General features: G+C 31.8%; 98 protein-coding genes, 25 pseudogenes and 1 riboswitch (2 of these 124 running past the window's edge). Of the genes and pseudogenes, 77 read left to right on the plus strand and 46 right to left on the minus strand.

Going from position 1 to position 115,343, the window contains the following annotated elements:
• The 5 genes and pseudogenes from DYE57_RS02560 to DYE57_RS02580 all read left to right on the plus strand — a co-directional run.
• Positions 1-134 (plus strand): annotated as a pseudogene (locus DYE57_RS02560) (YhgE/Pip domain-containing protein) (it extends 1,139 nt beyond the left edge of the window).
• A gap of 180 nt (positions 135-314) precedes the next feature.
• A pseudogene (locus DYE57_RS02565) lies at positions 315-1,434 on the plus strand (copper resistance CopC family protein).
• Between the two features lie 11 nt (positions 1,435-1,445).
• Positions 1,446-2,042: a YcnI family protein gene (locus tag DYE57_RS02570; RefSeq protein WP_115312750.1), complete on the plus strand. Its 597-nt coding sequence runs from the start codon at positions 1,446-1,448 to the stop codon at positions 2,040-2,042.
• Between the two features lie 129 nt (positions 2,043-2,171).
• A complete protein-coding gene (locus DYE57_RS02575; RefSeq protein WP_115312751.1) occupies positions 2,172-2,588 on the plus strand; it encodes a DUF2871 domain-containing protein in 417 nt (138 codons plus the stop codon).
• 82 nt (positions 2,589-2,670) lie between these two features.
• The gene (locus DYE57_RS02580; RefSeq protein WP_115312752.1) at positions 2,671-3,072 is read left to right on the plus strand and encodes a GNAT family N-acetyltransferase; all 402 of its coding nucleotides are present in this window, start codon (positions 2,671-2,673) and stop codon (positions 3,070-3,072) included.
• 79 nt (positions 3,073-3,151) lie between these two features.
• Here the strand turns inward: DYE57_RS02580 and DYE57_RS02585 are convergent, their stop codons facing one another.
• Positions 3,152-4,144 (minus strand): NADPH:quinone oxidoreductase family protein, encoded by a 993-nt coding sequence (locus DYE57_RS02585; protein ID WP_115312753.1) that lies wholly within the window; start codon positions 4,142-4,144, stop codon positions 3,152-3,154.
• 236 nt (positions 4,145-4,380) lie between these two features.
• On the opposite strand from DYE57_RS02585, the gene DYE57_RS02590 reads away from it, so the two are divergent.
• The 3 genes and pseudogenes from DYE57_RS02590 (at position 4,381) to DYE57_RS02600 (ending at position 7,976) form a co-directional block, all read left to right on the plus strand.
• A complete protein-coding gene (locus DYE57_RS02590) occupies positions 4,381-4,896 on the plus strand; it encodes a GNAT family N-acetyltransferase (RefSeq protein WP_115312754.1) in 516 nt (171 codons plus the stop codon).
• A gap of 203 nt (positions 4,897-5,099) precedes the next feature.
• On the plus strand, positions 5,100-7,268 hold the full coding sequence (locus DYE57_RS02595; protein ID WP_115312755.1) for a bifunctional glycosyltransferase/CDP-glycerol:glycerophosphate glycerophosphotransferase: 2,169 nt from the start codon (positions 5,100-5,102) through the stop codon (positions 7,266-7,268).
• Between the two features lie 130 nt (positions 7,269-7,398).
• Positions 7,399-7,976: pseudogene (locus DYE57_RS02600) on the plus strand (hypothetical protein).
• 199 nt (positions 7,977-8,175) lie between these two features.
• Here the strand turns inward: DYE57_RS02600 and DYE57_RS02605 are convergent.
• Positions 8,176-9,885, minus strand: coding sequence for a CDP-glycerol glycerophosphotransferase family protein (locus DYE57_RS02605; RefSeq protein ID WP_115312756.1), 1,710 nt, complete (start codon positions 9,883-9,885; stop codon positions 8,176-8,178).
• Positions 9,886-10,242: 357 nt separating this feature from the next.
• Here DYE57_RS02605 and DYE57_RS02610 point away from each other — a divergent pair, with 357 nt between their 5' ends.
• Entirely contained in the window at positions 10,243-11,844 is a 1,602-nt protein-coding gene (locus DYE57_RS02610) for an L-lactate permease (RefSeq protein ID WP_115312757.1), read from the plus strand.
• 45 nt (positions 11,845-11,889) lie between these two features.
• On the opposite strand, the gene DYE57_RS02615 is transcribed toward DYE57_RS02610, so the two are convergent.
• Positions 11,890-13,035 carry a glycosyltransferase family 4 protein gene (locus DYE57_RS02615; protein WP_165417827.1) on the minus strand — a complete coding sequence of 382 codons (1,146 nt, stop codon included), beginning with the start codon at positions 13,033-13,035 and terminating at the stop codon, positions 11,890-11,892.
• A 337-nt stretch (positions 13,036-13,372) separates the two neighbouring features.
• Between DYE57_RS02615 and mqo the strand changes: the two are divergent.
• Positions 13,373-14,852: pseudogene (gene mqo, locus DYE57_RS02620) on the plus strand (malate dehydrogenase (quinone)).
• Positions 14,853-14,978: 126 nt separating this feature from the next.
• Here mqo and DYE57_RS02625 read toward each other — a convergent pair.
• A complete protein-coding gene (locus DYE57_RS02625; RefSeq protein ID WP_115312759.1) occupies positions 14,979-16,334 on the minus strand; it encodes a HAMP domain-containing sensor histidine kinase in 1,356 nt (451 codons plus the stop codon).
• Positions 16,327-17,001: a response regulator transcription factor gene (locus tag DYE57_RS02630; protein ID WP_115312760.1), complete on the minus strand. Its 675-nt coding sequence runs from the start codon at positions 16,999-17,001 to the stop codon at positions 16,327-16,329. Before DYE57_RS02630 ends, DYE57_RS02625 begins: the two co-directional genes overlap by 8 nt.
• A gap of 130 nt (positions 17,002-17,131) precedes the next feature.
• On the opposite strand from DYE57_RS02630, the gene DYE57_RS02635 reads away from it, so the two are divergent.
• The gene (locus DYE57_RS02635; RefSeq protein WP_115312761.1) at positions 17,132-18,184 is read left to right on the plus strand and encodes an ABC transporter permease; all 1,053 of its coding nucleotides are present in this window, start codon (positions 17,132-17,134) and stop codon (positions 18,182-18,184) included.
• Entirely contained in the window at positions 18,184-18,852 is a 669-nt protein-coding gene (locus DYE57_RS02640) for an ABC transporter ATP-binding protein (protein ID WP_115312762.1), read from the plus strand. The genes DYE57_RS02635 and DYE57_RS02640 overlap by 1 nt, the downstream gene beginning before the upstream one ends.
• Before the next feature lie 102 nt (positions 18,853-18,954).
• On the opposite strand, the pseudogene DYE57_RS02645 reads toward DYE57_RS02640, so the two are convergent.
• A pseudogene (locus DYE57_RS02645) lies at positions 18,955-19,917 on the minus strand (YdcF family protein).
• 228 nt (positions 19,918-20,145) lie between these two features.
• Here DYE57_RS02645 and DYE57_RS02650 point away from each other — a divergent pair.
• The 5 genes from DYE57_RS02650 to DYE57_RS02665 all read left to right on the plus strand — a co-directional run bounded on the left by DYE57_RS02650 (position 20,146) and on the right by DYE57_RS02665 (position 23,522).
• Positions 20,146-20,601, plus strand: a complete 456-nt coding sequence (locus DYE57_RS02650) for a MarR family transcriptional regulator TcaR (protein ID WP_115312763.1) — start codon at positions 20,146-20,148, stop codon at positions 20,599-20,601.
• A 269-nt stretch (positions 20,602-20,870) separates the two neighbouring features.
• Complete coding sequence (locus tag DYE57_RS02655; protein ID WP_115312764.1) at positions 20,871-22,262, plus strand: membrane-associated protein TcaA; 1,392 nt, start codon at positions 20,871-20,873, stop codon at positions 22,260-22,262.
• A 55-nt stretch (positions 22,263-22,317) separates the two neighbouring features.
• The gene (locus DYE57_RS11715) at positions 22,318-22,461 is read left to right on the plus strand and encodes a multidrug effflux MFS transporter (RefSeq protein WP_142743784.1); all 144 of its coding nucleotides are present in this window, start codon (positions 22,318-22,320) and stop codon (positions 22,459-22,461) included.
• An 18-nt stretch (positions 22,462-22,479) separates the two neighbouring features.
• Entirely contained in the window at positions 22,480-23,289 is an 810-nt protein-coding gene (locus tag DYE57_RS02660; protein ID WP_115312765.1) for an MFS transporter, read from the plus strand.
• A gap of 32 nt (positions 23,290-23,321) precedes the next feature.
• Positions 23,322-23,522 carry a hypothetical protein gene (locus DYE57_RS02665; RefSeq protein ID WP_115312766.1) on the plus strand — a complete coding sequence of 67 codons (201 nt, stop codon included), beginning with the start codon at positions 23,322-23,324 and terminating at the stop codon, positions 23,520-23,522.
• Between the two features lie 86 nt (positions 23,523-23,608).
• Here the strand turns inward: DYE57_RS02665 and DYE57_RS02670 are convergent, their stop codons facing one another.
• Positions 23,609-24,160: a TetR/AcrR family transcriptional regulator gene (locus DYE57_RS02670; RefSeq protein WP_115312767.1), complete on the minus strand. Its 552-nt coding sequence runs from the start codon at positions 24,158-24,160 to the stop codon at positions 23,609-23,611.
• 139 nt (positions 24,161-24,299) lie between these two features.
• On the opposite strand from DYE57_RS02670, the gene DYE57_RS02675 reads away from it, so the two are divergent.
• Both DYE57_RS02675 and DYE57_RS02680 read left to right on the plus strand, forming a co-directional pair.
• The gene (locus DYE57_RS02675; protein WP_115312768.1) at positions 24,300-24,947 is read left to right on the plus strand and encodes an HlyD family secretion protein; all 648 of its coding nucleotides are present in this window, start codon (positions 24,300-24,302) and stop codon (positions 24,945-24,947) included.
• A gap of 12 nt (positions 24,948-24,959) precedes the next feature.
• On the plus strand, positions 24,960-26,951 hold the full coding sequence (locus tag DYE57_RS02680) for a DHA2 family efflux MFS transporter permease subunit (RefSeq protein ID WP_115312769.1): 1,992 nt from the start codon (positions 24,960-24,962) through the stop codon (positions 26,949-26,951).
• A 91-nt stretch (positions 26,952-27,042) separates the two neighbouring features.
• Here the strand turns inward: DYE57_RS02680 and DYE57_RS02685 are convergent, their stop codons facing one another.
• Positions 27,043-27,681: a hypothetical protein gene (locus DYE57_RS02685; RefSeq protein WP_115312770.1), complete on the minus strand. Its 639-nt coding sequence runs from the start codon at positions 27,679-27,681 to the stop codon at positions 27,043-27,045.
• A gap of 216 nt (positions 27,682-27,897) precedes the next feature.
• Here DYE57_RS02685 and DYE57_RS02690 point away from each other — a divergent pair, with 216 nt between their 5' ends.
• Positions 27,898-28,797, plus strand: a complete 900-nt coding sequence (locus DYE57_RS02690; RefSeq protein ID WP_115312771.1) for an alpha/beta hydrolase fold domain-containing protein — start codon at positions 27,898-27,900, stop codon at positions 28,795-28,797.
• 210 nt (positions 28,798-29,007) lie between these two features.
• Here DYE57_RS02690 and DYE57_RS12785 read toward each other — a convergent pair whose 3' ends face one another.
• Together DYE57_RS12785 and DYE57_RS02700 are read right to left on the minus strand one after the other, a co-directional pair.
• Positions 29,008-29,217 (minus strand): hypothetical protein, encoded by a 210-nt coding sequence (locus DYE57_RS12785; RefSeq protein WP_420802092.1) that lies wholly within the window; start codon positions 29,215-29,217, stop codon positions 29,008-29,010.
• A 34-nt stretch (positions 29,218-29,251) separates the two neighbouring features.
• Positions 29,252-29,723 (minus strand): annotated as a pseudogene (locus tag DYE57_RS02700) (thioesterase family protein).
• A 98-nt stretch (positions 29,724-29,821) separates the two neighbouring features.
• Here DYE57_RS02700 and corA point away from each other — a divergent pair.
• Together corA and fni are read left to right on the plus strand one after the other, a co-directional pair.
• The gene (gene corA, locus DYE57_RS02705; RefSeq protein ID WP_115312772.1) at positions 29,822-30,787 is read left to right on the plus strand and encodes a magnesium/cobalt transporter CorA; all 966 of its coding nucleotides are present in this window, start codon (positions 29,822-29,824) and stop codon (positions 30,785-30,787) included.
• Between the two features lie 27 nt (positions 30,788-30,814).
• Entirely contained in the window at positions 30,815-31,864 is a 1,050-nt protein-coding gene (fni, locus tag DYE57_RS02710) for a type 2 isopentenyl-diphosphate Delta-isomerase (RefSeq protein ID WP_115312773.1), read from the plus strand.
• Between the two features lie 110 nt (positions 31,865-31,974).
• Here fni and gltS read toward each other — a convergent pair.
• Positions 31,975-33,183: pseudogene (gene gltS / locus DYE57_RS02715) on the minus strand (sodium/glutamate symporter).
• A 313-nt stretch (positions 33,184-33,496) separates the two neighbouring features.
• Between gltS and DYE57_RS02720 the strand changes: the two are divergent.
• Genes DYE57_RS02720 through DYE57_RS12790 form a run of 4 tightly spaced genes read left to right on the plus strand, consistent with a single transcriptional unit; the run spans position 33,497 to position 35,082 of the window.
• A complete protein-coding gene (locus tag DYE57_RS02720; RefSeq protein WP_115312774.1) occupies positions 33,497-33,820 on the plus strand; it encodes a PadR family transcriptional regulator in 324 nt (107 codons plus the stop codon).
• Positions 33,813-34,361: an HAAS signaling domain-containing protein gene (locus DYE57_RS02725; RefSeq protein ID WP_115312775.1), complete on the plus strand. Its 549-nt coding sequence runs from the start codon at positions 33,813-33,815 to the stop codon at positions 34,359-34,361. The genes DYE57_RS02720 and DYE57_RS02725 overlap by 8 nt, the downstream gene beginning before the upstream one ends.
• Positions 34,358-34,765 (plus strand): hypothetical protein, encoded by a 408-nt coding sequence (locus DYE57_RS02730; protein ID WP_115312776.1) that lies wholly within the window; start codon positions 34,358-34,360, stop codon positions 34,763-34,765. The genes DYE57_RS02725 and DYE57_RS02730 overlap by 4 nt, the downstream gene beginning before the upstream one ends.
• 11 nt (positions 34,766-34,776) lie before the next feature.
• Positions 34,777-35,082, plus strand: coding sequence for a DUF4097 family beta strand repeat-containing protein (locus DYE57_RS12790; protein WP_115312777.1), 306 nt, complete (start codon positions 34,777-34,779; stop codon positions 35,080-35,082).
• Between the two features lie 121 nt (positions 35,083-35,203).
• On the opposite strand, the gene DYE57_RS02740 is transcribed toward DYE57_RS12790, so the two are convergent.
• The gene (locus DYE57_RS02740) at positions 35,204-35,812 is read right to left on the minus strand and encodes a DNA-3-methyladenine glycosylase (RefSeq protein ID WP_165417826.1); all 609 of its coding nucleotides are present in this window, start codon (positions 35,810-35,812) and stop codon (positions 35,204-35,206) included.
• Positions 35,813-36,023: 211 nt separating this feature from the next.
• Between DYE57_RS02740 and DYE57_RS12795 the strand changes: the two are divergent.
• From DYE57_RS12795 to DYE57_RS11805, 3 genes and pseudogenes are all read left to right on the plus strand, one after another.
• A pseudogene (locus DYE57_RS12795) lies at positions 36,024-36,171 on the plus strand (DUF805 domain-containing protein); the annotation flags it as partial.
• A gap of 127 nt (positions 36,172-36,298) precedes the next feature.
• On the plus strand, positions 36,299-36,607 hold the full coding sequence (locus DYE57_RS02750) for a DUF805 domain-containing protein (RefSeq protein WP_165417825.1): 309 nt from the start codon (positions 36,299-36,301) through the stop codon (positions 36,605-36,607).
• 149 nt (positions 36,608-36,756) lie between these two features.
• The gene (locus DYE57_RS11805) at positions 36,757-36,915 is read left to right on the plus strand and encodes a hypothetical protein (RefSeq protein ID WP_165417824.1); all 159 of its coding nucleotides are present in this window, start codon (positions 36,757-36,759) and stop codon (positions 36,913-36,915) included.
• Between the two features lie 440 nt (positions 36,916-37,355).
• Here the strand turns inward: DYE57_RS11805 and DYE57_RS02755 are convergent.
• A pseudogene (locus DYE57_RS02755) lies at positions 37,356-38,896 on the minus strand (ribulokinase); the annotation flags it as partial.
• Between the two features lie 628 nt (positions 38,897-39,524).
• Here DYE57_RS02755 and DYE57_RS02760 point away from each other — a divergent pair.
• Positions 39,525-40,547 (plus strand): aldose epimerase family protein, encoded by a 1,023-nt coding sequence (locus DYE57_RS02760; protein ID WP_115312781.1) that lies wholly within the window; start codon positions 39,525-39,527, stop codon positions 40,545-40,547.
• Positions 40,548-40,869: 322 nt separating this feature from the next.
• Here DYE57_RS02760 and DYE57_RS02765 read toward each other — a convergent pair whose 3' ends face one another.
• The gene (locus DYE57_RS02765; protein ID WP_115312782.1) at positions 40,870-41,526 is read right to left on the minus strand and encodes an MOSC domain-containing protein; all 657 of its coding nucleotides are present in this window, start codon (positions 41,524-41,526) and stop codon (positions 40,870-40,872) included.
• A gap of 183 nt (positions 41,527-41,709) precedes the next feature.
• Here DYE57_RS02765 and DYE57_RS02770 point away from each other — a divergent pair, with 183 nt between their 5' ends.
• A complete protein-coding gene (locus DYE57_RS02770) occupies positions 41,710-42,405 on the plus strand; it encodes a ribose 5-phosphate isomerase A (RefSeq protein WP_115312783.1) in 696 nt (231 codons plus the stop codon).
• Between the two features lie 367 nt (positions 42,406-42,772).
• Here DYE57_RS02770 and sdpC read toward each other — a convergent pair.
• Positions 42,773-43,607, minus strand: a pseudogene (gene sdpC, locus DYE57_RS02775) (peptidoglycan release complex CPBP-like subunit SdpC); the annotation flags it as partial.
• A gap of 217 nt (positions 43,608-43,824) precedes the next feature.
• Here sdpC and hutG point away from each other — a divergent pair.
• Entirely contained in the window at positions 43,825-44,760 is a 936-nt protein-coding gene (gene hutG, locus DYE57_RS02780) for a formimidoylglutamase (protein ID WP_115312785.1), read from the plus strand.
• A gap of 131 nt (positions 44,761-44,891) precedes the next feature.
• Here hutG and DYE57_RS02785 read toward each other — a convergent pair.
• Positions 44,892-45,740 (minus strand): annotated as a pseudogene (locus tag DYE57_RS02785) (LysR substrate-binding domain-containing protein).
• Positions 45,741-46,084: 344 nt separating this feature from the next.
• On the opposite strand from DYE57_RS02785, the pseudogene hutU reads away from it, so the two are divergent.
• The 6 genes and pseudogenes from hutU to DYE57_RS02815 all read left to right on the plus strand — a co-directional run bounded on the left by hutU (position 46,085) and on the right by DYE57_RS02815 (position 54,184).
• Positions 46,085-47,744, plus strand: a pseudogene (gene hutU, locus DYE57_RS02790) (urocanate hydratase).
• Positions 47,744-48,979, plus strand: a complete 1,236-nt coding sequence (gene hutI / locus DYE57_RS02795) for an imidazolonepropionase (RefSeq protein ID WP_115312786.1) — start codon at positions 47,744-47,746, stop codon at positions 48,977-48,979. The pseudogene hutU and the gene hutI overlap by 1 nt, the downstream one beginning before the upstream one ends.
• 300 nt (positions 48,980-49,279) lie before the next feature.
• Positions 49,280-50,352, plus strand: a pseudogene (locus DYE57_RS02800) (amidohydrolase).
• Positions 50,353-50,458: 106 nt separating this feature from the next.
• Positions 50,459-51,340 (plus strand): SDR family oxidoreductase, encoded by an 882-nt coding sequence (locus tag DYE57_RS02805; protein WP_115312787.1) that lies wholly within the window; start codon positions 50,459-50,461, stop codon positions 51,338-51,340.
• A gap of 499 nt (positions 51,341-51,839) precedes the next feature.
• Positions 51,840-51,936, plus strand: a riboswitch (SAM riboswitch).
• A gap of 116 nt (positions 51,937-52,052) precedes the next feature.
• Positions 52,053-53,345 carry a Na+/H+ antiporter NhaC family protein gene (locus tag DYE57_RS02810; RefSeq protein WP_115312788.1) on the plus strand — a complete coding sequence of 431 codons (1,293 nt, stop codon included), beginning with the start codon at positions 52,053-52,055 and terminating at the stop codon, positions 53,343-53,345.
• A 350-nt stretch (positions 53,346-53,695) separates the two neighbouring features.
• A complete protein-coding gene (locus tag DYE57_RS02815) occupies positions 53,696-54,184 on the plus strand; it encodes an SRPBCC family protein (protein WP_115312789.1) in 489 nt (162 codons plus the stop codon).
• Between the two features lie 316 nt (positions 54,185-54,500).
• Here the strand turns inward: DYE57_RS02815 and DYE57_RS02820 are convergent, their stop codons facing one another.
• On the minus strand, positions 54,501-55,262 hold the full coding sequence (locus DYE57_RS02820; protein WP_115314114.1) for a MurR/RpiR family transcriptional regulator: 762 nt from the start codon (positions 55,260-55,262) through the stop codon (positions 54,501-54,503).
• 217 nt (positions 55,263-55,479) lie between these two features.
• On the opposite strand from DYE57_RS02820, the pseudogene DYE57_RS02825 reads away from it, so the two are divergent.
• Positions 55,480-57,070 (plus strand): annotated as a pseudogene (locus DYE57_RS02825) (alpha-glucoside-specific PTS transporter subunit IIBC).
• A 57-nt stretch (positions 57,071-57,127) separates the two neighbouring features.
• Here the strand turns inward: DYE57_RS02825 and DYE57_RS02830 are convergent.
• Positions 57,128-57,658, minus strand: coding sequence for a hypothetical protein (locus DYE57_RS02830; protein WP_115312790.1), 531 nt, complete (start codon positions 57,656-57,658; stop codon positions 57,128-57,130).
• Positions 57,659-58,099: 441 nt separating this feature from the next.
• Here DYE57_RS02830 and DYE57_RS02835 point away from each other — a divergent pair.
• Positions 58,100-58,677: pseudogene (locus tag DYE57_RS02835) on the plus strand (HAD family hydrolase).
• Positions 58,678-58,749: 72 nt separating this feature from the next.
• Positions 58,750-58,940, plus strand: a pseudogene (locus DYE57_RS12220) (hypothetical protein).
• Positions 58,941-59,103: 163 nt separating this feature from the next.
• On the opposite strand, the gene DYE57_RS02845 reads toward DYE57_RS12220, so the two are convergent.
• Positions 59,104-59,289 carry a hypothetical protein gene (locus DYE57_RS02845; RefSeq protein ID WP_115312791.1) on the minus strand — a complete coding sequence of 62 codons (186 nt, stop codon included), beginning with the start codon at positions 59,287-59,289 and terminating at the stop codon, positions 59,104-59,106.
• Positions 59,286-59,642, minus strand: a complete 357-nt coding sequence (locus DYE57_RS02850) for a hypothetical protein (RefSeq protein WP_115312792.1) — start codon at positions 59,640-59,642, stop codon at positions 59,286-59,288. Before DYE57_RS02850 ends, DYE57_RS02845 begins: the two co-directional genes overlap by 4 nt.
• Before the next feature lie 380 nt (positions 59,643-60,022).
• On the opposite strand from DYE57_RS02850, the pseudogene DYE57_RS02855 reads away from it, so the two are divergent.
• Positions 60,023-61,410 (plus strand): annotated as a pseudogene (locus DYE57_RS02855) (amino acid permease).
• Between the two features lie 102 nt (positions 61,411-61,512).
• On the opposite strand, the gene DYE57_RS02860 reads toward DYE57_RS02855, so the two are convergent.
• The 5 genes and pseudogenes from DYE57_RS02860 to DYE57_RS02880 all read right to left on the minus strand — a co-directional run bounded on the left by DYE57_RS02860 (position 61,513) and on the right by DYE57_RS02880 (position 66,284).
• Entirely contained in the window at positions 61,513-62,385 is an 873-nt protein-coding gene (locus DYE57_RS02860) for a MurR/RpiR family transcriptional regulator (RefSeq protein WP_115312793.1), read from the minus strand.
• A gap of 1 nt (position 62,386) precedes the next feature.
• Positions 62,387-63,823, minus strand: a complete 1,437-nt coding sequence (locus tag DYE57_RS02865) for a PTS transporter subunit EIIC (protein ID WP_115312794.1) — start codon at positions 63,821-63,823, stop codon at positions 62,387-62,389.
• Between the two features lie 13 nt (positions 63,824-63,836).
• Positions 63,837-64,724: an N-acetylmuramic acid 6-phosphate etherase gene (murQ, locus tag DYE57_RS02870; protein WP_115312795.1), complete on the minus strand. Its 888-nt coding sequence runs from the start codon at positions 64,722-64,724 to the stop codon at positions 63,837-63,839.
• Positions 64,705-65,772: a MupG family TIM beta-alpha barrel fold protein gene (locus tag DYE57_RS02875; RefSeq protein ID WP_115312796.1), complete on the minus strand. Its 1,068-nt coding sequence runs from the start codon at positions 65,770-65,772 to the stop codon at positions 64,705-64,707. The genes murQ and DYE57_RS02875 overlap by 20 nt, the downstream gene beginning before the upstream one ends.
• 174 nt (positions 65,773-65,946) lie before the next feature.
• Positions 65,947-66,284, minus strand: a pseudogene (locus DYE57_RS02880) (hypothetical protein).
• Positions 66,285-66,340: 56 nt separating this feature from the next.
• Here DYE57_RS02880 and DYE57_RS02885 point away from each other — a divergent pair.
• Positions 66,341-66,866 (plus strand): annotated as a pseudogene (locus DYE57_RS02885) (CPBP family intramembrane glutamic endopeptidase); the annotation flags it as partial.
• 220 nt (positions 66,867-67,086) lie between these two features.
• On the opposite strand, the gene DYE57_RS02890 reads toward DYE57_RS02885, so the two are convergent.
• Positions 67,087-67,779, minus strand: coding sequence for a helix-turn-helix transcriptional regulator (locus DYE57_RS02890; protein ID WP_115312797.1), 693 nt, complete (start codon positions 67,777-67,779; stop codon positions 67,087-67,089).
• Between the two features lie 574 nt (positions 67,780-68,353).
• Between DYE57_RS02890 and fdhF the strand changes: the two are divergent.
• The 5 genes and pseudogenes from fdhF (at position 68,354) to DYE57_RS02915 (ending at position 74,337) form a co-directional block, all read left to right on the plus strand.
• Positions 68,354-71,276 (plus strand): annotated as a pseudogene (gene fdhF, locus DYE57_RS02895) (formate dehydrogenase subunit alpha).
• A gap of 2 nt (positions 71,277-71,278) precedes the next feature.
• Positions 71,279-71,746 carry a helical membrane plugin domain-containing protein gene (locus tag DYE57_RS02900; protein WP_115312798.1) on the plus strand — a complete coding sequence of 156 codons (468 nt, stop codon included), beginning with the start codon at positions 71,279-71,281 and terminating at the stop codon, positions 71,744-71,746.
• Between the two features lie 293 nt (positions 71,747-72,039).
• Complete coding sequence (locus DYE57_RS02905) at positions 72,040-72,255, plus strand: hypothetical protein (protein WP_115312799.1); 216 nt, start codon at positions 72,040-72,042, stop codon at positions 72,253-72,255.
• Between the two features lie 26 nt (positions 72,256-72,281).
• Positions 72,282-73,058 carry an N-acetylglucosaminidase gene (locus tag DYE57_RS02910; protein ID WP_115312800.1) on the plus strand — a complete coding sequence of 259 codons (777 nt, stop codon included), beginning with the start codon at positions 72,282-72,284 and terminating at the stop codon, positions 73,056-73,058.
• Positions 73,059-73,213: 155 nt separating this feature from the next.
• A pseudogene (locus tag DYE57_RS02915) lies at positions 73,214-74,337 on the plus strand (FAD-dependent monooxygenase).
• A 62-nt stretch (positions 74,338-74,399) separates the two neighbouring features.
• On the opposite strand, the gene DYE57_RS02920 reads toward DYE57_RS02915, so the two are convergent.
• From DYE57_RS02920 to DYE57_RS02940, 5 genes are all read right to left on the minus strand, one after another.
• Positions 74,400-75,362 (minus strand): 2-hydroxyacid dehydrogenase family protein, encoded by a 963-nt coding sequence (locus DYE57_RS02920; RefSeq protein WP_115312801.1) that lies wholly within the window; start codon positions 75,360-75,362, stop codon positions 74,400-74,402.
• Between the two features lie 77 nt (positions 75,363-75,439).
• Complete coding sequence (locus tag DYE57_RS02925) at positions 75,440-75,736, minus strand: DMT family transporter (RefSeq protein ID WP_115312802.1); 297 nt, start codon at positions 75,734-75,736, stop codon at positions 75,440-75,442.
• Positions 75,737-75,759: 23 nt separating this feature from the next.
• Positions 75,760-76,089, minus strand: coding sequence for a DMT family transporter (locus DYE57_RS02930; protein ID WP_115312803.1), 330 nt, complete (start codon positions 76,087-76,089; stop codon positions 75,760-75,762).
• 194 nt (positions 76,090-76,283) lie between these two features.
• A complete protein-coding gene (locus tag DYE57_RS02935; RefSeq protein WP_115312804.1) occupies positions 76,284-76,757 on the minus strand; it encodes a CHAP domain-containing protein in 474 nt (157 codons plus the stop codon).
• 316 nt (positions 76,758-77,073) lie between these two features.
• A complete protein-coding gene (locus DYE57_RS02940) occupies positions 77,074-77,463 on the minus strand; it encodes a DUF4870 domain-containing protein (protein ID WP_232619757.1) in 390 nt (129 codons plus the stop codon).
• A gap of 507 nt (positions 77,464-77,970) precedes the next feature.
• Here DYE57_RS02940 and DYE57_RS02945 point away from each other — a divergent pair.
• Together DYE57_RS02945 and nhaC are read left to right on the plus strand one after the other, a co-directional pair.
• Positions 77,971-79,041, plus strand: a complete 1,071-nt coding sequence (locus DYE57_RS02945) for an NAD/NADP-dependent octopine/nopaline dehydrogenase family protein (RefSeq protein WP_115312806.1) — start codon at positions 77,971-77,973, stop codon at positions 79,039-79,041.
• Positions 79,042-79,105: 64 nt separating this feature from the next.
• A complete protein-coding gene (gene nhaC / locus DYE57_RS02950) occupies positions 79,106-80,503 on the plus strand; it encodes a Na+/H+ antiporter NhaC (protein WP_115312807.1) in 1,398 nt (465 codons plus the stop codon).
• Between the two features lie 374 nt (positions 80,504-80,877).
• Here nhaC and DYE57_RS02955 read toward each other — a convergent pair whose 3' ends face one another.
• Positions 80,878-81,594 (minus strand): CHAP domain-containing protein, encoded by a 717-nt coding sequence (locus DYE57_RS02955; protein ID WP_115312808.1) that lies wholly within the window; start codon positions 81,592-81,594, stop codon positions 80,878-80,880.
• Positions 81,595-82,167: 573 nt separating this feature from the next.
• Here DYE57_RS02955 and DYE57_RS12225 point away from each other — a divergent pair.
• The 6 genes and pseudogenes from DYE57_RS12225 (at position 82,168) to DYE57_RS02975 (ending at position 85,980) form a co-directional block, all read left to right on the plus strand.
• Entirely contained in the window at positions 82,168-83,055 is an 888-nt protein-coding gene (locus DYE57_RS12225) for an AraC family transcriptional regulator (protein ID WP_232619680.1), read from the plus strand.
• A 34-nt stretch (positions 83,056-83,089) separates the two neighbouring features.
• Positions 83,090-83,332 (plus strand): hypothetical protein, encoded by a 243-nt coding sequence (locus DYE57_RS12230; RefSeq protein WP_232619679.1) that lies wholly within the window; start codon positions 83,090-83,092, stop codon positions 83,330-83,332.
• A 60-nt stretch (positions 83,333-83,392) separates the two neighbouring features.
• Positions 83,393-83,902: a hypothetical protein gene (locus tag DYE57_RS12235; RefSeq protein WP_232619678.1), complete on the plus strand. Its 510-nt coding sequence runs from the start codon at positions 83,393-83,395 to the stop codon at positions 83,900-83,902.
• A gap of 232 nt (positions 83,903-84,134) precedes the next feature.
• A pseudogene (locus tag DYE57_RS02965) lies at positions 84,135-84,867 on the plus strand (transcriptional regulator, SarA/Rot family).
• Between the two features lie 35 nt (positions 84,868-84,902).
• Positions 84,903-85,226 carry a PH domain-containing protein gene (locus DYE57_RS02970; RefSeq protein WP_115312809.1) on the plus strand — a complete coding sequence of 108 codons (324 nt, stop codon included), beginning with the start codon at positions 84,903-84,905 and terminating at the stop codon, positions 85,224-85,226.
• A 409-nt stretch (positions 85,227-85,635) separates the two neighbouring features.
• Positions 85,636-85,980 (plus strand): SarA family transcriptional regulator, encoded by a 345-nt coding sequence (locus DYE57_RS02975; RefSeq protein ID WP_115312810.1) that lies wholly within the window; start codon positions 85,636-85,638, stop codon positions 85,978-85,980.
• A 104-nt stretch (positions 85,981-86,084) separates the two neighbouring features.
• On the opposite strand, the gene DYE57_RS02980 is transcribed toward DYE57_RS02975, so the two are convergent.
• Genes DYE57_RS02980 through DYE57_RS03010 form a run of 7 tightly spaced genes read right to left on the minus strand, consistent with a single transcriptional unit; the run spans position 86,085 to position 91,131 of the window.
• Positions 86,085-86,921, minus strand: a complete 837-nt coding sequence (locus DYE57_RS02980; RefSeq protein ID WP_115312811.1) for an urease accessory protein UreD — start codon at positions 86,919-86,921, stop codon at positions 86,085-86,087.
• On the minus strand, positions 86,921-87,535 hold the full coding sequence (gene ureG / locus DYE57_RS02985) for an urease accessory protein UreG (RefSeq protein WP_115312812.1): 615 nt from the start codon (positions 87,533-87,535) through the stop codon (positions 86,921-86,923). Before ureG ends, DYE57_RS02980 begins: the two co-directional genes overlap by 1 nt.
• Before the next feature lie 12 nt (positions 87,536-87,547).
• Positions 87,548-88,237 (minus strand): urease accessory protein UreF, encoded by a 690-nt coding sequence (locus DYE57_RS02990; RefSeq protein ID WP_115312813.1) that lies wholly within the window; start codon positions 88,235-88,237, stop codon positions 87,548-87,550.
• Positions 88,230-88,682: an urease accessory protein UreE gene (gene ureE, locus DYE57_RS02995; RefSeq protein ID WP_115312814.1), complete on the minus strand. Its 453-nt coding sequence runs from the start codon at positions 88,680-88,682 to the stop codon at positions 88,230-88,232. Before ureE ends, DYE57_RS02990 begins: the two co-directional genes overlap by 8 nt.
• Positions 88,683-88,695: 13 nt before the next feature.
• A complete protein-coding gene (gene ureC, locus DYE57_RS03000) occupies positions 88,696-90,411 on the minus strand; it encodes an urease subunit alpha (RefSeq protein WP_115312815.1) in 1,716 nt (571 codons plus the stop codon).
• Entirely contained in the window at positions 90,408-90,815 is a 408-nt protein-coding gene (locus DYE57_RS03005) for an urease subunit beta (RefSeq protein ID WP_115312816.1), read from the minus strand. The genes ureC and DYE57_RS03005 overlap by 4 nt, the downstream gene beginning before the upstream one ends.
• A 13-nt stretch (positions 90,816-90,828) precedes the next feature.
• Positions 90,829-91,131, minus strand: a complete 303-nt coding sequence (locus DYE57_RS03010) for an urease subunit gamma (protein ID WP_002492818.1) — start codon at positions 91,129-91,131, stop codon at positions 90,829-90,831.
• A 267-nt stretch (positions 91,132-91,398) separates the two neighbouring features.
• Between DYE57_RS03010 and yut the strand changes: the two genes are divergently transcribed.
• The 5 genes and pseudogenes from yut to DYE57_RS03035 all read left to right on the plus strand — a co-directional run bounded on the left by yut (position 91,399) and on the right by DYE57_RS03035 (position 96,238).
• Complete coding sequence (yut, locus tag DYE57_RS03015; protein WP_115312817.1) at positions 91,399-92,304, plus strand: urea transporter; 906 nt, start codon at positions 91,399-91,401, stop codon at positions 92,302-92,304.
• A gap of 191 nt (positions 92,305-92,495) precedes the next feature.
• Positions 92,496-93,630: pseudogene (locus DYE57_RS03020) on the plus strand (acyl-CoA dehydrogenase family protein).
• Positions 93,631-93,845: 215 nt separating this feature from the next.
• On the plus strand, positions 93,846-94,787 hold the full coding sequence (locus DYE57_RS03025) for a nucleoside hydrolase (RefSeq protein WP_115312818.1): 942 nt from the start codon (positions 93,846-93,848) through the stop codon (positions 94,785-94,787).
• A gap of 110 nt (positions 94,788-94,897) precedes the next feature.
• A complete protein-coding gene (locus DYE57_RS03030) occupies positions 94,898-95,446 on the plus strand; it encodes a biotin transporter BioY (protein ID WP_115312819.1) in 549 nt (182 codons plus the stop codon).
• Positions 95,447-95,479: 33 nt separating this feature from the next.
• Entirely contained in the window at positions 95,480-96,238 is a 759-nt protein-coding gene (locus DYE57_RS03035) for a GNAT family N-acetyltransferase (RefSeq protein ID WP_115312820.1), read from the plus strand.
• Positions 96,239-96,282: 44 nt separating this feature from the next.
• Here DYE57_RS03035 and fdhD read toward each other — a convergent pair whose 3' ends face one another.
• Positions 96,283-97,074 carry a formate dehydrogenase accessory sulfurtransferase FdhD gene (gene fdhD, locus DYE57_RS03040; RefSeq protein ID WP_115312821.1) on the minus strand — a complete coding sequence of 264 codons (792 nt, stop codon included), beginning with the start codon at positions 97,072-97,074 and terminating at the stop codon, positions 96,283-96,285.
• A gap of 199 nt (positions 97,075-97,273) precedes the next feature.
• Here fdhD and modA point away from each other — a divergent pair, with 199 nt between their 5' ends.
• The 5 genes from modA to DYE57_RS03070 are packed head-to-tail and all read left to right on the plus strand — an operon-like array spanning position 97,274 to position 100,982.
• The gene (gene modA / locus DYE57_RS03050) at positions 97,274-98,059 is read left to right on the plus strand and encodes a molybdate ABC transporter substrate-binding protein (RefSeq protein WP_115312823.1); all 786 of its coding nucleotides are present in this window, start codon (positions 97,274-97,276) and stop codon (positions 98,057-98,059) included.
• A gap of 13 nt (positions 98,060-98,072) precedes the next feature.
• Positions 98,073-98,744, plus strand: coding sequence for a molybdate ABC transporter permease subunit (modB, locus tag DYE57_RS03055; protein ID WP_115312824.1), 672 nt, complete (start codon positions 98,073-98,075; stop codon positions 98,742-98,744).
• The gene (locus tag DYE57_RS03060; RefSeq protein WP_115312825.1) at positions 98,745-99,383 is read left to right on the plus strand and encodes an ATP-binding cassette domain-containing protein; all 639 of its coding nucleotides are present in this window, start codon (positions 98,745-98,747) and stop codon (positions 99,381-99,383) included.
• 58 nt (positions 99,384-99,441) lie between these two features.
• Complete coding sequence (locus DYE57_RS03065) at positions 99,442-100,446, plus strand: ThiF family adenylyltransferase (protein ID WP_115314115.1); 1,005 nt, start codon at positions 99,442-99,444, stop codon at positions 100,444-100,446.
• 17 nt (positions 100,447-100,463) lie between these two features.
• Positions 100,464-100,982, plus strand: a complete 519-nt coding sequence (locus DYE57_RS03070; protein WP_115312826.1) for a MogA/MoaB family molybdenum cofactor biosynthesis protein — start codon at positions 100,464-100,466, stop codon at positions 100,980-100,982.
• A gap of 355 nt (positions 100,983-101,337) precedes the next feature.
• On the opposite strand, the gene moaC is transcribed toward DYE57_RS03070, so the two are convergent.
• A complete protein-coding gene (gene moaC / locus DYE57_RS03075) occupies positions 101,338-101,832 on the minus strand; it encodes a cyclic pyranopterin monophosphate synthase MoaC (RefSeq protein ID WP_115312827.1) in 495 nt (164 codons plus the stop codon).
• A gap of 62 nt (positions 101,833-101,894) precedes the next feature.
• Between moaC and DYE57_RS03080 the strand changes: the two genes are divergently transcribed.
• From DYE57_RS03080 to DYE57_RS03110, 7 genes are all read left to right on the plus strand, one after another.
• The gene (locus DYE57_RS03080; protein WP_115312828.1) at positions 101,895-103,154 is read left to right on the plus strand and encodes a molybdopterin molybdotransferase MoeA; all 1,260 of its coding nucleotides are present in this window, start codon (positions 101,895-101,897) and stop codon (positions 103,152-103,154) included.
• The gene (gene mobB / locus DYE57_RS03085; protein WP_115312829.1) at positions 103,151-103,627 is read left to right on the plus strand and encodes a molybdopterin-guanine dinucleotide biosynthesis protein B; all 477 of its coding nucleotides are present in this window, start codon (positions 103,151-103,153) and stop codon (positions 103,625-103,627) included. The genes DYE57_RS03080 and mobB overlap by 4 nt, the downstream gene beginning before the upstream one ends.
• Positions 103,628-104,080 (plus strand): molybdenum cofactor biosynthesis protein MoaE, encoded by a 453-nt coding sequence (locus DYE57_RS03090; protein WP_115312830.1) that lies wholly within the window; start codon positions 103,628-103,630, stop codon positions 104,078-104,080.
• Complete coding sequence (gene moaD, locus DYE57_RS03095) at positions 104,077-104,310, plus strand: molybdopterin converting factor subunit 1 (protein ID WP_115312831.1); 234 nt, start codon at positions 104,077-104,079, stop codon at positions 104,308-104,310. The genes DYE57_RS03090 and moaD overlap by 4 nt, the downstream gene beginning before the upstream one ends.
• A 6-nt stretch (positions 104,311-104,316) precedes the next feature.
• Complete coding sequence (gene mobA, locus DYE57_RS03100; protein WP_115312832.1) at positions 104,317-104,922, plus strand: molybdenum cofactor guanylyltransferase MobA; 606 nt, start codon at positions 104,317-104,319, stop codon at positions 104,920-104,922.
• Between the two features lie 12 nt (positions 104,923-104,934).
• Complete coding sequence (gene moaA / locus DYE57_RS03105; RefSeq protein ID WP_115312833.1) at positions 104,935-105,948, plus strand: GTP 3',8-cyclase MoaA; 1,014 nt, start codon at positions 104,935-104,937, stop codon at positions 105,946-105,948.
• A 407-nt stretch (positions 105,949-106,355) separates the two neighbouring features.
• Entirely contained in the window at positions 106,356-106,706 is a 351-nt protein-coding gene (locus DYE57_RS03110) for a SarA family transcriptional regulator (protein ID WP_115312834.1), read from the plus strand.
• Positions 106,707-106,768: 62 nt separating this feature from the next.
• Here DYE57_RS03110 and DYE57_RS03115 read toward each other — a convergent pair whose 3' ends face one another.
• Positions 106,769-107,959 carry an MFS transporter gene (locus DYE57_RS03115; protein ID WP_115312835.1) on the minus strand — a complete coding sequence of 397 codons (1,191 nt, stop codon included), beginning with the start codon at positions 107,957-107,959 and terminating at the stop codon, positions 106,769-106,771.
• Positions 107,956-108,378 (minus strand): MarR family winged helix-turn-helix transcriptional regulator, encoded by a 423-nt coding sequence (locus DYE57_RS03120; RefSeq protein ID WP_185802529.1) that lies wholly within the window; start codon positions 108,376-108,378, stop codon positions 107,956-107,958. Before DYE57_RS03120 ends, DYE57_RS03115 begins: the two co-directional genes overlap by 4 nt.
• Before the next feature lie 169 nt (positions 108,379-108,547).
• Here DYE57_RS03120 and DYE57_RS03125 point away from each other — a divergent pair.
• A pseudogene (locus DYE57_RS03125) lies at positions 108,548-109,307 on the plus strand (VOC family protein).
• Between the two features lie 3 nt (positions 109,308-109,310).
• Here DYE57_RS03125 and DYE57_RS12685 read toward each other — a convergent pair.
• The gene (locus DYE57_RS12685; RefSeq protein WP_115312836.1) at positions 109,311-109,523 is read right to left on the minus strand and encodes a hypothetical protein; all 213 of its coding nucleotides are present in this window, start codon (positions 109,521-109,523) and stop codon (positions 109,311-109,313) included.
• Between the two features lie 179 nt (positions 109,524-109,702).
• Here DYE57_RS12685 and DYE57_RS03135 point away from each other — a divergent pair, with 179 nt between their 5' ends.
• Both DYE57_RS03135 and DYE57_RS03140 read left to right on the plus strand, forming a co-directional pair.
• Positions 109,703-110,953, plus strand: coding sequence for a lipid II:glycine glycyltransferase FemX (locus DYE57_RS03135; protein WP_115312837.1), 1,251 nt, complete (start codon positions 109,703-109,705; stop codon positions 110,951-110,953).
• Positions 110,954-111,046: 93 nt separating this feature from the next.
• The gene (locus DYE57_RS03140) at positions 111,047-114,211 is read left to right on the plus strand and encodes an efflux RND transporter permease subunit (RefSeq protein ID WP_115312838.1); all 3,165 of its coding nucleotides are present in this window, start codon (positions 111,047-111,049) and stop codon (positions 114,209-114,211) included.
• A 59-nt stretch (positions 114,212-114,270) separates the two neighbouring features.
• On the opposite strand, the gene mspA is transcribed toward DYE57_RS03140, so the two are convergent.
• The gene (mspA, locus tag DYE57_RS03145) at positions 114,271-114,588 is read right to left on the minus strand and encodes a membrane stabilizing protein MspA (RefSeq protein WP_115312839.1); all 318 of its coding nucleotides are present in this window, start codon (positions 114,586-114,588) and stop codon (positions 114,271-114,273) included.
• A 140-nt stretch (positions 114,589-114,728) separates the two neighbouring features.
• Positions 114,729-114,896 carry an SE1832 family protein gene (locus tag DYE57_RS03150; RefSeq protein ID WP_115312840.1) on the minus strand — a complete coding sequence of 56 codons (168 nt, stop codon included), beginning with the start codon at positions 114,894-114,896 and terminating at the stop codon, positions 114,729-114,731.
• 141 nt (positions 114,897-115,037) lie between these two features.
• Here DYE57_RS03150 and DYE57_RS03155 point away from each other — a divergent pair.
• Positions 115,038-115,343: pseudogene (locus DYE57_RS03155) on the plus strand (AEC family transporter); it runs 601 nt beyond the window's last position.

Consider the following 115,343-nt stretch of genomic DNA (forward strand, 5'->3'; position numbering starts at 1 on the left):
ACTTAGGTCAGGATATACAGTTAAATTATACAATGTTCATGTTCTTTGTGTTTATCATTTTTGGAGCAGTATCAAGTTTACTTTCTGCTCTAATAAGAAAACATAGTACAAAACGTACTGAAGTACCTTCATAAATCTTCATTAAGAATGAATTAGATTGTAGAATTTATATACCACCTAAATTCTTTGTGAGTTCATCACATAGAGTTTAGGTATTTTTATGTCTAAATAGTGAATAATTATTGTTAAGTGATTTTGTAATCTTTATGATTAAAATCAGAGTGAATTTTAACGACATATAAGAGGAGGTTTCAATGTTACTGTTTAAACATTCTTCAAAATATATAATGGCTTTAGCTATTGCTTTTTTGATAACATTGATTCCAGCTTTTCAACATCAAGCTTCTGCCCATGCAACTTTAGAAAAAAACACTCCTCAAGAAAAAGGGATTGTGAAAGATAAGCCAGAAGAGATAAAGTTGGAATTTAATCAACCAGTGAATACAAAGTATTCAAAGATTACTTTATATAATGATCAAGGCAAAAAGATTAGTGACGTTAAGCCTTCTACAACAGGATGGTCACAGACTGTCATCTTTCCTGGTGATCAAATTACGAAAGGAACCAATACTGTTGAATGGCATGCGATTTCTGCAGATGGACACATGAAGTAGGTAATAAGTTTGAATTCTCATTAGGTAAGGTTACAGCTGAGGATGTAAATACTGCCAATCTATTTTATGAACAACCTAGCTTTTGGTTTGGCGTGTTTAGATATCTGACAGAAGGATTAGCAATTATACTCATAGGTTTAATTCTGGGTTAATGGGATTGCAAAAAAACGTGGATTACGACAGTTTAATGTTCTACCAAAGCAATCTGGAATTGCATGGATAATGGCGATGTCAATCCTAATGTCTGTAGTAGTGTACATGATGACACTTACTTCAGATGTCTTAAATGATGTACTGTCCTTTAAGGCCGATGTTATCATACAATTTCCATACATTTTAAGTTCTATAACTCTAATCGTATTGTTTATCTTATGCGTATTGAAAGACATGGAGAAGATTTGGTACTGGCTGATTTCTTTAATGATTATTATTACAATGAGCATTCATGACATACTTGGTCTCAACATGTGCCTATTTGGTCTATTATTATTAGAACCTTACATCTCTCAGGAATGGTATTGTGGCTTGGGACTTCAATATATCTTGTGTGTTATGCATCTATGGTCGATCGAAGTCATACTTCAAAATCGTAAAAGTTCTAGGTACAGTTATGGTGATGGCGTTAGGATTTTATCAGACAGTACGTACTTTAGGACATAACTGTCGAGTTAACAGATTCGCATTAATGATTGAACTTGTGATGGGAATTATATTAATTTTTGCTGATGTTATGATGAGTCAAATCAATATACCTAACTAAGGAGGACAAAGATGTTACGTAAATTATTATCTTTGACCATTATTTTATTTTTTACATTAGGATGCTATAAACATGCTGATGCACACGTCACATTGAATCCTAATGAAAGTGAACCCGAATCGTATGATAAATATGATGTGAGAGTACCTGTAGAACAAGATAATAATACTGTCAAAGTTGAATTAGAGATACCAAAGGGTTTAAATGTATCAAATGTTCAACCTGTTGAGGGTTTCAAGCATCATTTTACTAAAGATAACAAAGGAAATATTATGAAAATAACTTGGACTGCTACTGGTAAAGGTTTAGGCCCAAATGAATTTATTGAGTTTCCAATTGTAGTAGCGAATCCTAAGAGTGAAGGAACATTTAAATGGAAAGCTTATCAAACTTATGATAATGGTGATGTAGTTAAGTGGACTGATAAGGAAAATAGTGAACATCCTGCACCAACTACCACTGTTAAAAAAGGAGCTAATTCCAATGGTAGTAAAGATGATTCACAATCAACAAATAGTGGTGGTTCAATTGCATTATGGATTGTTTCTATAATGGCAATCATTATTTCACTCGTTGCTTTGTTTAAGCATGCGCGTCATAAAAATTAAAATATATAATGAGGGGCTTTCCAAAGGATGTTAAAACTTTTGGAAAGTTTATACATATTGACGTCTAGATATTGTCACTTTAATAATTATTATTATGTTCTATAATATAATTGTGAGGGAGGATTCATCATGAGAAGATTACTGTATTCATTTCTTTTTTATATGATTATTGGTTTGCTTAGTGGCTTTTATTATAGAGAACTCACAAAAGCGCATCATTTTACCGGTGATACACAATTAGCATTGGTACATACGCATACACTTATTTTAGGAATGTTTATGTTTCTATTGTTATTACCCCTAGAAAAAGTTTTTAAATTAAGTAGTTATTATTTATTTAATTGGTTTTTCTGTGTATATCATGTAGGTGTACTTATTACTATTGGTATGATGACGGTAAAAGGCACTTTCCAAGTGATTGGTGCTAAATTTTCCCCTGAAATGTTTGCTGGGTTCGCTGGAATAGGACATACTGGTATGCTAGCTGGATTATTGTTGTTGTTCCTTTTATTGAGACAAGCAACCGTTACTGAACCTAGAGACTAAAGATAGGGTTTTGAGGCTGGGACAAGTTACTAAGTGTCTCAGCTAAAACTTTTTACAAAACGATTTGAAAGGTAGATTTAATATGGTAATTATTAAATTTGAAGCACCACAAGTTGAAGAGTATTGTGATTTAAGAGTGAGTGCAGGTATGAGCCCAAAATCAATTGAAGCGGCTAGGAAAGGACTTCCACACGCATGTTTTAATATCACAATATACGACAACGAATCTTTAATTGCTATGGGTCGTGTCATTGGAGATGGCGGTACAGTGTTTCAAATTGTTGATATTGCTGTAGATAAAGGGTACCAAGGTCGTGGTTATGGACGTATAATCATGGAAGAGATTATGACATATATAGAAAATGTGGCTGAAAAAGGAACTTACGTCAGTTTAATGGCTGATTATCCAGCAGACAAATTATATGAAAAGTTCGGATTTATTAGCACTGAGCCTTATTCTAAAGGAATGTATAAACAATATTAAAAATAAACTAAAAAAGTCATTGGGTACATGTTTCACAGCATTCAATGACTTTTTTAGTTTTATTAACAATATTTATATATTAAGTATTAAAGTCTATTACAATACGTCCAGTGTTTTGATGATTGATCACTTCTTCAATGGCTTGAGGAATATTATCAAATGAAATGATATGTTTAATATCATGCAATTGATCAGGTTTTAAATCTTTAGCTAATCTTCGCCACACGCGTTTTCTTAGGTTAATAGGTGTGAATACGGAGTCTATACCAATAATACTAACGCCACGTAAGATGAACGGGAATACCGAAGTTTCAAAGTTGTAACCACCAGTCATACCGATAAGCGCGACACTACCATTATTGTCTAAACGTTTAACTATATATGGAAGGTTTTCTCCACCAACAGGGTCGATAGCAGCTTGCCATGTTCTTTTTTCTAAAGGTTTACTATCATTTTCAGGTAAACGCTCAATCACTTCTGAAGCACCTAACTTTTTAAGTTTATCAGCAACATTTTGTCGCCCGGTACTTGCTATGACGCTATAGCCTAAACTTTTTAACATAAGAAGTGAAATGGTACCAACACCTCCTGTTGCACCTCGTACAAGTACATCGTTACCTTCTATAGACATCCCTGATTTTTCTAATTTTTCAATAGCTAAACCTGCACTATAGCCTGCAGTACCATAAATCATCGCTTCTTCTAAAGTTAAGTCCTCAGGTAGTTCAATTACCCATTCGGATTTAACTCGTGCATATTCACTGAAACCACCGTAATGACTTACACCTAGATCATAACTCGTCACAATCACTTTATCTCCAACTTCAAATCCAGTAGCATTCGTTTCCTCAATCGTACCTGCTAAATCAATACCTGGGACCATTGGATATTCTTGAACGATTTTATTATTATCTTGAGTAGCTAGTGCATCTTTATAGTTGATTCCTGAATAATGAACTTTGATTAAAACATCGCCTTTTGGCAAATCATCTTTTGACAGCTGTTGATATTTGTGTGTAACATTACCATTCTTATCTTGATTAACTACGAAAGCTTTAAACGTTTCTACCATATTTTATTCACTCCTTGAATTACCATCAATTCATTTTTCTTAGTGTAATATTTGCGAAATAAATTGTTATATTCTTTACCCTGATTATTTAATTTTAAAAATAACTACTCACTCTACTCTACAATTTTTTGATTTAAATTGCATCAATTTTTAGAAATATAAATTTATTTACAGTTGACTTAAATGTTATTTCTTAGGAAATGCGTTAAAGTATTATTAACGAGATAAGGGGGCTTATGACAGAAATCATACGTCAAGTTAAAAAAGAAGAGGTAGAACAATTACATGCCATCGCTAAGCGTACATTTTATGAAACTTTTAAAGAATCGTATAGTGATAAAGATTTTGAAGCATTTTTTGCATCAGCATATAATATTGAACAATTAGAAAAAGAAGTAGCACAGATTTATTCATTTCATTATTTTTATGAGGTTAATAGTAAAATAGTTGGATATTTAAAATTAGACATTAATGACGCTCAAACTGAAGATAAAGGTGACGATTATTTGGAAATACAGCGTATTTATTTTGGTAAAGCATATCAAGGAGGGGGTAGAGGTAAACAATTCATTGAGTTAGCAATTCAAAAAGCGATAAAATATCATAAGTCTAAGGTTTGGTTAGGTGTTTGGAAACATAATCTTCAAGCTATGGACTTTTATGACAAAATGGACTTTCATGTAACGGTGACACATGAGTTTTATACTGGTGATGTGATAGATAAGGATCTTATCATGGAAAAAGTTTTATAATTTTAACATTGATAGTCCTAATGTATATACAACAAAATATTTAACTCATTATTATTAGCATTTGAGAGAGAGATTAGATATAATTGCAATGTTAAATTTTTGTAAATCCTTAGTAAATGAGTAAACGATAAATATCGAGGATTTGTCGGTAAGTCAAATTTAAATTTGTGTCATTCTTATATTAGACAGAAAGGACGTATAGCATGAATACACTGACAATTATTGTCACATACTATAATTCGGAGGAGTATATTCAAAGTTGTTTAGAAAGTATTAAGCAACAGCGAACTCAAGATTTTGAACTTATTATTGTAAACGATGGTTCTACAGATCAAAGTGAACAGTTAATGCATGAAACTTTAAAAGATTATGATAAAAAAGTTAATTTCATTAATTTGAAAAATAATCAAGGTCACGCACACGCACGTAACGTTGCATTAGGTGAAGTAGAGACACCGTATTTCATGTTTTTAGATGCTGATGATGAGTTGGCCTCTTATGCAATAACATTTTATTTAGAGAAATTTAACTATACAGATGGTTTAATTGCTCCGATACATTCATTCACTACTAAACGTCCTCAAATTGTTGATTTAGATCGTGTGACAGTAGAATTTCGTAACGCTAATACTAATGTTAATGAATTTTTAAGAAAGCAATCTGTATGTAATATTATTTTTAGAACAGCAATAGTTAAAGCCCATCATATTCGTTTCAATGAAGATTTAAATATCTATACTGACTGGTCATTTGTGCTTGAGTACATGAAATATGTAAATAAATTTGTACGTATATTAAACTTTCCATTTTATTTCCGTGGGGAAGTTTTCGATCCATTTGAAACATTGACACTTAGTGAACAAAGTTTTGATGTTCTTTTTGAGGACTATGTGAAAAGTTTCTATGATGCTTTAGAGAGAACAACAAATAAAGATACTCGAGAGTTTATTGTTGATAAAATGGTAAGAAAAATTGCTAATGAGTTTGATCCAATGCGTCATGATATTAAAGAACGTTATTACAAGCATAAAGCTACTCTTGTAGAATTATCAAAATTTTTAAATGTTCATTTAGCCAAACATCAAAGACTTATCAATAAAATTGAAACAGTTTTATTGATGTACAATGTTACTGATAAAGCATTTAAAGTGAACCAATTTAGAAAGACACTTAGACATGTTAAGAATGTTGTCTTAAGAAGAAAAAATAAAGAACGTTCAGTTTATGAACTTACAGATAAAGAAGAAAATGTTAAATTTGAAACAATCGTCTTTGAATCATTTGGTGGTAAAAACTATAGTGATAGTCCTAAATACATTTATGAATATATGCAAAAATATTATCCGAATTACCGATATGTGTGGTCTCTTAAAAATCCAGATAAAAGTGTTGTGCCGGGCAATGCCATTAAGGTAAAACGTGGTTCAACTGAATACTACCAAGCCTACTCAGAGGCAAGTTACTGGGTTTCAAATGCTCGTACACCTCTATATTTAAATAAAAAAGATAATCAAACATATATTCAAACTTGGCATGGAACCCCCCTTAAACGCTTGGCGAATGACATGAAAGTAGTTCGTATGCCAGGTACTACGACTGCAAGATATAAAAGAAATTTCAATCTTGAGACGACACGTTGGGATTATTTAATTTCACCTAATAGGTATTCTTCAGAAATATTTAGAAGTGCTTTTTGGATGGATGAGCATAGAATTTTGGAAATTGGTTATCCTAGAAATGATGTTTTAGTTAACAGAGCGAGTGATAAAAATTATATTAATGAAATTAAAAAGAATTTAAATTTATCAAGCGATAAAAAGGTCATCACGTATGCACCAACTTGGAGAGATGACGAATTTGTCAGTAAGGGTAAATATTTATTTGAGCTTAAAATTGATCTAGATAATCTCTATAAAGAACTTGGTGATAAATATGTTATTTTACTGCGCATGCATTATCTTATTTCTAATGTGCTAGATCTCTCAGGTTACGAAAACTTTGCTATAGATGTCTCTAATTATAATGATGTATCAGAGTTATTCTTGATTAGTGATTGTCTAATTACTGATTATTCATCAGTTATGTTCGACTACGGCATTTTAAAACGTCCTCAATTCTTCTTCGCTTATGATATTGATAAATATGATAAAGGGTTAAGAGGTTTTTATATGGACTATATGAAAGACTTGCCAGGTCCTATATATACTGAGCCATATGGTTTAGCTAAAGCATTAAAAGATTTAGGAAAAGTTCAAAACGAGTACCAAGATAAAATTGACGCATTTTATGATAGATTCTGTTCTGTAGATGACGGCAAGGCCTCCCAATATATCGGTGATTTGATTCATAAAGATATAAAAAATAACAGATAAACTTCATACTTAATTAATAAGTTTAGGGTATAATATTAGTAAGAAACTAATATTATACCCTTTTTATGTTTTAAGGAGGGATAGAAATTAAATTTCGATTAGTGGTGAAATCAAGTAAGAGGCGATTTACATGAAAAAGTTATTTGCAAGTGTTACTATTTTATCTCTTTTATTGGCAGGTTGTGCCCATGGTGGAAAAGACAATAATGAGAAAAAAATAATAGTTCGAAAACAGAACAAAAAGATAAACAAACGAACCATGATTCTAAGAATAAGTCAAACAAACAGGATAATCCTAAAGATAAAAATAGTAATCGGCAACAAACGTCTTCAAATTCAACATTTAACCAAGAGAATCAATCATCTAATCAAACCCAAGCTACACAAAATAATAAGGATTACGTGGCTCCATACCATAGCCGAAATGCAACAAAAGTAGCTAGAAACCTTTCTCCATTTGAAGGTAATCAAGCTCAAGCTTTACAACAATTACCTAATTTCAAAACGTCACTAAATATCGCTAAAAATGAGGCGAATATGTTTGGTAATTCTAATAAAACATATAATGATTATTCTATCGAATCAACAGATGATGGTTATAGATATGTCTTTAGTTTTAAAGCCCCTTCTAAAAAAGGCATTTATTCTATTGTAACAGTCAATCGTCAAGGACAACCTACAGTGGTTGATCCGAATTATCAACAATAATTTAAATAAAACAAGCCCGAGATAGAAAGCTCCCTTCAAAGTAGACATTAACAAATGAAAACTTTGAAGAGAGTTTTTTACGTATCGGCCGGCAGTTGATGATTGAAATGAAAATGTGCTTATATCAAGTTTTTCATTTCTAGTCCTCGTTGTCGGGGTGAGACCACGAATTTAATACGAATTCTCTCCCACTCTCGTTTTAGCTTATATAGACTGAATTTAATAATTGAGTAATCAGACGGCTAATATCTTCTAATGAATTATTCTGAGTGTTGATATAGTTATTTTCTATACGTGTAATATTATTAGTAATTAAATCATTAGTTAATAAATCAGAGTCAGTATACCATACTGGTTTTAAACTATTTATTATTTCATCATACACGCCACGCTCTTTTATATAATTTGAATGCTGAGGTGTATATAGACATACTTGTTTATTAACAGTTAAAGCATCAAAAATAATTGATGAATAATCGGTTAAGACAATATCTGAGATAATAAGTAAATCTTGTGTTTCAACACTTTTAGGCGGAATAATGACATTTTCAGGTAGAACATGATGACTATCTTCGTCATAATTGCTTTCAATATGACCTTTAAAAATAACGTTATATTTACTTAACAATTGTTCTTTAACTGGTAGTAAATCTTCATTAGATGTTTCAGTTTTCCAAGTAGGCAAATAAAGCAATACTGGTTTAGACGGGTCAATGTTTAATCCTTTTATCAGTCGCTTAATTAATGAAATATCATTCTCTCTATTCGTTAAGTAATTTACTCTTGGGTAACCAACAGGTAATACTTCTAATTTTTGAGATGGAAAAGCTGATTCAAAGTTATTTACAGCAGCTTTTGAGTCCACAATTAGGTAATCTTGGTGTAACCATTTATTATATTTACGGGCACGGTAGTTATAAATATTTAAGTTTTGATGAGGTTCTTTGCTATCTAAAAATAATCGTTTGATTGGTGTACCATGCCATAGTTGAATGACTTTACCATTTGGAAAAATATTATCAGGTAGATAGCTTTCGATAATAACCACACGTGCACTTTCAATTAATGTTTTTGCTTGTTCATCTTCTGGTGAAATAAAATGTGGTCCCGTTCTATCATTTGTTATAAAATAAGATTCAACGGTAGCATTACGTTTAACGAAATAATTAAATAAATATTTTGAATTACCTCGATAACCATAGTCAAATCCCAAAAAGACGACATGATTCTCAGTTTTTGATTCATTCTTTTCATAAATGTAACTAATTTCTTTATGTTTACGCAATGAATAATTCTTAACAGGATTGGATAACCAGCGAGGTGCTTTAAATTTAGTGCTCAGTAGAACCGAATCATAATATCTAATGCTATCATGGTCATTAAATGGCACCCGTGTAAACGGGATTCTTTGTTTATGTTCATAAGCAATCTTATTTAAGAAAAATTGATCTCTATAGGTTACCTCATTACGATCAAATGAACGCCAAAATACCTTACTTGTTTTAAGTGGAGTTTTAAAATCCAATGCCACATGACCATCTACGGCAACATGGCCTTTGAGAAGTGTTAGTAACGCTAAGTCAAAAATATTTTCAACCTCAAACTTATTCATGAGTTTTAATGCAGCATTGATTTCGTATATTACATTTGGATATAGATTAATATTCTTGACCCAATCTTCAAAGTTGACGTAATCCTTACCAAAATATTTACAATCATTTAAATATTGGTGATGTAACGTATAATCTACTACAAACGAAGTAGTAGGTAGTTCTATAGATTTAAGCATTGACTGATGTATTTGGATTTCATTAGAATAAGGAACAACATGCGTATATCCTTCATTTAATGCTCTTTCAAGTTGTTCGGTAAATTTTGTCATATTTGAAATATTGATTTGTTTTATCATAAAACTTCCTTCTATCTCTTAACGGTTATTTTGTATTCTTATTTTATCACGCTCCATTACATAATTCATGTAAACTTGTTATGAAAGAATATATATGCTTTATAACTATTAAAATAATATGTTATAAAAAAGATTTATTAAAAATTGATTTCTCATATCATACTGTTATAAAATAAGTCAATAACATTGAACTTTTTACTGAAAAATGTTATATTTTTCTTGTAAAAATGGTTACGATATGCTTGTGGGAGTCGTACTGATTTAATACAATTTTTAACATATTATTATATTATTAAGGGGGACAGTATGGGTCTACCTCGTTTACATGACTGAAAGATTTAATTAGGAGAGTTCAAAATGTTAGTAGAATCATTTAACCCATTTGGTAATTTATTATTATCAAGTTTAGTTGCAGCAATACCTATTATTTTATTCTTACTGTGTCTTACAGTGTTTAAAATGAAAGGAATTTATGCTGCTATCACAACCTTAGTGGTTACTTTATTAATTGCAATTCCATTTTTCAAATTGCCAGTGGGAATTGCATCTGGTGCAGTTGTAGAAGGTTTCTTCCAAGGTGTCTTCCCAATCGGTTATATCGTTGTTATGGCGGTGTTACTTTATAAGATTACTTTGAAATCTGGTCAATTTTCTACAATTCAAGATAGTATTACAAGTATTTCTCAAGACCAACGTATTCAGTTACTTTTAATTGGTTTTTCATTTAATGCATTTTTAGAAGGTGTAGCAGGATTTGGTGTTCCAATTGCTATTTGTGCATTGTTATTAGCTCAACTTGGGTTTAGACCATTACAAGGTGCGATGTTATGTCTAGTAGCTAATGCAGCTTCTGGTGCATTTGGGGCAATTGGTATTCCAGTAGGTGTAGTTGACACGTTAAACTTACCTGGTCATGTAGCTGCTATGGGTGTTTCTCAAGCATCTACATTAACTTTAGCAGTGATTAACTTCTTTATTCCATTCTTATTAATCTTCATTATTGATGGTTTCAAAGGAATTAAAGAAACATTACCTTCAATCTTAGTTGTATCAGTGACTTACACTGTTTTACAAGCTTTAATTACGGTATTTAATGGACCAGAATTAGCTGATATTATTCCATCATTAGCATCTATGCTTGCATTAGCTTTATTCTCTAAAAAGTTCCAACCTAAAAATATTTATAGAGTTCAAAAAGATGTTAAACCAGAACCAGCTAAGAAACTTAAAGGTAAATATGTTTTATTCGCATGGAGTCCATTCGTGATTTTAACAGTTATTGTTATGATTTGGAGTGCACCTTCATTTAAAGCATTATTTGCACCTAAAGGTAAATTATCAGCGTTAGTAGCTAACTTTGATTTACCAGGTACATTTAGTAACATTTCTCATAAACCTATTACATTATCTTTAAATCTTATTGGACAAACAGGTACTGCGATTTTAATTACAATTATTATTACTGTATTAATGTCTAAGAAAGTAAACTTTGGGGATGCAGGTCGTTTATTCATTGAAGCATTTAAAGAATTATGGTTACCAATCTTAACAATTTGTTTTATCTTAGCAATTTCTAAGATTACAACTTATGGTGGCTTAAGTAATGCTATGGGGCAAGGTATTTCTAAAGAAGGAAATGTATTCCCAATTTTATCACCAATTCTTGGTTGGATTGGCGTGTTTATGACGGGTTCAGTTGTTAATAACAACTCACTATTTGCGCCAATTCAAGCATCTGTAGCACAACAAATAGGTACAAGCGGTTCACTACTTGTAGCTTCTAATACTGCTGGTGGGGTAGCAGCTAAATTGATTTCTCCACAATCTATCGCCATTGCGACAGCAGCTGTCAAAGAAGTTGGTAAAGAATCAGAATTACTTAAAATGACATTACGTTATAGTATAGGTTTACTAGTATTTATCTGTCTGTGGACATTCATTTTGTCATTCATTCTATAAATAGTTTAAACCTCCGATCCAAATTGAGGATCGGAGGTTTTTATTTTAATTAAATATGGAAATAAAATCTTGATAGATTGCATCAGGACTGAAATTTTTAAGTGTTGCTTTACTATTGGTAACAATGTGTTCTAATTCATTATAATGTTGTGTGGTAAGATCTATTCTTTTAGCAAGTTCAGAAACATTGCCGTGTGACACAAGATAACCATTTTTCCCGTTCTCTACAATAGAATCTGGTCCCACATTACCTTCAAAGCTAATCACGATATTTTCTTGTGACATTGCTTCTAAGATGATCATACCAAATCCTTCATTTCTTGAGGGGACAACCACTATTTTACTTTGAGCTAGTTTACTACTTAATTCTTGAGTGGATTCGTAAATTTTGATGATATCAGCTAATTGATATTGATTGATAAAATGAATAAGTGCTTCTTTTTCTTCACCGTTTCCATATATATGAATTTCATAATGTAGGCGTCTTAAGTCATCTTGAATAAGACGTACACTTTCTAATAACAAGTCATATCCTTTTTCATATTCTAACCTACCTGCACTTATGATAAGGTTCTTTTTAGGTGCGGCAATTTTTTTCTCGGTAAGCATATTTGGAACGACATAAACTGGAGTTTTAAGTAAAGATTGGTATTTTTTTTGATCTGCTGTCGTTAAAGTTGTTATTTTATTAAGATTGCGATATGAAGCTATCATTTCTTGTTGATACTTAGTAGAATGTGCATCATAATTCATATGTTCCATTCCAACTGTTGTTATTTCTTTTTTGGCATATTTTGAGATAAGGATATTAAAGCTCGCTCTAGTTCCTATTAATACATCGCTTTTTACATGTTTCATAGCTTTAATTATTTTCTTTTCTACATAACTTGAAAATTGACTGAGACCTGGTTCATGTTGAGAGATTGTCTTAGGTTTCAAAAGAGGAGTATAGGCTCTAACGCGATTTGCTAGAATAGCTGTTAAATTTTGGGGCTTAAAACGATAATCAATAAGAATTTTTACATTAATATCTCGATGTAGTTTGAAATAGGGCGAGTCTGCACCTCTAAAGACAGAAATGATAGTCACCGGATGTCCTTTTTGAGCTAAAGTATTTGCGAGCTGAGAGACAGACTTTACCGTTCCACCCATAGCATAAATATTATGCATGAAAAACGTGAACGATTTCATTGAAATTAACACCTCATTGTTTCTATTTTATTATCAATTATTATAACATTAGAAAGATGAGTTAAGGTAATATGTGAATACCTATACATGTTTAGCTATCAATTTTAATTTTTATTTATAACTGACTTTTATCCTTTTGTGAAATGCAATTTATGTATATAATTGAAGTAGTCTAATCAATGGTTATGATTGGGAAGAAATTGGCGCTTCCTTTAATAACTCTTGGGATATATTATTTATAGATTGAGAAAGCGCTTCAATAAGAAAATCTATATTAAAACAAATCCAATAGAGTCATCGTTCCATTTATTTAAAGAAAAGGGGGACTGTGTTTGTTATGAGCACACAACATAGCAAAACAGATGTCATCTTAATAGGTGGCGGTATTATGAGCGCAACATTAGGAACACTACTAAAAGAATTATCACCTGAGAAAGACATTATATTATTTGAAAGATTGAACCAACCTGGTGAAGAAAGTTCAAATGTTTGGAATAATGCGGGGACGGGTCATTCAGCTTTGTGTGAGTTGAACTATACAAAAGAAGGTAAAAACGGTTCAGTAGATATTACTAAAGCAATTCATATTAATGAACAATTTCAGTTATCTAAACAATTTTGGGCATATTTAGTGCGCACTGGTCAGTTGAAAAGTCCGGGGAACTTTATTCAATCTGTACCACACATGAGCTTTGTTAAAGGTGAAGAAAATGTACGCTTTTTAAAAAGTCGTGTAGCTAGCTTACAAAAAAATGTGTTATTTGAAAAAATGAAGATTTCGCAGGATACAGAGCAGATTAAAGAATGGGTGCCATTAATGATGGAGGGGCGCCAATCTGACGAACCTATAGCTATTACTTATGATGAAACTGGAACAGATGTTAACTTTGGTGCGTTAACTAAAAAATTAATTAATAATTTACAAGAAAATAATATGGAAATTAAATACAAACATGAAGTTCAAGACATTAAAAAGTTAAATAATGATAATTGGAATGTCATTATCAAAGATTTAACTACTGGTCAAGAAGTAACTTATGAGACTAAATTTGTCTTTATTGGTGCTGGGTGGTGCTAGTTTACCATTATTACAAAAAACTGGCATTAAAGAATCAAAACACATAGGTGGTTTCCCTGTGAGTGGCTTATTCTTAAGATGTACTAATCCAGAGGTCATTAAACGGCACCATGCAAAAGTTTACGGTAAAGCAGAAGTAGGTGCACCGCCGATGTCTGTACCGCATTTAGATTCTAGGTTTGTAAACGGCGAGAAGTCATTATTATTTGGACCATTTGCAAGTTTCTTACCTAAGTTCTTAAAAACGGGGTCATATTTAGATTTAATTAAATCTGTAAAACCCAATAATATTGTAACGATGTTAAGTGCTGGGGTAAAAGAATTTAATTTAACAAAGTATTTAATATCTCAATTAATGCTTTCTAATGAAGAACGTATAGATGATTTACGTGTGTTCTTCCCAGAGGCGAAAGATGAAGATTGGGAGGTCATTATTGCTGGACAACGTGTTCAAGTAATTAAAGACACTGAACAATCTAAAGGTAATTTACAATTTGGTACTGAGGTGATTACATCTGAAGATGGTACACTCGCTGCATTATTGGGGGTATCACCAGGAGCTTCAACAGCTGTAGATATTATGTTTGATGTTTTACAAAGATGTTATCAATCAGAATTTAATAGTTGGGAAGTCAAAATAAAAGAGATCGTACCTTCATTCGGGTTAAAATTATCAGAACATGAAGATGTTTATCATACAGTACATCAAGAAATAACAAAATATTTAAATGTAAAATAATCCAAGAAAATGTAAAATACTATAGTTTTTAAAAGACCTTTAAGTGTTTCTTTTGAAGAAATCATTTAAAGGTCTTTTCAATTGAGTGAAGTACATCGGTATTTACTTGTTAGACACATAAATTACCTAATGAAATAACTTCACAGTAAAACATGTCGTTTTATTTGACTTGACTGTGATTTCTCCGTGGTGTAAATGAATGATTGATTGAGTAATCGCAAGTCCCAAGCCATTACTATTAGGTTCATCACCTAATTTATAAAATCTATCAAAAATGTGATGAGCATCTTGCTCTGAGATAGTTCCTTCATTTTCAACAACAAATATAATTGTATCTTTAAGCTGTTGTAAACGGATGTCAATCATATTATGTTGCGGTGAATATTTAATTGCATTAATAATTAAATTACTAAAGGCCTGATGTAACAAACGTTCGTTTCCTAGGAAATGGATATTATCTAAGTCAGTGAAAATTACTAAATCTTTGTCATCTGTCCGATATTGCTCATGTCTTACGATATTTATAATTAGTTCTTTTAATTGGATCTTGTCTTTAAATGTTAAATGTGAAGCATTATCTAATTCAGATAACAATAATAACTCTTTTGTTAATTCACTGACTTGTGTTGTAATGCTAAATATTTCGTTGATGTACATTTGTTTTTCTTCATTACTTTTTGTTATTTGAAGCTGTGTAAGTATGCGTTGTAAATGTGTGAGAGGTGTTTTAATTTCGTGAGATACATTTTGAACAAAATGTTTTCTCATTTGGTCGACTTGTCCTAAGTTTTGTCGCATTGTATCAAAATGAGATTGCAATGTTCCAATTTCATCTTGTCTTGTTTGTCGAATAGGAGTATTAAAATCACCATACATAAGTCTTGAAGCGGCTTTTTTTAAAGCTGTGACCGGTTTAATAATTGAATACGTAGAAGCGATAACTAACGAAATAGAAATTATTAGTAAAAGTGTTAATAAAACAGCTAAAAATATTCTAAATTCACCAAATGTTTCACCAATGTCTGGGCGCATAAAGACTGCCAACGAACCACTTGTTGTGTTAAATTTTATTCCAACAGTATTATCCGTTTCATTATCAAAAAATCCAGTGACAAAGAGTTCAAAGGGCTTGTTTTTAATGCCATGATAATCATGACCTTTTAATACGTTATGTATTGCTCGTTGAGATAATGTATCTTTACGAAAAGATGCTCCATAAAAATGCTTATTACCTTGTTGATCAACAGTGAGCACCTGATAATTCATATCGCCTAAATGATTAAAATAATTACGTAGATGATTAGAATCTTGTGATGATTCATAACGACGTGCATCTTTAAGTGTCTTCATGATTTTTGCATCGTTAGGACCCTTTAAATTGTAGTGGTAATAGACATTTGTAAGAAGAAAGCTAACACATGCACTAAATAAAATAACCGTAATAGTATAGATGGCAATTCTTGTATAAAGTGTTTTAAACATAATTATTCACCCTATAACCTTGACCTCGTACTGTTTGAATGGAAATGGTTGCACCTAATTTACTTAAGCGTTGACGTAAACGTTTAATATGAACATCAACTGTACGATCATCGCCTTCGTAGTCAAATCCCCAAATCTTCTCAATCATGTCATTACGCGTAAAAATGTGTTTAGGATTCGATGTTAATAAGAAAATTACTTGAAATTCTTTATTAGGAAGTGTCATCGTTTTTGAATTAACGGAGAGTTCCATGTAAGACTGGTTTAATGTCAGATTGCCTAATTTCACCTCATCACTTGCATTAATTTGATAGCGTCTTAAAACGGCTCGGATTCTAAATAACAACTCTTTAACTTCAAAAGGTTTTGTAACATAATCATCAGTTCCACTTAAAAAAGCGCGTTCCTTATCACTTAAAGCATCTCTTGCAGTAAGCATAATAACTGGTATATCATAGTCTTCTTTGAGAACTTTACAAAGTTCAAAACCGTTCATGCCTTTCATCATAATATCGACAATCGCGATATCTACAGGTTTATCTTCAAGATAATCGAGTGCTTCTTCACCACTAAAAAAAGAATGCGTGCAAAAATTTTCTTGACTTAAATGATTAGCAACGTATTTTACTAGTTTTTCATCATCATCAACAATTAAGCAATGTATCATACTTTATACGCTCCTGATTTTTTAATTATTATACTATTTTAAAGCATATTCTAACAAATTTACATGTGTTCATATTGAGTTCATATTGGTTTCTTAAAATGAGTATAGAAAAATTTGGGAGAGGATATTAATGAACTTAGCTTGGAAAGAAATTGCATTTTATAAATTTAGATTTATACTAATTACATTTATTATTTTCTTAATGGCAGTTATGGTTCTTTTTATAAGTGGGTTAGCCCAAGGGTTAGCTCGAGAAAATGTTTCAATATTTGAGCAAATTAAGAGCAACCAATTTATTATTCAAAAAATGAAAGATCCTCAATTAGAGAAATCAGTCATTTCAAAAAGTAAACAAGATGAAATTTCTAACACAATCAATGAGAAGCCTTTGAAAATGGCAGGAAAAACATTCAAAATTAATGATAATGAAGAAAATGTGATGGCCATCAATCACGTTAAACTTCACCAACCTAGTTTGAAATCTGGAACGTATCCTAAAGGTTCAAATGAAATAGCCATCAACGAAAAACTAACCGCTGAAGGACTTCATCAAGGAGATAAATTTAAAATAAAGGATGATGATATGACATATAAAGTAGTTGGTATTTTAAATAATACAATGTATGCGCATAGTAATGTAGTCATGATGGATCAATCAAAAATTAATCAAGAACATAATGTAGCAACGTTTTATGCTGTCAATCAACAGTCTAAAACAGAGAAAGCGCAACTAGGGAAGATTGATGGTATTCAAACTACAAGTACAAAAATGTTAACCGATAATATAGCAAGTTATCATGCTGAACAAAGCCCATTAAATATGATGATAATTAGCTTGTACGTTATTACTGCGATTGTATTAAGTGCGTTTTTCTATGTTATGACGATTCAGAAAACATCTGAAATTGGAATATTAAAAGCAATCGGGATAACAACAAAACATTTATTAATCTCACTGATTATTCAAATATCTATCATTTCATTTGTTGGAGTAGCTTTAGCAGAAGGAATGATTATGTTAATGGGCCAACTCTTACCAGTATCGATGCCATTTCACATTAGTCCACACAATTTAGTCATTGTTCTTATTGTATTTATGATAGTAGGACTTATTGGTACATCATTATCATTTGTAAAATTAATAAAAATTGATCCTATCGAAGCTATAGGAGGTGCTCAATAATGAGTCTAGTAGTAAAAGAAATTAGTAAAACGTTTGGAGAAAAAAATTCAAAAACAGAAGTGCTAAGAGATATTAATTTTGAAGTAGAAGATGGAGAATTCGTTATATTAAATGGTGCTTCTGGATCAGGTAAGACAACACTGTTAACTATTTTAGGTGGTCTCTTATCACAAACTTCCGGTAGTATCCTATATCAAGGGCAATCCTTATTTAATAAGCAGACAAGCAATACTGAACTTAGACTTAAGGATATAGGATTTATCTTTCAATCATCACATTTAGTTCCTTATCTAAGCGTATTAGATCAACTAATTTTAGTAGGAAAAGAAACAGGGATATCCAGTAAAGAAGCTAAAGATAGAGCAATAAGCTTATTAAAAAGTATAGGTTTAAAAGAACGTCTTAAAAGTTATCCGCATATGTTATCGGGTGGAGAAAAGCAACGCGTTGCCATCATGAGAGCTTTAATGAACCATCCTAAAATAATTTTAGCAGATGAACCGACAGCAAGTTTAGATGCCCAACGAGCTCAAGATGTTGTTCATATGATTAAACAACAAATCAAAGAACATCAAATGATAGGAATTATGATTACGCATGACGAAAGTTTATTTAAATATGCTGATCGTATCATCGAATTATATGATGGGAAAATAGTGAAAGAGTAAATAAAGCAAGAATTAGAAATAAGAGTGTTATTGTAATTGACTATGTGAGAGAAGCATATGTTTTACAATACGTTAGAAATTCTTATTTCTTTTCTTGCTTTTTTATAGTATTAATAACTTTATTATAGCTGCCCAGAATAAAACAGCGAAGTAAATTGTAAGTAATATTTTGTATTGATGCATGAGGCCTAAAAAGTCTTTAAGTAGTGAGCGACACAAAAAATGATATGGTGTATAATTACCAAGTCCATCAAACTTTAATCCAATTTTTTTAGCAAGACGTAAAGCTCTTAAAATGTGAAATTGACTTGTCACGCACAGAAAGTGTGACTGTCGGGGAAAGTGATTTTGAATAATAGGTTTTGAATATAAGAAATTCGTTTTAGTATTTATCGATTGCGCTTCAGTCAAAATCATTTCTTCAGGTATACCATTTGCCATCAAGTACCGTTTCATGGCAAGTGCTTCAGTTATGGGCTCATCGTGTCCTTGACCACCACTAACTAAGATGAGTGTTTGACTTTGTTGTGTGAGATATACTTCAATTGTACGATCTAAACGTGCAGCAAGTAAGGGGGTGACTTGTTCAGTAAAAATACCAGCACCAAGAACCATGATTAAATCAATAGTTTTAGAAAAATGATGACTACCATAAGCAGATGACTACGATACGTAATTAACGAAAGCAAATATGGTACTTAATGCAACGCTACTTAACCATATCGCAATGCCATTTAAAATTGGAGTAGGTATTGTGCTGATATATAAACAAGCTACAAAGAATAATAAAACTTGATAAATAACCTTCAAAATTTGACTAAGAGATCGTCGGCTTTTGGTGATGGTTAGTAAATGACGATGTTTGATTAGCAATAATAATGAAGCGATAAAAATATTCAAGAACTTATCATAAGGTAATGTATATGTAACGATGTGATAAATACAAATTGCAAAGCTAATAATGATTGAAATAATGAAGTTTAATAAATTGAGTGTCAAATTGTGTTTAAAATATAAAGATGTAATTAAAATCAACTCTATAATTGAAAAAAATATGGCGAACATAATTGCTACACCTCGTTATTTAATTTACTTATAAATTTAGACTAAGAAGCTAGAATAAGCAATATTAAAGAATGTCACAGCTTGACGACAATGTGATGTTTATTTGAAGATTGTTACAGAGTTTTTTCAAGAGATAAGGTTTAAATTTCAGCATATTCTTGCTATTATTTAAAAGTATTAAAAATAATTTTTTTATAGAAATAGGTTACTTAACTTAGGAGATTAATTATGGTAAGAAGAATAGAAGATCATATCTCGTTTTTAGAAAAGTTTATTAATGATGTCAATACATTGACTGCAAAATTGCTTAAGGATTTACAAAATGATTATGGTATATCTGCAGAACAATCAAGTGTGCTTAATATGCTCAATAATGAGTCTCTTACAGTTAGTCAGATTACTGAAAAACAAGGTGTGAATAAGGCAGCTGTAAGTAGAAGAGTTAAAAAGTTATTAGATGCAGATTTAGTAAAATTAGAAAGGCCTCATTCTAAAATTGATCAGCGGTTAAAAATTGTTATGTTATCCGATAAAGGAAAAAAGTATATTACTGAAAGAAAGGCGATTATAAGTAATATAGCCAATGATATGACGAGTGATTTTGCAACGAATGAGATTGAAAAAGTGAGACAAGTACTTGAAGTTATCGATTATCGTATTCAATCGTACAATTCTAAATTATAAGTCATATCAAGAAACGTACTATACATATAGGAATATAATGATGTATATGGATAAATATTGGAAAATAAGACTAAATTAGTATTTAATTAATTACTTATTATTTATATAATTCAGGTTAGTCTGTAACTTGGTTTTAATTAAATTACAATGAAAACTACATATTTTAGGAATTGTTTTTTGATGAGTATGTCTGTAAAATAAATCAGGTAGATAAAATAATTATAATATAAAAGTGAACGGAATGTAGTGAGATAAATAGAGGTGATAAAATGAGTCAATGCCCAAATTGTGATCATACAATCAATGACGATGCAACTCAATGTCCTAATTGTGGGCAATCATTAACAAGTAATAAAAAAAGAAAAAATAAGTCTAAATCCTCATCTCAATCATCGAATGATAATGCTACTAATCTTAAATTACGCAGAGTTGTTCCAATAGGAATTATTTATTTTATTGTCATACTTTTTATAGTTTTATTTTTCCTGCTGAAAAATTTTAATTCACCAGATGCACAAGCTAAAATTTTAATTAATGCTGTAGATAATAATGACACACAAAAGGTAGCTACCTTATTAAGTACGAAAGAGAATAAAGTCGACGCTGATGAAGCACAAGAATATATTAATTATGTAAAAAAAGAAGTAGGTATTAAAAGTTTTATCAACGATATTAGACAAACAGTTAAAAAGCTTAATGATAGTAATTCTAGCGTAGCTTCATATATTCAAACAAGAAGTGGTCAAGATGTATTAAGGATAAGTAAAAACGGTACAAGATATTTATTTTTTGATAATATGAGTTTTACTGCTCCAACAAAACAGCCTATTGCTAAACCTAAAGAAAAGACAAAATATGAGTTGAAAACTGGTGGCAAGAGAAAAACTGTCATTGCTGAAGCTGATAAAAATACACCACTAGGAAACTTTATTTCAGGTACTTATCATTTACCTGCTAAAAAAACTACAAAAAATGGAACTTTCAATGGGTATTTAAATTTTGATTTTAAAGAAAGTAATTCAGAAACCGTTGATGTGTCAGAAGATTTTGACCAATCTTATCTCAATATTAAGTTTAAGGGCGCTAATAAATTAAACAGTAATTCTGAAAAAGTGAAGATTAATGATCGCACAATGTACTATTCACATTCAAAAGAATATGGGCCGTATCCTAAAACGAAAGATATTACTATTTCAGCTACTGGAAAAGCAAAAGGTAAAACATTTAGTTCAGAGACTAAAACAATCAGTGCGGATGACTTAAAAGACAATACAAAAGTAACATTAGAATTTGATAGTGATAAAATTAATAGCTATGTTGAAAAAAAAGAAAAAGAAGAAAATAGTCTTAAAAATAAATTAACCGAATTTTTTAGTGGCTATTCTTTAGCAGTGAATTCTGCTTTTAATATGAATAATTTTGATTTTATTTCTAGTTATTTTAAGAAAAATTCTTCTATTTATAAAGAAATGAAAAATAGTTTTACTACACATTCAACAGTTGATATTAATTCTCCACTAGTATTAAGTGCGAGTCGCAGTGGAGATAAGATTAAAACAACAATTCAACAGATTGATTCCTATGGTCATTATATAAATAAAGATTATGAATTAGAAATTGATTCAGATAATAGTAATATGCAATTAACGAAAGAGGATTAGGGGGTATATTTGAATTTTATACAAGTTGTTAATTGATAGATAGGGAGGATTTATAATGAGAAAGTCTGTGAATAAATCTATTTTATTCATAGTGATATTGGGGGTTTTGACTGCGTTTGGGCCATTATCAATAGATATGTTTTTACCTGGATTACCTGATATTAAAGCTGATTTTGGCACGTCCGACTCTACTGCTTAAATAACTATTTCCTTATTTATGGTGGGCTTAGCATTTGGTAATCTTTTTGCCGGCCCTATTTCTGATACTCTAGGGCGAAGAAAATCACTCATTGTTGCAATGATTATTTTTACACTTGCAAGTATAGGAATTGTCTTTGTTACAAATATTTGGATAATGATTACACTTCGATTAGTTCAAGGACTAATTGGTGGTGCAGGGGAGATTATTTCTAGGGCCATTGCAAGCGATATGTATTCTGGTAATGAATTGACTAAATTCTTATCTCTCCTAAATGTTAGTCAACGGTATTGCACCTGTAATAGCTCCTGCGCTTGGTGGCTTAATTTTGAGTTTTGCCACATGGCGAATGGTGTTTATTGTGTTTTAACCATTTTTGGTTTAATGATGCTATTTGGGATTCTATTTAAGGTTACAGAGTCATTGAGTAATGATCGTCGAGTCGATAGCCATTTAAGTACACTATTTCAAAGCTTTAAGTTTCTGTTTATGACACCGCGCTTTGTATTACCAATGCTTATTCAAGGGTTTTCATTTATCTTATTATTCACTTATATTTCTGCATCACCATTTATTGTCCAAAAAATTTATGGGTTTTCACCTTTACAATTTAGTATCATGTTTGCATCTATTGGTATTACGTTGACTATTTCTAGTCAGTTAACAGGAAAGCTCGTTGATTATGTTGAAAGACACTTACTTTTAAGAATGATGACAATGATACAAATTTTAGGAGTCGTTATTGTTACAGTGACTTTAATCAATCACTTTAACACTTTAATTTTTGGATTCTTGCCATTGGCTTTGTTATTCTTCTTGCTCCAGTAACAGGTGTAGCAACACTTGGTTTTTCAATTGCCATGGATGAGAGTAAAAGTGGAAAAGGAAGTTCATCTAGTCTTCTGGGATTGTTTCAAACCTTACTTGGAGGTTTGATGTCTCCATTGGTTGGTATAAAAGGTGAGACAAATTCGATGCCTTATATTATAATCATTACTTTTACAGCTATGATACTTGTTATATTACAAATCATTAATAAGAAAGTATTTAAAAAAAGCTAAACCTCATTCATGAAACCAATTTCTTAATAGGTTTTGAGATTTAAACTTACGTGAAAGTGATTGTCTTCATTGTCAGGCTTAGCTTTTTAACGTTGTAATTTTACAGTATTTGCTAATAGAACTTCAGCAACTTCTTTAGGAGATTCTTCGCAACCATTACGTAACCAATCAATAAATATACCAGCTTGGCCTCCTACTGAATAAATAATAAACATACGTTTATTGGTAATAGAAGTTTCATATCTGTCCATCACTTTTTCGTAGTAACATTTGGTTACATTAATATAATCTAAAGCGATATCTTTATTTGGATGCGTTACTAAAGTTGCTTTAAAATATGCTTCTTTACGTTTAATGTATTTAGCAATAAGTAAGAAAAATTTATATAATTTCTTTTGATCAGTTTTAATATTATGAAAATCATGATAGAAAGAATTAAGTAACGTCATATACTTATTTAGGTGATAATTTTGAATTTTTTCTAATAATTGATATTTATCTTGAAAATGATCGTAAAAAGTAGAACGATTTACGCCACTATATGCACAAACCATTTTAGTTGTGATTTCCTCAAATGGATAATCTTCTAATAGTTCAACAAGACTCTTTATAATTCTATATTTTGCACGTTGTTTCATTATTTCACCTTGAGAATTAGAGAGTTAAATTATAAAAAATGTAAGCCAACACAATTATAAAAAGTGTTGGTGTATTTTTTAGTTACTTAACTCTATAATAGATAAAGTGAATTTTAAAAGCAAATAGGAGGGTATATTCATGAAGAAAATGATATTAATCAATGTGATTACTATCATTGTCCTAGTTGTCATTGGTGTACTAGGTTTCTGGTTCTGGAATAATGCGACAAGTTATGTGACAACAGACAATGCTAAAGTAGACGGAGATCAAATCAAAATCTCAAGTCCTGCATCAGGGCAAATTAAAGCTCTTGATGTGAAACAAGGAGATAAACTTAAAAAAGGTGACAAAGTTGCGGAAGTTTCAGCACAAGGTCAAGATGGTCAATCTAAAGATATGAGCATCAAAATGCCTCAAAACGGAACTATCGTTAAAACTGATGGCATGGAAGGTTCTATGTCACAAGCAGGTAATCCAATCGCTTACGCATATAATTTAGATGATTTATATATTACTGCAAACGTTGATGAAAAAGATATTTCTGATGTAGAAAAAGGAAACGATGTAGATGTTGATATCGACGGTCAAAAAGCTCCAATTAAAGGTAAAGTTAAAGAAGTGGGTCAAGCAACAGCAGCAAGTTTCTCATTAATGCCTTCATCTAACAGTGACGGTAACTATACTAAAGTATCTCAAGTCGTACCAGTAAAAATTTCTCTAGATTCTGAACCATCTAAAAATGTTGTTCCAGGTATGAACGCTGAAGTTAAAATCCATAAAAATTAAGGGGGTCATCGTATGACAGCGACCTTCATTATTATTTATATAGTAATAGCGCTCATACTTATTGGTCTTATTAATATCTTTTTCTTAAAATCTAAGAAAAAGTCAAAAGACAAACAAGTGGAACAACGTTCGACTAAAGATTCTAAGAGACAATGCTATCAATCTAAATTTAAAGCAAGTGATCTAGAAAATATTGAAGATGACAAAAGAAAACATAAATTTGATTCAACACAACATGAAACACCAATTTCTTCTAAAACTATGGATTCAGATAGTAAGTATGAAAATCAACATAATTATTTAATACGTTCAAAACAAGATGACGATAAAGAAGATAAACAGGGGCATCATCAAGAGGGACACTATAACACAGAGATAAATGATGTTTTAAACCCTATCGACCCGAACTCTACTGAAGGAAAAGTCAACAAAAAAATTAAAAATCAAGAATCTAATTTTATCTTTGGTAAAGGTATAACAAGAGGTAAAATTTTAGCAGCAATGTTATTCGGTATGTTCATTGCAATACTTAATCAAACATTATTAAACGTTGCATTGCCTAAAATTAATACTGAATTTAATATCACTGCATCGACTGGTCAATGGTTGATGACAGGATTTATGTTAGTCAATGGAATTTTAATCCCAATTAGTGCCTTCCTATTTAATAAATATTCTTATAGAAAGTTATTTATTGTAGGACTGGTACTCTTTACAATGGGTTCTTTAGTCTGTGCCATTTCAATTAATTTTCCAGTGATGATGAGCGGTCGTGTATTACAGGCAATTGGTGCAGGTATTCTAATGCCGTTAGGTTCTAACGTTATTGTTACCATCTTCCCACCTGAGAAACGTGGTGTAGCAATGGGAACAATGGGTATCGCTATGATTTTAGCTCCAGCTATCGGACCTACCCTTTCTGGTTATATCGTTCAAAACTATCATTGGAATGTAATGTTTTACGGTATGTTCTTTATCGGCTTAGTAGCGATAGTAATTGGTTTATTCTGGTTCAAACTCTATCAAAGTACAACTAATCCAAAAGCTGATATACCAGGAATTATATTTAGTACGATTGGATTTGGCGCTTTATTATACGGTTTCTCTGAAGCTGGTAATAAAGGATGGGGTTCAACTGAAATTGTAAGTATGTTTGTTATTGGTACTATTTTTATCATCTTGTTTGTAATTAGAGAATTAAGAATGAAAGCACCAATGTTAAGTTTAGAAGTATTAAAATATCCAACATATACGCTCACTACAGTGATTAATATGATTGTGATGATGAGTTTATATGGTGGTATGATTTTACTTCCATTATACTTACAAAATTTAAGGGGATTCTCATCGCTTGATTCTGGTTTATTACTCTTACCAGGAGCCTTAGTTATGGGTGCACTAGGTCCAGTAGCTGGTAAGTTATTAGATACTATCGGTATTAAACCACTAGCTATTTTTGGTATTGGAATAATGACTTATGCGACATGGGAGTTAAGTAAGTTAAATCTTGAGACGCCTTACCTTCATATTATGGGGATTTACGTATTACGTTCGTTTGGTATGGCATTTATTATGATGCCAATAATGACAGCAGGTATGAATGCTTTACCTAGTCGATTAATTTCTCATGGTAATGCTTTTGTAAATACGATGAGACAATTAGCTGGTTCAATTGGTACAGCTATATTAGTTACAGTGATGACAACACAACAAACAAATCATGTTGCAGCCTTTGGCGATGAGTTGGACAAAACTAATCCAATGATTCAAGATCATATGCATGAATTAGCACAACAGTATGGTGGAGAATCAGGTGCGTTAAAAGTACTATTAGAATATGTTAATAAACTTGCCTCTGTTGAAGGTGTGAATGATGCATTTATTGTTGCAACTATCATTAGTGCGATTGCTTTAGTTTTAAGTTTCTTCTTACAAAGTAAGAAAAAAGCAGAATTATCAGCACAAAAAGCGAATGCTAAAGATAAAGCAACGCATCAAGAGTAAAAATATTTAAGAGATGTAAATAAGCCACTTACGTTTTTATGGGAAGCGTAAGTGGCTTTTTTAAAATAAAATGATATGCTAGTTTAAATTTTTATCTAATTCGTGCTAAACGATTGCGGAAGAATAAGCTGATAATAATTAGTGCAATACTGCATGCGAGTAATATTAATGCATTATGAATAGCATCAGCTTCTGTAATAACCTGGTTTGGCGAAACAGTTAGGTAATACTGCTTAAGTGATTCAGAAATTTTTTGAGCAATGGTATGAATGATATAACTAAAATACAATGTAATAAACAACATACTAGCTAAAATTAAAATGTTAAGCACTTTAAGTACAGTACGATTGAGAATCACTGTAATGACAGTAACAAACATACTAACCAAACAAAGTACAAACAATACATTAAAAATAACGATTAAATGATCAACAGAATGTTGTAAATCATCTATATTACCTAAATTAAGATTTAAGTCTCCAATTTTAGTTACCGTATCCTGAAAATTGCGCAATTGATGAAAATTTATAGGGTCATCGGCAAAAGAAATATTAAAAATCGGTTGTTTTAACATACTATATCCTGTTATAGCAGTTAAAATAAATACGATAGCTTGAATGATAGTACTCACCCATGAGCGTTTTTTCTTACCATATCTTTTACCGCGATGCATTTCTTGGTGATAAAATTGTGAGTCAAAATCATTTAAATTTTGCTTAGTTTCAGACATGATGATGCCTCCTCTATAGTCAACTTTTTTTCTTTATCATTTTCATATTTTGTCTGTTATAATTGGCTTTATTCAAGTATCTTAACAAATCAACATTGATTTGCCTCAAACTTTATTGACATATTCAACATTATATCTTTCTTATACATAGGTATATAGGTATTTAAACAAATTGTTTTCTAAATTTAAAATTGAAAAAGGTAGGTTCAGATAATAATGAGAAGTAAAATGATGAACAGAGTTGTTAATAAGTATATTCTTCATAACAGATCCATTTTCTTTAAAAATAATGCTGAAGTAGAACATTTTCTTGAAAAAAGAAAAGATGAAAATAGTAAAAAGCACAAACAACCTGCGACATTAAATGTGAAATCTAACCTTGATCAATTAACTTTAGATGGGATGCAAGTGTTTAGATTTAATTTTAGACATGAAACGCGTAAAAAAATTCTATACCTACATGGAGGATATAATGTTTTACAACCTTCTCCTTTTCATTGGAGATTACTAGATAAATTAACTTTAAATACACTACACGAAGTGATTTTGCCTATCTATCCTAAAGCACCAGAATATCACATCGACGACACATATCAAGCAATTAGAAAAGTTTATAATCAATTAGTTGATAAAGTGGGAGCTAAGCATATCGTTGTTATGGGTGATGGGTCTGGTGGTGGTCTAGCTTTACGTTTAGTGCAAACATTGATAGAAGAACAACAACCTACACCAAAACAACTCTTTCTTATTTCGCCATTGTTAGATGCCACTTTATCTAATCCGAATATTACTCAAGATTTAGTGGAAAAGGATATTTTAGTTAGTAAATATGGTGTCAATGAATTGATGAAGACATGGGCTAATGACTTACCATTATTTGATAAGCGTGTTTCACCAATATATGGAGAGATAAAAGGATTACCGCCTGTATATATTTTCGGTGGTGGAAGAGAAATTAATAATCCAGATATGAATTTATTTGCATACTTATTAGAGGAACAAGGTCAATTTGTTGACTTCAAGGAGTATTCTAAAATGGTTCACGATTTTCCAATTTATCCTATAAGACAATCACATAAAGTTCTAAAACAAATTACTAAAGCAATTCAGGAATAAGTTTTCAAAGAGGTGAGAATATCACTAGAATTCAAAAGTGCAACACGTTATTCATCTCAACCTCTATGAACTATTTATACAATGAGTGAATTGATATAGTTTACAATATAATGTTGTCCTTTAGTGGAATAAAAAGTATCTAAAAACTTATTAAATCGATGGGGAATGTCTGTATAATTGCTGAATTCATACTGTAATTCTATACTTTTATTACAAACGTTGATAATTTTTTAAAAAGTCGTCGTCATTAATGTTATCTTCAAATAACATTGAAATCTCATCAATAGCGCGCTTTTGTCCTTGCAAATAACTCATATGAATTGCGCGTTTCATTAATTGCACAGATGGACCATTGATAACCAATTTTTTGAGTTCATTCATTTCGCTTAATTCAAATTTGACATTATCACGTAAATCCATTATTTCATTTGTAATTTTTGCCGAATAGACATGTTTATTCTCCTTTTCTTGGTAATGGATGTGATGGCCTATCTGTGACGGCCATTCTATTTGTTCCTGTTCCATAGCATATGTTTCTATCGATGTTTGATATTGCTTTGGAAATGGGCTGAACGGTGATTCACCTTGTTAATTCCCATCATCACTTCATTAGTTGCTACAACAACACCATCTGAACGATTCATCCTTAGAAAGAAATAGGTACGTTTTTCATCATAATCATATAGAAATAATTCTATTGTATAATGTTGTCCTAATGACATTTCTGCTAAAAATGTCGTGTGTGTTTCGAGCGTAAAAACTGTACGTTGATATAAATCACGCTCTTTTAAAGACAAGCCATGGCTATAATTAAATTCGTTGATGACTTTACTAAATATGACATTATAGTATGCATCATGTATATGGTTATTATAATCAATTAAGTCTTTTGTCACTGTTTTTGTAACCTTGAAAGTTTTTGACATCTTAGAAATCACCCTTTATTTTACTCATTAAAAATAACACATACATGTGAATCATTTCATGATAAAATGTAACTGTGATAGTTAGAGGGGGAAGTAAGATGATGATGACCATAAGATTCCAATCTTTAACGCAACCTCTTACGGAAATTTCAAACATTCAAGAGATTCCTAAAGATGCTACGATTATATGGTACGATTTTGAAGATGCTTCAGATAAGGAAAATGAATTTTTAAGAAATAATTTTAATTTTAACTATTTAGAAATAGACGACGCGATTAATGGTGTTCCGAGGGTAAAATATAAAGAATATAAGGAATATCAGTATATGATTTTCCATAGCATTATCGATGATGATTACTCACCAATTTCACTAAGCGTATTCTTACAGAATAAAATTTTAGTTACATATCATCATAAACCGTTTCAATCTCTAAAAAAAGTTGCAAAATATAATGCTGACAGTCATGATAATGAATTAGATTGTGCGGATATAGTGATTCATATTTTAGACAGCATGGTTGATAAATATTTCAATTTTGTATACGGTATCGAAGATAAAGTTTATACCTTTGAAGCTAGACATGTTGATGATCGCTACAGTAAGAGTGTTATGGAAAATGTCTTTCAGTTACGCTCTGATTTGATTAAAATTAAACGTGTCCTTTTTCCTATGCAAGAAGTTGTAGACACAATTAAAAGCGAGGGTAATATCATTAAAGATGCTAAACATCGAATGTATATTCAGCATATTGATGACCATTTGATTAAACAAAGAAGTGTGATACGAACATCGCAAGAAATGACGAATGAAATCCGTGAAAATTACGAGTTATTTACATCGTTTAGAATGAATAGTATTATGCAGATTCTAACGTTAGTTTCAGTTATTTTTTCACCATTAACATTTATTGCAGGAGTTTATGGTATGAACTTTGACTACATTCCTGAATTGAAATGGCATTATGCTTATTTTATTTGTTTAGGAGTAATGCTCGTTATAACAATTATTTTGGTTATCTTCTTTAAAAGAAAAAATGGTTTTAAACCTAAAATTAAAGTTTAACTTATTTATACAAAGGTAGGTATTTCAATGAGTCACTCACTGAGAGAACAAAGAAAAAATGAACATGTGGAAATCGCAATGTCACAAAGTGATGCGATTCAGTCAGATTTTGATAAGGTAAGATTTGTTCATCATTCAATTCCAAGTATTAACGTAAATCAGGTTGATTTGACGAGTTATACAACACATTTTGACATGACATTACCTGTTTATATTAATGCGATGACAGGGGGCAGTGAATGGACTAAGCAAATTAACGAAAAGTTAGCTATAGTCGCACGTGAAACTGGTTTAGCTATGGCAGTAGGGTCAACTCATGCTGCATTACGTAATCCTAAAATGGCCGAATCATTTAATATAGTACGTAAAACGAATCCTGAAGGTGCTATTTTCAGTAATGTCGGTGCTGATGTACCTGTAGACAAAGCGTTACAAGCTGTTGAGCTTCTTGATGCTCAGGCGCTACAAATTCATGTGAATTCTCCTCAAGAATTAGTGATGCCAGAGGGTAACCGAGAATTTGCAACTTGGATGGGTAACATTGCAACGATTATTAATCGCATCAACGTCCCAGTTATCGTTAAAGAGGTTGGTTTTGGAATGAGTAAAGAAACATTTAAAGCATTATCTGAAATTGGCGTATCTTATGTAGATGTGAGCGGTCGAGGGGGGACTAATTTTGTAGAAATTGAAAATGAAAGACGATCCAATAAAGACATGAACTACTTATCTCAGTGGGGGCAATCAACAGTTGAATCTTTGCTTGAAAGTACAGATTATCAAGATCGAATAAATATTTTTGCTAGTGGTGGTTTACGCACACCTTTAGACGCAGTGAAATGTTTAGCGTTAGGCGCAAAAGCTGTTGGAATGTCACGTCCATTTTTAAATCAAGTTGAACAAACAGGTATCACAAATACGGTTGACTATGTTGAGTCATTTTTAAATCATATGAAAGAGATTATGACCATGTTGGATGCTCAAAATATTGAAGCCTTGCGACATAAAGACATTGTACTGAGTCCGGAATTGATGTCTTGGATAGAACAACGTGGTTTAGATTTTCACAGAAGGTAAATTATGACAAATAAACACCTCAAAAAGATATATATATATCTTTTTGAGGTGTTTAAGTTTATGAATACATTGCTTTTTAAAGTTGTTATTCGAGTGTATTAACCATTACATTAACTGAAAAATTGGATGAGGCCCATTACAATAATGACGTCTATTAAATCAATTAAAAATGCACCTACAATAGGGGACTACTAAATATGCTTTAGGTGAGTTGCCATATTTCTTAGTAATCACATCTAAATTAGCCGTTGCATTAGGCGTCGCGCCTAGCCCATGACCGATAAATCCACCGACCATTACTGCAGCATCATAATCTTTGCCAAGTCCTTTAAACAATATAAATATTGAAAATAGTATCATAAATATAACTTGTACAAGAACAATGATAATTAACGGGATTGCAAGTGAATAAATTTGAGTAAGTTGAATACTCATTAAAGCTAATGATAAAAAGATTCCTAATGAGATGTCACCGATTTGATCAGTAATTTTTAAATCAATAATGTTCCAACCAACTAACTCTGGTACATTATGTATAATAACAGCAATGAACATTAACCTACGTACATAGCAATATTTACACCTGTAAAGCCAGTAAATGTATGACCAATATAAGTACCTACTGCCATACAAAATACGAGTATAGAAAATTGTATAAAGAAAACTTGAATAGGTTTATATTTTGTATGTAAAGATTTATTATATTCCACTTCGCCATAGTTTTTAAATGAATCATCGCGATGTTCAGGCTTAAGATTGTAGCGTTTAATTAAAAATTTAACGATTGGTCCACCAATAAGACCACCGAATACGAGTCCAAGTGTTGCAGCTGCTAAAGCAGGAGTCACAGCTGAGTCAACTCCCATATCTTGTATTGTTTTACCATAAGCAGCCGCGTTTCCATGACCACCTTCCATCGACATTGAACCTGCTGTTAAGCCTAGTAATGGCTGTATATTTAAAACTTTAGCTAATGAAACACCGATAATATTTTGACTAATTGACATGATACCACAAAAAGTGAAGTATAAAAGCATGACTTTGCCACCAATTTTGAATAATTTCAATGATGCTCCGAGTCCAATTGTTGTGAAGAATGCGAGCATAAAGAAATTTTGAATAAATGCTGAATCAAGCTTGATTTTGATAATGTTAAAAGAATCAAGAACAGCCACTAGAATTGCGAAGATTAAGCCGCCTATTACAGGTGCTGGTATACAGATTCTCCTTAAGATTGAAACATGGTTAATAATCGTTTGACCGATTAAATATAAAACACATGCCAAACATAACGTTGTAATAGAATCTAGTTCTATCATTTTAAAACCCCCTTTGAATTCATCCCCTCAATGATGTTTATGTTACTCAGTTTAAAGCAATGTAAGCTTACAAAATCCCATATTAACTATTATACATTTGGAAATTAAATAAATCCAGTTTCCCAATTAATGATATATAACTTTATCATTTTAATATTTTTCTAATTTAAGGGTACAAATGTTATTAGCTGATCAAACATTTATAAATAAGTTTCACCTATTATCTTGCAATAAACAGTAGTGAGTGCTATATTACTGTTAACAACTACTGTGCATTGTTTAGTACCGAATAATACTTAAAGGAGGTAGATATATGAATGCGCAATTTAAGAAGGGGGCTTTAGAATTAATTGTCTTATTGATTATTAGAAAAGATGATCAGTATGGTTATTCACTTGTTCAGGACATTTCAAGATATATGACAATTGCCGAGGGTACTGTTTACCCATTGCTCAGACGTTTGGTAAAAAGTGGAGAACTTAGCACGTATTATCAACCTTCAACAGAAGGACCATCGAGAAAATATTATCAGTTGACTGAACAGGGATATGAAAGATTAGAGCAACTTAAAGAAGATTGGGTAGTGTTTTCACAAGCAGTTAATCAATTTATAAAGGAAAGTGATTCCAGTGAATAAAAATGAGTACTTAAAAGAACTCAAAAAACATTTAAAGCATATTAATAAAGAAGAACGAGAGGATATTTTAAATGAGTATGAAACGCATTTTTATAGTGGGCAACAAGAGGGCAAATCAGAAGCACAAATATCTAATGAATTAGGTTACCCTAAAGCAATTGGTAAGGAATTAAATGCATCAGTTGCGATTGAAAAAGCGCATCAAAGCAATTCAATTTTAAATATTTTTTCTGCAATTGTTGCAGTTATGGGTGTAAGTCTACTTAATTTTTTTGTCATACTAGTTCCTGCATTATTACTATTAATGGTAGTACTTACGCTGGTGATTTTTACATTAATATCTCTCGTTACACCAATCATATTATTAGTAAAAGTATTCCTAGATGGTTTTCATTCAATTATTCTCTATGATGTATACATGACTGGATTAATGTTTGGTCTAGGGCTGATGCTTATCGTTGTCACATTTTATATTATCAAATGGTTATATATCTTAATAGTGAAATATTTGAGATGGAATGTAACCATTATTAAGTCATGAAAAAGTTCTTAATTGTCTTATTCTCAATAGGTTTAGTACTAACAGTTATTTGCAGTATTGGTGTTTATGTACAAGGAAAAAAACTGGATAAAGATGATAGATATAATGAGAAAGCAACAACAAATTTGTCGGAAACCTATCATACTTCTCTTAACAATATAGATATTGATGCAGAAGTAAGTGATGTTACTGTTAAAAAAGGTAATGAATTTGCAATCCTATCTAAAGGTGATGACAAAAAAATTAAGGTAAATAGTAAAGTGAATCACCATCAATGGAAAATTTCAGAGTATCAAACGAGTACAAATATCAATTTTAGAATGCAAGGAAATGTTTATAATCACATCATTATAATAGTACCCCAAAATATAAACAATATTAACATACCGGTTCGGGTAGTTTAAAAGTTCTAGGGATAACTTCAAAAAATGCTCATTTCAAGACAGAAGATAGAGATCTTTCAATTAAAAATGGTCAGTACGACTCAATAAGAATAAATAGTGAAGTTGGTAATATACAAACTCAAAATGTTAAATTTAAACATGCAAAAGTAGATAATGAAAATGGGAATATTTTAATGAAAAATCTTCAATCTGGCATTTCCCTTGATGCAAAAATGAGGATGGAGATATTGAATTGTATTATAAAGAAGATCCGCATAATACTCTATTATAAACTAAAAATGAAGATGGAGAAACAATTATTACTAATCGTGCTTTGAAACATATAAAGGCTGGTAAGGGTCAACATTTAGTTAAGCTTTCAAATGATAGTGGAGATATTAAAGTTAAATAAAACTTAGTCAGCGAGGGACATTCATAAAATTGTTCCTCGCTTTAACTTTACTTCCATGTATCATCTGGATGTTGAAATTCTGATTTACGCATTCTAGACACGTATGGATTGCCTTTAACAGTATAGCGTAATGGTTTATGAGTCCATTCTCCTTTATTAGGAATGCCAATTCTACCACTTTCAATGATGTCTTTAGGATATTTACGATGTTTAATATCGATAGAAAGGCGACAATCGTTAAGCATTGAGCCATCAATTGCTCGAGGAATATTGAAAGCTTTCGTCCATTTTCCTGGTCCGTTAGTTAATTCAAATCCGGATTTGCCACGATTCTGTTTCATAGCTTCAATACCATCTTCAGGTTCAATAGCACGTATAAGTACACCTTCAGGCACCCCTTTTGGTCGAGTGACGAAATTAATTAACAAATGGGTATGCATCACATGGGCATAAATCGTACCACCATTTTTATATAATGAAGTAACCTTGGGTGTTTGTTTACCTTTATAACCATGTGCTGCCTTATCTTTTAATCCTAAATAAGCTTCAGTTTCCACGATGTAACCTGAATAAGTTTTAAGTTCATCTTGAAATATAATTTTTACGCCTAATAAATTCTGAGCAGTTTGAGTTGTCAATTGATTGATAAAATCCAAAAATATCATCTCACTTTAAAATATATTTCTTTTTCTTTATAAAAAATAGTGAATCGGAATAATAAATTTAAAATTAGTATTTTTAATAAAATAATTGTTTGATATACTGAAATTAATTATTTCAATAAAAATTAACTCTTATTAATGTACCAAAAAAGTAAGTTGATTTAAAACTTTTGAAATTAAGATACAGAGAAAAGGAGCATATTAAATGCAAAATGAAGTCAGTTTTGGGAGAGCTTTAAAATTATTTTGGAGTAATTATGTTAACTTTAAAGGGCGCTCAAGACGTTGTGAATATTGGTTCGCAATATTATGGAACCTTATATTTTTGAGCTCTGCTATCATAGGAGTATTTATAGGATTTTCTATCATGGAAGTAGGTAGTGCTTATAATGATGAGGCAATTTTAGGTCTTGACGGTTTAATTTTTTATCTTAGCAGGAATTTATATATGTACTTGCGACATTCATTCCTAATCTAGCTTTGACTACAAGACGATTACATGATAGAAGAAATATGTCCATGACTATTGCTATCATTTCAATTGTAATGGGCTTTTTGTTAGGACTGTTATCAACGATATTTAATTTGAATGAACCAATCATTGCCGTTTTGTACTTTATTGTATATTTCATAAGTCTAGTATTATCTATTATTATGTTCGTAATAAGTTGTTTAGATAGTAAAAGAGAAACTAATAAATATGGACCGAGTCCAAAGTACTATAAACATGATATTAATTTCCAAGGAGAGAATCATAATACTGTGAGTAAACTTAAAAAAGATAATTAAAATGATAATGCGACTTCATTGTGAAGTCGCATTTATACTTATAACGTATAATATGTATGTGAAGTAGCGTGTTTAATATAATTGCTATAAGTATGTTAAATTTATTCAAAATGAAGGGCAACTAATATTTGATTTGTGGAGGTCAGTGTATGATTAGTACGTTATTTAACATAGATAATGAATTTCAGTTCCAATATATTAATCATTTTTTAGTTAAACTACAAGCTATTACATTGATTTTCATGGCAGTAATAGTTTATTTTGAAATGATGCTTGATATTGAAAGGTCATATTTGTCACCTTTTTAATAGGAATTATCATGATTGGCATGATATTAATTTGTTTAATGACGATGAAAAGTTACATGGAAAAACCTAGGCCAATTTTTGTAAATATACGACAAGAAATAAAGCGACTGAAACGTAAGAGTAAAATAAGAAGAATCTTTTTTATAGCTTGTGTTTTTATTTACATTGGTGTCATAACATATGTCATCGTGCATTACATCACACATTCATCTATGAAACCAAATTTGTCGAGTATCTCATTTTCTTAATACCTCTGTTGTTACTCTATTGATGATAAAAGAATTCAACCGTCTACTCAATTTAAATCATCTGAAAAGAATAGAAAGAATAAGGTAAGCCCAATCTTAAAATTGATACCACAATATATATTTAGTGATAATTTTCAAAGAACGATGATTGAAATTGAATACGCCAAAAATTTTGTTTGGGTTGCACCAACATTGATAAGCTTGAACTTTTTTAGGTTCCGGTTCTTTAATATATGCGATTGGCTGTTTCATATGATTTGCCGCTTCTTGTAGTGTTTCGTATGCATTGCCTACATTAGCACCTAACATTGCAGCACCTAAAGCAGTAGCGTTGGATGATTCTAGAACGACTACTTTTTTATTTAAAATATTGGCATAAATTTCAACTAATAATTTACTTTTTTGCGGAATGCCTCCTGAAGCATAAACAGTATGTACCGGAATCTGATTATCTTCAAATTGTTTCATAATCATTTTAGTACCAAATGCGGTAGCCTCAATATAAGCACGATGAATCATTTCATAAGGTGTGTGAAGTGTGAGACCAAAAATACTTCCAGATAAATGACTATCACTTAAAATACTATGGTTACCATTAAACCAATCTAAAATAACACCATGTTGATCTTCGACTGCTATATTGCTTGCTAGGCATTCTAAGTATTCAAGAATAGGGATGTCTTTTTCTTGAGCTTTATCAATAATAGTTTTAGGAGCATGAAGTTTTGAATAGTTAAATAAATCACCCACAGCGGGTTGACCAGCTTCATAGGCATATAAGCCGGGAATAATAGCATCTTTAACAGAACCTGTAATGGCAGGGATAGGCAATTGTTTAGAATCTAACATTAAATGACATGTGCTTGTTCCAATAACAACAGTAAATTCACCCTCTTCAATGGCACCAACCCCTAGAACATCTGCATGTGCATCAATCATATAAGGCGAAATGTTTACTTTATGACTGAGCCCCCATAATTGTTGATAATGATTAGCTAAACAACCAGCACTCTCACCTATATTGATTACAGGTGCTTCACATTTTTCTTTTATAATTTGAGGAAGGTCAGCATCGACACGTTTGAAGAAGTTGTAATTAAAACCTGTTTCTTCATTCCAAAATCCTTTAAATCCAATTCCACAATTTGAGTGAATATTACGATCTGTCAGTAAACAGGTGATATAGTCACCTGCTTCCATAATATATGAAGCTTTTTTTAGAATCTCCGGTGCTTGATGTTTGACTTCTAAAATTTTAGGCACCATCCATTCACTATTTACACTTGAGCCATAATAGTCTAACCACGTTTTATTTACTTGTCTATTTGTTTGTATCATCTGTGTAGCTTCATCCTGTACACCATGATGTTTCCACAATTTAACATAGGCATGAGGATTTGCTTTTAGTTCTTCTGACGATGTAATGGTTGGAAATATTCATCTAAAAATACAATTGTACAACTCGTAAAATCGACACCAATACCTACAACATCTTGTTTATTCACTGGACTATTCTCTAAAACATGGTGAACACCATGTTCTAGAATATGAAGATAATCATCTGCATTTTGTAAAAAATAATGATGAGGTAACGGTTTTCCATATAAAGATTCGGAATATGTGCCATATGCATAATGTTCTTCATAACTTGATATTATACGACCATTTGAAGTATCCACTAAGATAACTCTCCCAGAAGCGATACCAAAATCAATACCTATACTGTAGCTCATGTAATCATTCTCCTTTATTTTGATAAACGTACAAACGCATGATAGTTACTGTCTTATTGTATTTTTTATAATAATTAAATTTTACAATAATGAAAGTGTTTACAAAAATATTTTGATGGCTTGTCTTTGACTGAATACATAAATAATCATCATTTATTTTTAAAATCTATGGAATAATAAGTGAAAAAGTGTAACAATATGTAAGTGAAACATTGTCGATATAGTGATTATACCTCATTGTAATAGATTATTTTAAACGGTCTAGGGGTTTCCTTATAACATGTGTGTAAAGTCATATCTTTTTATATGAATAGATGAGTATGACTTAAAATAAATGTCATTTAATATGATTGTGATTAAGGGAAGGGCAATGATATTGGTGAAAATTGAATGATAGTGATGACGATATATTGATAATATGAGGTCTTGCATTCAATTTAAATCGAAAGTATAAAAAGTAAATGTAAACATAAAATATTGACGATATGCCCCCTAAAAATGGGGATATTTGTAGTTCAAGAATGTTTAATACGAGTATCCACAATTCCTAATTGTTTATGTAATTGATACTTTAAAACATATCGATATGTAGGAGTTAATTTAACGAGGTTGAAAGGGAGATTATGTAATGATATTTGAAGTTGAGCATCAAAGACATGATGTTGATTTAATTAAAATTGATAATGATGAAACTAAAATTGTATTTACGAATTATGGTGCTAGAATTGTTTCTTGGAAGTATCATGATAATAATATAGTCTTGGGTAATGTGGTGGAAGCGGATGAATTCTATTTTGCTGATCCATTTAATTTTGGTGCTACTATAGGACGCTATGCAGGTAGAATTGCAAGTGCCTCTTTTGAGTTAGATGGTCGAACATATCAATTAGAAACGAATGATGGTGCTAATCATTTACACGGCGGAGAGAATGGATTGAATCGGCGTATCTTTGATTATGAAGTGATTGATGAGATTGGACAAATCAAAATTATTTTTACAACAACGATTAAAGAAGAGGAAGACCATTACCCAGGTGATATGACCATCAAGGTCACGCATACTTATGATGCTGATCATAAGTGGACAGTCCAATATGAAGCGGAATCAACTAAAAAAACATTATTTAATCCATCCAATCATGTATATTTCAATTTGAATCGGGACAATAATGCAGTAGATAATCATAGTATGAGGAGTTCTTCTTTAAAAATGTATGTATTAGATGATCAACATATTATCAAAGGTGATCAACCACTTGATTTACATCAAATAATTGATGAGGAAAAGATATTATTCAAAGATATATTTGAAAGTAATCATAAAGTGCTAAAACAACAAATGCTACATTACAAGGGGTTAGACCATCCTTTTGAATTTGGAGATTATGAGCTTTTAATCGATAATTCAGAATTTGAGCTTAAAATTAATACAGATATGCCTAACTTTGTAATGTTTACATTTAATGATCCTCAAAGTTGGGAAAGTGAATTTAATATTTATAAATCACATTCTGGATTTTCAGTAGAAACTCAATACTTACCTAACGATATTAATATGTTTGGGGGTGATGCACAATCTATATTAGAGTCGCATACACCATTTATATCGAAAACAAGTTTTCAAATTAATGAAAAATCATCTTTAAAATAGTTGAATATTAGATTATGAATAAAATTGAACGGTGTATTTAAATAAACGTTATTTTTTTAATTATTACTTGACTAAACGTAGGAAGGGGAGTGGGATAGAAGTCGTATTGAATTTGTTGTCCCACCCCGGCAACGAACCCCAACATAAAGAACTTCACTCAGAAATTCTTTATGTTGGGACTCCAGGACTAGAATTGAAAAAAGCTTGATGTAAGCGCATTTTCAATTCGGTTATCGACTGTCAATAGTTAAAACTACCTGAGACATTGATAGATGTTCCAGGGTCTTTTTATATTAATATGATTGAGCTTCAAATTAGAAATTTATTCTGTTTCAACACGAGCTTTCATTTTATGAAGTTGTTCTAATCTAGAAGGTGATAGGTAAGGATTTTGAAGTGCATAATTGATTTGTTTTAAATTTTTACGATCATTGTAATAGAGTTCATTTAAATCTTGTACACTTAAAAGTGTAGTATTATCAGCTTTTTTGATAAGTTCCAGATTGTCGTTGTCGTTGACATAACCTTCTTTAATTACTCTAAAGTAGAAACCTGTTTTTCCTGATTGAGACATGCGCTTAATTAAATTCGGAATATCGTATTTAGCTTGAATTTTCCAACAAGGTTCTCTTATTTCTGAAACTTCAATTATTGCTTCTCCAAGTTGATATTGATTGCCAAAATAAACGTTGCTTTCATCTAGATGCTCAACCGTTAAATTTTCACCAAACATGGCATAGTCTGGTAATTCAGAAAGCTCATCTTTGTACATTGTATAATTTGATTTGCTGAAACAACAAACAGCCTTATGTGGGCCACCATGCCCTTCATAAGCTTGCTCATCCTCTATAAATCCTAATTTAGATAACCACATTTGACCTTTAAAAGGAGATTTATCTAATGCAGAACGCATTGTTTTTTTCTTACTATAAGGCAATTTTTTAATTTTCCCCGTCGAAATAGCATACACTTTAATCAATATTTGTCACTTCTTTCATTTATATTAATGAGTATATTGTACAGTATATTTGTTGAAAGAGGGTATGAAAGGTGTAGTGATGAAAATAATAAATTTATTTTCAAGAGATGAATGGGTATTTAAAAAAATGAAACTCATGTAAAATAAAAAATAAGTATATAAAAGAGAAGGGACTAACAGCGCATGAAAGATGTTAAAGAACTTAAACTTATGACTCTAGATGATGTACTTAGCCAAATTAAAGATGGTATGACACTTGGTATTGGTACTGGTAGCACAATTGAGTTATTAGTACCTAAAATCGCAGAATTAATTCAACAACATCGTTATGATATTACTGGAGTCTGCACATCAAATAAAACAGCATTTCTAGCAAAAGAATTAAATATAAAAATTATTGAAGTTAATGATGTAAAACATGTAGATTTAGCTATTGATGGTGCTGATGAAGTTGATAATAACTTGAATCTTATTAAAGGTGGCGGTGGAGCACTATTTAGGGAAAAAGTAATTGATGAGATGGCAGAAAGATTTGTTGTAGTGGTTGATGAAAATAAACTTGTTGATTACTTAGGTGAAACTTTTGTTTTACCAGTTGAAGTCGATAAATTTAACTGGTATCAAATTGCCAAAACAATCGAAAGCACTAAAAGTATTAATGTAAATAGACGTGTGAGTCAAGATGTTCCTTTTACCACTGATAATGGTAATTACATATTAGATTGTCAACTTAAAAAGGGTATCGACCCTTATGAGATGCATGAATTTCTTATTCATTTAACAGGAGTGTTGGAAACTGGATATTTTCTAGATGTTGCTGATCAGGTAATCGTTGGTACTCAAGATGGTGTGAAGATTTTAAATAAGAATGATAGATAAATAAAAACGGTAAGTTCCTTTGATTAAATATGGAAATTACCGTTTTTACTTTTACTATAAATACTTATGGCTAGTCAGTTGGTATTTAAAATATAATATTATTTAGTTTTATCTGATTCAGAAGATTGTTCTTCCACTTTATTGATTTCATCTTTGACATCATTGACTACAGATGAGTGACGATCTTCTATATAAGAAGTAGGATCCTCTAATTTAGATTCTTTAGGAGTATCTTGGTTATCACTATCTGCTTCAGATTTCATATCTTCTTTCGTTTCACTGTTTTGATCTGTTGATTCGGATGTTTCGCTTAGATTAGCATTGTTATCTTCACTATTTGTAGCAGTTTCGTCTTGATAGGTGTCATCATCTTCAGTATGAGACAAGTAGCTGTTAGGCTCAATCTCATCAAGATTTTGTTTTGTTGTTTGATAAACGATAGCTCGAATGATTAAGCTAGCAATAATAAAAACAGCACCTACAAGCGTTGTAGAAAGTGCGATAACTTTCATAGAGAAAATATCACCTGTCTCTTCACTAAATAAGAACACAAGTGCAAATGTCATTGCTGCATGGAAGACAGTTGCAATATAAATGGTACAGCCTTGAGTAGCTCTAATTAGTTCACCGATAATCATTGAAAAAGCAAATGTATATAGGAAATGATATCCAGCGTATTCCATGCCATATGTAGTATTAGCAGTAAAGATTGAATACAGTAGACCAACAACGATACTAGCAAAGAATGTATTCATTTTCGTTTCAAGAATGTTCTGTAAGTATGAACGAAAACCAAATTCAACGACAAATGCCATTAATATATGTCCTATTAAAATAGTTATTAATGATACTGATAAATCACTCGTTTGTAATAAGATAAAACTATCAGCATACGTATTAAAACTAAACATTCCAATCATTAAAATGACTAGAGGTAAAATTAGCGCTAAAAGGATGCGTTCGATGACTTTTAAACTAATTGAGAACTTTAATCCTGCTAATTGTTCTTTTCTATACTTAAAAATTAATATACAAACAATTGCTGCAATAATAGGAGCTAAATTTTTAATATCAAAAACAAATCGTTTAACTCCAATGGACGTTTGAAAATCTCTAAGTATAATGGAAAGGACCATTGTAATGACAAAAAATACAAAAACCATCATTGCCCATTGGAACCCAGAAATTCGAGTGTTTTTCATTATATGTAACCTCCATTAGGTAACAAGCTAAAATTCTTTTATTTACAATTATACATCTTACAAGCATATGTTTAAATTGTCTATTTTATTTATCATCAAAATGTAATAGTACTGAATCATTTTACGGTTATCATAGATATAGCAAGCGTTGAATTAAAATTTTTCAATCGTTATACTTTAAGTAACTTATATGATAATGAATCAAGGGGGAAATATCATGTATAAACTTGCAGAACCAAATTTATGGACGGGACGCCTGGATAGTGGAACAGACAAACGTCAATTTAGGCATTTTCAAACAGTGAAATTTGAAGATTTGAATAACTTAGTACTTTCTAAGGAAAGAAAAGGTGTAGGATTATTAGGTTACGCAGTGGATAAAGGCGTCGAATTAAATAAGGGGCGTATAGGAGCAAAAGAGGGACCGAACGCAATAAAAAAAGCATTTGCTGGTTTGCCTGATTTGAATCAATGTGAGGAAATAGTGGATTACGGTAATGTAGAACATAGTCATGAACATCTAATTGAAACACAAGAAGAATACGCTATCTTAGCTGCAAAATCAATAAAAAATCATAGTCAAACATTTTTACTTGGTGGCGGACATGACATTGCATACGCACAGTACTTAGCGACGCGTAAAGTTTTTCCTAACCAGTCCATTGGTGTTATTAATATTGATGCACATTTTGACACACGTGACGAAGACGAATCTACCTCAGGTACTAGCTTTAGACAAATATTAGAACAAGATGAACAAGCAGACTATTTAGTATTGGGTATTTCACAAGGTGGAAATACCCAAGGATTGTTTGATTATGCGAAACAAAAAGAAATTCAATATGTATTTGCTGATGAATTGTTACATCAAGTTTCTCCCCCAATTAAAGATATGATTGAACATTTTATTCATGACCATGAAACAATTATGTTTACTATTTGTATGGATGTTGTTGATAGTGCTTTTGCGCCAGACGTAAGTGCACCTGCTGTTCTTGGTATTTATCCACATACAGTGTTTGAGTTAGCAAAGCGCATCATACCAGGTCATAAAGTAAACTCCATTAGTATTGCAGAGATGAATCCACAATATGATTTAGATCAACGTACAGCCAAATTAGTTGCCAATTTAGTGCATCATTTTTTAATATAATTCTGCTTAATCAACGATATAAAGACATAAAAATAACTCTCTTCAAAGCCTTCAATTAAGATATTTGCTTTGGAGGGAGTCGGTCATATACTTCATTACAATGATTATTTAATTTTGATATTCCAGTAATCTTAGCATTGACTGATAAGTGCTAAAATTACTTCTGAATGCTTACGTTTCTTTAAATAATTAATGTAAATCGTGCGCCCTATATTAGGGCGTATTTTTATACTATCCAAATCGTTAGCAAAATGAGACTGTTAATAAAATCGTGGAATGATAGCATAACCCAAGCCCAAACGCACAAAATTTGTTGCTGCTTCAAATCGATCGGCTTCTATCACAGTATTAGGATATTCATTCTATTAAAGAAGTCATCTAAATGCTTTTGCATTTGAGAATTCTTAATTGGCATGATTAAAGGTAAGTTTTCTATTTTTATTGCTTTATGATTAGGAAATTCATTTTTGGGTGTTAATAAAACATATGGTTCTTCATATAAAGGAATAGAAATAATATCTTCATGATTAATTTTCTCGTTTGTTAAGGTAAAATGGATATCAAAATTTAATAATTGATCAATCGATGCACTGCGATCATGAATTTCATATATTCGATATTTTTGGTTCGTATACATTTTATGATGTAATTGAATTACATTTGCTACCCATTGATGGGTTGATTCTAAAATTCCTATTTTTATTTTGGGCTCTGATGTTATGTTTAAGTCATACATTTTTTCGACAGTGGAATGATATTCTTGTACGAGTTGTGTCGCATACTTGTAAAATTGAATGCCTTTCTCAGTAATTTTAATATCTTTAGTTGTTCTCATAAATAAATCGTATCCTAAGTCGGCTTCCATTTTCTTTATTGTTGCAGTAAGAGAAGGTTGACTGATATGAAGAAAGTTTGCTGCTTTAGCTATTGTATTTAACAATAGCTAAAGCTAAAAAATATTCTAGTTGAATAACTTTCATGACTAGCTCCCCCGCATTTATAGTTTTAACTTATAAATAATTAGTTTATTTATATTTGTTACCTATACCATTGACTATTATACTCTAGTTGTAAGAGTTTTTCATTTTTAAAATTATGAATTAATTGAATTATTTAAATATTTTAGTTTTTTACTTAATCCATTTTATACTTTTAAAAAGATAGAGGATAATAATTATATAATGATTGTCTTTAATAATCAATAAAATATATACTATAAACTTTTTTATATTTAACAATTACGTTTAAATAACATACGTTTTAGCATAAAAAGTTTAAAAGCATTTATAGTATAATTCTTTCCTCTAGAGATGGAGAGATTTAAATGAGAGAAATTCATGCGAAAAAAGGGTTGGATATTGAGTGTAAAGGTTGGGAACAAGAAGCGGTATTAAGGATGTTATATAATAACTTAGATCCAGAAGTTGCTGAACATCCTGAAGGATTAGTTGTTTATGGAGGAATAGGAAAAGCTGTTCGTAATTGGAAAGCGTTTGAAGCTATTGAGAATACTTTAAGAGATTTAGAAGCTAATGAAACGATGTTAGTTCAATCCGGTAAATCTGTTGCGGTTTTTAAAACACATGAAGAAGCACCGCGTGTGTTAATTTCAAATTCAGTATTAGTACCAGAATGGGCAAATTGGGATCATTTTAATGAATTGGATAAAAAAGGGCCATTATGTATGGTCAGATGACAGCGGGAAGTTGGATTTATATTGGTTCTCAAGGTATTGTAGAAGGCACTTATGAAACTTTTGCAGAACTTGCGAATCAAGAATACGACAGCGATTTAACTGGCACGATCACGTTAACAGCAGGACTTGACGGTATGGGTGGTGCACAACCTCTTGCAATTACCATGAATAATGGAGTTGCTATTTGTGTAGATGTAGATGAAAGTAGAGTAGACAAGCGTGTGGAAACTAATTATTGTGATGTGAAATCTACAGTTTTAGATGAAACATTAAAGAAGGCACAAGAGGTGAAAGATAAAGGGAAATCATTATCTATTGGCTTAGTTGGTAATGCTGTTGATATACATCAAGCCATTTTAAATAAAGGATTTAAAATCGATATTATTACTGACCAGACAAGCGCACATGATCCATTGAACGGTTATGTTCCACAAGGATATACCGTCGAAGAAGCAAGAGAATTACGTAAAGATAATCCTAAAAAATATGTAGAGCAAGCTGAGGCTTCTATGGCTAAGCACGTTGAGTTAATGTTAAAATTCCAAAAAAATGGTGCCGTTGCTTTTGACTATGGTAATAATATACGTCAAGTTGTTTATAATAATGGTATTAAAAATGCATTTGATTTTCCTGGATTTGTTCCAGCATACATTTGACCGTTGTTCTGTGAAGGAAAAGGGCCATTCCGTTTTGCTGCATTAAGTGGTGATCCAAAAGATATTGAACGTGCCGATGAAGAAATGAAAAAGTTGTTCCCATATAATGAAAAATTATTAAGATGGCTAGATTTGGCTGAAGAAAAAATCTCTTATCAAGGCTTGCCATCAAGAATTGCTTGGTTAGGCTATGGTGAGCGAGTGAAAATGGGGTTAGCGTTAAACAAACTTGTACATGATGGTGAATATCAGCTCCTATAGTCATTGGACGAGATCATTTAGACTCTGGTTCAGTAGCTAGTCCAAATCGAGAAACTGAGGGAATGAAAGATGGAAGTGATGCTGTTGGTGATTGGGAAGTACTTAATGTATTAATTAATACAGCAGCTGGCGGATCATGGATTTCTTTCCATCATGGTGGTGGTGTAGGTATGGGATATTCACTACATGCCGGTATGGTTATCGTGGCAGATGGCTCAGAACGTGCAGAAAGAAGATTGGAAAGTGTATTAACTACTGATCCGGGTATGGGAGTAGTAAGACATGTTGATGCAGGGTATGATAAGGCTATTGAAACTGCTAAAGAGAAAGGCATAAAAATTCCAATGATTAATGAAGCGGGGGATCAATAATGAATGATTTAATTATCCAAAATATTCAAGAATTAATTTTACCTCAACCAATAGATAAACCACTTAAAGGTCATGAGCTAGACAAGCTTAAGGTTATCGAAAATGGAACTGTTGTAATCAAAGATGGTAAAATTTTTTATTCTGGACCTCATTCGGATGATTATGAAGCAAAAGAAATGATTGATGCTACAGGCAAAGTTGTTTCCCCAGCACTTATTGATGCACATACACATCTCATATTTGGAGGTTCTCGCGAGCATGAAATGTCATTAAAAAGGCAAGGTAAGTCTTATCTTGAGATTCTTGAAGCTGGAGGCGGTATTCTCTCAACAGTTAAAGCAACACGTGAAATAAGTGAAGACGAGTTATTTAAAAAAGCTGAACATGATTTGCTAACGATGGTTCAACATGGTGTTCTTACAATTGAAAGTAAAAGTGGCTACGGTTTAGATAAAGACAATGAACTTAAACAATTACGTGTATCTCATCGTCTAGCGGATAAGTGTGATTTGGATATGAAACATCCGTTTTTAGTATTTCATACAGTTCCAAAAGAAGCAAAATCAAATGAAGCATTTTCAGAAGATATGATTAATCTGCTTCCAGAGGTTAAGAAGTATGCAGATTTTGCAGATATATTCAGTGAAACAGACGTCTTTTCAATTGAAGAATCCAAACGGTATATGGAAAAAGCCAAAGAAGCAGGATTTAAAGTAAAAATACATGCCGATGAAATCGATCCTTTAGGTGGATTAGAGTTAGCCATAGATGAAAATGCAATCTCAGCTAATCACCTTGTAGCTTCTAGTGAAGAGGGTAAAGCAAGATTGAAAAACAGTGATACTGTGGCTGTTTTACTTCCTGCAACAACATTTTATTTAGATAAAAATGATTATGCTGATGCACGAGTAATGTTAAATAATGGCGGAGCAATTGCGATTGCAACCGACTATAATCCGGGAAGTAGTGTAATAAATAATCTACAATTAGCTATGGCAATTGCTGCATTAAAACTAAAACTGTCTCCAAATGAAGTTTGGAATGCTGTAACGGTTAATGCGGCTAAAGCTATTGATTCAGATGCTGGTACAATTAATGAGGGTGATAAAGCTAATCTTGTGATATGGGATTTACTAAATCATGAGTATATCCTATACCATTTTGGTATTAATCATGCTCAAAAAGTAATTAAAGAGGGTAAAGTTATTGTAGATAATGAATTTAATATAGATTAAGATAAATTATTTCGCCTATTATTACTAATTAATCTTACTCATGTATATAAATGTACTAGTTACTATGACAATCTTTGATAGTAGGTTACTAATGAAGGAGAGGGACATCGTACGTGATGACTTGCTCTTTTCTGTTTCGAAAATAAATGTATAAATCTTAGAACGCATTAAAAATTCAGAATTTTTTTGATATTAATGTTAAAATTGACTTATTAGAGATAATGATATGTTTCATTAAACAATAATGAAGCAATGCGTTTATAGTTTAGAATATTTTAGTAGGAAGGGGTTGAGTCAGCGATGACTAACTATTCAACATATATCAATTGGCGACGTCAATTTCATCGATTCCCTGAACTTTCAGATCAAGAATATAAAGCCACTAAGACTTTAAAACAAATTTTAAAAAGTTATCTAGATTTGCCTTTAAATACTGGTTTAGTTGCTGAAATTGGGGATGGAGAAGATATGGTAGCTGTAAGAACAGATATCGATGCTTTACCTAATAGAAGAACAAGTACATCATGAATTTACTTCAACAAATCAAGGTGTCATGCATGTGGCCATGATATTCATATAGCAAGTATATTAGCTGTTGTTACTAAATTAAAAGAAATAGAGAGTCAGTTAACTGGACGTGTACGTTTAATATTTCAAGCTGCTGAAGAATTGGGACACGGAGCGTTTAAAATTACTGATGCAGGTGTGCTTAAAGGTGCTAAAGCAGTGCTTGGCTTTCATAATTATCCCACTTTAAATGTTGGAGAATTTGCTATTAAATCAGGTGTGACCACTTCTTCAGTCGGTCGTTTTCAATTTCAAATTCGAGGGAAGGGTGCACATGCTGCTAAACCTGAGCAATGGAACGATCCGGTAGTCGTAGTTGGTCAACTTATTAATAGTTTACAAACAATTATAAGCTGAAATTTATCAGCATTTGATAATGTAGTCGTAACAATTAGTGAGATTTCTTGTGGCAATACTTGGAATGTTATAGCTGACAAAGCTTACATTCAAGGTACTGTTCGGTCGTATAGTGAAAAAATATTGATGATGGATTAAGTCAAGCGTTTAATGTTGATATTTATTTCTCATATTCTAGGCTTCCTGGAGCTGTAGTAAATGATAAATATTTTACTAAACTAGCAATAGAGGTCGCTAAAGAGGTGGAATATCATGTATCAATACTTGATGAACCACTTACTATTGGAGAAGATTTTTCAGGTTATACACGAGAATATCCTGGAGTATTCGCTTTCATAGGTTCCAATAGTAAATATGATTTACATCATCCTAAATATCATCCAGATGTGCGTATTTTGGAAAAAGCCCCCCAATATTTCGTACAACTCGTTCAACGTTTATTGACTTGAATTTTTAAGTTGGAGTGATTTCATATTTCTTATAATTTCCTATGATTAAATGTGCATGATAACTGGGTATATAATAAGCATTAAATTAATTAGGAGATGATTTGAAATGTCAGCTCAAGATCCTCGCAATAAATTTAAAACAGATAATTATGAAAAACAAGAACAAGAAGTTCCAGGTATACAAGCTAAGATGTCACCACAACCCGATTGTGGTGAAGACTCTTATCATGGTCACCATCGATTAGATGGCTTTAAAATACTAGTTACTGGTGGCGATTCAGCGATTGGTCGTGCAGCAGCGATTGCCTATGCTAAAGAAGGTGCAGATGTAGCGATTAATTATTTACCAAGTGAACAACAAGATGCAGATGATGTAAAACAAGTCATTGAAAGTGTTGGACAAAAAGCTATATTAATTCCTGGTGATATTAGAGATGAACAATTTAACTATGACATGGTTCAAGAGGCTTATCAGCAATTAGGTGGTTTAGACAATATAACGTTGGTTGCGGGTCATCAACTTTATCAAAATGAATTATCAGAGTTCAAAACCCAAGATTTTACTGAAACTTTCGAAACAAATGTTTATCCAGTGTTTTGGACAGTTCAAAAAGCACTAGAGTATTTACAACCAGGAGGTTCTATTACGACTACATCTTCTGTTCAAGGCTATAATCCTAATCCAATTCTTCATGATTATGCTGCAACAAAAGCTGCAATTATATCACTAACGAAAAGTTTTTCAGCAGAATTTGGTCCTAAAGGTATTCGTGTTAATTGTATTGCACCAGGTCCGTTTTGGTCTCCATTACAAATCGTTGGTGGGCAACCACAAAGTGCTATACCTACTTTTGGGCAAAACACACCATTAGGACGTGCAGGTCAACCTGTTGAATGTGCAGGAACTTATGTACTTTTAGCTTCTGATGATGCAAGTTATATTACTGGTCAAGTATATGGTGTGACTGGTGGAACTCAAATAGATTAACTTAACTATAGTTGTATGATTAGTATCAACTTTTCGGTGTGAAAGTACACGGAACGTGATAAACATTTTACAAACGTATACAGTTTAATATGAGATTTGTTTGTATAGTAAGGGCCTGGGACATAAACCAATGTCCTAGGCTTTCTTAACGTATAGGCAGTCGATGACAGAATTGAAAATGCGATTGTCCTTAGTTTTTTAATATTAGTTTCCTCTTACAAGAGACAATAATGGTTACAATGTGGATGTTTTATTTTTAATAATAATTGATTGTAGTGATGGATAATGAAAAAGATTAAAGCTGAAACACTCTCAGACATGCAAAATTATAAATTACTTAGTTATTTTTGGAGTTGCATTAGCGATATTTATCATTGCATCTATAAGTGTAGCTATTTTTGAAAATTATTTTACTACTTTAGAAAACATGTAAACTATTATTAAAATATTAAGTGTTGACGTTATTACAAATATCTTGTAACGTTAAACATAATTCAATAACTTATCAAGAGAAGTGGAGGGACTGGCCCAAAGAAGCTTCGGCAACATTGTATCATGTGCCAATTCCAGTAACCGTGAAGGTTAGAAGATAAGGTTAAACACGATGTTAACTGAGGCTGGGGCATGAATAGGTGTCTCAGCATTTGTTAATTAAACACTGTGGTTATTTTAAGTGTCTCAATCACTTTTATTTTGGAAAGTAGGTTAAATAATGGAGAAAATAAAGAAAGGCAATGCATGGGCATTACTACCATTACTTTTATTTGTAATACTATTTCTTGGTGTAGGCATCGTTACTGGAGATTTTACTAATATGCCTTTAAATGTTGCTATTACAATAACTGTTATAGTTGCCTTATTGATGAATAGAAAAGAATCATTCGCTAAAAAGGTTGAAGTTTTTACTAAAGGTGCCGGACATTCAAATATAATACTAATGATGCTCATTTTTATCTTAGCAGGTGCTTTTTCTACTACTGTAGAAAAAATGGGTGGTGTGTCTTCAACTGTTAATCTAGGACTATCCCTTATTCCACAAAACTTAATCATTGTTGGTTTATTTGTGACATGTATGTTTGTTTCGATATCAATGGGGACATCGGTAGGTACTGTAGCGGCCATCGCGCCAGTTGGATTTGGTTTTGCACAAGCAACAGACGTTCCTACAGCATTAGCGATGGCAACAGTTGTTGGGGGAGCAATGTTTGGTGATAATTTATCTATGATTTCTGATACAACTATTGCAGCTGTGAGAACGCAAAAAACTAAAATGGGTGATAAGTTTAGAGTCAACTTTAAAATTGTCTTCCCAGGAGCGATTTTAACCATTTTAATATTATTCTTCTTAACGAATGGGATTTCAATCGACCGTTCTAAACATTATGACTTTAATCTAATTAAAGTGATTCCTTATTTGTTAGTACTTATTCTTGCACTCATAGGCATTAATGTCATTATTGTGCTCATTGGTGGTACAGCACTAGCGGGTATCATTGGTTTAATTGATGGTTCATTTGATTGGAAAGGATTATTAAGCGCCATTTCGAAAGGAATTATAGGAATGGAAGATATTGCTATGATTGCTTTACTTATCGGTGGTTTAGTTGGAATTATCCAACATAATGGTGGTATAGACTGGTTATTGCAATTTGTTCGTTCTAAAGTAAAGTCTAAGCGTGGTGCTGAACTAGGTATTGCTAGTTTAGTGAGCGCTGCAGATATATCGACGGCTAATAATACGATATCAATCATTATGGCGGGTCCTTTAGCTAAAAATATAGCTGATGAATATGATGTTGATCCTAGAAAGTCTGCAAGTATTCTTGATATTTTTGGTGGATGTTTTCAAGGGTTACTACCTTATAGTCCACAAGTAATATCGGCAGCAGGTGTAGCAGGGATTTCTCCATTTTTAATGCTTCCATATAGTATTTATCCAATTTTACTTGGGGTGTGCGGTTTAGTGGCGATTATTTTCAGAGTGCCACGTTTAAAAAATAGCTGACAAACTATATAGGATGAGATGTTTTTTGAATGTATCTTAACTTGAAGAGTCTGGACATCCATCAATGTCTCAGTTATTTTGATATATTGACAATCGCTAACTGAATTGAACTTATGATGATAGCAGGATTTTTAACTATGGTTCAGAGGCAAAGCAACGAGAATTTTATATAGAAATTCAACATACAGTGCACGTTGGGGTACGGAGATGGGACAACGAATTCAATAGTAATTCTATCCCACTCTTATTATTTGAAATATAATATTTAAATTAATTTTAAAGTGCACAAAGTTTGTGACATAGCATAAATACGTTAAAATAATATTAAGAGTGAAAGTAGGTGAAAAATAGTGGCAAAATATAATGTAGAAATCGATATCGAGCGACTGCTTAAATTTACGCCAGAAGTCGTCTATGAAGCATGGACAAAGAAAGACATTCTAAAAGAATGGTTTATGACTACTTTACGCACAAATAAATCATTTGAAGCAGATATTCAAGAAGGCGGGACTTATCGCATTGTTGATAGTAGAAATGGTAAACAAAATGTCATTGAAGGTACATATGAGGAATTAGTCATGGATGAATATATTAAAATGACGATTGGAATGCTAGGATTGAGTGAAGAAGAAGATGTTATAGAAGTTGAATTCTTCGAGCGAGATAATGGTGGAACTCAAATGTTCTTTTACTATCGTTCTTTTGTAGAAAAAGAAAGAAGTTTAACGGCATTAGAGTATAAACAAAAGAAAAAAGAATATCACGATTCGACAGTTCATGGATTTGAATTAATGATTGATCAGATGCAACATGTTCTTGAAGAGCAACGACATAACTAAGTGAAAAGCCAGCTTGTCAAAAATATAAATATATTAATAAGACTGTTAGAAAACTTTTTATTGAGAAGTCATACTTCATTGAATACCTGAACTATATCTTTGGATAAGTTTCACTATCTTTAAAGGGAGCAGTGTAGCTATAGATTTTACTATTAGTAAACGAACTAGATATATGTATAGGTGTGTCGAATACATCATATGACTTTTATGGATAAGATGTACTAATGACCTAAGTAACAGTAAATCTTTAGAGGGTTTATCCACGGTTTATAGCAGCTTTGTGGTAAGAAAGATTTTTCTTACACAAGCTGCTTTTTTAAATTAATTCATTATTTTCTTTACGTTTGTTATATTTTCTTAGGAGTGTTTCAAAAAAGATGTGATAACTGATAAAACTAGAGTAATCTGTTCCATCATTTAAATAAAAGGTATTACTTGAAACATAAATATTGTAGTTAGCTTGTTGTGCGAGAGAATTATCTTTCATAGTAGTGATGGAAATAAAGAATTTTTGTCTTAATTGCAGAAGTTGTGTCACTTCGGTGAGTTGATAGGTCTCACCGGATAATGAAATAATAAAAAATAAATCTTTGGGAACTGTTTTATTTAAGACCATTTTCAATTCATAGACGTCGTGTAATATTATGATATTTTTATGCATAGTTAATAAAATACGTTGCGCTTCCTTTGCTACATTCATTTGAGCTCGACAAGTGCCATATAAATAAATAGTCGTGGCTTCATGCATTTTGTTCGTCAACAGATGATAATCAATACGTTCTAAGTAACTGAAAGTATTTTCAATTTCTTGTTTGAATTGTTCCATTGAGTCAGAGGGGAGTTGCTGTTTTTTATGATTTTCAAATTTTAAAAAGGATTTAAAATCGCTATAACCGTCGAATCCTAGTTTACGAGTGAAACGGTGTATCATCGCGTTTGACGCATGCGTGTGGTGAGCTAATTCTTGAATTTTTATTGTTTGGCATTTTTCAATATGCGTATTAACATAATGTACAATTTGAATGTCATTATCATTTAATTGATTGAAATTAGAATTAACACGCTCATCTAAAATAATTTTTAACACCTTAATACTGTTCCTTGAAAATATTTTCTTTAAATGAAAATATAATCTGATCATACGAAATAGTTTCAAATTACGGCAACGTTATTGTTTATATATAAGCGTTTACTATGTATTGAAATTAAGTTATTAATTATGAGGTTTCTACATTGATATTGTAAATATTGTTCATCAATGAGGCTCGTATATATGGGATGTGGAGGTATAGAAAATGAATGCAATTAAACGTTTCGGTAGCGCAATGATTGTTCCAGTCTTGATGTTTGCCTTCTTTGGTATTGTACTTGGGTTCGCTACACTTTTTAAAAATTTAACAATCATGGGGGAAATAGCTAATCAACATACGTTTTGGTTTAAATTATGGTCAGTCATCAAGTCAGGTGGATGGGTCATCTTTACCCATATGGAAATCGTCTTTATCGTCGGTTTACCACTATCATTAGCAAAAAAAGCACCTGGTCATGCAACACTTGCGGCTCTTATGGGCTATTTAATGTTTAACACTTTTATTAATGCCATTTTAACTCAATGGCCACACACGTTTGGGGCAAGTCTAAAAAAGGTGTAGAAAATGCAACAGGATTAAAAGCAATTGCTGGGATTGAAACGCTAGATACTAATATTTTAGGTGCCATCATTATTTCGAGAATTATTACATGGATACATAATAGATACTATAGTAAACGACTACCTGAGATGTTAGGTGTGTTTCAAGGTTTAACTTTTGTAGTAACAATTTCATTCTTTGTTATGTTACCTATTGCAGCTATCACTTGTGTAGTTTGGCTAACGCTCCAACATGGTATTGCGTCTATACAATATTTTATTGTTGCTTCAGGACATGTAGGTGTATGGTTATATCACTTCCTTGAACGTGTCCTTGTTCCAACAGGATTACATCATTTTATTTACGCGCCTATAGAAGTAGGTCCTGTTGCCGTTAATCATGGTTTAAAAGCTGAGTGGTTACAGCACTTAAATCAATTTGCTGAAAGTAATAAGCCACTGAAAGAACAATTTCCTTATGGTTTCATGTTACAAGGGAATGGCAAGGTTTTCGGATGTCTTGGCATTGCGCTTGCAATGTATGCAACAACGCCTAAAGATAATCGAAAAAAGGTGGCAGCTTTACTTATACCTACCACGCTTACTGCGATTGTTGCAGGTATTACAGAACCTCTGGAATTTACGTTCTTATTCATTGCACCATATTTATTTGTACTACATGCGATTTTAGCTGCAACAATGGATACTTTAAGTATGGCTTTGGTGTTGTTGGGAATATGGGTGGTGGTGTGCTAGATTTTATTGCAACGAACTGGATACCTTTAGGAAAAGAACATTGGTTGACATATGTAGCACAAATGATTATTGGCCTTATCTTTGTCGTCATCTGTTATTTCTTGTTCAGATTTTTAATTTTAAAATTCGATATTCCATTACCAAGACGTAAAAATGATGAAGAAGTAAAATTATTTTCTAAACAAGATTATAATGGTAGAAAAGAAGATAAAACTACACCTTTATTCTTTAAATCTAGTAGAAGTGAATACGAAGATAAAGCAGCATATTACTTAGAAGGTCTTGGTGGTAAAGAAAATATTAAAGACGTAACAAATTGTACAACGCGATTACGCTTAACTGTAAAAGACGAGAGTAAGGTCCAAGAAAATAGCTATTTTACTCGTAATCAAATGGCTCATGGTTTAATAAAAAGTGGTGAGAGTATTCAAGTTGTAGTAGGAATGACTGTTCCACAAGTAAGAGAAGCATTTGAACATTTAGTACATGATGAAAAATAAAAGAATATCAAAAAGGCTCAAGCGGTGAGGAATAGGTCACTACTTGAGCTTTTTAACTTATGATATACGTGCTTTATGTAACATTTTTGCGTGATAACTTGCAGATAAAATGTCAATATTACGTGTAGCTATTGTATGAAGTAATTGAGTGAATACTTCTTGAGGGCATGTTACACTCGCATAATTATTATTAAGTGTGTAATTGACTTCATGATGATTGGCGTACATATTCATGATATCAATGACTTTATCTTTAATAAAAGCATCTTGTAAGCCATCAATGGCTAAGTCAAAACGTTTAGCTGATTGATAAAGTTGCTCTGAATCAAGGAGCTCATCTACACGTTTAGGCGTTAAAATTTGGTAAATGGAATAATTATGAAAACTTAAGAAGCTAATAAGATAAGGTAATTGTTGCTTTGGTAAACTAACCTCTAAGGCAAACACGTTATTTTGTTTGAAAATAGAATATTGAAAGGATTCACAAAAAGTAATGTTTTTACATAAATGAGTGAGTTTTTTTCGCGTTGGGCGAGATTTCAAACCTGCAATATTGATAATGTAGGATTCAAATTTATCAATCAACATGTTATGACCTCCAATCGTTAACATTGTAGTATGTTTCAATATTTTCATATGTACATGATTCGTTACTCGTTTAAATAAATTGTACCACTCTTTTTTTATAGATTCACTAAGACTTTTGAATGAAGTTTAAATTTATTCAATTGTAATACTTTTTTAGCATATGACATAAAATCAGACATTCTAATCAAGATTAAACTGTTCACAGCTTTTTAAAGAAGTAAACAAAACAAGTGATTTCCAATAAAAATATTTACTCTATTAAGTGTTACATGTCAAAATACACCAAATAGTTATATAGTAATATACTCTGTTAGTTTATCATTAATCGTTGTGATTAAATGAATTGTCAATGGAATAATAGTGTTAATTTTACAATCAAAAAATGGTAGATGAATTTTATGTTAATATGAAAAAGAATAGATATAAAAAGGGGATAGTATCATGTACAGAGCAGTAATATTTGATTTTGATGGAACAATCATTGATACAGAAGAACATTTGTTTAATTTAACAAATAAACATTTATATAATCATGGTAAGGAACCAATTTCACTAGAATTTTATAGAGCATCAATAGGTGGAACTGCTTCTTATTTACATCAATATTTGGAAAAGTGGATTGGAGAAAAACATAAGGACGCCATTTATCAAGAACATTACCAAACTAGCGGGAATTTACCAATCATTGATACAATAAAAAATTGATGAAACATCTTAAAAAGTGTCATATTCCTATGGCTATCGTGACAAGTAGCTATAGAAAGAATATTCTTCCAACATTCAGACAATTAGGTTTAGATAACTATATTGATGTTATAGTTGGTAGGGAAGACGTTGAAAATGTTAAACCTGATCCGGATCTTTATTTAACTGCTGTACAAAACCTTAATTATAATCCAACAAATTGCATGGCTATAGAAGATTCAGTTAATGGAGCTACTGCTGCGATTTTAGCTGGCTTAGATGTTATTGTAAATACAAATATCATGACAAAGGAACAAGATTTTTCGTCTATTTAATTAACTGATAAAAATATGTCATTTGAAGATATTAAGTTAAAATTGTTGGAACATTAAAAAGGATATATTGTAATGGGTTATACCATACTGTTTTTTTTTAAGCAGGTCCCATCATTATAAGAATAGGAAATCTTGTATTGGGACCAATATTTAATAAACGAACACCATTTCATGTTCAGGTCCGTTCATTTATTATTGGATCTATGATATATCTTATCTTAGCATTTATAGGTTATTTTTTACTTTTACAAGGTCGTATATAAAAGATTTCAAAGATCGAGTTTTAGAAGCTATATGTGGAAAATGAGATAATAAAACGACGTATTGATATAAGAAGAATGCCCTCAATGAATTTCAATACAAATTCATTGAGGGCTATTTATGTACTATTAATGATTTATATTTCAGAATTCACTCATTAATACACTATGAGGTTAACTTTAGGACTAATGTAACCGCAATTAGTACGATTAAAATTAAATCAATTCCAACCATGATTGTGAAGCGTGTAGATTTTTGTCCTTCGTGTTTGGCCAATACCATAGCTTTGTAGTTTGGGATTAAACTTATGATTAATAATATTATTATGATAATGCCAATAATTAATGTCATGACGTTTTACCTCCATTATTTCTATAAATCAGCTCCCAAACAATACCAACAATGATGCCTAAAATAAATCCACAAATGATACCGATTTGAGTTGTAAAGAAAATAGCACCTAATACTAAACAGACAACAAGTGCAATAGGAATTGTTGTTCCGTAGATTATTTTGCGTTTAGGAGAACTTAATATAGTAAATACGATGATATAAATAATAAAGAATACGACTGTAGCTAGTAGAGTGCGTCCGATTGCAGACATCACTGACGCATGTTTCATTGTTAGATAGTTAAGTATAAAAAATGCAATCATAAAGATTATTGTTATCTTAAATGCACGTTGTATAAGTGTTTTCTTCATCATAGGTCTCCTTTAACTATTTAAAAAAAGTATACCACACTTATTCGACCTTTAAGCAATAAATGAAGGTAATAGGATTATTGGTAAAAACAAGTTTTTGAACTAGGTTAATATACAATCATTAAAGACTTAAGACATCAACAAGTACTTCTACATACCTTTTTATTTAGTAAATTTAACGCAAGATAAATTAAAAAGTTCTATAAATAATTGAATCTTTAGAAAAAATACATTGTAATTATTACTAAAAATCAAAAGGATTGAGACTATATTTTTATAAACGTTTTCACTAAATTTACAAAATTTTGTCAATTTGTAGTATTATTATGGAAATAAGATTATCAAAATTTATATTTTAGGTTTAGAAATGGGGTAATGTTATGCAAAATAATGAGTTACATAGGAGACTAAGTGCTCGTCAAATACAAATGATAGCACTTGGAGGAACAATTGGCGTAGGACTTTTTATGGGAGCGACAAGCACAATTAAGTGTACTGGTCCAACGGTGATATTAGCTTATTTAATTGCAGGACTTTTCTTATTTCTAATTATGAGAGCAAAGCAATGGGGGAAATAATTTATTTAAATCCAACAACTGGATCGTTTGCAACATTTGCTAGTGATTACATACACCCTGCAGCTGGTTATATGACTGCATGGAGTAATATATTTCAATGGGTAGTAGTTGGAATGAGTGAGGTAATAGAAGTAGGTGAATATATGAATTATTGGTACCCTCACTTACCTAACTGGATACCAGGAATTGTAGCTGTCGCGTTGCTAATGGTAGCGAACTTGGCTTCTGTTAAAGCATTTGGGGAATTTGAATTTTGGTATGCGCTTATTAAAGTTGTGACAATTATTTTAATGATCATTGCTGGTTTTGGTTTGATTATATTTGGTATCGACAATGGAGGTCATGCTATTGGGATTTCTAATTTATGGTCTCACGGTGGTTTTATGCCTAATGGTATAGTTGGTTTTTTCTTTTCACTTTCGATTGTTATAGGTTCATACCAAGGAGTTGAACTTATTGGTATTTCAGCTGGAGAAACTAAAAATCCACAAAAAAATATTGTTAAAGCAGTTAATAGTGTTATTTGGAGAATTTTAATTTTCTATATTGGTGCAATTTTTGTTATCGTATCATTTTATCCATGGGATAAGCTAGGAGTTATTGGTAGTCCATTTGTAGCAACTTTTGCTAAAATTGGTATTACATTTGCAGCAGGATTAACTAATTTTGTAGTATTGACAGCAGCGATGTCTGGGTGTAATTCAGGTATATTTAGTTCAAGTCGTATGATTTATATTAGCTAAGCAGGGACAAATGCCTAAAATCTTTGCTAAAGTCATGAGAAATGGCGTCCCATTTTACACTGTATTAGTAGTGTCGGTAGGTATCCTAATTGGAGCATTGTTAAACGTTATTATACCGCTATTCATCAAAGGTTCTGATAGCATGTTTACGTATACAGTGCATCGATTTTACCCGGTATGATTCCTTGGTTTACGATTTTATTTAGACATTTGCGCTTTAGAAAGCTACAACCTGAAGAAGTTAAAAATCATCCATTTAAAATGCCTGTAGGCGCGTTTGCTAATTACTTAACAATCGCTTTCTTGATTTTAGTATTAGTGGGAATGTTAATTAATAAGGAAACTGTAGTCTCTGTGGTTATTGGTATTGTATTGTTAAGTGCAGTGACATTTTATTATTTAATTAGCTATAACAAAAAGGATCATCAAGAAAAAGTACAGAAATGATTTAAAGAAATAATAAATATTTAGCAACATTGATAAAAAAAGCGATTCGTTCATACATTCTTTAAGAAGTGTAAGTATGGCGAATCGCTTTTTCTATTTAAATTAGTGCTTAAACTCTATATTTGATAAATGTTTTCTATAATTATCGAGAGCCATTTTAGATTGTGTAATAAAGTCTAATGAGGGCTGATAGTTGAGTGCAATATAACGATAGTAAAGTATATCTACCGTAAACATTTGTGCAAATAATGAAGTAGTAGCCCCCATACGCATTTCATTTTCATCAGTTTGACCATAAGACAGGATGATATCTGATTTTTTGGCAACGGGATTATCTGAAGTACTTGAGATAGTAACTACAGGAATATGATAATCGGATACAACTTTAGCAATAGAGCGCATTTCACTTTGCATACCATTATTTGTGATGAATACCACGCAATCTTTAGAATTATGTGTTGCAAGCATAGTAGTGAAAATGTGAGTTTCTTGAACCAATTGAATATCCATGCCAATTCGAGATAGCTTTTGATATAAATCAGTTGCTACGACAAATGATGCACCATAGCCATAGATGAATATCGTTTCAGAGCGTTTAAATAAATCGCAAATTTGATCTATGATAGTGTTATCAATCACTTCATTTGCATTATTAAGAACCGCTTTTGAGCGAGAATGTAATTTGTTTTTTAGAGACTCTGTACTTTCATTATCTACAAGTTCGACATTATAGGATGTAGCTTCTTTAGGTAAAAATTTAGATAGCCTTATTTTAAGTTCATGAAAGCCACCTTTAGTCATTTTTTTACTAAAACGAATCACTGATGAAGGGCTCGTTTCTAAGAGTTCAGCAATATCATGAGAATTCATATCGACTACCTTATGAGGTGAGTTGAGAATGTATTGAGCTATCTTTTTTTCGTTTCTAGTTAAATAGGGATATTGGTTGTCAATTTCATTTAATATATTTGGCAATTTAATCACCCATTTGATTAGGATTTCTCATTTCTTTAGTCGTGCCGAAGAAATAAGTGAAAATAAAGCCGCCAGCATATGCTGAAAGCAAGCTTACAATATAACCGAGATACATATTATTTGCAATTAATGGTAGTAATGAGATACCACTTGGTCCTACTGCTGTTGCACCAATGTGACCAATGCCACCTATTACTGCACCACCAATACCGCCACCAATACATGCAGTGAAGAATGGTCGGCCTAAAGGTAGAGTCACGCCGTAAATTAAAGGTTCTCCAATGCCTAAGAATCCAACTGGGAGTGCACCTTTTAATGTGTTACGTAATTTGTTATTTTTACCACATCTGACCCATAATGCGAGAGCTGCACCAACTTGGCCAGCACCTGACATTGCAGCAATAGGTAATAAGTAAGTAGAGCCGGTTTTATTAATTAACTCGATATGAATTGGTGTAAAAATATGGTGAAGACCTAACATGACGAGGGGTAAGAAAAAGGCACCGATAATAAAACCACTAAAAATTCCACCTACACCAATAATCCAGTTAATCACATAAACGAGTCCGTCAGAAACGAAACCAGCAAGTGGCATGATTATAAATATTGTTAGTAATCCAATGAGTAGTAGTGTGATTGTTGGAGTAATAATAATATCCACAGAGTTTGGTATAACTTTATGTAATCTTTTCTCAATTAAACTCATTAACCAAACAGCAAAGATTACTCCGATAATTCCACCTTGACCAGCAGTTAAGTGTTCACCAGTGAAAACATTCATAATTGGATTTTTGTCGGTAATGCCAGTCAATAGTGTTGTACCACCAATAATACCACCTAAACCTGGTGTAGCGCCAAACACTTTAGCAGCATTAATACCTGTAAATATTGCTAAATAGAACAACATACCATCTTTAATAACACCTAATACTGTGACGATTTGTTTAATCCACTCTCCAGAAATCATACCCGCGGTAAGTAAATTATTTAATACTGCAGCAATACCACCAATAAGTCCAGCACCAATAAAAGCAGGAATTAAAGGTATAAAAATATTAGCAATGGATTTTAAAATTCTATTCCACTTACTTTGTTTGCGTTGGCTTTGAAATTGCTGTTTATTTTCACGTGCATGTTCTTCGGCTTGTGCTTTGTAGCTTTTATTTTCAGAGTCTTCTTCTCCTAATGGTGCACCAGATTGTTTAGCCATGTGTTGTGTGACTTTATTAACAATTCCTGGTCCAACTACAACTTGAATACGTTCATCATCGACAACACCTAGCACACCATCGATAGCTTTCAATTCTTCATACTTAACTTTTGAATCGTCATGTACTTTGATACGTACACGAGTCATGCAATGAATAATATTGTCAATATTATTGATACCACCAACTGCGTTAGTAATATCTTTAGCAAGACGTTCTTCTTTACTCATGGAAATTCCTCCCTTAAGAGTTGATGGCTTGCTTAATCACTCCATTATTTTCTTTTAAACGTCGTTTGGCTTCTTCTTTACCTATTGAGCATAAATGCATGACAACAGCTGTTTTAATGTGGTGATCAGCTGTTTCATATAGTTTTAAAGCGTCTTGTTCATCTAAATCACAGATATCTTGGATAATTCGTATAGAACGACTAATCAATTTCTGATTAGTAGGACGTAAATCAACCATTAAGTTGTCATAAACTTTTCCCACACCAATCATTGTCATAGTTGAAATCATATTAAGAATGAGTTTCTGAGCTGTTCCTGATTTTAATCGTGTTGAACCTGTAAGAACTTCTGGTCCAACGTTAATTTCTAAAATATGATTTGCATACTTACTGATTTCACTTTGTGTATTACAAGATAGTGCAACAGTATCTGCGTCAACTTGATTTGCGTAGTGCAATGCTCCTTTAACATATGGCGTACATCCACTTGCAGAAATACCTATTACAATATCTTTGTGGTTGAGGTGAATTTCTTTTAAGTCTTTGGCACCTTGTTTTGAATCATCTTCTGCACCTTCAATTGCTGTAGTCATTGCTTGTTGACCACCTGCGATAATACCGATGACTTCATCTGGAGAAGTATTAAACGTCGGCACACATTCAGCTGCGTCTAAGACACCAAGTCGTCCACTAGTCCCGGCGCCGATGTATATAATGCGACCATTATGATTAAAACGTTTGATAGCATTTTTAATGACTTGTGTTAACTCAGGAATAACATGTTCGATTGCTTTAGGCACAACTTGATCTTCAGCATTCATTGTTTTTAAAGCTTCGTGTATATCAATTTCGTCTAAATGCATGGTTTGAGCGTTACGTGTTTCAGTGGTTAAGTGATTCATTGTCATTCTCCTTCGTATAAGTAAGTTTAAAAGTGTCCCCGGGTTGAATCAGTGCAAGTAGTGGAATATCCTCGCTGTTGATATGAGCAATATAATTAATATGTGGATGACCAGGTAAATCTACTTTAAGCACTTGAATTTCACCTTCATAACGTCCATTCAGTTGATTATCAACAGTGACATCTCCAACGTGTCTATGAGTGGTACCTATAGCACTAATAGTCGTGTCGTTGTATGCTCTAGAAAATTGAGATCTAATTACATTTTCGGGTGAATCAATTCTTGAAGTATGTACCTTTAAGATATTAGAGGAATATGAATCTTCAAGGTAATCCAAGCGTAAAGTGAAATGTCTAGATTTCAACATGTCAGATAATTGAAGAGCAAGATGTTGTGATAAAGCTAAATCACTAATAAGAATGTTAGATACTCCTATTGAATGAAGTTCATGAGCAGCAACTAACGGATGCTTTTTTCGGTGACTTTCAATAGTGGGTAAACCTTTAAATAAAGGACCTCTCAGTTTACTTCCTGGTATAAAAGCACATATTTTTGCATGTTTATCGTATTTTTGAATCAAATCATTTCTATTTTTAATAAATGAAAATGATAATCCTGTATCCGGTCTAGGATAATAATTGTGACAATACAGAAGTTGAGCCTTGAAATCATGTTGATAAATGAGCGCCAACATATCTTCAGTCATTGTACTTGCATTTAAGCAACATTTTAATCCATGGCTTTGGACTTCTTGTATCAAATCAACATTCAATTGGTCATCTATACGTATATAAAATGCCCCATGAGGCAATTGATTTAAATAACTATAAAGTGATTGATTAAGTAGGGAAGGGTTTACATCAATAATGTAGGTTATTTTGTAAGATGATAAAAGTTGACATAATTCTCCCAAATATGCCAGTTGATTATGCTTACTTTCTTCAGGAATTTGTAAGGATGTAAAGACAACATCATACCCCATTGATGCCATTTTTAAGATATAGTCTTTATCCAATTGCTGTCCTAAATATACTGAAAAGCCTAGCATATCAAACGCTCCTTTAACCACTTAATCATATCCGATTATAACGCTATTAGGGAAGGTTTACAATTTGATGTATAGATAAAATATAATAATATTCAAATTAAAAGTAATTAATGGTAAGAATGAAGCACAATTCAAAAATATACAATTTTAATGAGGAATAAGATGTTTATTTTCTTAGAAGTGTGAATGTTTTTTTATTCTAAGTAGTTGCTTGTGCAAAAGGAGTTGAAGTGAATTGATATAGTAAAGGATGTCACCATATTTAATGACTACAAGAGGATTGTTTTTAAGTTGTTCTATAAATAGTACGAAGATAATGCTTCTGAAGTCGTTAAGAAGGGATGATGGGCGTCTATCCATAAACTTTCCTCATTAATAATACGATTAAATGTGTTCAAACTTTCTTCGAATTTGGTATGATGGATTAACGCATAGTATTTTGTGGTTTCACTAATTGAAATGAGACGAACAATTTGTTGTTCAATGTGTAGAGATAATTCTAAATAATTCATAAGACCTCCGGTAATAATTACTAGATAAATAGAATTTGTGAGTAGAAAGGAATCATTACTTTTTACATATTAATACATTTGTTAACAGAGTTAAAAATGGCTGGTTATACGTAAAAAATCACTAGTTATTTTTAATTATAGTTTTTTTAGTTACCATAATATTATCTAATGTATATGACCAGTTAATGCAGTTTTTACCAAAGCATCTACAATATTCAGACACCCAAAATGAAATGGAATTAGATAAATTATTTGAAAACCATGCGTTTATACCATTTGCGTTTTTACTCATAGTCATTGTAGGACCAATTGTTGAAGAGTTAGTGTTTAGACACATTATTATAGGTGAATTTAGGAAAGAAGTTTAACTTTGTATTGATGGGAATTGTTTCAGCAGTTTTATTTACTTTAATCCATGTAACTGATGTAAAGTCACCTTTTGAATTTGGCGCGTATCTCATATTAGCTATTTCTTTAGTATATGTTTACTTAAAATCTGATAGAAAATTAGCTGCTTCGTTGAGTTTACATATGTTAAATAACTTAATTTCCTTCATTTGGACAATTATAGTTATATTTTAGAGGTTATTTATAGAGGCTGAAATATAATTAATATTATGTAGGCATGTTAACTTTTTTGTAGTAGCTAACTGATTTGAAATGTGTTTAAATCAACCTTCTTTCAAGTCTAGTCCAGAGCCCCAACACGGAGAATTCCATATAGAAATTCTACAGGCAGAGCAAGTTGGGGTTCGGGGGTGCGAGGCACTGAATTCAGAATGAATGTTGTCTCACCCTATTTTTATATTTTTGTAGCTTTTAAAAACTGTTGATAATTTTCTATTGATATATCTTGAGTTTTTATTGTCTTCTCAAAAGAATAAGAGATATCGTGAATATCTAATATTGATAATTCGCGCGTATGACCGCAACCAATTTCAAATACCACTGCGTACCATTGACCATCTTTATATAATAAACCAATAAAAATAACATTTTCTGCCTGTGTTTGGCCATTTTCAATGTAATCAACGAGCATAACATTTCGCTCAGTGCAGTAAATAAGGATGTCAGAAAATAATTGAGGTAAAGTCGTATTCTTACTATCTTCAAATTTAATATAAAAATCCATTTTTTTTAATAATTTGCGTAATCGAGTTTGTGGCAAACTTAAACATTGTTTAATAATTGCTTGAATCTCAGCATGATAAGGCAAAGTCGAATAGGACTGACTTTCATTGAGTGTTAAGAATAATGCCGACAGTTGACGCTCTGTTAAAGATAACGAGATTTTTGAATGTGCTTCTTTAATTTGATAGCCACCCAATTTACCATGGTGTGCATAAACTTTTACACCTTGTTCCTCTAAATCATCAATATCTCTTAAAATTGTACGTTTTGATACATTAAATTGACTAGCAAGTTGTGAAGCGGTTATTTTATCAGAATTTTGTATAGCCTGGATGATACGATTTTGTCGTTCTAATTTATTCAATAAAAGTCACCTCCATAAACATTACATATTACATTTATTATAACATATAAGCGACAATGATGACATTTTCTAAATGTACCAAACCTAAAAGTGTAAAATTGCTATAAAAAATTTAGAAAACGCTTACAATTTTTGGATCATTATGCTAGTATAATATTTGTAACAGGGGGAGCGATTAGACAAAGGGGTAGAGCTATATAACAGATAGCTGTATAATCGTTCAAGTTACATCAAAACATCTTCAATATTTATTACTTACTTTCCTTTCTATTTGTCGGCTAGTTAATGACTAGCCGATTTTTTATTTTTAAAAATAAAAATTTAAAATCATTACCAATTTAAGAGTCATTCATTTAAAATAATTTTAATAGTTATATATACAATACTTAAAAATGGAAGCTATTTTCAATTAATTAATTTTAAAATTTAAATATCTTTTAAATACTTAACTTTTTATAGGCAAAGTAATACAATTTAAGTAATTCTATTGTGGAATGTATGTGGGGTATTTTTCACTTAGATGGGTAACATAGAAAATTATAGTATACATTTAAACATAAAAGGGGGAGAGAATATGCAAGAACATTTAATTGTGACTTTGGATGGTACAGATTATCTCGTTGAACCAGGTACAAATCTTCTAGAGTTTATCCGTTCTCGTGATACGTTTGTTCCAGCAATTTGTTATAACGAGTCAATGGGACCTATTCAAACTTGTGATACATGTATGGTTGAAATTGATGGTGAAATTACGCGTGCTTGTAGCACAACCATAAATCCCGCTCGATGTGCGTTAAGACTAAGAATGAAGCAGTTGAAATAAGTCAAAAAGAAGTATTAGATCGTTTTTTAGAAAAGCATATGTTGTATTGTACAGTATGTGATTATAATAACGGCGATTGTGAAATTCATAATACGATAGATGAATGGGGTGTACAACATCAAACATATGAATATAAGAAGAAACCTTATGACAAGGATTATGGTCCATTTTATCGGTATGATCCAAATCAATGTATTTTATGTGGTCGCTGTGTAGAAGCGTGTCAAGATGTTGAAGTCAACGAAACAATTCGAATAGATTGGGAGAGTGAACATCCAAGAGTGATATGTGATAATGACGTACCAATTAATGAATCCTCTTATGTATCGTGTGGACAATGTGCAACAGTTTGTCCCTGTAACGCGATGATGGAAGTCAACATGGAAGGAAATTTGGGATATCTGACTGATACAGAACCAGGCTCTCTTACGGCTATGATTGATATCATTAAAAAATCAGAACCCGGTTATGGGACGTTACTCGCAGCATCAGACTCTGAAGCTGAAATACGTAAAGAAATAATTAATAAAACAAAATCTGTGTGTACTTATTGTGGAGTCAGCTGTTCATTTGAAGTGTGGACTAAAGATAGAGAAATATTAAAGGTCCAACCTTCTCATGATTCACCAGCTAACAAGATAGCATCGTGCGTGAAAGGTAAATTTTCTTGGGGCCATATCAACTCTGATCAACGTTTAACAAAACCATTGGTTCGTAAAGAGGGTGCATTTCATGAGGTGGAATGGGAAGAAGTCTTACAAGTTATTGCTAATCACTTTACAAAAATTAAAGCGCAATACGGTCCAGATAGCTTATCATTTATTTCTTCATCTAAAGCTACAAATGAAGAGTCTTACCTAATGCAGAAACTATCAAGACAAGTGATTGGTACAAATAATGTAGATAATTGCTCTCGTTACTGCCAAGCACCTGCGACTATAGGACTGATTCGTACAGTTGGTATAGGAGGAGACGCAGGAGGTATTATTGATTTAGAAAAAGCAGCAATGACTGTTCTAATTGGAACAAATACTGCTGAAGCGCATCCTGTTATAGCGTCTAGAATGAAACGTGCTCAAAAATTATATGGTCAAAAATCGCATGTGTTTGATATTAGAAAACATGAAATGGCTGAACGTGCTGATGAATTTTATCAACCTAAGCCAGGTACTGATTTGGCATGGTTAAGTGTGGTAACAAAATATATTATCGATAATGACTTATACGATAAAGCGTTTATAGACGAGTGGGTTGATGACTATTATAAATCTCTAAAGCCTTTCACTATGACTTTTGCTGAAGAAACGACAGGTATTCCAAAAGAACGTTTAATCCGTTTTGCGTATGAAGTTGCCAAAGCAGAATCAGTTGCTATATGTTGGGCGATGGGTATTACTCAACAAGATATTGGAAGCGACTCAAGTACAGCGATTTCAAACTTATTATAAGTAACAGGAAATTATAGAAAACCTGGCGCAGGTGCTTATCCATTACGTGGACATAATAATGTTCAAGGTTGCAGTGATATAGGCAGTATGCCAGATCAATTTTCGTGCTACTAACCTGTTACGGATAATAAAGTTTGTGCTAAGTTTGAAAGAGAATATGGCGTAGAATTAAGTGCAACGCCAGGTAGAGACAATCATCAAATGATTGAAGATATTCATAATGGAGATGTACATTCATTATATTTATATGGAGAAGATACAGGTATTGCTGGCTCAAATATTAATTTTGTTCTGGCAGCATTTGAAAAATTAGACTTCATGGTAGTACAAGATGAATTCTTGACGTATACAGCTACTTTCGCCGATGTCGTATTGCCTGCAAGCCCTTCTTTAGAGAAAGACGGTACATTCACTAACACCGAACGTCGTATTCAATGTTTATATAAAGCATTAGACTCTCTAGGTGATTCATAGCCTGATTGGGAAATCTTTCAACTTATAGCTAATCGATTAGGAGCACAATGGAATTACAAACATCTTAGCGATATTATGGATGAAATTGCTCATCTTACACCATACTATTCCGGTGTCAACTACGAGAGTTTGGAAGGCTTTAATAGCTTGCAATGGCCGGTTGATGAAAATGGAAGTGATTCTCCAATCTTATACTTAGATGGTTTTAATTTTGAAAATAAAAAGCAAAACTCTACCTTTTAACTTTTGATAACTTCTTTAAGGAAGACAAAGTGTATGATATTCATGTAAATAATGGTCGTTTATTAGAACATTTTCATGAAGGGAATATGATTTATCAAACGCCAATGATAAAGTACCACATGTTTTTGTAGAAATTTCCCCAGAACTTGCTCAAGAATGCGATATTCATGAAGGTGCAGAAATCAGGTTAATATCTGAAAAAGGAGAGGCAACATTACTTGCACATATTACTGATAGAGTAAAAGGTAAGGAAATTTATATACCATTAAATAATGATCCTTTGAACAATGGGGATAAGGGGGCAATTAATTTACTTACAAATAGTGATGTTGATAAGTATACAGATACACCCTCTTATAAACATACAGGTGCACGAATGGAAAAAGGGAAATCACCTTTGAATCCTACGAATTTCCGTGTAAATAAACAATGTCATCCACAATACAGTGTTCAAGTACAAAAAATGGTCGCGTTCTGATTACGTGTTTCCAGGAAAGCAGAGTGATTAATAATGGTTGAAAGAATTACTGAAATTAAACGTCTAAAAAAATCACCGGAGCAAATTAAAAGTGAAAATTTGAATGAAGTTATAGATGCTATTACTAAAAATAAAGATAGTATTCTAAAGGCAATTCGTTTAATAGACACATTAGATGAGGCAAAAATTTTAGATGCGTTAAATGGTGGTTTAAAAGCTAGACAAGTAATTATTAATAAATTCGCAGTTGAATTAAATAAAGATATTTATAATGGACTCTTATCGAATATGGCTCACATGATATTATTGTTAGGCGAATTAAATGTTGAGGATTTAAGTGAAATGCTACAATGTTTAAATAAAGGGTTGCATGTTGCTAATCAAACGAGTCCTAATGCTAGAACATCTATTAAAAATTTAATGGGAATATTAAAAGACGATAATATGAATCATAGCATCACATATATGTTAAATATACTAAAAGGCATGTCTCAATCGTAATTCATTAACGTTTAATATAAATGATGTTAAGAGGGTATGGTATGAGAAACTGTGTTTAAGTAAATCTAGTCAGCTAAAAAGGTAAATTATACTTTAATCGTTCACGATATAGTTCGTGTTATTTATTTTGATAAAAAGATGAGAGAAAAAATGCCTACTACCAAGCTGCTTCTCTTTTCACCTTTTATTTATATTTAAGTCGACATCATTTCTATTTATCATGTATCATTAATAATGATTGTGAAAATTAGATTAGGGAGTGAGTACATATTAATCAGAAAGTATTAAAAGCCATGGCGATTACGTCTAACGTGTTGCTAGTCATTGGTATTATATTTTTTGTGATGATGAAACTTATGTTAGCGATTGCTTTCTTTGTGGTATCATTAGCAATTAGTTTAGTGATATTTAACGTCATGTTTAGACATCGTACAGGTATGAAAATTGCAATTAATATTTCATTTTTTATTGTTATGGTTGCAATAGTTATAACCTATTTCGTTTTATAATAATTATAGTCTAGGGGTTTAAATGAATGTTTAAAAATACTCGACTTCGCACAACGACAATGCTCATCATTGTGATATTGTTGATATTTAGCATCCTTTTTATCATATTTGATACTAATATTTTAAAAAATGATGTGAATTTTTCATTTTCAGAAGCAGTTGAACGACAAAAGGGTGAAGGGGTCATTAATACTAAAGAACATAATGGCAAATTCATTCATGCAGAAGATAATGAGATAGAGAAAGCTATGTCCATTAAACATGGAGATAATTCGTTAAAGTATATGGATATTTCTGAGAAAGTTCCTATGTCTAAAAAAGAAGTGAATACTATTTTAAAAGATAAAGGTATTTTAGAGCCTCAAGGTCACACGTTTATTAAAGCTCAAGACAAATACGAAGTGAATATTATTTACTTGATTAGCCATGCTTTAGTTGAAACAGGTAATGGAACGTCTGAACTTGCTAAAGGTATCAAAGAGGGTCAGCAACATTATTATAACATCTTTGGAATAGGGGCGTTTGATGAAAATGCAGTACATACTGGTAAAAGTTATGCTAAACAAGAAAAATGGACATCTCCAGAAAAAGCCATCATTGGTGGCGCATCGTTTGTGAGATATCATTATTTCAAAAATAATCAACTGACGTTATATCAAATGCGTTGGAATCCTCAAAATCCAGGGCAACATCAATATGCTAGTGATATTAATTGGGTGGACAATATTGCAGACATTATGAAGAAATACTATGAGGGATATGGCATAAAAAAAGAGAAGATACGAAAAAAATATTATAAATAAAAGTAAGGTTAGCGTACACATAATACTAATTGTGGTGCTAACCTTATTTTGCTAAAAGGTCAATCAGTCCAACGAGAGACTATTTTTTTACAGACTTTTTGACATCATTACATATGATAAAATAAATAGGAATGAAAATTTGAGGTGTTATTAAAATGAAAATAGCAATTGTTGGTGCAGGTATTAGTGGATTGACCGCTGCTGCATTACTAGAAGAACAAGGACATAAAATAAAAGTTTTTGAGAAAAATACAACTGTTAGTGAATTAAGTGCTGGTATAGGTATTGGAGATAATGTCTCAAAAAACTAGGTAATCATGATCTTGCTAAAGGTATCAAAAATACAGTACAGAATATTACTGCTATGAATGTTTACGATGAACGAGGTAAAGCGTTGATTTCAGCTAAAATGAAAGTGAAGTCACTAAATGTAACGCTACCAAGACGAACGTTGTTGGATATTATTAAGTCTTATGTAAAACCTTCCTCTATTTTTACAGGATATGATGTGACGAAAGTTGAACAGACAAATTCTAAAGTGACCCTTCATTTTGCTGAACAAGAAAGTGAAGCATTTGATTTATGCCTTGGTGCAGATGGGCTATATTCTACAGTGAGAGATGCAGTAGGAGCAACATCTAAGATTAATTATAATGGATATACCTGTTTTAGAGGTATGGTGGAGGATGTTCAGCTTAAGGATGAACAAGTTGCTAACGAGTATTGGGGTGCAAAAGGTAAAGTGGGCATAGTACCATTAATTAACAACCGTGCATACTGGTTTATCACGATTCATGCTAAAGAGAAGGAGCCCAAATATCAAACATTTGGAAAACCGCATTTACAAGCGTATTTCAATCACTTTCCAGATGAAGTCCGAGAAGTTCTTGATAAACAAAGTGAAACAGGGATATTATTACATGATATTTATGACTTGAAACCTTTAAGGACATTTGTTTATGGACGAACTATCTTATTAGTAGATGCAGCCCATGTGACAACTCCTGATATGGGACAAGGGGCTAGTCAAGCAATGGAAGATGCGCTTGTATTAGTAAATTGTATCAAGAATTATGATTTCAATAAGGCTATTGAAAGATATGATAAATTGAGAGTAAAGCATACGGCAAAAGTCATTAAACGCTCAAGAAAAATTGGCAAATTAGCTCAAAAACATAATAAATTAATTGTAAAACTGCGTAACATGGTTATGAAATTAATACCTAATGCTTATGCATCTTCGCAAACAAAATTTTTATATAAATCTAAAGAAAAATAAAAAACAGGTGGCAGTGGAATTACGTTAGTGTAAATCCTACTGTCACCTGTTTAATTCTTTGATTACCATTTTGAATTAACTACAAATTGTGGTTCTTTGCCAGTTAACTTTTTAATAGTATCATTAGCAACAATTTTAGCCATCATGTCTCTAGCTTCAAAAGTGGCATTCCCAACGTGAGGAGTGAGCACGATATTTTTAAATGATTTTAATGCATCAGTGATGTCGGGTTCAAATTCATAAACGTCTAAAGCTGCACCTTCAATTTCTTTATTCTCTATCGCTTGAACTAGTGCTTGCTCATTAACGATTGGACCTCTTCCAGCATTTATAAGATAAGCGGTGGATTTCATTTGTTTGAATTGTTCAGTATCAATCATATGATGTAAATCTGGATTATATGCTGCATTTATAGTGATAAAATCAGCATTTTCAAGTAGGGTATCTAAGTCTACATATTTAGCTCCAATTTCACGTTCTTTTTCTTCTTTACGATGTGGACCAGTATATAATACATCCATATCAAATGCACGAGCTCGTTTTGCCACTGCACCGCCTATTTCTCCTAATCCAATAATGCCAATGGTCTTACCAGATACTTCTCTACCACGGAAGAATAGGGGAGCCCAACCATCAAACCCTTTTGTTCTAGATAACTTGTCACCTTCAACAATCCTACGCGCAACTGATAATACTAACCCCATTGTTAAATCAGCTGTTGCGTTCGTTGAGGCTTTAGGGGTATTGGTCACATCTATACCTTTTTTTCTGGCATAATCAATATCTACATTATTAAATCCTGCCCCATAATTGGTAATAATTTTTAGATTTCTACCACTATCGATTACTTCTTGATTAACGTTAGTAGATAGCAAGCTTACTAATGCTACTGCATCCTTAACTCCCTCTTTTAATGTTTTTTTATCAATAATACCTTCTCCATCATACATATCTACTTCAAAATGGTCTTTCAGTAAATTTAACCCTACTTCAGGAATTGGGCCTGCAATAAATACTTTTTCCATCATCATCACTCCTTCTTTTATTATCAGTATAGTAAAAGAAGAAAGCGTAAACAATTATTAGGTTTTGAAATAGTGAATTAATAACTAATCAATCGTAAACCAACGACTGCTACAATTATCAACAAAATACATAAAATCCTTCCTAAACGCTTTGATTCTTTATAGAAAATCATACCTATGATTGTGACACCAGCTGTACCTATACCTGTCCATATGGCATAAGCAGTGCCCATTGGAATATCAGACATGGCGAATTTTAATGTGCTAAAACTTAGGATAAAAGCAAGACCTAATAGAATGACATATATTTTATTTTTGGTTCGAGATAATTCATTTAGTAATACGACGCCCAACACCTCAAAACCACCTGCTATAAGTAAAAATAGTCATGACATACTTAGTGACCTCCTTCTTCACTTTCATCAGTAGTAAGTTTTAGTCCAATAATTTCTAAGATAAGAATAATTATCAAAATAATTTTTGACAACGCAAAAGGTTGATTAAAGAGAATCATGTCGATTATTACGGTACCTACAGCACCTATCCCAACAAAGAAAGCGTAAACGGTACCTACAGGTAAATGCTTTGATGCATCTATGACCAAGAAAAAACTTAAAGCAATAAAAAAGAGGGTAAACACCCAACTTAGAAATGAATGTGCTTGATCAAGACCTGTGACCCAAATGATTTCTACTAAACCTGCTAAGATGACTTTAAGCCATTGCATCAAGTTAGCCTCCTATTTAATTGATAAAACTATTCTCTCAAATTGAAGTGTGGGTAGCAATGATTGAAGATTATAGAAAGAGGAATGTAAAATTGGTAATATCTAAATTTAAACAACTCTTTACAAAACTACACTCGCGATAAAAAAGTAGGTTTGTAAAGAGCTTAGTGTATATATGAAACATGTATATGAGTTTAATCCATATGGATGTAATTGTATGAACTTGCTTCATTAGATGGAATTGTGCGTGTATCAACAACATAGGGACCACCATTATAATTCATTTCTGAAGACCCATTGCTGTCGAAACGTTCAACATATGCAAAGTGACCATATGCACCTATTGAAGATTGTAAGATAGCACCTTGAACTGATGTATGATTAACAGTATACCCTGCTTCTTGAGTTGCAGAAGCCCAATTGTTTACATTGCCCCAAGTTGAACCTATTTTACCATTTACTTTGTCAAAAACATACCAAGTACGTTGACCTGCTGTATAAAGATTTTCTGTTGAATATGAGGTGTTAGCCATTTGTGTTGTCATGTTGTAAGAAGAATGTTGTAGGTTCATAGAATTATATTCTGAAGCATATGCATTGGAAGTAATTCTAATTATTGACGCAACTATTCCAGCAGATAATGTCGTAATAGTGATAAATTTTTTCATAATTAAAAGTCCTCCCAAACTTTAAAAGAATCTTTGCATGCATTTATGAGTGTAGCGAACTCTATGCCGATGTCAATGCATCATTTTTTGATATTGTGTCATCTTTAACGACACCGTTACTATATCAGATAAAAAGAAATTGATGTTTGATGTTATCTATTCGTAAACCAATTAAAAAGACCTTGACTATCTATGTAATAAAAGACGCTCAAGGTTACAACATATTACAGGTATTTAATTCAGCTAAGTTCAAAGTTGGCTGGTATTTGAACCATTCTACTTACAAATATTTGTGACATCGTGTTGTAATATAAGATTATTTAAAAAATGGTATTGTTAATGGAATAGAGTAGGCCTTTCCAGACATGTATTTGACGCATGCAATAATTGTGCATACAAACGACATGATTGCTAAAACAAATAATGCTATAAAGATAAGCACAGTAAATATAACTAAAATTGCAGTCAAGTTTTCATTATAATCAACTAAGAATAATGGAATGAGAGCAAAGATAGTTCCAACAAAAGTATAAATAGAATATGAAATAAAATAGTTTAAATAGGTTTTACCGGCAATATCTACTAATTTTGATTCTTTACGTTTGATTAGCCAGATGATTAATGGACCAATGATACCTGCAAATAAGCTTAATAAGTAAATCAACATCGCCATTAAACGATTGTCTTGTTCTTCGTCTTGTTTCATTTGTGACTCATATTGATGATTTGAATTAAACTGATAATCCCCATATAACTGTTCTGAATGCTTTTGATCTTGATAAACATCAATGGTTTCAGAAGTATGCATTTCATCGTTTGTGGAATCAGAATAATTATGATGATTGTTTTCCATAAAAATCCCCTTGTGTCAATTATAAATAAACTTATTACACTTGTAACTATATCAAACAAAAATAAATTATTAAATAATTATATAAATTGACGAGGTAGTTTATAATATGGATAATCTGGTTATAGAGTACTGATAAGATAAAGTAAGAGTAGATTCAACATTCGTTAAATTAAGTATATCAAAGTATAATCATGTGTATACTTTGATATAATTCTCAATGTCATCGCGGGCCGGGCCGCAGAATTTAATTAAATTGATTAGATTCAGACCCACTCCTTTTTTATGGAAAAATTTATGTTTAATTATCCAATATTTTTAGTTTTAAGTATTACATTTTTATAGAAAGAAGGATTGTAGATAATGAAAATAGCTATTATAGGTTCAGGTAATGGAGCAGTGACTGCTGCAGTAGATATGGTTGATAAAGGTCATGGTGTTAGATTGTATTGTCGTAATGAATCGATTAGCAAATTTGATGTTGCCTTAGAAAAGGGTGGATTTGACTTTAATAACGAGGGTGAGGAAAAATTTATTGAGTTCACTGACATCAGTGATGATATCGAGTATGTTTTAGAAGATGCTGATATTGTTCAAGTCATCATTCCTGCATCATTTATTGAATACTATGCAAAAGTGATGTCTCAATATGTGACAAATCATCATCTTATTTTCTTTAATATTGCAGCATCTATGGGCTCAATACGTTTTATGAATGTATTAGAAGACCGACATATTGATGTTCATCCTTATTTTGCAGAATCTAATACACTCACTTATGGAACGCGCGTTGATTTTGAAAATGCACGAGTAGATTTGTCACTAAATGTAAGACGTGTATTCTTTTCAACGTTCAATCGTAGCGAATTAAATGAAAGTTATGAAAAAGTGTCTCAAATATACGATCATTTAGTCAAGGAAGAAAGTTTATTAAAAACAAATCTTGAAAATGGTAATCCAGAAGTACATCCAGGACCTACATTATTAAATGTGGGACGCATTGACTTTGCTGAAAATTTTTCTCTTTATAGCGAGGGGATTACAAATCATACTGTTCGATTATTACATGCAATAGAATTAGAACGTTTAAATTTAGGACGTAAATTGGGGTTTGAGTTATCTACTGCTAAAGAGTCGCGTATTCAAAGAGGTTATTTAGAACGAAAGGATGAAGATGAACCTTTAAATCGCCTATTTAATACAAGTCCTGTATTTTCAAAAATATCGGGTCCCAATCATGTTGAAAATCGTTATTTAACAGAAGATATTGCATATGGATTAGTTTTATGGTCAAGTCTAGGACGTGTTATTGATGTGCCAACACCTAATATAGATGCTGTTATTGTTATCGCATCAACAATTTTAGAGCGTGACTTTTTTGAAGAGGGATTAACAATTGAAGAACTAGGGCTAGAAAAGTTAGGCCTAGAATAATTAAGTATATTTAATTTTTAAGAAAAGAGGTTTTGTATTAAAAACTACTGAAGGGAGCCATTCTATGACACAAATGTTTAGATATCCTACATTTTTAGAATCTATTTCTACTATTATGGTTATGGTGATTGTCGTTGTCATTGGTTTTATATTTTTTAATATACCTATCCAAATTTTATTGCTTATCTCCTCAGCTTATGCAGCGTTTATCGCTTATAGAGTAGGATTAAGATGGAAAGATTTGGAGGAAGGTATCACTAAAAGACTGAGTACTGCTATGCCCGCAATTTTTATAATTTTAGCAGTAGGAATTATAGTAGGGAGTTGGATGTTTTCTGGTACAGTACCAGCTTTGATCTATTATGGTCTTAAATTTTTAAATCCAAGTCTTTTATTAGTCTCAGCTTTTATTATTAGTACAATTACTTCTGTGGCTACTGGAACAGCTTGGGGTTCAGCTTCAACAGCTGGTATTGCATTGATTTCGATTGCGAGTCAACTAGGTGTACCATCGGGTATGGCTGCTGGTGCAATCATTGCAGGAGCTGTTTTTGGAGATAAAATGTCACCATTATCAGATACTACAAATTTGGCCGCATTGGTGACTAAAGTGAACATTTTTGCACACATCAAATCGATGATGTGGACGACTATTCCTGCATCTATGATAGGTTTAATCGTATGGTTTTTCGCTGGTTTACATTTTAAAGGTCAGGCGAATTCTAAACAAATTCAGAAGTTATTAAAAGAATTGATGACTATTTATAATATTAATTTTGTTGTATGGCTTCCACTCATTGTCATCATTATTTGTTTAATATTTAGGATTTCTACTGTGCCATCAATGCTTATTTCAAGTTTAAGTGCTATTATTATCGGTACATTTAACAATCATTTTAATATTGTCGATGGATTTAAAGCGACATTCGACGGCTTTAACCATACGATGGTACATCAACCTCATTTATCAAAAAATGTCACGACATTAATTGAACAGGGTGGCATGATGAGTATGACTCAAATTATAGCAACTATATTTTGCGGGTATGCTTTTGCTGGTATTGTAGAAAAAGCAGGTTGTTTAGATGTCATATTAGAGACAGTATCTAAGGGAGTTAAATCAGTAGGAACATTAATCTTAATAACAGTAGTTTGTTGTTTAATGCTTGTTTTTGCGGCGGGTGTAGCATCAATTGTGATAATTATGGTTGGTGTTTTAATGAAGGAAATGTTTGAAAAAATGAATATTTCTAAATCTGTATTATCACGTACACTCGAAGATTCAAGTACGATGGTATTGCCATTAATACCATGGGGCACTTCTGGTATATACTATTCCCAACAACTTAATGTTTTTGTCAATCAGTACTTGATTTGGACAATCCCTTGTTATTTATGTGCACTTATTACAATAGTGTATGGATTTACAGGTATAGGAATAAAGAAACTAAGTAAAGACTAAGTTTAATTCTCTGTATACGTGGAATACACTAAATGTGTTGGAATAATGATATAGATTTTTTGTAGCGATGAGATTTATGTCAGTTTCAAACATATTAAGATCTTTCTGTACATATAGTGTGTAAGTTTTGTAGCGAGACTTATACATGAAAGTACGTGACGAATTCTTTTACAACCTCATTTTAACAGTGACATAATGACTTAGAACTATGAAATAAGAACATTTGAATTTGTTTGAAATTAATTATGTGGGTTAAAAGGGAAGATATTTACCTTAACCTCTTTTTTATTTATGATAAAAAATAGACTAAAAAACATTCATTCTTCTTAAGCAAGAATGAATGCTTTTATTGTGTTCATCATTAAGTATACTGATTAATGAATATAGTTGTATGAAGCGGCTTGGCTTGCTGAAATCGTACGTGTAGTAACAACACCAGCACCATGACCGTAATTCATTTCTGAAACAGTGATAGAACCACTACTGCTAACACTTTCAACATAAGCAACGTGACCGTACGTACCTTGAGAAGTTTGTAAAATAGCTCCTTTAGTTGGATGGTTATTTACAGTGTAACCTGCAGCTGCTGCAGCGTTTGCCCAGTTATTTGCATTACCCCAAGTTGAGCCAATTTTCCCGCCAACTCTGTCAAATACATAGTATGTACATTGACCTGAAGTATATAAGTTACCACCTGCTGAAGAAGCATTTGATAAAGACACACCATATGATGATAGTGCAGATGTAGTTGTAACGTGCACATTACGGCTTGTAGTAGTGTAGCTTGCTCCTAAACCACCTGTTTGATTAGAGTTTGAATATGATTGACTATAACCACCATTGTTGTAGTTATAATTTGAGTAATTATTGTAGTTGTAATTATTATAATTGCTGTAATTATAGTTTAAACGATCTGGACTCCAGTTACCTTGCCAAGTGTAGTGATAGTTACCTTGTTGATCGATTGTGTAAGAATAACTATATGATGTTGGATCATTTGGATTGTATCCACTATTATTTTGGTCTGCTGCGTGTGCGTCGTGATTTGCAAATGTGAAAGTAGCGATTGTAGCAGTAGCGATTTTTTTCATTGATAAATATCCTCCCGAGAATTAAAATAATTTTATTTAATAGTCATGTGACCAATGAGTTACGTTGTTTATTTTCGTTTTCTTTTAACGATAAGCAATACTTTACCCAAAAAAAGATGGCTTGTGGGGCTTGTTATCGATTTATAATTATTTGCTAATATTGTTACACGATTTCACTTAATACAATTATTTAATGTAATATGAATAGAAACGATGGTTACAGTGTTTAGTAACTATTTAAATAAAATAGAATTTTTTTGTTACAACACTGTAAAATAACAGAAAATTTGATATGATAATATTTTTCTAGTTTAATTTTAGAACTCAATAGCTCAATGAAACTGAAAGGGTGGGTACAAAAAGATTAATTAAGGATAGTTATTGTAATTAATTGATAGAACCTATTTAAATAAAAATGAAAATTGATATAATATTATTCTAATTTTTTACTACTAAAATTTTGAGGATTGTATAATAGGTAATGAAAAATAGATGTTGTCTAGTTAAATTTAGTTTAGTAATCGGGGAGATATTTTATTACGAAAACACACTAGTACATCGCGAGGAAGACACATGATAGATAATTATACGATACGTGTTTTTAACCATTTAGCTATTGAAACTACTACAGCTCTTAATGTTAGAGTATTTTATTGTTTGAAAGGCAAGTGTAATATCACAATTAACATTCAGGAGTTTGAATTACGAAAAGATGAAATAGCTTTTGTAATAGTCAATGATACCTATTCATTGGTAAGTACAAAAAATTCAACTTGTTGTGTCATTGATATACCTATACATTATTATTTTAGATATAATCAACAACATTTGTTGTCTAATGGAATGAAAGTTGATAAAGGTCGAATCAAATATTGGATATTTCAATTATTAAAGCTACATTGTTTGTCAAAAGTTGATAAATTAGAAACAAATAAACTCATCCAATATCTATTAATTGAATTAGGTAACTTAAAACTGCAGCCAGTTAAGTTTAATAGACATATGTATTTTTCTGAAGAAGTACATCAGTATTTAGTAGATCATCATGAAAGTAAAATTAATAAACAAGATTTAGCTAATGCAGTGAATATGTCCAATCAATCATTGACGCAGATGTTTAAGCAAACACCATTTCAAACATTTAACCAGTATTTGAATCAAATTAGATTGAAATTTTGTTTAACCGATATTCTTACTACTCATCGGCCTATTGAAGATATAGCAATTGACCATGGTTTTCATCACTATTATCGATTTATACAATTATTTAAAGATACATATGGTCGAACACCTAAATTGATTAGAAAAGATTGTATAACGACGTCTATGTTCAAAAAAAGTTCTGAAGAAATTAATTTGGATCGACACATTCTTAAATTCATAAATGATTTACAAGATACTGCTTCTGGTGTTATAGATGTAAAACAACTTGCGATATCTGAGGAGGAATTAAAATATTAATAATTTTCATTTTGACCAAGGTGATTATATTAATATGAAGCGTCAAATGAATATAAGTAAAAATTCTGTACGTTATATAGAAGAGTTAAATTATATAGATATTTTAAATGATAAAGAAAGTCTATATAATAAGATTTCACGAGTTTTACATTTCAGTTCTGATTTAAATATGATCCCAATATTTAAAATTAAAACACAAAGATATGATATATTCACATCGACTGAGAAAATGGCTTTAAATATGACTCTTGAGATGTTATTTATTATGTTAAGATAATTTAACCAACTCAATATTGGTTTTATAGTTGACAGCTTAACAATTGGCTTAATTGATAAATTGAAGAAATGTATTAACCAATATTTTGATGAACTAATATATCGAATTAAAAAAGGGAATTATGAAGAAAAGTATATTTCACTAATAGCAGATAAAACAGATTATATTATGCTACCTATTACAATGTTGAAAGTGCAACGCGTTGATTTACATTTAAACAAACATATAATCGATCTTGAAAGATTAATACAATATAGAGAAACAATTATAGATAATAGATTGCTTGATAATTTTAAATTTATAATAGGTAATTATAATCAGTTAAATGGGATAGTATTGCCAGCAATGAATCGTGTTAAATCCGTAGCAACGTATACGCCAAATCTAGCAGTATATCAATTGTTGACATATGTACTCAATATGTTAAATCAGTTAAGAGGAAATATCGTCTTTAGAGATGATAATCTTATAATGACGCGACTTAAACACGAGTATCAAGTTATTGCTTTCTTTTTAGATGACATGTTTCAACAGAATTTAAAACTACATCGATTAATTTTTCAGATATAACTCAGCTAAGCCATGCAGACTTAGAGTACATAGATATAAATCATTATGCAGTGAATGAGAATAATCATTTGGACAGTCTTATGATTAATCAAAATCAACATTGGATAGCAAAGTTAAATAGTAAAGAAATAGTGAAATCTTCAATAGACCTTCCCAAAGTTAGTATTGCTCATATCAAATTTCTTAGTTCATTGTAAAGCGTGGTTGATTGCTTAGAAAGGACTGTCATCATATGCATCAACTAAAAATCAAAAGATTTCTGGCGCACTTTGTTTTAGATCATATCTTTATAGAATATTTAAAATACTCTCATCACTTAACGATAGAACAAGTAAAGTTATTAGAATTTATTTTACAGTTTACTGAAGAATATTATAAGGAAAATTTAAGTTTAAATATCATTATTTTTTACAAAGACTATCAAAAGAATGAATTGCTAAAGTTAATCACACATTTGTATGATTATAACTGGATATCGAAAAAACGCGATCCTCATGATCAACGTAGGTTGATAATCACCTTAACTCAAGCCCAAAGAAAAAAGATTAATCAATTGTTTGAAGACTTTAATGTATTTTTAGAAGTGAAATCTAAATCGATTACTAATCATACTCATTTGACTTTATTGTCTTATTATTTTAAATGTCATGCACAATTTAAAGTTATTGAGCAATCGCATATTTATAGTCGTTTATCATTAGAAGAATTATATATTCTTGGATTACTTTTAATTAATAATAATGAAACATCGTTTAAGAGTATAAAGTTACATTCATTAAGAGGCCTTGTAACTTTGAGACCAATTATTAAAAAATTACAGACTAAAGGTTAAGTTAATAAAAGCAGAAGTAAAGAAGATGAACGGAAACATCGTACTGAGTATTAAAGAAGATAAATTGGAATATATACAGTCAACTGTTGAAGAATGTTACAATAGTTTAGAAAAGGGAATACATCATTTATAAAATATTATGAATGTAAAATATAAGGAGAGTTAATGATGATTTTAGATAATGTGAATCCTGACGACTTATTTCCAACAGAAACAAAAGGGCCTTCTGTGTTAGGTGTGATTGAGTATAGTGTCCAAGGTCAAGAAGAGTTTGAAGGTGCCTTCATAGCTACTAACGAACGATTAATTATGAATGTGGATATGAATGGACAATTTTATTATAGAAATATCCGTTATGATGAAATGAGCAATATCGATTATAACGGTAAAGATATTATATTTGAGTTTAATATTGGAACAATTCCAATGCATCAAATTAAGACTGAGGATGTACAAGCATTTGTTGACTATGTTAAACAACAAATACAATGACTAAGGTTAATGTAGAATTGAATAAATGACTTTATTAAAATGAACATAAAAATGAATCACTAAATGAAGGTAGTTTTAATAAAATTTAATCTGTAAATCACTCTTATAAAGGTACACAAAAATCAATTCCAATTAAACTGATAGGTAATATAAAAAGTTTAAAAAATACGATAGTTTAATTAGTGTTATATAAATTGGATTATTATTTTTAATTACATCAAAATCACTATTATAAATGTTTTGGTTAAGAAATAAATGTATAAATGCATTTTGTAGTAATAAAAATATTGAATTCTTATACCTATTTGTATAAAATGTATTTTGTAACATGGGCGGAGAAATTTTCGGTTAGATAAAATACATGTGAACCTTGCTACAACAAGATGTGCATCAGAGGAGTGGTTTTAATATGGGAAAAATTAAAGACATCAATGATTTGGTCAATGCTACATTTCAAGTGAAAAAATTTTTTAGAGATACAAAAAAACAATATAACTTAAATTACGAAGAAATTTATATTCTTAATCACATTTTAAAAAGTGAATCTAACGAAATATCTTCTAAGGAAATTGCTACATGTTCAGAGTTTAAACCCTATTACTTAACAAAAGCATTACAAAAATTAAAAGATTTAAATTTACTATCAAAAAAACGAAGCGTGCATGATGAGAGAACAGTTATTGTATTTGTGACAACAGAGCAGCGAGATAAAATTCAAAAGTTAATTGTAGAATTAGAGAATTATATAAAGTAATACTAGAAAACTGAAGTTTCATGTGTGTTTTAAGATGAAGATTTCTATTAAAAAGACTAGGAATACTCTCTTCAAGAGTAGACCTAGTCTTTTTAATTGCAAATTTAATATTTTCTTAAAAAATCGAGATGACGTTGATAAAGTTTTTGGGCAATGTAGGATTGAACATGAGTTAAAATCTTTTCAATAATTTGTGTTCGATGAGCTAATATACGAATGGCAAAGCCGTGTGTAGGTAAATAAGATATTCCTAATCTACAATTGTAATGATTTTCGAAGTTAGCAATGCATTCATATACTTCATCAATAAAGTTTTGATTAACTTCAGGGTGAATGAAATATGCTGATCCTAAATGAGTAAAATCTTCCATATAACCAATAGAGTTAATTTGATTTTTTTTAGGATCTAATAACATATTGTCATACGTTACTAATTCATTATCAACATAAATTTCATTAACTAAATGCATATAATTATATGTGAAATCTTGATCATCAGACGAATAACCTGGAGTTAAAATATCTGTGTAAAACATGGAACTATCTTTTTCAAGATTAAAAGTGTTATGTTGATAAAATTTAGCATCTTCGTAAGCAATAATTGGATCAGCGACAAATTCCATATAAGAATGATTTCCTAGATTAAACTTTTGATATTGTTCAACATGATCATTCGGTGTTTTATATATTTTTGTTGCACCCTGAGAGGTAAGCGTAACTTGAGCATCATCTTCAAGATTAATATTTAAACGGTATCTATCACCATCTAAATATCCACCACCTACATTAACAATATAAAATGTTGGAATCGGTGATTGATTGAGATATATAGGTCGAATGACTTTGAGTGCCTTTTCAAAGAATATATCTCTGGCAACTGAGCGATGCCCATTATTAAATACAGTTAAATCTAACTGACCTGTCCAATTGATTTCCGACATTATGCTAATCCTTTAAGCAAGGTGTCTCTTTCAATCCATTCTATGACTTCATCAAGACCTTCATCTGTTTTTAAATTAGTAAATGCAAAGGGGCGATTGCCACGAAAAACTTGCGTATCTTTAGCCATTTGGTCAAGAGAAGCACCAACATATGGTGCTAAATCTGTTTTATTAATAATGAAGAAATCAGACTTAATCATACCTTGACCACCTTTACGTGGAATTTTTTCCCCTTGTGCAACGTCAATGATATAGATAGAGAAATCTACGAGTTCAGGACTAAAGGTAGCTGCTAAATTATCGCCACCAGATTCAATAAAGATAAGTTCAATATCATCATTGCGTTCTAATAATTCATCAATAGCAGCAAAGTTCATTGATGCGTCTTCACGAATAGCAGTGTGAGGGCAACCGCCTGTTTCTACACCTATAATTCTATCTGCTGGTAGTACGCCAGTATTGACTAATATTTTTTCGTCCTCTTTAGTATAAATATCGTTAGTGATTACACCAATACTCATATCTTTTGCGAGACGTTTTACAACTTTCTCGATAAGTTGTGTTTTACCTGCGCCAACAGGACCACCAATACCAATTTTAATTGGATTTGACATAAGTTTGGCCTCCTATGAAATAAAGATTCTTACGTGTACATTTTCATGCTCCATTTGATTAAGTTCTAAACCTGGAGTGGTCATACCGAAGTTTGATTCGTTTAATGTTAAAATGTTATCTCTTGTTTGTTCTATATATGGTATCATCTCTGTAACAACACGTTGACCAGATGTTTGTCCAAGAGGTATAGCTCTAACAGCATTTTGGGTTAAACTTGAAACATTTTGATATAAATAATAATCAATAATAGTGCTAATATCAATGCCTAAATGGTACCCCAACATAGTAAAGCAAATAGCAGGATGAAGCTTGGCTTTTTTATGTTTCATTTGCTCATAATACCACTTTATCCATTCACTATCGTATAGTTCCAAAGCTAATTTAACCATACGTGTTCCCATTTGTTTAGCACCTACACGTGTTTCTTTCGGTATGCTCTGAACAAAGATTTTTTGATCGATGTCTAAAATTTTATCTTTGTTATACTCTTCTAATGCTTGATATACAATTTTCATAGCCAAACCACCTGAATAGGTTAGCTGTTCGTTTAAAAATAATTGTAACCATTCAGTAAATGATTCAGCATTATTGACAGTTTCACGCTGAATATAGGTTTCAAGTCCAAAAGAGTGACTAAATGCACCTGTTGGAAACTGTGAATCACAGAACTGAAATAGTCTTAAATATCGATGATCAATCATGTGAATGTCCTATATGACGGAATGCTTGATTTACTTTTCTATCTTCATGGCTGTAGGGAATATCCAGTTCTTTTAATAAATCTTCAACGAGATAATCGTATTGTACTAACATTTCAGTTTCTGTGAATTGAGCTGGTAAGTGACGGTTGCCTAATTGATGAGCAATGTCACCCATTTCTTTAAGTGTTCTAGGTTTAATAACTAATAAGTCCTCTGAATTAACGTCAACAATTATCATATTTGAGTTATCTTGATATAAGATGTCACCGTATTGTAGATCAATAGGTTGCTTTAAACGAATACCAATTTCGTTGCCATGATCTGTAGTGACGCGTTGAATACGTTTTACCAAATCTGAGTTTTCCAAATAAACCTTTTCAATGTGCTTTTGTTTATCTTCAGGAGATAAGTTTGCAATGTTGCCTTGAATTTCTTCTATAATCATGTTTTTCTACCTCCTAGAATAAGAAGTATTTTTGAGATAATGGTAATTCAGTAGCGGCTTCACTTGTGATTTTTTCACCGTCAACGAATACTTCATAAGTTTGTGGGTCTACATCTAATTGAGGTGTAGCATTGTTATTTTTCATATCTGCTTTAGATAAGTTGCGAATATTTTTAACAGGGCGCACCATACGTTTTAAATTTAATTGGCGATATATACCATTTTCATACGCAGTATTTGAGACGAATGTCATTGCAGTATGAGTCATGTTTCCACCATATTGACCGTACATTTTACGGTATTTTTGAGGTTCAGAAGTTGGGATTGAACCGTTTGCGTCACCGTTAACAGCAGAATTAATAATACCGCCTTTAACTACAAGATCAGTCTTTACACCAAAGAATGCGGGTTCCCACATTACTAAATCTGCCAGTTTACCTGCTTCTATTGAGCCTACATAATCGGAAATGCCATGTGTAATTGCTGGATTAATAGTATATTTAGCAATATAACGTTTTATACGATTATTGTCATTATATTCTGAGTCTCCACCAAGTAAGCCACGTTGTTCTTTCATACGATGTGCAACTTGCCAAATACGTAGAATAACTTCACCCACACGTCCCATTGCTTGAGAGTCAGAACTAACCATACTAAATACACCCATATCTTGAAGTACATCCTCTGCTGCGATTGTTTCTTTACGAATACGTGAATCTGCAAAGGCAATATCTTCAGGAATTGATGCATTTAAATGGTGAGTAATCATAACCATATCTAAATGTTCATCAACGGTATTGTGTGTATATGGAAGTGTAGGGTTAGTTGAAGAAGGCAGGATATTTGGATAAGATGCTGACTTAATTAAGTCAGGAGCATGTCCGCCTCCAGCACCTTCTGTATGATACATGTGTAAAACACGATTTTTAACGGCTGCCATTGTATCTTCCATAAATCCAGCTTCATTTAAAGTATCAGCGTGTAATGCAATTTGAACATCAAATTCATCAGCAACGTCTAAAGCATGACTTAATGCTGATGGAGTAGCACCCCAATCTTCGTGAACTTTGAGACCAATAGCGCCAGCATGAATCTGCTCAATAAGTGCGGTATGGTTTACAGCTTGGCCTTTACCAGTGAATCCGACATTAATAGGGAATTCTTCTGCTGCTTCTAACATACGATGGATATGCCAAGGACCAGGTGTTACTGTTGTTGCTTTAGCACCCTCAGATGCACCAGTACCGCCACCGATGTGTGTGGTAATGCCACTTTCAAGAGCAACTTCAGCTTGTTCAGGATTTATAAAATGAACGTGTGTGTCAATCCCTCCTGCAGTCACAATTTTACCTTCGGCTGCAATGATATCTGTTGTTGATCCAATAATAATATCCACGTTATCAATAATATCAGGATTTCCTGCTTTACCGATTTTAAAGATATAACCATTTTTAATACCAATATCAGCTTTGACAATTTTGTCATAATCTATAATCAGTGCATTAGTTAACACTAAATCAGCAACATTTTTATCATCTCTTGTTACGTTAGGGTTTTGAGCCATACCATCACGAATAGATTTACCGCCACCGAACGTAGCCTCGTCTCCGTAGTTTGCATAATCTTTTTCAACTTGTGCAAAAAGGTTTGTATCACCTAATCTTACTGAGTCTCCAACGGTAGGGCCGTATAAACTCGTGTATTGAGATTGTGTCATTTTGAAACTCATGCTTGATTACCACCTTTTTTATTTGCGTTTTCTTCGCCTTCATCATTAAGAACGGCAGCACTATCGTCAGAACGACTTGGTCGGAATACGAGTTCTTCGTCTATTTCTCCATTGACTAAGCCACGAAAACCATATACTCTACGACGACCTGCGTACTCTACAAGTTGTATTTCTTTTTCATCACCAGGTTCAAATCGTACTGCAGCTCCTGCTGGAATATCTAAATGCTTACCATATGCTTTTTCTCTATCAAATTCTAATGCTTTATTAGCTTCAAAAAAGTGAAAATGAGAACCAACTTGAATTGGTCGATCTCCAGTATTTTTTACTTCAATAACTGTTTCAGGATGATGTTTATTTATCTCTATTTCAGTATTTTTTACTTTGATTTCACCAGGAATCATTAAATTGTCCTCCTTAAACTATAGGATGATGAACTGTAATTAATTTAGTACCATCTGGGAATGTTGCTTCAATTTCAAGTTCAGTTATCATACTAGCTACACCATCCATGACATCTTCTTCATTTAAAATTGTTTTCCCGTAACTCATAAGTTCAGCAACAGTTTTACCATCTCGAGCTCCTTCAAGTAATTCATCACTAATTAAAGCGAGTGCTTCTGGATGATTAAGTTTAAGGCCTCGAGCTTTTCTACGACGAGCGACTTCTGCAGCCACAACTATCATAAGCTTGTCTTGTTCACGTTGTGTAAAGTGCAAAATTATCCCTTCTTTCAAATTAATTTGCCTTGCAAAAATAATATTAAAACGATTTAATGAGATTAACAAGTATAATGGTTTAATAGTTTTTCCGTTTTAATAAATATGATTTAAACTTAGTGTATATTCGTCATTAAATATTAAAACTATCTAATATAAAAAAATTTGTATTAATTTAAAAACAATTGATTCAAATGTTATTTAATGAGGTATTAGGAAATTAACTTAAACTTAAGATTTAAAGTGAAATAATTGGAGGCTAAAGAATTGAAAGTAATTGATATTATTCTGAAAAATATTTCTCAAGTACTATTAATAAATAATAAATGGACTGGGTTATTTGTCTTAATAGGTTTATTTATAGCAAATTGGAAAATTGGTTTAAGTGCGCTCATAGCTAGTTTGGTTTCTTACGTCTTAGCGTCATACATGAATTATTCAATAGAAGAAATAAATAATGGTTTAGCTGGGTTTAATCCTGTTTTAACTGCTATAGCACTTATTTTATTTTTAGACAATAATTGGAGTGGCATAATCGTCACAATTATAGCTACGGTTTTGACGTTGCCAGTTGGTGCTGCAATACGAGAATTGTTAAAGCCTTATGGAATAGCCATGCTAACTTCTCCTTTTGTTATTGTCACTTGGATAGCCATACTTATTCCTGGTCAAGTTAAATCATTAAACACGCAACTTGATATCATTCCAAGTCAAGTTAACAAGACTTCATTTTCACATAATTACGAACATATTCAAATTCTTCAATCTATACTTGAAGGATTTAGCCAGGTATTTTTAGTACCTAGTTTGCTCGGTGGATTACTTATTATTATTGGCATTTTCATTGGATCTAAAAAAGCGGTGATGTTAGCATTATTAGCTAATGTGGTTGGTTTTATTGCCATAGCTGTATTAGGTGGTAATACTAACGAAATCAATGAGGGATTGTTTGGTTATAATTTAGTACTAACCGTTATAGCTTTAGGTGTTACATTTAAGACATCAATGAATGCATATATTACTACAATATTAGGTGTCATATTAACGGTATTTATTCAACTAGGGCTTAATACACTATTGATGCCTTTTTGTTTACCAGCTTTAACCGTTCCATTTATATTGGCTGCTTGGTTGATGCTTTTTGCCGGAATTAACCACACTTCTAAAGATTAGTGATCATTAAAAAAATCTAAAACTCAATTATCAGTATCATTTCAATCCTAAATGAAAACATTTTTATTTTTAATATAGCCTATATGTAGTTTTTCTAAGTAAGACTAAAACGTGATGCTTTTCTATATTAAAGTCGAGTATTAAACTAGGAATAATTATATGTTAGAAATTACGTTCTTGGGGCGAGAAAGTTGGTACAGTCTTTTCTAGTACACACAGATATTCAAAAAAGATGGATTGAAAAATTCAAACAAGTAGAGGCTCAATTTAAAGCTCGGGCTGCTGAGCATGATCTTAAAGCGCAATTTCCATTTGAAAATGTTCAATGGTTAATTAACGAAGGATATACTAAATTGACATTGCCGGAAGCGTATGGTGGAGAAGGTGTAACGATTGAAGATATGGTCATCTTACAAAGCTATCTAAGGGCCATAGACGGTGCAACTGCTTTATCAATTGGATGGCATTTAAGTGTTATTGGTCAAATTTTTCAACAACAGATGTGGGATCCTTCAATGCTACAAGTATTTGCTCGAGAGGGCCCTTGTAAATAGAGCTGTGAGTGAAGCTGAAACAGGCAGTCCTACTAGAGGTGGTCGACCTTCCACGTATGTTGTTAAGGTTGACGGAGGATATAAACTCAATGGTGTTAAAACATTCACATCAATGAGTAAAGCTTTAACACATTTTATAGTTGGAGCTTATGTTGAAGAAACAGAATCAGTAGTCTTCTTTCTAGTACCTCGTTCTTATAAAGGAGTTGAAGTTTCTGAAAATTGGAATATGGTTGGTATGCGTGCAACTGAGAGCCATGATCTCGTGCTTAATGATGTGGTTATTCCAAACGACAATTATGTAGAATCTCATCGTCAATCACAACCAAATTGATGTCTTCTTCATATTCCAAGTTGTTATTTAGGCATAGCTCAAGCAGCGCATGATTATGCTGTGAACTTTGCTCGAAATTACAGTCCTAATAGTATTACAGGTACAATTGCAGAGATACCTACAGTTCAACAGAATCTTGGAAAAATGGAAAGTCTTTTATTATCAGCAAGGCATTTTCTTTGGAGTACAGCTCAGGGATATCAATTATATAAAAATGAATCACAAATTTGGAATGTCACTGCTGCCAGCAAAGTAATGGTGATGAACCAAGGATTAGAAATTATAGACTTAGCTATGAGAATCGTTGGTGCTAAATGTCTTGAAATGGAAAGACCTCTTCAACGATTCTATAGAGATATGCGTGCAGGATTACACAATCCGCCAATGGAAGACATGGCATATACAGATATTGCTAAAAGTATTACGGACAACTTGTGATAATAGCATAATAATAAAATTAAGGAAACGGACAATCTATTTTAATAGAGAGTCTGTTTTTTTATTTAAAAAAAGATGAGTATTTTAATGTGTTTAAGTTTTTTTATAAAGGAAGTTATAAATATATTGAGACAAGTTTTTGAAATTTTCCTTTTTTAAAAAATATCATAATTAATTTGTTAAAATAATTAAAAAGAATGATAGGAGAATTTAACATGACAAAAGTATACTTTAACCATGATGGTGGTGTAGATGATTTAGTCTCGTTATTTTTATTACTACAAATGGATAATTTAGAGTTAATTGGAGTCAGTACAATCGGTGCAGACTGTTACCTTGAACCTTCAGTTAGCGCTTCTATAAAAATTATTAATCGATTTTCTAAGCAATGTTTACAAGTTGCACCGTCATATGAAAGAGGGAAAAATCCATTTCCAAAGGAATGGAGAATGCATGCCTTCTTTATGGATGCATTACCAATGTTGAATGAATCTCATATACACAAACGTAGTAAAATGAGTGACTATGAAGTATATGAAGATCTTATTCAGAAAGTAAAAGCTAGTAATGAAAAGGTCACTTTATTATTTACAGGGCCATTAACTGATTTAGCAAAAGCTATTAGTTGTGATAAATCATTTCTAAAAAATGTCAATAAATTAGTGTGGATGGGGGGAACCTTCTTAGAAAAAGGCAATGTTGAAGAACCTGAACACGATGGTACTGCTGAGTGGAATGCCTTTTGGGATCCAAAAGCAGTTAAAACGGTGTTTGATAGTGATATCAAAATTGACATGGTGGCTTTAGAAAGCACGAATCAAGTTCCATTGACGGACGACGTTCGTAAACATTGGGCTGATAAAAGAAGTTATGTTGGTGTTGATTTTCTTGGAGTGAGCTATGCAGCAGTACCTCCACTGACACATTTTGTTACTAATTCAACGTATTTCTTATGGGATGTTCTTACCACGGCTTATGTTGGTAAACCAAAACTTGTTAAATCGGTGAAAATGAACGTCGATGTTGTAAGTCATGGACCTAGTCAAGGAAAAACATTTAGAGATGATAATGGTCGTAAAGTGAATGTGATTAATTATGTTGAAAGAAATGTGTTTTTTGACTATATTATGCGACTTGCTCAAAACGTAAAAGTATAAAATGATATTCATCTAATAAGCTGAGAAATATCTTAAATACATTGTAAACATTTTATTTAATAAAGTTTACAATAATGATATAATCACTCTCATGTAAGGAGGATGAAATGATGACAACAAAATATTTAGTTTATACAGCATTAATGACAGCAATTATTTGTATTTTGGGCTTGCTACCTGGTATTCCACTTCCTTTTATGCCAGTACCAATTGTTTTGCAAAATATTGGAATATTTTTAGCGGGAATTATTTTAGGACGTAAATTAGGAGCATCGAGTGTGATTGTATTCCTGTTGTTAGTTGTAGCTGGTTTGCCAGTGCTTTCAGGAGGACGTGGAGGAATAGGTGTTTTTGCTGGGCCTTCATCAGGTTTTTTATTCTTATATCCGTTCATCGCGTATTTTATTGGATTAGTAAGAGATTGTTATTTTGGAAAAATAAACGTTTTAGTTTTATTTATGGCAACTTTCATTATTGGAGTTTTAGGATTAGATATTGTCGGTACTATAATAATGGGATTCATTATACATATTCCAATGTCTAAAGCATACTTACTATCTTTTACATTTATGCCATGTGATATCATCAAAGCAATTATTGCGAGTTTGATAGGGGCAACTATACTAAACCATACTCGTTTTAAAAGTTTGATACAATAAATAGTATAATTATAAAAAATTGAGGAGATATCTATGTCTGGAGTAACGTTTAAAGATATTTATATCGATGGACAACAATGGAGTAAGGATAGTCGTAAGATTATTTACTTAACTCCGCATCAACCACTACAGTATGCAAGCAACACATGGATATATCAATTGATGCCTACAATGACCCAATGGCTAAAAGATATTCAATTCCAACAACGTTTACATTTAAATCAATCGTCAAACCACCTATCTTTTTACTTTCCAGAAAATGAATCGCTCAATCAACAATGGTTAGATATAATTGATAGACATGAATTTGAACTTGGTTTAATGGAATTGTATGTCATAGAAGGCCAAACACTTATGCAACTCTCAATTAATGAGGATGTATATATCGAACGAGTGACAACTCACAATATTGAGGATTACTTGTATGTGTATGATTATTTTGCGCGACCATATGGTGAAGAATATACGTATGAAAGTCGACGATGCGTCCTTAAACATTTTTTAGTAGATAAAGTAGAGCGTTTGATAGCATATATTAAACAACATCCCGTTGGAATTGTTAACTTAATCATCACTGACAGAACTGTAGAAATTGATGGATTTGGTGTTTTAGAAGCCTTTCGACATCAAGGAGTGGGTTCAACCCTTCAATCATTTATAGGTCATTTAGCTGATCAGCGTCCTGTGATACTTGTGGCTGATGGTGAGGATACAGCTAAACATATGTATGTCAAACAAGGCTATATATTTCAAGGTTATAGATATCAAGTTTTAAAAGAAAATATAATATAAAAAGGATGGATCTCATTGTTACGATCCATCCTATTTTTAAAATACTATAAATTTTTAATACGTTCAGGATGACTATAAATATTGAATTTTCTGTTACGTATGAAACCTATAGCAGTGATATTTAAGTCTTGTGCGAGTTTGACAGCAAGTGATGTGGGGGCAGATTTAGATAATATAACTCCTACACCGATTTTGGCGGCTTTAATCAAAATTTCTGATGAAATGCGTCCGCTAAATATAAGAGCTTTATCTCTCACGGGAATGTGTCTTTGTATACAATAACCATACAATTTGTCTAATGCATTATGACGACCAATATCCTGACGATGCTCAAAGAAATCATTGCAATCACTAATAGCTGCATTATGTAAGCCTCCAGTTTGTTTGAAAATATTACTTGCACCTTGGAGTTGAGTCATCATGTTTAGTACCTGGTTTGGTAGAAGTTCGATATGAGTCATAGATGTTTTGGCGATGACTGCATCGTTTTGAAAGTAAAATTCTCGATTTTTTCCACAACAAGATGCAATCATACGTTTGGTCGAGTAGTCAAAGAAATTTCCCAATTGATGTGTGAGTTCTACGTGAGCACCCCCTTTACTGTCATCAATTTGAATTGATTCTAATTCATCTATTTTTGATATGACACCCTCTGATGCTAAAAAGCCCAATACAAGTTCCTCTAGATGATTAGGGCTGCAAATAATAGTTGCAAATTCATTGCCATTCACCCTAATTGTTAAGGGAAATTCGGTTGCATACTGATCTGTAGTTTGGCTTAATTTTCCATTTTCATATTTAACTATTATTTGCTCTTTAGACACATCTTTTCCCATATTTTAACTCCTTTTTAAATGTTTTACTTTCTACCATAAATCGAAATATATCCTTTTGCATATTTTTCCGCAGTAAAAACGTAAGGTCCTCAAATATAAAGTGTTTGGTATCAAAAAAATTGATAGCAGTGATTACTTTTTTGTACTTTTCAAATTGTAACTGAAGCGTATAATGAAAATTAATTGGAGGTAGACAATTATGAAACTTAAACACATTTTAGTTATAATCTTAACATTATGTCTGGTACTGGCGGGGTGTTCTAATACTAATAATTCAAGTCAAAAAAAGGAACCCACCAATTCAAGTAGTGAGAAAAAACAAGAGTTACAAATCTCAGCAGCAGCAAGTTTAACTGAAGTAAGTCAAGCGCTTGGGGATGAATTTAAAAAAGAACACAAAAATGTAGATATTAAATTTAATTATGGCGGGTCAGGTGCTTTGAGACAACAAATTGAAACAGGTGCACCTACAGATGTATTTATGTCAGCAAATACAAAAGATGTTGATATTTTAAAAGACAAAAATAAAGCGCAGGATACTTATAATTATGCTAAAAATACACTTGTATTAATTGGAGATAAAGATAAAAACTATAAATCTTTAAAAGATTTAAAAAGTAGTGATAAACTTGCGTTGGGTCAAATCAAAACAGTGCCAGCAGGAAAAAATGCTAAACAATACTTAGATGACAACAACTTATATGATTCAGTTAAAAACAATGTTGTCTATGCTAAAGATGTTAAACAAGTACTCAATTATGTTGAAACAGGGAATGCGCAAGAAGGTTTTGTCTATAAGACTGATTTATATAATCCGAAGAAAAAGACTGATAAAGTAAAAGAAATTGAAGAAATTAAACTTAGTAAATCTATTACTTATAAAGCTGGAGTAACTTCTGACAAAAAATTAGCCAGAGATTGGCTTAAATTTTTAAAATCACCTAAAGCAAAGAAAATTCTTGAAGAATATCATTTCGCTATGTAAGGAGCTATCAACCATGCTAGATTTAACGTCATTTTGGATTTCTCTACAAGTAGCCATAACAAGTACAATCATTGTTGCCATAGTCGGTGTGTTGATATCCAAATGGTTATATAATAAAAAAGGGAATTGGGTTAAAATTTTAGAAAGTTTTATTATATTACCTATCGTACTACCGCCTACAGTACTTGGTTTTATATTATTAATTGTCTTTTCCACGAAAAGCCCAGTAGGACAGTTTTTTATTAATATTTTACACTTACCAATTGTATTTACTTTGACAGGTGCAATTCTTGCATCTGTCATTGTTAGTTGTCCACTTATGTATCAGCATACCATCAATGGTTTTAGAAGTATAAATCAAAAGATGATAAACACCGCTAAGACGATGGGAGCAAGTGAAACTAAAATCTTTTTTAAACTCATTTTACCTTTATCAAAGCGATCCATTTTAGCTGGAATAATGATGAGCTTTGCACGTGCAATCGGAGAATTTGGTGCTACACTCATGGTTGCAGGATACATTCCTAATAAGACGAACACACTACCTCTTGAAATTTATTTTTTAGTCGAACAAGGCAAAGAAAATGAAGCTTGGTTATGGGTCCTTGTATTAGTTGCGTTCGCTGTGACAGTCATTGGTACTATCAATCTTATGAATAAAGATAAGTATAGGGAGGTTGATTAGTTGTTAGAGATAAAGTTAAATGATGTACTAAAACATACAACAATTAACATTGAACTTAATGACGGTGCTCCTAAAATATATGCTATTCAAGGGTTCTCGGGAATTGGAAAGACGACAATATTAAACATTATTGCGGGATTAAAAAAAGCTAAAAAGGCTTATATCAAGGTAAATGATTGCGTTTTAACAGATACAAGAAATAAAATTAATATCAACATTCAACAACGTCACATCGGGTATTTATTTCAAGATTATCAACTTTTTCCTCATATGAGTGTTTATCAAAATATAACTTTTATGGCTCGTCCTTCTGAACATATTAATCATTTGATTCAAACCTTAAAAATTGACCATTTATTGACGAGATATCCGGCAAATTTATCAGGAGGAGAGGCACAACGAGTAGCTTTAGCAAGATCTTTAAGTATGAAACCAAATTTAATTTTGCTTGATGAGCCTTTTGCGAGCTTAGATGATGAAACGAAAGAAGAGAGCATTGCACTTGTGAAAGAGGTTTTTGCTGAATGGCACATTCCCATTATTTTTGTGACACATTCAAATTATGAAGCTCAACAACTCGCACATGAAACCATTATATTGAATAATAATGAAAAATATAATAGCCGCAAAAAGGAGTGATTAAACACAGAATTATGAAAATTAATAGATTTATAAGGATAAAGAGAGGTTAGTGGATTTGAATCAGAAACGCTATTCAAGACAAATATTGTTCAAACATATTGGTGTTGAAGGCCAAGAGCAAATTGGAAAATGTCATGTGCTTATTATTGGTATGGGAGCTTTAGGAACACATTTAGCTGAAGGTTTAGTCAGAGCAGGGGTCGGCCAATTAACTATTGTTGATAGAGACTACATTGAATTTAGTAATTTACAAAGACAAACGTTATTTACTGAAAGTGATGCTTGTGAAGCTTTACCAAAAGTAATTGCAGCACAAAATGCTCTCCAACGTATCAGAAGCGATATTAATCTTCATGCATTTATTGAGCATGTCAATTACCATTTTTTAGAAAATCATGCTAAAGAAGTGGACTTAATCATAGACGCGACTGATAACTTTGATACAAGGCAATTGATTAATGATTTTTCATATAAATATCAAATTCCTTGGATATATGGAGGAGTGGTCCAGAGTACTTATGTTCAAGCGTCATTTATTCCTGGACAAACGCCATGTTTCAATTGTTTAATGCCTCAGTTACCATCAATTAATCTCACTTGTGATACAGTTGGGGTCATTCAACCAGCTGTAACAATGGCAACAAGTTTACAGTTAAGAGATGCCTTGAAGTTTTTGAGTGGTAATAAGATTAAAGCTCAATTAACTTATGGTAATGTTTGGGAAGGGGCGCATTATACATTTGGCTTTAGTCGATTGCATAATTTAGAATGTCCAACTTGTGGTAATCATCCGCATTATCCACATCTCATTCAGGAACACCAAAGTTATGTGATGCTATGTGGACGAGATACCGTTCAATATGAAAATAAAAAGATTTCTCAGGAAATATTGGTTTCTTTCCTTTCACAACACGCCATTCATTTTCATACTAATAAGTATATGACCACATTTGAATTTAAAGGACACCGTATAGTTTCATTTAATGGCGGACGACTTTTAATACATGGTACTAAAAAACCACAAGAAGCAATTCAATTAATTAATCAACTATTTGGTTAAACTATGGAGGAAAAAAGATGCATAAACATCAACATGAAGGTGTACATTTAAATAGGAATATCAATGTGGCAATATTAACCGTATCTGATACAAGAAATGATCACACAGATAAAGGTGGTCAACTTATACGTGAATTACTTGGTGATATTAATGTCAATGTTGATGAAAATAACTACAAAATCGTTAAAGATAATAGGGAGACAATTACTAAGCAATTGACATACTGGCTTGAGGATACCCAAGCATTAGATGTCATTATTACCACCGGTGGAACAGGTATTGCGCAACGCGATGTAACAATTGAAGCGATTCGCCCATTATTATCTAAAGAGTTAGAAGGCTTTGGTGAACTGTTTCGATATCTAAGTTATGCAGAAGATGTGGGCACACGTGCATTATTATCTAGAGCATTAGGTGGAGCATGTGGACATAAACTAATTTTTGCATTACCTGGGTCTACTGGAGCAATTAAACTCGCCATAGAAAAGTTAATTAAACCTGAACTCAATCATTTAATTCATGAACTGAATAAATAAAAAGTTTGAGTAATTGTGAGTGGAAGGATTTAATATATTCATAGATAGATTGTTAAGTGGACACTAAGACATCATTAATGCTTACTAGTGATTAACTATATTAGTAATAGCTGACGGACTAAACAATGTGCTTATGTCAATCTTTTAAAAATACTAATTCAACTCCTAGCACCGAGAATTCCATCCAGAAATATTCCAAGAAATGCAATCTGGGAGTTCGGGACCCAACAATAAAAATCTCAAAAGAAATTCACAGACAATGTAAATTAGAAAAGATGGGACACTGAATTCAGATTGAATTTTGTCCCACTTTCTTAATTGATTAACTTTAAATTGTTAATGTTTTAACAAGTACTTATGACTTATGTGATCTTTGATAATCGCCAGATTTACCACCAGATTTTGACTCTAAATATGTTTTACCAATAATCATGCCTTTATCTACAGCCTTTGTCATGTCATAAATTGTTAATGCGGTCACTGAGGCAGCAGTTAAAGCTTCCATTTCTACACCGGTTTTACCAGTCGTTGAGACGCTTGCACTGATATTTAATTGATATGAAGGAGCATGGGATGTGTCCCATTCAAACGACACATCAATACCTGTAAGCGACAAAGGATGACACATAGGAATAATCATAGATGTATTTTTGGCTGCCATTATACCTGCGATTTGAGCGGTATTAAGTACATTGCCTTTTTTATTGGTATTTTTTACAATTTGATTATAAATTATTCCGTTTACAGTAATACTTGAATGTGCACGAGCTAGTCTTTTTGATGTTTCCTTATCAGAAACATCAATCATTTTAGCGTTACCTTGTTTATTAATATGTGTAAAATCAGTCATTTTAATCCTCCTAGTAGGGTTTAGTATATCATGAGAATAATTATTTTTTGGAGATGAGTTATATGTCTGTTGAAAAAAGAAATCCCATATCAGTAAAAGAAGCTATCTCAAGAATTATGAAACAAAATGTTGAAGTACAAGATACGAAAGTAAGTTTGGAAGATAGCTTAGGACATGTATTAGCTGAGGACATTGTTGCAACATACGATATTCCTAGATTTAATAAATCACCATACGATGGTTTTGCAATTAGAAGTGAAGATTCTAAGGGAGCAAGTGGATATCATCGCGTGCATTTTGAAGTTATTGATCATATCGGTGCTGGCTCTGTTTCTAAAAAGACGATTGCAAAAAATCAAGCTGTCCGCATTATGACAGGAGCAGAGATACCCAAAGGTGCAGATGCAGTCGTAATGTTTGAACAAACAGTAGAGTCTGAAACAACCTTTAGTATAAGAAAGCCATTTAAACACTTAGAAAATGTATCATTAAAGGGCGAAGAAACTCGTACAGGTGATATTGTATTGAGTAAAGGGATGCATATTACTCCTGGAGTTATTGCTGTATTAGCGACATATGGTTATACCGAAGTACGGGTTACTAAAAAACCGAGTGTAGCTGTTATAGCCACTGGTAGTGAATTACTTGATGTAAGTGATGAGCTTCAACCTGGAAAAATAAGAAATTCCAATGGTCCTATGATTAAAGCATTAGCAGAAAAGTTTGGTTTACAAGTAGGTACATATAAAATTCAGCAAGACAATCTTGAAAGTAGCGTTGGAGTTATAAAAGAAGCTTTAGAGAGTCATGATATCGTTATTACTTCTGGTGGTGTGTCAGTAGGAGATTTTGATTATCTACCTAAAATTTATGAAGCTGTTGAAGCAGATGTGTTGTTTAATAAAGTTGCACAACGACCAGGAAGTGTTACAACTGTTGCATTTGTTCATAGTCAATTTCTATTCGGTTTGTCTGGGAATCCAAGTGCTTGTTTTACAGGTTTTGAACTATATGTCAAACCAGCTGTAAATATGATGATGGGTGCACGTTCGTGCTATCCTCAAATTATCAAAGCTACATTGATGGAAGATTTTGAGAAAGCCAATCCTTTTACACGCTTTATTCGTGCTAAAGTAACACTAACACCAGCTGGTACTACAGTTACTCCATCAGGATTCAATAAATCTGGAGCTGTTGTTGCGATTGCACATGCGAACTCAATGATTATGTTACCAGGAGGTACAAGAGGTTTTAAAGCTGGTCATACAGTTGACGTTATTTTAACTGAATCAAATGCTTTTGAAGAGGATTTAATACTATGATTTTGCAGATTGTTGGATTTAAAAATTCTGGTAAAACAACTTTAATGATGCATGCTATTTCATTTTTAAAGGATAAGGGGTATACAGTAGCGACAATTAAACATCATGGGCATGAAGGTGAAGATATTGTATTACAAAATGACAAAGTCGACCATATGAAGCATTTTAATGCTGGGGCTGATTTGAGTATTGTTCAAGGACATCATTATCAACAAACAGTGACTCGCCAAAGCAAACAGAAACTTGCTGACATTATAAAAGAATCTGTTACAATGAAGTGTGATATTATCTTGGTTGAAGGCTTTAAACATGAAAATTACTATAAAATTATTGTATATCATGAAGAAAATGAATTAGTTCAATTATCAAAATTGACTCAAATAAAAGGACTAATTAACTCTAATGATTTCAGAGCCTTTAAGAAATTAGAAAAGTTATTGTTAGAATTAATTAAGATTGAGGGAATGAAGTAGATGAAACTATTTGAAATTGTGACTGAAGCGATTCAGACAGAGCAATATAGAGATTATACAGTTAATGAACATCAAGGAGCTATAGTAGTCTTTACAGGTCACGTAAGAGAATGGACAAAAGGTATACGTACACAATATCTTGAATATGAAGCGTATATACCTATGGCGGAGAAAAAATTAGCACAAATTGGTCAAGAAATAGAAGAACAATGGCCTGGTACGATTACTACTATTGTTCATAGAATTGGTCCTTTACAAATATCAGATATTGCAGTTTTAATTGCAGTGTCTTCCCCTCATAGAAAAGACGCTTATCAAGCAAATGAATATGCCATTGAGAGAATTAAAGAAATTGTCCCTATATGGAAAAAAGAAATTTGGGAAGATGGTTCAAAATGGCAAGGTCATCAAAAAGCTAGTTATGATGAGGCAAAAAAAGGGGTGATAAGATGAAAGTGCTTTACTTTGCAGAATTAAAAGAGATATTAAATCAATCAGCTGAAGAATTTAATATTTGTAAAGATATTACAGTGGAAGATTTTGAAGTATTTCTTTTTCAACAACATCCAGAACTTAGTTCCAAGACATTTCAAATCGCATTAAATGAAGAATTTGCTAAAAAAGATGATATCGTTCAACCTCAAGATACGATTGCACTTATTCCACCAGTGAGTGGAGGGTAATTTTGAATGAAAGCAATAATACTAGCAGGTGGTCACTCGGAACGTTTTGGTAAATCTAAAGCATTTGCTGAAATTGAAGGGCAACCGTTTTATAGAAAAATTATAAATACACTGATATCCACAAATATGTTTAATAGTGTGATTATTAGTACAAATGCACAATTAGCTTCTCAATTCAATTATGAATATGTTGTAATTGATGATAGTATTCATAAAAATAAAGGACCTTTATCAGGTATATATTCGGTCATGAAATTGTACAGTGACGAAGAATTATTTTTTGTAGTTTCTGTGGATACACCAATGATTACTAGTAAAGCCGTGAGTGGACTTTATCAATTTATGGTTTCACATTTGATTGAATCTCACTTAGATATTGTCGCTTTTAAAGAAGGGAACAAATTCATCCCATCTATTGGTTTTTATTCACCACAAACTTTTAAAGTTATTGAGAACGCACTCAATTCTACTGACTATAGTTTAAAAGGTGTATATAAGCAATTATCAACAGATTGGTTAGATGTTTCAGAAATTAACTCACCTAAGTATTGGCATAGCAACATTAATTATCAACAAGATTTGGACTCTTTAATAAAGCAAATTGAAGAATAAGGAGGACCAAAGATGGTAGAACGAATTACAGATAAACTAGGACGACCAATACGTGATTTAAGGTTATCTGTTACAGATAGATGTAATTTTAGATGTGATTATTGTATGCCTAAAGAAATTTTTGGTGACGATTTTGTTTTTTTGCCAAAGGAAGCGTTGCTTACATTCGAAGAGTTAGCTCGAGTTTCTCGTATTTACGCTGATTTAGGTGTGAAGAAAATAAGGATTACAGGTGGGGAACCATTATTACGTCGCAATCTTTACCAACTTATTAAGCAACTTAATCGGATTGAAGGTATTGAAGATATTGGCTTAACTACCAATGGCTTATTATTAAAAAAACATGGTCAAGATTTATATGATGCCGGTCTTCGACGCATTAACATCAGCTTAGATGCGATAGAAGATGAAGTATTTCAATTTATTAATAATAAAAATATAAAAGCTTCCACAATTTTAGAACAAATTGAATACGCCATTTCAATTGGTTTTCATGTCAAAGTGAATGTAGTCATTCAAAAGGGTGTTAATGATCATCAAATTATACCAATGATTAAGTATTTTAAAGGTAAAGCAATTGAAATACGGTTTATTGAATTTATGGATGTTGGGAATGATAATGATTGGGATTTAAGTAAGGTCGTTACTAAGGACGAAATGCTTGATATGATTGAACAGCATTTTGACATAGAACCATTAGAGCCTAAGTACTTTGGTGAAGTTGCTAAGTATTATTGCCATAAAGATAAAGGAGCAAAATTTGGTCTTATTACAAGCGTCTCTCAATCCTTTTGCTCAACATGTACTCGAGCAAGACTATCTTCAGATGGTAAGTTTTATGGTTGCCTATTTGCCTCAGATGAAGGTTACGACATCAAAGCACTCTTACGTTCGGGTGCAGATGATGACGAAATAAAACAACAATTAACAACATTATGGACTATCAGAGACAACCGCTATTCAGATGAACGAGCAACACAAACCTCCCATCACAATAAAATCAACATGAACTACATTGGGGGATAGGGTTTTCGTCTCAAACGTTTTCTAAAAAGAAAATCTACTAGCAATGGGAGTCAGGACTAGGAAAACCAACAGAGAGAATGTTGTCAAGAAATCAAAAAGCAATGCAAGTTGGGGTAAGACTCTATACAAAGTTTCACAGTTCTAGCGATATTTTTAATTTTTAAATGTATAAACTTAATAAAACAGTTTAAATGGATGACAAAGCTATGGCAAAATCTATTTAGATATTTTATATGCCTTTCAATATATAAATGTTTGTTTAAAATGATTAACTTCTTAACAATATTTAGACGCTATTTTAATATTTGTGATAGATTAAATGCAAACCTTGTTATATAATAATATTAAGCAATTGAATTTATTATGCAAACATAACATCTAAGAATCAACATAGGAGGCATTTTATTATGAGTAACAAAGTACAACGTTTTATCGCATCAGAAAGAGAGTTAAGCCAACTAAAGCATTGGTTAAAGACAACTTATCGTATTTCTATTGAGGAGTTTGTTATACTGTATAAAGTTTATGCAGACACTAAAATAAGTGGTAAAGAATTACGTGATACTTTACACTTTGAAATGTTATGGGATACGAGCAAAATTGATGTAATTATCCGAAAAATTTATAAAAGAGAACTGATTTCTAAATTGCGTTCTGAAACTGATGAAAGACAAGTGTTTTATTTCTTTGATGCTAAGCAAAAGAAATTATTAGATAAAATGACTAGTGAAATTGAAACAATTAGTATTGCCAACTAATTAAAGACGTCTATCCTTTAAATATTGTAGGATAGACGTCTTTTTTATTTTAATGAGCTAAATTAGAAAGTTTGATGTTTAACTTTACGACCGTGTATAAAAAGGTAAATAACTAAAGTAATGAGTCCTAGTATAGCCATTATTCCATACAGTTGACTATAGGTAATCATATGAGTGAATAGACCTAAAATTGATGGATCAAATCCAATACCTATATCTAAGCCTATAAAGTAAGTTGAAGTAGCTAAACCGTATTTGGTTGATGGAGATACTTTTATAGCGATTGCTTGCATAGAAGATGAAAGATTCCCATAACCAATACCTAATGCAATAAGTAGTATCCATCCATTGAAACTAAACATAAGTAGGGCGAAACTTATAATTAAAAATACAAACGCAGGGTACATGATAACATTTTCATTTTTGTCATCTATTAAGCGACCTGCAATTGGGCGAGTTACTAATGAAGCAATGGTATAGAATATGAAGAAATAACTTGCTGCAGTAACTAAATATCTTTCGATTGCAAAAGCTTGTAAGTAAGTTAAAATAGCTGCATAAGTTACACCGATCAACAACATGACAATAGCTACTGGAACTGCTTCTTTGGCGATAAAATGATTAAAGCTAAATCCTTTTTTAGATGTCGAATGAAGTTCGTTTTCAGTTGTTTTAAAATCAATTTTAATAAATAAGCCTAATAATCCACTTAAAACTCCTAAAATCACACAGATGATAAATAAAACATTAATTGAAAATGAAGTCATTAATAACATTCCAAAGAATAGACCAATTGCAGTACCTAAAACTAAACTTAATGAAAATAAACTGATACCTTCACTTTTTCTTGTTGGAGGTGTCACGTAGGCTGCTATCGTACCAGTTGCTGTAGTCGCAATCGCTGTAACAAGACCATTAAGTAATCGAACTATCATTAAGAACCATACTGATCCTAGGATAAAGTAGAGAAGTTGGGTAACAATTAAACAAATTAAACCGAAGATTAAAATTTTCTTAGGACCAAATTGATTGACGTATTTACCCGTAATAAAACGTCCAATTAAAGAACCAATTATGAATAATCCAACTACAAGACCGGCAAGTGAGTCTGATGTGTGAAATTCAGTTTTACTGTAACTTGCAATGACGACAATAAGTAAATACATACAAAGATAAACGAAAAAGTTAATTGCGAAGTTAAGATTAAAACTTTTGGTAAAAATAGGTTCCTTAGTATGTGTGCTTGTGTTCATTCTGATTCCTCCCTAGTTAAAGTCTCATGAATTTGAGACATAATATCTATAGTTTCTGAGAGCTGTATATCAGTTAAACCTGCTTTTTGAATAATTTCTTGATTAATGATTTCAAATAATGTTCTCCCTGAATGAGTTAAACTTAATAATTTTTCTCTTTTATCTGCACCTGGTTCGGCTATAATCCATTTATTGTCTAATAAAACTTTAATAATCTTCCGTGCTGTTGGTTTTTCAATAGAATGACGATGTGAAATCTTAACAAGTGTTGTAGGTTGAAAGTTGGCAATATCTCTTAAAATAAGCCACTGTTCTGTGTGGATATAGTGTTTGTCAAGAATTGGTTGGGTCAATTTAATATAAGGTCTATAAACACCTATAAAACTATTAAAAAAATCGTTATTTAAAATGTACAGCACCTCACTCATTTAATTAGTTAGCCTGGCTAACTTTTTGCAGACGTAAAAAATAGTTATATGACTAAATTGTGAATTTTGCAATGCTTTTTTATTCTTTTTTATATTTAAAGTAAAATCAACTACTTTTTGTTAAAATGAGCATTAACAAGATGTGAAGGGAGCAGGTAAGTTGAACTTAAAATTTAATCACATCATTCATTATGTTAATCAACTTAAATCGTTTCAATTTCCTGGAAGAGTGTTGACTATACAACCAGGAGGTAAGCACCCTAGATTAGGGACGTACAATAAATTATCATATATCAATGAAAACTATATAGAGTTATTAGATGTTGAAGATAAACTCATGAAAATTGCTAAAACTGAAGAAGAGCGTGTTTCTTTTGCAACTAAAATAGCTCAAGATAATTTCGCTCAAGGTTTCAAAACGATGTGTCTGAGGACAGATGATATTGAAAAAGTAATAAAGAAGATTAAATGATAAAGGGATTGATGTAATTGGGCCAATTAAAATGGATAGAGAGAATAAAAGAGGGGATAAATTAAGTTGGCAATTATTGTATATTGCTGATCCAGATTACATGGTTAAGCCACCATTTTTTATTCAATGGAATGACAGTGATGAGTACAGAGAGGAACAGTTTAAAAAATTTTATCAGCTTACATTTACCATTGAAACTGTAATAATTAGTAGTGAAAAACGTCGTGACACTGTAGAAAATTGGAAAAAGTGGTATGACATGAAAGAAATCAGTCAAACAGATGGTTATACAGATCTTACCCTAGCAAATGATGATACCTGTTTTAGAATAGAAGATGGGAAGGAATCAGACTATCAATCAATAATTTTAAAGGATTCACAAACGACAGCACCATATTCAGTTTATATTAGAGGTGCAAAGTATCGTTTTGAACCTAATTATTCGTAGTCATTAATATAGATATTGATAAGTACTATGAGCAATCATGATGATGTGAATGATTGCTAATCCAACTGAAATGCTACTTAAAATGGTATCGAAACGGGTAGATCTAATTAATAAAAAGATAAGTGATAGCACAAATGTTAAGGCTACAAACATTACTCTAAGACTAAAATAAGAGACAGTTAATGATTGACTTATCGTTATGATAATTGCAATCATATTTAAAATGATAAATGTAAATAAGATGACTTAAAACCTCTTTACCTTGAATTAGTTCTTATTATATCAAGACGAAGATTATATAAGAACTAAAACGAATTAAGAGTTACTTCATCGACATCAATATTGTTAAGATGTATAATTAAAATTACTGTAAAATAAAGGAGATATTATAAACCATGGAAAAGATGAACATCACTAATCAAGAACATGACGCATTTGTAAAATCTCACCCCAATGGCGATTTACTGCAACTATCAAAATGGGCAGATACTAAAAAATTGACAGGATGGTATTCAAGGAGAATTGCGGTTGGTGAAAAGGGAGAAATTAAAGGTGTAGGACAATTATTATTTAAAAAGGTACTAAAACTATCATTCACATTATGCTATGTGTCTAGAGGTTTTGTTACTGATTATAGTGATAAAGAAGCGTTAAAAACCTTAGTTGAAAGTACAATAGAAGTAGCTAAAACAGAAAAAGCATACGCTATAAAAATTGATCCGGATGTTGAGGTTGATAAAGGGGCTGAAGCATTAAAAAATCTTCGCGATTTAGGATTTAAACATAAAGGTTTCAAAGAGGGACTGTCTAAAGATTATATCCAACCAAGAATGACTATGATTACACCAATAGATAAAACTGATGATGAGTTGATTCAAAGTTTTGAGCGTCGAAATCGTTCTAAAGTAAGACTTGCTCTTAAACGTGGTACAAAGGTTGAACATGCCAATCGCGATGGCCTCACAACTTTTGCAAAGTTAATGAAAATTACTGGTGAACGTGATGGTTTCTTAACAAGAGATATCAGTTACTTCGAAAATATATATGATGCGCTTCATTCAGATGGTGATGCCGAACTTTTCTTAGTGAAATTAGAACCTAAACCTGTCTTAGATAAGGTTAACCAAGATCTTGATGACCAATTAAAAGAAAAAGAAAAATTGCAATCTAAAAAGCAAGATAAAAAGACGCTTAATAAATTAAATGACATTGAAAATAAAATCAATAAGTCGAATGAATTAAGAGATAACATGATTAAGCTTGAAAAAGAACATCCTGAAGGCATTTACTTATCGGGGGCATTACTTATGTTTGCCGGTCAGAAATCATATTATCTATATGGTGCATCATCGAATGATTATCGCGATTTCTTACCCAATCATCACATGCAGTTTGAAATGATGAGATATGCGCGAGAACATGGTGCTACAACTTATGACTTTGGTGGTACTGATAATAATCCAGATAAAGATTCAGAACACTATGGTTTATGGGCATTTAAGCGTGTTTGGGGAACATATTTAAGTGAAAAAATTGGTGAGTTTGATTATGTGCTTAACTCCCCTTTATATAAGCTGATAGAACAAGTTAAACCACGATTAACAAAGACAAAAATTAAACTATCACGTAAATTAAAAGGTAAATAATCAGCAAACTATAAATCTGAACGCTTCTGTGAATATATTGAGAACGTTCAGATTTTTTACTATATAATTAATCAGTGAAAGGGATAAAACAGAATGATAAAAAAGTTATTACAATTCTCACTAGGTAACAAATTTGCTATTTTTCTAATGGTAGTATTAGTGATTTTTGGTGGATTTTATTCTAGCGCTAAACTCAAACTTGAATTACTATCAGATGTAGAAAATCCAGTTATTTCTGTTCAAACGACTATGCCTAGCGCTACACCTCAATCCACTCAAGACGAAATAAGTAGTAAGATTGACAAACAAGTCCATTCTCTAGCTTATGTAAAAAGTGTAAAAACTGAATCTATCCAAAATGCTTCTATTGTTAATGTAGAATATAATAATGGAACAGATATGGATAAAGCAGAAGAACAACTAAAAAAAGAAATCGATAAAATTAAATTTAAAGATGGTATAGATGATCCAGAATTAACACGTAACTCAATGGATGCCTTTCCTATAGTAGCTTATTCATTTACGAGTGACCAACAAGATTTGAAAGATGTTACTAAAGATTTAAACCAACAGCTTATCCCTAGATTACAAACGATTGATGGTATGCAAAATGCTCAATTAAATGGTCAAACGAATCGTGAAGTGACACTTAAATTTAATCAAAATGCTTTAGATAACAAAGGATTAACAGCTGATGATGTAGAGAATTATATAAAAACGGCTACACGTGAAACGCCCCTTGGATTATTTCAATTTAATAAAACTGATAAATCTATCGTAGTAGATGGAGAATTTAATTCTGTAAAGGCGCTTAAAAAGCTTAAGATACCATTGTCTATTGTTGGTCAAGGTAATCAAAGTGATGATTCAGAAAGTGATGGTTTAATGCCGAGTGATAATTCGGACTCTTCTCGTCCATCCGATGCTAAATCAAAGTTATCCTCAAAAAATGGTCAAATGCCATCAGTAAGATTAAGAGATCTTGCAAAAATTACAATAGGAAATGAACGTAGCTCAATTTCCAAAACAAATGGTAAAGATGCAGTTAACTTACAGATTGTAAAATCTCAAGATGCCAATACTGTTCAAGTAACGAAAGAAGTTCAGAACAAAGTAGATGAATTCGTTAAGAATGAAAAAGGTATGAAAGCTACTAAGACGATGGATACAGCTAAACCGATTGAAGATTCTTTGTATACTATGATTGAAAAAGCAGCGCTCGGTACAATCGTAGCCATCATAATAATACTCTTATTCTTAAGAAATATTAGAACGACAGCAATTTCAGTTATATCTATTCCATTATCGATTTTAATAGCTTTAGTAGCTTTAAAGTTAAGTAACGTATCATTAAATATTCTAACGTTAGGTGCTTTAACTGTTGCAATCGGACGTGTGATTGATGATTCAATTGTTGTAGTAGAAAATATTTATAGATGCTTGTCAGATCCACATGAAGAACTTAAAGATGAAAATTTAATTATCAGTGCTACAAAAGAAGTATTTAAGCCTATTATGTCTTCGACCTTAGTGACAATTGTCGTATTTTTACCGCTCATTTTTGTCTCTGGTTCAGTGGGCGAGATGTTTAGACCTTTTGCTTTAGCCATAGCATTTAGTCTGTTAGCTTCATTGTTAGTGTCAATCACACTCGTGCCAGCTCTAGGTGCAACACTTTTCAAAAAAGGTATTAAAGCCAAACGACAAAAAGAAGGTATAGGCGTGGTAAGTGATGGATATCGTCGTATACTTCAATGGTCACTGAGACACAAATGGATTGTTATTGTTATAAGTGTTGTTGTTCTATTAGGAAGTACTGGTTTAGGTTCAGTAACATTGGGCACAAGTTATATTTCTTCAGGAGAAAATAAATTTTTAGCCTTAACTTATACACCTAAGCCTGGGGAGACTCAGAAATCTATTATCAAACATGCTGAAGAGGTACAAAAATATTTAGATAATAAAAGTAAAGTTGAAACGGTTCAATATTCTATCGGTGGTCCTACGCCACAGGATCCAACAGGTAGTACTAATAGTATGGCTATTATGGTTAAATATAAATCTGATACACCAAATTTTGATGAAGAACCGGATAAAGTTTTGAAACATATTGAAACATTTAAACAACCAGGAAATTGGAAAAATCAAGATTTAGGCATAGGCGCAGGTAATAATTCAGTTGAAGTTACAGTTAAAGGTCCATCTATGGATGCAATTAAAGGCACAGTTAAACGCATCGAAAAAGAAATGAATGGAATTGATGGCATCGCCAATGTTAAATCTGACTTATCACAAACATATGATCAATATGAAATTAAAGTAGACCAAAATAAAGCAGCTGATAATGGGATTTCAGCAGGTCAATTAGCTATGAATCTTAACGAAAACTTGCCTGAAAAAACGATTACTTCTGTGAATGAAAAAGGTAAGAAAATTGATGTGAAAGTTAAGCAAAATAAACAAATTGATTGGTCGTCTAATAAGCTTAATCGTATTGAATTAAAGAAACCAACAGGAGGTATAATTAAACTAAGTGAAATAGCATCACTTCATCAAACTTCTACACCAAGTCAATTGACACAAGAGGATGGGGATTACGCTACGACTATATCCGGAAAAGTAACTGATAAAGATGTGGGTGGAAAATCTCAACAAGTAATGTCTAAAGTGAATCAAATTGATAAGCCAAATAATATTAAAGTTAATGTTGGTGGTGCAACAGACGATATTAAAAAAGCTATTACACAACTTGCTTTAGCAATGGTGGCAGCCATTATCATTGTCTACTTAATTTTAGTAATTACTTTTAAAGGAGGTTTAGCACCATTTACAATACTATTTTCTCTACCTTTTACAATAATTGGTGTAGTGTTATCCCTAGTGATTACAGGAGAAACGATTTCAGTACCAAGTTTAATTGGAATGTTGATGTTGATAGGTATAGTAGTGACAAATACAATTGTGTTAATTGATCGTGTAATTAATAATGAACAGCAAGGTATGTCTACGAAAGCAGCATTAATTGAAGCAGGTGGTACTAGAATTAGACCGATTTTAATGACAGCTATAGCAACTATCGGTGCATTAGTACCGTTACTATTTGGACAAGACAGTTCTATACTTATTTCGAAAGGTATGGCTGCTACAGTCATTGGGGGGCTTATTTCTTCTACAATTCTTACATTGATTGTGGTACCTGTTATTTACGAAATTTTATTTACACTTAAAACCAAATTAACTCAAAAATTTAATCGCTAATAGAAAAAATCGACTTAGGCACTAACACACAAGTATAGCCTAAGTCGATTTTTAAAATTTTAATATAACACTAGCGTTAATATAACATATATAACGAACAAAATAATTGATAAAATATTCAAGATATTAACACCTTTTTTATCGTCTTTCAGTTCTTTAAAACCAGTCACTTCTACGTTACCCACTAAAAGTAATAAAACGATAAATACCCACCAATTTTCTTTAGGGAATTGTAATGTAGTAATGGCTACTACAAATAATAATAAAATGCCCATAATGATACTTAATATTCTAGTAAATATAGAATGCATTTTAAAAATACTGATATAAGAAACAATCAAGTATAGAATAGGCAACAAAATAAGATATAGTTGCATCATGTGACATCCTTTCTTTTACGAATTATATATTAGCATGATAATAATGAAATGACTAGAAAGTAGGGTCTGTCGACTCAATTAAAACATACTAATCGTTTTGTCACGTTATAATGAAAGTATTTTAATCATAATTAAAGTTATTGTTGGTTCATTTGCGCACGCACGTGAGCAATCTCATGTTCAATTGCTTCAAGTTGTCTTAGTAGTGGATCAATATCTTGATTGAGAGATTCTCGTTTGTCTAAATCATTTTGTAAACGGGTATAATCATATTTGAGTTCTGTTAGTTTTGAATTTAACTTCAAAGTTAACGCTCCTTTAATTGAAATTCATTAATAACAATATTTATCTGAAATTATATCACGAAACAAGACACTTCTAAAATTTAGCAATATTGTGTTAAAGTAATCAATTATAAAAAGACTGATGTGAAAGAAGGAATAAATGTGACTGAGCAATTTATTATGATTATATTACTCATTGAACTTGGTTATTTTCTAAAGCGCATCAATTATCTTAAAGCAACGGATAGCCAAGTTCTTTCTACTCTTGTTCTAAATGTCACATTGCCTTCTCTAGTTATTGTTAATTTAAATAATGCTGAGCTTGATATGTCTTTTTCAATCTTGCCAATTATGATGATTGCTTATGGTATTATTGCAAAAATAATAGTGATATGGTTCTTCAGGAAATATAATAATCAAATGCGTGGACCAGCAGGAATGATGACTGGTTCGATGAATATAGGATTA

Source organism: Staphylococcus saccharolyticus, assembly GCF_900458815.1.
GTDB lineage: Bacteria > Bacillota > Bacilli > Staphylococcales > Staphylococcaceae > Staphylococcus > Staphylococcus saccharolyticus.

Bases quoted from the DNA above. Each gene is read 5' to 3' on its own strand.
- DYE57_RS02570 (WP_115312750.1), top strand. From the start codon at position 1,446: ATGTTACGTAAATTATTATCTTTGACCATTATTTTATTTTTTACATTA.
- DYE57_RS02575 (WP_115312751.1), top strand. From the start codon at position 2,172: ATGAGAAGATTACTGTATTCATTTCTTTTTTATATGATTATTGGTTTG.
- DYE57_RS02580 (WP_115312752.1), top strand. From the start codon at position 2,671: ATGGTAATTATTAAATTTGAAGCACCACAAGTTGAAGAGTATTGTGAT.
- DYE57_RS02585 (WP_115312753.1), bottom strand. From the start codon at position 4,144: ATGGTAGAAACGTTTAAAGCTTTCGTAGTTAATCAAGATAAGAATGGT.
- DYE57_RS02590 (WP_115312754.1), top strand. From the start codon at position 4,381: ATGACAGAAATCATACGTCAAGTTAAAAAAGAAGAGGTAGAACAATTA.
- DYE57_RS02595 (WP_115312755.1), top strand. From the start codon at position 5,100: ATGAATACACTGACAATTATTGTCACATACTATAATTCGGAGGAGTAT.
- DYE57_RS02605 (WP_115312756.1), bottom strand. From the start codon at position 9,885: ATGATAAAACAAATCAATATTTCAAATATGACAAAATTTACCGAACAA.
- DYE57_RS02610 (WP_115312757.1), top strand. From the start codon at position 10,243: ATGTTAGTAGAATCATTTAACCCATTTGGTAATTTATTATTATCAAGT.
- DYE57_RS02615 (WP_165417827.1), bottom strand. From the start codon at position 13,035: ATGAAATCGTTCACGTTTTTCATGCATAATATTTATGCTATGGGTGGA.
- DYE57_RS02625 (WP_115312759.1), bottom strand. From the start codon at position 16,334: ATGTTTAAAACACTTTATACAAGAATTGCCATCTATACTATTACGGTT.
- DYE57_RS02630 (WP_115312760.1), bottom strand. From the start codon at position 17,001: ATGATACATTGCTTAATTGTTGATGATGATGAAAAACTAGTAAAATAC.
- DYE57_RS02635 (WP_115312761.1), top strand. From the start codon at position 17,132: ATGAACTTAGCTTGGAAAGAAATTGCATTTTATAAATTTAGATTTATA.
- DYE57_RS02640 (WP_115312762.1), top strand. From the start codon at position 18,184: ATGAGTCTAGTAGTAAAAGAAATTAGTAAAACGTTTGGAGAAAAAAAT.
- DYE57_RS02650 (WP_115312763.1), top strand. From the start codon at position 20,146: ATGGTAAGAAGAATAGAAGATCATATCTCGTTTTTAGAAAAGTTTATT.
- DYE57_RS02655 (WP_115312764.1), top strand. From the start codon at position 20,871: ATGAGTCAATGCCCAAATTGTGATCATACAATCAATGACGATGCAACT.
- DYE57_RS11715 (WP_142743784.1), top strand. From the start codon at position 22,318: ATGAGAAAGTCTGTGAATAAATCTATTTTATTCATAGTGATATTGGGG.
- DYE57_RS02660 (WP_115312765.1), top strand. From the start codon at position 22,480: ATGGTGGGCTTAGCATTTGGTAATCTTTTTGCCGGCCCTATTTCTGAT.
- DYE57_RS02665 (WP_115312766.1), top strand. From the start codon at position 23,322: ATGGATGAGAGTAAAAGTGGAAAAGGAAGTTCATCTAGTCTTCTGGGA.
- DYE57_RS02670 (WP_115312767.1), bottom strand. From the start codon at position 24,160: ATGAAACAACGTGCAAAATATAGAATTATAAAGAGTCTTGTTGAACTA.
- DYE57_RS02675 (WP_115312768.1), top strand. From the start codon at position 24,300: ATGAAGAAAATGATATTAATCAATGTGATTACTATCATTGTCCTAGTT.
- DYE57_RS02680 (WP_115312769.1), top strand. From the start codon at position 24,960: ATGACAGCGACCTTCATTATTATTTATATAGTAATAGCGCTCATACTT.
- DYE57_RS02685 (WP_115312770.1), bottom strand. From the start codon at position 27,681: ATGTCTGAAACTAAGCAAAATTTAAATGATTTTGACTCACAATTTTAT.
- DYE57_RS02690 (WP_115312771.1), top strand. From the start codon at position 27,898: ATGAGAAGTAAAATGATGAACAGAGTTGTTAATAAGTATATTCTTCAT.
- DYE57_RS12785 (WP_420802092.1), bottom strand. From the start codon at position 29,217: ATGGATTTACGTGATAATGTCAAATTTGAATTAAGCGAAATGAATGAA.
- corA (WP_115312772.1), top strand. From the start codon at position 29,822: ATGATGATGACCATAAGATTCCAATCTTTAACGCAACCTCTTACGGAA.
- fni (WP_115312773.1), top strand. From the start codon at position 30,815: ATGAGTCACTCACTGAGAGAACAAAGAAAAAATGAACATGTGGAAATC.
- DYE57_RS02720 (WP_115312774.1), top strand. From the start codon at position 33,497: ATGAATGCGCAATTTAAGAAGGGGGCTTTAGAATTAATTGTCTTATTG.
- DYE57_RS02730 (WP_115312776.1), top strand. From the start codon at position 34,358: ATGAAAAAGTTCTTAATTGTCTTATTCTCAATAGGTTTAGTACTAACA.
- DYE57_RS11805 (WP_165417824.1), top strand. From the start codon at position 36,757: ATGATTAGTACGTTATTTAACATAGATAATGAATTTCAGTTCCAATAT.
- DYE57_RS02760 (WP_115312781.1), top strand. From the start codon at position 39,525: ATGATATTTGAAGTTGAGCATCAAAGACATGATGTTGATTTAATTAAA.
- DYE57_RS02770 (WP_115312783.1), top strand. From the start codon at position 41,710: ATGAAAGATGTTAAAGAACTTAAACTTATGACTCTAGATGATGTACTT.
- hutG (WP_115312785.1), top strand. From the start codon at position 43,825: ATGTATAAACTTGCAGAACCAAATTTATGGACGGGACGCCTGGATAGT.
- hutI (WP_115312786.1), top strand. From the start codon at position 47,744: ATGAATGATTTAATTATCCAAAATATTCAAGAATTAATTTTACCTCAA.
- DYE57_RS02805 (WP_115312787.1), top strand. From the start codon at position 50,459: ATGTCAGCTCAAGATCCTCGCAATAAATTTAAAACAGATAATTATGAA.
- DYE57_RS02810 (WP_115312788.1), top strand. From the start codon at position 52,053: ATGGAGAAAATAAAGAAAGGCAATGCATGGGCATTACTACCATTACTT.
- DYE57_RS02830 (WP_115312790.1), bottom strand. From the start codon at position 57,658: ATGTTGATTGATAAATTTGAATCCTACATTATCAATATTGCAGGTTTG.
- DYE57_RS02845 (WP_115312791.1), bottom strand. From the start codon at position 59,289: ATGACATTAATTATTGGCATTATCATAATAATATTATTAATCATAAGT.
- DYE57_RS02850 (WP_115312792.1), bottom strand. From the start codon at position 59,642: ATGAAGAAAACACTTATACAACGTGCATTTAAGATAACAATAATCTTT.
- DYE57_RS02865 (WP_115312794.1), bottom strand. From the start codon at position 63,823: ATGAGTAAAGAAGAACGTCTTGCTAAAGATATTACTAACGCAGTTGGT.
- murQ (WP_115312795.1), bottom strand. From the start codon at position 64,724: ATGAATCACTTAACCACTGAAACACGTAACGCTCAAACCATGCATTTA.
- DYE57_RS02875 (WP_115312796.1), bottom strand. From the start codon at position 65,772: ATGCTAGGCTTTTCAGTATATTTAGGACAGCAATTGGATAAAGACTAT.
- DYE57_RS02900 (WP_115312798.1), top strand. From the start codon at position 71,279: ATGGTTGAAAGAATTACTGAAATTAAACGTCTAAAAAAATCACCGGAG.
- DYE57_RS02905 (WP_115312799.1), top strand. From the start codon at position 72,040: ATGGCGATTACGTCTAACGTGTTGCTAGTCATTGGTATTATATTTTTT.
- DYE57_RS02910 (WP_115312800.1), top strand. From the start codon at position 72,282: ATGTTTAAAAATACTCGACTTCGCACAACGACAATGCTCATCATTGTG.
- DYE57_RS02920 (WP_115312801.1), bottom strand. From the start codon at position 75,362: ATGGAAAAAGTATTTATTGCAGGCCCAATTCCTGAAGTAGGGTTAAAT.
- DYE57_RS02930 (WP_115312803.1), bottom strand. From the start codon at position 76,089: ATGCAATGGCTTAAAGTCATCTTAGCAGGTTTAGTAGAAATCATTTGG.
- DYE57_RS02935 (WP_115312804.1), bottom strand. From the start codon at position 76,757: ATGAAAAAATTTATCACTATTACGACATTATCTGCTGGAATAGTTGCG.
- DYE57_RS02940 (WP_232619757.1), bottom strand. From the start codon at position 77,463: ATGAAACAAGACGAAGAACAAGACAATCGTTTAATGGCGATGTTGATT.
- DYE57_RS02945 (WP_115312806.1), top strand. From the start codon at position 77,971: ATGAAAATAGCTATTATAGGTTCAGGTAATGGAGCAGTGACTGCTGCA.
- nhaC (WP_115312807.1), top strand. From the start codon at position 79,106: ATGACACAAATGTTTAGATATCCTACATTTTTAGAATCTATTTCTACT.
- DYE57_RS02955 (WP_115312808.1), bottom strand. From the start codon at position 81,594: ATGAAAAAAATCGCTACTGCTACAATCGCTACTTTCACATTTGCAAAT.
- DYE57_RS12225 (WP_232619680.1), top strand. From the start codon at position 82,168: ATGATAGATAATTATACGATACGTGTTTTTAACCATTTAGCTATTGAA.
- DYE57_RS12230 (WP_232619679.1), top strand. From the start codon at position 83,090: ATGAAGCGTCAAATGAATATAAGTAAAAATTCTGTACGTTATATAGAA.
- DYE57_RS02970 (WP_115312809.1), top strand. From the start codon at position 84,903: ATGATTTTAGATAATGTGAATCCTGACGACTTATTTCCAACAGAAACA.
- DYE57_RS02975 (WP_115312810.1), top strand. From the start codon at position 85,636: ATGGGAAAAATTAAAGACATCAATGATTTGGTCAATGCTACATTTCAA.
- DYE57_RS02980 (WP_115312811.1), bottom strand. From the start codon at position 86,921: ATGTCGGAAATCAATTGGACAGGTCAGTTAGATTTAACTGTATTTAAT.
- ureG (WP_115312812.1), bottom strand. From the start codon at position 87,535: ATGTCAAATCCAATTAAAATTGGTATTGGTGGTCCTGTTGGCGCAGGT.
- DYE57_RS02990 (WP_115312813.1), bottom strand. From the start codon at position 88,237: ATGATTGATCATCGATATTTAAGACTATTTCAGTTCTGTGATTCACAG.
- ureE (WP_115312814.1), bottom strand. From the start codon at position 88,682: ATGATTATAGAAGAAATTCAAGGCAACATTGCAAACTTATCTCCTGAA.
- ureC (WP_115312815.1), bottom strand. From the start codon at position 90,411: ATGAGTTTCAAAATGACACAATCTCAATACACGAGTTTATACGGCCCT.
- DYE57_RS03005 (WP_115312816.1), bottom strand. From the start codon at position 90,815: ATGATTCCTGGTGAAATCAAAGTAAAAAATACTGAAATAGAGATAAAT.
- DYE57_RS03025 (WP_115312818.1), top strand. From the start codon at position 93,846: ATGACAAAAGTATACTTTAACCATGATGGTGGTGTAGATGATTTAGTC.
- DYE57_RS03030 (WP_115312819.1), top strand. From the start codon at position 94,898: ATGACAACAAAATATTTAGTTTATACAGCATTAATGACAGCAATTATT.
- DYE57_RS03035 (WP_115312820.1), top strand. From the start codon at position 95,480: ATGTCTGGAGTAACGTTTAAAGATATTTATATCGATGGACAACAATGG.
- fdhD (WP_115312821.1), bottom strand. From the start codon at position 97,074: ATGGGAAAAGATGTGTCTAAAGAGCAAATAATAGTTAAATATGAAAAT.
- modA (WP_115312823.1), top strand. From the start codon at position 97,274: ATGAAACTTAAACACATTTTAGTTATAATCTTAACATTATGTCTGGTA.
- modB (WP_115312824.1), top strand. From the start codon at position 98,073: ATGCTAGATTTAACGTCATTTTGGATTTCTCTACAAGTAGCCATAACA.
- DYE57_RS03070 (WP_115312826.1), top strand. From the start codon at position 100,464: ATGCATAAACATCAACATGAAGGTGTACATTTAAATAGGAATATCAAT.
- moaC (WP_115312827.1), bottom strand. From the start codon at position 101,832: ATGACTGATTTTACACATATTAATAAACAAGGTAACGCTAAAATGATT.
- DYE57_RS03080 (WP_115312828.1), top strand. From the start codon at position 101,895: ATGTCTGTTGAAAAAAGAAATCCCATATCAGTAAAAGAAGCTATCTCA.
- mobB (WP_115312829.1), top strand. From the start codon at position 103,151: ATGATTTTGCAGATTGTTGGATTTAAAAATTCTGGTAAAACAACTTTA.
- DYE57_RS03090 (WP_115312830.1), top strand. From the start codon at position 103,628: ATGAAACTATTTGAAATTGTGACTGAAGCGATTCAGACAGAGCAATAT.
- moaD (WP_115312831.1), top strand. From the start codon at position 104,077: ATGAAAGTGCTTTACTTTGCAGAATTAAAAGAGATATTAAATCAATCA.
- mobA (WP_115312832.1), top strand. From the start codon at position 104,317: ATGAAAGCAATAATACTAGCAGGTGGTCACTCGGAACGTTTTGGTAAA.
- moaA (WP_115312833.1), top strand. From the start codon at position 104,935: ATGGTAGAACGAATTACAGATAAACTAGGACGACCAATACGTGATTTA.
- DYE57_RS03110 (WP_115312834.1), top strand. From the start codon at position 106,356: ATGAGTAACAAAGTACAACGTTTTATCGCATCAGAAAGAGAGTTAAGC.
- DYE57_RS03115 (WP_115312835.1), bottom strand. From the start codon at position 107,959: ATGAACACAAGCACACATACTAAGGAACCTATTTTTACCAAAAGTTTT.
- DYE57_RS12685 (WP_115312836.1), bottom strand. From the start codon at position 109,523: ATGATTGCAATTATCATAACGATAAGTCAATCATTAACTGTCTCTTAT.
- DYE57_RS03135 (WP_115312837.1), top strand. From the start codon at position 109,703: ATGGAAAAGATGAACATCACTAATCAAGAACATGACGCATTTGTAAAA.
- DYE57_RS03140 (WP_115312838.1), top strand. From the start codon at position 111,047: ATGATAAAAAAGTTATTACAATTCTCACTAGGTAACAAATTTGCTATT.
- mspA (WP_115312839.1), bottom strand. From the start codon at position 114,588: ATGCAACTATATCTTATTTTGTTGCCTATTCTATACTTGATTGTTTCT.